Below are 115,343 nucleotides of genomic sequence, written 5' to 3' on the forward strand. Positions count from 1 at the left end.
GGCAACGGCCTGCGGCCCGAACTCTGGGACGAGTTCCGGAACCGCTTCGGCATCAAGCGCATCGTCGAGTTCTACGGCGCGAGTGAGGGAAACGTCGCCTTCATCAACGCCTTCAGCCTCGATCGCACGGCCGGATTCACCCCGCTGCCCTTCGCCATCGTCGAATACGACGACGCCACCGGCAAGGCCAAGCGCGCCCCCGACGGCCGGCTGCGCCGCGTCCCGTCCGGCGGCGTCGGCCTGCTGCTCGCCAAGGTCACCACCCGCTCACCCTTCGACGGCTACACCGACAAGTCGGCCACCGAATCCAAACTCGTGCGCGACGGCTTCAAGAAGGGCGACTGCTGGTTCGACACCGGCGACCTGGTGCGCGATCAGCGCTGGGGCCACATCGCCTTCGTCGACCGCCTCGGCGACACCTTCCGCTGGAAGGGCGAGAACGTGGCCACCACCGAGGTCGAGGGCGCCTTCGACGGCATCGAGGCCATCACCCAGGCCGTCGTCTACGGCGTCGACATCCCCGGCACCGACGGCAAGGCCGGCATGGCCGCGGTCACCCTGGACCAGGACGCTGAATTCGACGGCAAGCTCGCCGCCAAGACCCTCTACGACCGCCTCCCCACCTACGCGGTCCCGCTGTTCATCCGCGTGGTCGGCGAACTCGAACAGACCTCCACCTTCAAGAGTCGCAAGGTCGAACTCCGCAAGCAGGGCTACGCCCCCGACGCCGACAGCCGCCTCTACGTACTGGCCGGCCGCACCGAGGGCTACATCCCGGCATTCGAGAGCTACGCCGAGGACGTCGCCGCGGGCAAAGCCCCCGGTAACTGACTACCTTTCGTCATCCCGGCGTGCGTTTGGCCGGGATCCACACAGTCGGGTGTGGATCCCGGCCAAAAACACGCCGGGATGACGGGGGCTGTGCGCTGAGGACGGGCGGCCGATTCCGGTCGGCTGCCCAGCAGGGGCGGCACACGGGTCGGTACATTGGAGCCCATGTGTGCGCCGTTGCCGACATTGTGCGGGAAGCCGGTGGCGACGGATCGGGCGCTGGTGATGGCGATCGTGAACCGGACGCCGGATTCCTTCTATGACAAGGGCGCGACCTTCACCGACGAGGCGGCCATGGCCGCGGTTGACCGCGCGGTTACCGAGGGCGCGGATCTGGTCGATATCGGCGGGGTGAAGGCCGGGCCGGGGGCCGAGGTCGACGCCGCCGAGGAGGCGCGACGGGTGGTGCCGTTCGTGGCGGCCATTCGTGAGGCGTATCCGGAACTGCTGATCAGCATCGACACCTGGCGGGCCGACGTGGCGCGGGCGGCCGTGCGTGCGGGCGCGGATCTGATCAACGACACCTGGGCCGGGGCCGATCCCGAATTGGTCGGGGTCGCGGCCGAGCTGGGCGTCGGGATCGTGTGCAGTCACACCGGGGGAGCGGTGCCGCGCACCCGCCCGCACCGGGTGCGGTACGCGGATGTGGTGGCCGAGGTCACCGACACCGTGGTCGCCGCCGCCGAGAACGCCATCGCGGCCGGGGTGGCAAAAGATTCGGTCCTGATCGATCCGACGCACGATTTTGGCAAGAACACCTACCACGGGCTCGAATTGTTGCGGGCAATAGACGTTCTTGTGAAAAGCGGCTTCCCGGTCTTGATGGCGCTGAGCAATAAGGATTTCATCGGAGAGACCCTTGGTGTCGGCCTGTCCGAGCGATTGGAGGGGACCCTCGCGGCGACCGCCTGGTCGGCTGCGGCGGGCGCCCGCGTTTTCCGAGTGCACGAAGTCGCCCAGACACGCCGGGTGGTGGACATGATCGCCGCCATCCAGGGTCTGCGCCCGCCCGCCCGCACCCTGCGAGGTCTCGTATGACGCGAAATTGGGGAACCACCCACACTTGGGACCGTCCGGAGTGGACGGTTCAGGAACTCGTCGCCGCCAAGGGCGACCGCACCGTCTCCGTCGTCCTGCCCGCCCTCAACGAAGAGGCGACCGTGGCCACCGTGGTGGCCAGCATCCGGCCCCTGCTCGGCACGCTGGTGGATGAACTCGTCGTCCTGGACTCCGGGTCCACCGACGCCACCGCCGAACGCGCACACGCGGCCGGAGCGCGCGTCGTGACGCGCGAACAGGCCGTGCCCGAACTCGAACCCGTCCCGGGCAAGGGGGAGGTGCTGTGGCGGTCCCTGGCCGTCACCTCCGGCGACCTCATCGCCTTCGTGGACTCCGATCTGATCGACCCGGATCCGCTGTTCGTGCCCAAACTCCTCGGCCCACTGCTGACCGTGGACGGCATGCACCTGGTGAAGGCGTACTACCGCCGGCCCCTGCGCCAAGGCGCGAACATCGACGACCACGGCGGCGGTCGCGTCACCGAACTGGTGGCCCGTCCACTGCTGGCCGCCCTGCGCCCCGACCTCTCGAAGGTGTTGCAGCCCTTGGGCGGTGAATACGCCGGCACCCGCGAACTGCTGACCTCGGTCCCGTTCGCCCCGGGCTACGGCGTCGAAATCGGCCTGCTCCTGGACACTTACGACCTGCTGGGTCTGTCCGCCATCGGCCAGGTGAATCTCGGTGTGCGCCAGCACCGCAACCGCCCGCTGTCCGATCTGGGCGTCATGAGCCGCCAGATCCTCGGCACCGTCCTGGGCCGCAGCGGCATTGCCGACTCCGGCGCGGCCCTGACCCAATTCCCGCTGATCGGCGGCGAATTCACCCCGCACAGTACGGAGGTGTCGCTCGCGGACCGCCCGCCCATGAACACCCTTCGCCCCGAATGGGCTGCTGCCTGACAACTCTCGTAGCTCTCAGGGGTTTCACCCCTGAAACCCCATGGGCAGTGGAGTGAGACTCTCGTGCCTGAGTGGTGCGTGCGACACCTCGCCCCCGAGCAGCCGGGATGGTGGGAGTTCCTCCCGACCAAGGGGTTTCAGGGGCGAAGCCCCTGAGAGTTTCCGAGGGGTGGTCATCGGTCGTGGCGGTAGATCGGCGTCAGCAGGTCGGCTTCGATGGGTTCGCCCGTGGAGCGGTCGTAGCGGACGCCGACCACCGCGGAGAAGGGGTGGGTGGCCGCCCGCTCGTGCAGGGTGGCCAAACGGGTTGCCAGCAGCCGGATCGCGCCCAGCGAGGCCGGGGGGTGCAGGCCGTCTATGACAAGGACGGTTCCCTTGCCGTCCGGACGGGGCAGCCGGGCCAGGTAGGCGATGTCGTAGGGCTCGGTGCCGCCAGGGCGGTAGACACGGCGGGCGGCGCGATCCTCGATGCCCCTGCGGACTCGCCCGGCGCGCGCCACCGTGCGGCGCAGGCGCGGGTCGGCGGCGACCAGATAGCGCAGGCTGGGGGACAATTCGGGCCCGCCGAGGACGATCAGGCCGTCCCGGTCCAGGTCGAGCGGGCGGCCCGGCAGGAAGCGCTGGACAGAGGCGCTGAAACCCAACTCGCGCAACAGTTCCACCAGGCGGTGCGGGGCCGCGGCGTCCGGGGCGCCGATCAGGGCCAGCGCCCGGGTGGTGCTGCGCACATCGGGGGTGAGGATGGTCAGCGGGCCGTGCCCGAAGAAGAGACCTTCCGGTACTGGCCCCTGCGTACTGACCTGATGGATGCGGGCGCGGGAAAGTCCCGCGGCCGCACCGATTCTCGCGAACGTCCACCCTTCGGCATGCAGTTCGCGGATGACAGCGCGGCGGATGCGCGTCAGCTCATTGATCTGCTGCTGCGCCGCGGCCACGCCTTCCGTGGCGGCTTTCAGGCGTTCGACCTTGTCCTCGATCGCGAATACCCGTGCCACCTCGTCGGCCGACATGTGCGCAGTCTAGATAGCTGAACAGCCGCATGTGTCTAGTCCGGTTGACGAAAGAACGTTCTAGGTGGCGTCCGGATCCAGCGGCGGACGCTCGTTGCGCTCCAGCGGTTTCTGCTCCTTGGACATGCTGAAACTGCCGTAATTGCTGTTCGGAGAGCTGACCGGCTTGTCGAAGTTCCCCGTCAGGAACGAATCATCGCCATCGAAAAGGTGCTTGGTCACCATCGATTTCGGATTCATACTGCGCAGTTCGTTCAGCTGCTCGAGGGGCTTGCGGATCTCGTCGAACTCCGGCCCCAGGTCCTGCTTCAGCTGCGCGGTCGCACCCGTGGCGTAGTCACGCACCTGCCGCAGCGTCTGCCCGGTCCACTTGATGGCGCCGGGCAGCCGCTCGGGCCCGAGGATCACGAGGGCGGCGACGAGGAGGATCAGCATCTCGCCCCAGCTGATATTGCTGAACACGAGACCAGGCTACCGGGACGACATTCGCACAGCTCAGTCGGATTCGAGCGTGACCGGCAGCTCCACCTCGCGGCCATCGCGAATCAACTTCACCGTCACCGTCTGGCCGATTTCGTAGGACTGCACGGCCACCGTGAGCTCCTCCGGACCCTCCACCGGACGGTCACCGAAGCGAATGATGATGTCGCCCTCGACAATGCCCGCCTTGGCGGCCGGACCGCCCTCGGACACATCGGCTACGGCGGCACCGCTCATGGCCTCGTTGGCGACCGCGGCGGTCTTGGCGCTCACACCCAGTCGCGGATGATGCACCTGCCCGTCGCGGATCAGGCCCTGCGAGATCTTCTTCACCTTGTCGATCGGGATCGCGAAGCCCAGGCCCACCGAACCGCCGCTCTCGGACTTGATGGCGGTATTGATGCCGATCAGCCGGCCCTGCATATCCACCAGCGCGCCACCGGAGTTGCCGTGGTTGATGGCGGCATCGGTCTGCACGGCGTCGAGGGTGGCATCGGTGTCACTGCCCTCACCGCCCAGCTTCACCGGCCGATTGAGCGCCGACACGATGCCGGAGGTGACCGTCTTGCGCAGGCTCAGCGGCGAACCGATGGCCAGCACCTCGTCCCCGACCTTCACATCGCTGGAATTGCCGAGCTGGATGACCGACAGGTTCTTCACATCGACCTTGAGCACCGCCAGGTCCGACTTCGGGTCGCGGCCGACAATGCTGGCCGGCACCCGCGTGTCGTCAGAGAACAGCACCTGCACCTTGGCCTTGCCGGTCTTGTCGTTGGCGGCCATGGAGATCACGTGATTGTTGGTGACGATGTAGCCGGCTCCGTCGATCACCACGCCGGAACCCGAGGCCCCGGTATCGCCGATGAAGACGTGAATGGTGACCACCGCGGGCATGACCGCATTGACCACCTTGCCGATCTGCGTCGCCGGATTCCCGTCCCCGTCGATCGACTGCAACTCCACCTTGCGGGAGGTCAGCGCCGACGTGGATTCGGCGGTGACCCGCCCGATCACGCCACCGGCCAGCCCGAGCACCAGCGCCACGGCGGCCAGGATGCCCAGCGCCTTGGCCGAGACCCGGCCGCCGAACAGCACTTCGCGCGCGCCCAGCTTGTGTCCCGGGGCCAGCGGCTCCGGCAGCGGTGTCGCCATCGCGGGCGCGCCCAGCCGCGCGGCCGAATTCGGATCCCGCCACGGATCGGCGGGGCCCGCAGGCTTGGCCTGCTCGCCCTGCGCGTCCGGATCCCGCTGCAGCAGTTCGTCGGAACCCTCGGGCCGGCCGAACGCCTCGGCCAGCACGGCATCGGGCGGCCGGTTCACGACCTCGGCGCCCGGTTGCGGGCCCTTCGCAGGGGTGTTGCCCTCCGGACGCGCGGCGAAGGAGCCGGACTGCCCGTTCGGGCGGCGGAAGGCGCGGGCGGTATGGGTGTCGACATGCGGCCGATAGACCGGCCGCGGCCCCAGTACGGGTGCGTCCGACGGCCTCAGGTTCCCCCGATCGGCCGCCGAATCGGAAGTCTCCGCAGTCGAACGCGGGTGATTGTCCGCGGGCCCCTCACCCGACACCGGGCCCGTGTTCTTCGATTCGGTGGTCACGCGATGAACTCTACTTGCGCCACCACGAGGTCCACCGTCTGCTGTCGAACGAATCTTGGCGCATTCCGAACGAACTCATCCCGCGCAGCAGGTCGTTCTCGGGTCGCTGATTCGCCGCGGCGGACGGCGACGGATTGTTCTGTGCGCCGGGCAGTTCCGAGAGCGGAATCCGGCTGAGCGTGTCGTGCAGCCGCAGCGGCGCGGTGATGTGCTCGGACTGGCGCAGCGCGATGCGCGCCTGCTCCTGCGCGTGCACCTCGGCGGCGCATTCGCGGCACTGGGAAAGATGCTGGGCGGCGCGCAGATACGCGTTCATGCGCAGCTCGCCGTCCACATAGGCGGCGATGGCCTCACTGGCCAGATGCTCGGTCGGGGCGAATCGCGGGGGACGATGCGTTCTGTCCTCGCCACTCATACGGTGCACACCCTTCCGGACGACCTCGGCTGCATCGGGACGACGGGTGTGCGGGCGCACGGCCCGCACGCTCACCCGACCTTTTCGGCGGCGGCGACGCGCCGCTCCACACCATTATGCTCGAGGTGCTCGCGCAGTGCCTGACGTCCTCGGTGGATGCGGCTGCGCACGGTGCCCAGTTTGACGCCGAGCGTCGCGCCGATCTCCTCGTACGACAGACCTTCGATGTCACAGAGCACCACGGCGGCGCGGAACTCCGGAGCCAGCGAGTCCAGCGCGGTCTGCAGATCCGGGTCCAGATTCGCGTTGTGGTACGCCTGCTCGGGGCTCGGGCCGTCCGCGGGAACGCGGTCGTAGTCCTCGGGCAGCGCCTCCATGCGAATGCGATTGCGGCGGCGGACCATATCGAGGAAGAGGTTCGTGGTGATGCGGTGCAACCAGCCCTCGAAGGTGCCCGGCTGATAGTTCGACAGCGAGCGGAACACCCGGATGAAGGTTTCCTGGGTCAGATCCTCGGCGTCCTGCTGATCGCCGGTGAGACGGTAGGCCAGCCGGTACACGCGGTCGGCGTGCTCGCGGACCAGCTCGTCCCAGGACGGCATCATGGTGCGGTCACCGGTCGCGTCGAAGGCGGCCGTGCCGCTGAGGGCATCGTCATCGGAGTCGTCGACCAGCGAGGTGTCGCTGTCCAGGGCGAATTCCGGATTCAGGGTGGCGGGTTCACGCGCCGCGTCGACCATGTGGATGGGGTGACCTCCTACTCGGGACCGTGGCCTCGGTGTCGTATACAACCGACCTGGTGGGTCAGGTGTTCCCGATACCGGGACCGCCGGTCGATGGCCTGGCGTAGGCAATACTTTCGTCGGTCCTGATGTGGTCGCCGTATGGGGAGGCTGAGGGACACCTGAGAAAAATCGCCACACCGGCCGGTCACCGCCGGGCCATACCGGCCTGTCGCCATTAGCCTCATAGCCGTGAGCCAGACTCCCGCGGCATCGAACCTGCAGCGCAACCTCGCCTACGTGGAGGAATCCGTCGCCGAGGACGAGATTCTCGTCGCCGCGCGCGAACGGGCCCTCGAACTCGGGGCCGCGCCGATACCACCGTCGGTAGGCGCACTTCTCAGTATGTACGCGCAATTGCTGAGTGCGCGAGCCGTGGTCGAGGTGGGGACCGGGGCCGGGATCAGCGGGCTGTGGCTGCTGGACGGCATGCGCGAGGACGGCACGCTCACCACCATCGACTCAGAACCCGAACATCAGCGGGCGGCGCGGGAGGCGTTCCGGTCCGCGGACATCGCGCCGGCACGCACCCGGCTGATCAACGGCCGGGCGCTGGATGTGTTGCCGCGCTTGGCCGATGGGGCCTACGACCTGGTGTTCATCGACGCCGCGCCGCTGGAGCACCCGCAGTACGTGGCGCAGGCCGTGCGGCTGCTGCGCGAGGGCGGGGCGATCCTGCTGCACAACGCATTACTGGGCGGGCGGGTGCCGGACCCGGCGCAACGCGACCCGCAGACGCAGGCGGTGCGCGCGGCCACGCGGGCCATCGCCGAGGACCCGGATCTGACCAGCGTGCTGATTCCGGTGGGCGACGGGCTGCTCTGCGCCTCGCGCGGCTGATCGCGAAAGGTATTCCTTTGGCGCACCGTAGTTTTCGTGCGCGGTGGTTCGGGGGTCGTGCTGTGGGTATAGCGAGGCGAAATGCCGAGCGATTGAGAAGGACCGACCCATGGGAGTCACCGACCGCATTGTGAACGCCGCCTTCGCCGCCACGGCGCGGGTGCGGCGCAACCGGGTGTTCCATCCGGCCGGACTGCCGCTGACCGGGGTGCTGCACGCGGTGGACGGCGAATACAAACAGCTCATCGGAAGCACGGATCGTCCTGTGCTGGCCCGCATTTCGAAGGGCGCCGGGCTGCCGGGACCGCTGCCCGACGTGCTCGGGCTGGCGATCCGGGTGCTCGACCGGCACGAGCGGCCATGGGATCTGGCCCTGGCCACCACCGGCACCGGACGCTGGGGGCGGCTGGTGATCGCGCCCGGCGGCGGCTGGGGGCGGGCCCGGTACGGCAGCCTCATGCCCTATCGATTCGAGGGCGGGCCGGCGGAGTGGATCGTGGCCGAACCCGATGCCGCGCAACCGGATTCGACCTCCCTCGACGATCTGTCGCGGTATCTGACCAAGCAGCGACGGCTGGGCTTCGTGCTGAAGGCCGTGCCGTGGAACGGTCCCGCCCGTGTGCTGGCCGAGATCAGCGTGGCCGAACCGGAGATCGGCGAGCACGCCGCGCCCGGCTTCTTCGATCCGGTGCGCAATATGCCGCCCGAGGTGGAGTTGCTGCCCAAGCCCGTTGCGGCGCTGCGGGAATGGGCCTATGCGGGGAGCCGGCGCGGACGGCGGGAATCGGAGGCCGTGGCGACCGAGGGGGTGGCGGGCTTCCAGGGGATGGAGCAGCCGGATTCGGGGCAGCCGCACCCCGATGCTGTCCGGCCGGTGAACCCTGATCCCGAGCGGCCGGACCCTGGACCGCGCTGACTTCTGCTAAGGGGAACTCTGCAGGGAGGCGCAATTCCCTGTGCGGACTATCCGCGCAGGGAATTTGTTTTGCCTGGTCGCAGCGCCGGAGTGGGTCTTCACAACTTCGCAGGAGGGTTGGCGCAGAGGCTCTTGCGATCTCGTTGAACGACTGTTTAAGCTATTGAACATGCGTTCAACCTCCGACGATCTGACGACCCGGGCGAGGATTCGCGATGCGGCCATCGCCGTATTCGGGGATCAAGGGTTCGGGGTGGGAGTCCGCGCCATCGCCGCCGCGGCCGGGGTCTCGCCCGGGCTCGTCATCCACCACTTCGGTTCCAAGGACGGCCTGCGCCAAGCCTGCGACGACCATGTGCGCGAAGGCATCCGGACCGCCAAGGTGCAATACGTGCAGAACCCGTCACCCAACGGGCTGCTGCACGCGCTGGCCGAGATCGAGGACTTCGCGCCGCACATGGCCTATCTCATGCGCAGCTTCCAGTCCGGCGGGCCGCTCATGCTCAGCTTCTACGAGCACATGATCGAGGACATCGAACAGTATCTGGCGGTCGGCATCGCGGCCGGCTCGCTGCGCGCACCGCGCGACCTGAAGGCCACGGCGCGTTACCTCGCGACCACCAACGGCGGTGGGATGATGCTGTTCCTGCAGCTGTACGCGGCGCGGCACGAGGGCCCCATGGACTTCCGGAAAGCCCTGCGCGAGTACGCCGACCAGATGATGCTGCCCGCCCTGGAGCTCTACACCCACGGCATGCTCACCGATTCCACAGCTCTCGACACCCTCACCCAACAGTAGAAATCGTTTTCCTCCAAGGAGATTCGATGAATGCCCTGAACCATCCCGCGATCGAAGTCCGGGATCTGCACAAACACTTCGGGCGGGTGCACGCCCTCGACGGTCTCGACCTCGAGGTCGCCGAGGGTGAGGTGCACGGCTTCCTCGGCCCCAATGGCGCGGGGAAGTCCACCACCATTCGCGTTCTGCTCGGCATCCTCGCGCGCACTTCCGGCGACGCCCGGGTGCTGGGCCGCGATCCGTGGACCGACGCGGTCGATCTGCACCGCGAAATCGCCTATGTGCCAGGAGATGTCACGCTCTGGCCATCGCTGTCCGGCGGTGAGGTGATCGACCTGCTCGGGCGCATGCGCGGCGGCCTGAACAACGAACGGCGGGCCGAACTCATCGACCGGTTCGAACTCGATCCGAAGAAGAAGGCGCGCACCTACTCCAAGGGCAATCGGCAGAAGGTGGCGCTGGTGTCGGCGTTCTCGTCGAACGCGCGGCTGCTGCTGCTCGACGAGCCGACCTCCGGACTGGATCCGCTCATGGAACAGGTGTTCAACGAATGCGTGGCCGAGGCGTCGGCGCGCGGGTGCACCGTGCTGCTGTCCAGCCACATCCTGTCGGAGGTGGAGCGACTGTGCCGGCGCGTCACCATCATTCGCTCCGGGCGCACCGTGGAATCCGGCACGCTCGCCCAGATGCGGCACCTGAGCCGCACCTCCATCACCGCCGAAATGACCGGGGACCCAGGCGATCTCAGCCGGATTCCGGGAGTCGCCGATATCACCGTCGAGGACCACACGCTGCACTGCCAGGTGGACGCCGAACACCTCGGCGAGCTCATCCGCGTACTCGGCGACGCCGGGGTGCGCAGCCTGGTCAGCCAGCCGCCCACGCTGGAAGAGCTGTTCCTGCGCCACTATTCGATCAATGGCGACGGTGAGCCGGCAGCCTCCGGCGCGCCGGGCAAGCATCGGGAGAAGGTCGCGAAATGACCGCCATCACCGCACCGCGCGCCCTCGAATCACCCTTCCGTACCGAGGATTTCACCGGCACCGGGCAGATGCTGCGGCTGTACCTGCGGCGCGACCGCATTGTGCTGCCGTTGTGGATCCTGGTGCTGTCCCTGCCGCTGGGCAGCGTGTACATCGACGCCACCGCCGACGTGTACCCGACGGCCGCCGACCGCGCCGGGATGGTGGCCTCCATCCTGGCCAGCCCGGCCCAGCTCGCCTACTACGGGCCGGTCTACAACGACAGCGTCGGCGCGACCGGGATCTGGAAGGCGGGGATGTTCTACACGCTCATCGCCGTCGCCACCATCCTCACCGTCATCCGGCACACCCGCGCCGATGAGGAAAGCGGCCGTGAGGAATTGGTCGCCTCCACCCGGATCGGGCGCTACGCCGGGCTGACGGCCGCGCTGCTGCTCACCTACGGGGCCGCTCTGCTCACCGGGCTCATCGCCTTCGCGGGCATTGCCGGAACCGGTGTGCCGAGCGCGGGCGGGCTCGCCTTCGGGCTGGCGCTGGCCGGATCGGGCATCGTCTTCGGCTCGGTCGCGGCCGTCGCGGCGCAGCTGTCCGCGGGTGCGCGGACGGCACGCGGCATCGCTTTCGCGGTCCTCGGGGCCACCTTCACCCTGCGCGCGATCGGCGACGCGCAGGCCGGGGACGGGCCGACCAACCCGCTCACCTGGATGGCGCCGCAGGGCTGGTCGTTGCAGGTGCGGCCGTTCGCGGGGGATCACTTCGCGGTCTTGCTGCTGCACCTGCTCACCGCGACCATGCTGACCGCACTCGCGTACTGGCTGCTGCGGCACCGGGATATGGGCGCGGGCCTGATCGCCGAGCGGGCCGGTGCGGCTGCCGCCGGACCCGCGCTGAGCGGTCCGTTCGGACTGGCGTGGCGGTTGCAGCGCGGCGCCCTGCTGGCCTGGATCGCGGCGCTCGGCCTGTACGGGCTGCTCATCGGCAGTGTCACCCACGGCATCGGCGATCAGCTCGGCAGTAATGAGACCGTGCGTGAACTGATCACCCGCATGGGCGGGTCGGCGTCGCTGGAGAATTCGATGATCAGCTACGCCTTCACCATGGTCGGCATGGCCGCGGCCGCGTACGCCATCTCGGCGGCGCTGCGGCTGCACGCCGAGGAGGACAGCCAGCGCACCGAGGCCGTGCTCACCGGTGCGGTGGGCCGAATCCGCTGGGCGGCATCACATCTGGTGTTCGCACTGGGCGGTCCGGCACTGGCGCTGACCATCTCCGGGCTGCTGGGCGGACTGGTCTACGGGCGCGCCACCGGCGATATCGGCGGCAAGCTGCCCGACGTGCTGGGCGCGGCGCTGGTGCAGGTGCCGGCCGTATGGGTCTTCGCCGGAATCACCGTCCTGCTGTTCGGTCTGCTGCCGCGCTGGACCCCGGTGGCCTGGGGCGTCCTCGCCACGGCCGTCGCCGTCTCCCTGCTCGGAGCGATATCCGGTATGCCGCAATGGTTCCGCGATCTCAACCCGTTCGAGCACGCGCCCAAGATTCCGGGCGCGGAATTCACCGCCACACCCCTGGTGATCCTGCTCATGGTGGACGTCGCATTGATTGCCGTGGGGCTCATGGCTTTCCGGCGGCGCGACCTGCGCTGATTCGCCACACCAAGATCGAGGGTGCCGCTGCGGCGGCACCCTCGATGCCATTTCAGGGCAGGGGTAAGGCAGGGGTAAGGGCTGGATTCCGGCCGGTTTCGGGTGGTACACGAAGAAGGGGAACGATTTTCGAGGAGGTGGGCGATGTACGAGGGTCTGGTACTCGGCGCGCATCTGCCGACAGGATGGCTCTGGCCGGCCCTGATACTCATCGGGCTCATACTTTCCGCCGGGCTCCTGGTATTGCTGCTGGTCAGCGGCGCACGCTTCGACGAACCGTCGTATACGCCGCCATCCACACCGGGACCGTGCGAACCCTTCTGCACCCTGCGCAACACCGCGCCGGTGAACCCCGCCTACGCCGGCTGAGCAGGATTACCGGGCTGCCGGGACGGGCACTCCAGGGACAGAGTTCGACGATCGAAGGTTTTCCCATGGGGCAGCGCGTTCCGGCCGTGGTGGGCTTGTATTTCCGCGAATCCGGGCAGTGGCGCCGGATCGCCGAATTCCGGCTGACCGCCGCGGGACAGGCGACCTTCCGGGCCGTCGATCCGGTCGAGGGACTGGTGGCGCGGGTCTGGTACCACCAGGGGGTCGACCTCCTGGACGCCGACCGCACCGTCCACCCGGAGGACGGACCGGAGTTCCTGCGAGCCCTGTTGCAGCCCTTCGGATTCCGTGACTATCGGTTCCAGGACGACACCGCCGTGGCCGGACACAACGGAAATCACCCGGCACCCGGTGGGATTGCCCGCGCCACAGACGATTCCGACTGCTCGTGCACGGAGCAACCGCAGGACGGCGACCGGCCCGCGGCGTGGCGCATGCTCGACGCGGGCATCGTCCGCTTCTGAACTACAGGCTGTTGGCCAATAGCGCGTACTGCGCGGTCGCCAGCTTGTGCGCGTCGGCTTCGTTGTCCGCGTTCACGACTCCCACATAGCGTTTGTAGACCACCCAGCAGCGGTACGCCGTGCCCTTGCTGTTGTGCACGCACTTGGAATCCGGCACGCCGGAGGGCGCGGAACCGTTCTCGACACCCTCCAGGATCGCGATGAGCCCGCTCACCAGTTCATTGCCCGCCTTGGCATCCCGGGTCCGGAACAGGTACCCGTCGCCCGCATTGGCCATCTGATCCATGCCGGTGCTGTCCACCAGCCGCTGCCGCACCCCTTGATCATTGGCGGCGTGCACCAGCATGTTCGGCCCGAAATACCCGAACTTGTCCGGATCGGGGGTGCTGTCGTCGCGGCTGTCCACCAGCGTGCGCGCCAGCATCCGATCCGGATCGAACGGCAGCTTGGCGATGGCGTCCGCCGGTGTCGCCCGGAACGCGTCCACCGCCGGCACCTCGGCGTCCAGGCCCTTCTTGACCAGCGACATCAGTTCCGTCTGATCGGGTTTGGTGCGCACGATGAACATGGAGATGACGAATTCCTTGCGCGGCATGGCCACCCCGATGGTCGGCACCGTGGGCCGCCAGTGGATGAGCGCGTCCGGATACTCGGCCAGCGTCAGCTTGCGGTTCTGATCCAGCGCCACATTGAAATCCGCGTCCGCGATCTCACGCGCCGCCAGCTTCGCCGCATCCTCGGACGGGAAGCGCAGCAGCCGGATGGTCATGGTGGTGGCGGTCGGATCCACCTTGTCCTCGCCGACATCCGGCTTGTCCGCTCCGCTGGTGGCGAACCCGACGATGAATCCGCGGTTCTGCAGAATGGGTTTCGCCGTCGAGGACAGATGACTGACGTCGATCACCTCGTCGACACTCTTCAGCACGATCCCGCCGCGCCCGACCTTCAGACTCGGCTCGGCCCGCACGGTCGGCACCACGGCATCGGCCATGCGCATGCCCTCCAGCACGGTGCCGCCGCCATTGGCATTGCGATCGTAGGTGTATCTGTTCACCGGATAGCTGCTGGAATCCAGTGTGCGCACATCGATTTCCCCGGCCACCGGCGTCCCGGACTGGGCGCATCCGGCCACCAGGGCCCCGACCAGGGCCAGGCAACCGACGGTGACGACAACTCTTGCGGTGCGGATCATGACGTTCCCTCCCGCGCGCGGTACGGCGACGCTCTCCCCGATTCTCGGACCGGCGGCGGCGACTGTCCAGGGCTATTGCGCGACACTCACACCCACACGCCCTTTCCGACCGTCACCACCCCGCCATTGCTCACCGCGAAGCGGTCCCGGTCGCGTTCGAGATCGACTCCGATGATCTCGCCCTCGGTGACGATCACGTTCTTGTCGAGGATGGCATGCCGCACCACCGCGCCGCGGCCGATGCGCACGCCCGGCATGAGGACACTGCCCTCGACGGTCGCGCCGTCCTCGACCATCACATTGGAGAACAGGACCGAATTGCGGACGGTCGCGGCGGACAGGATGCTGCCCGCGCCGACAATGGACTCCTGGGCCAGGCCGCCGCGGCCGAACTTGGCGGGCGGCAGGTTCTCGGCGGCGCCGCGAATCGGCCAGTGCCGGTTGTAGAGATCGAAGACCGGGTCCACCGACACCAGATCCATGTGGGCCTCGTAGAAGGCGTCCAGGGTGCCGACATCGCGCCAGTAGCCGCGGCTGCGGTCGGTGGCGCCGGGGACCTCGTTGCGGGAGAAGTCGTAGACCGCGGCCTTACCCTCGCGCACCAGGCCGGGGATGATGTCACCGCCCATATCGTGATCGGAATCGCCGTTGTCGGCGTCGGCGCGGATGGCGTCCACCAGGACCTTGGTGGAGAAGACGTAGTTGCCCATGGACGCGAAGGTGGAATTCGGGTCGTCGGGTGTGCCGGGCGGATGCGCCGGTTTCTCCAGAAAGCCGATGATGCGGCCGGATTCGTCGGAATCGATACAGCCGAAGGCGCTGGCGGTGCTGCGCGGCACCCGAATGCCCGCGACCGTCACCCCCGCACCGGATTCGATGTGCGCGGCCACCATCTGCTCCGGATCCATGCGGTACACGTGGTCCGCGCCGAAGACCACGATGTACTCCGGGTCCTCGTCGTAGATCAGATTGAGCGACTGCATGATCGCGTCCGCGCTGCCGGTGTACCAGCGCGGGCCCAGCCGCTGCTGCGCCGGCACCGGGGTGATGTACTCGCCGCCGAAACCCGACAGTCGCCAGGTCTGCGAGATGTGCCGGTCCAGCGAATGCGACTTGTACTGGGTGAGAACACAGATCCGCAGGTAGCCGGCATTCACCAGATTCGAGAGCACGAAATCCACCAGCCGGTACGCCCCGCCGAACGGAACAGCCGGCTTGGCACGGTCCTTGGTCAAGGGAAACAGTCGCTTGCCCTCGCCACCGGCGAGCACGATCCCGAGTACGTGCGGCTGGCTCCTCACACCCGTCAACCTACCGGGTGCGGGAGAACATCCGATGTCTGCCATCTTCCGTGTTGATAGCGGTGCTGGTTGGTCCCGCCTGGGACGACCGTCTACTTTGGACCAGTGAGTTACGGCGCGGACGGCGGGCGCGAGATCCGAGTCGCCATGATGACCCGCGAATACCCGCCCGAGGTGTACGGCGGGGCGGGAGTGCATGTCACCGAACTGGTGCCCAGGCTCCGCGAACTCTGCGACGTGACCGTGCACTGCATGGGCGTGCCCCGCGCCGACGCCGTAGTGCACCAACCCGATCCGATGCTGTACACCGCCAATTCGGCGGTGCAGATGATGTCGGCGCAGCTGCGCATGGCCGATGCCGCCGTCGGCTCCGACGTGGTGCACTCGCACACCTGGTACACCGGACTGGCCGGGCACCTGGCCGCCGAGCTCTACGGGATTCCGCACGTGCTGACCGCGCATTCGCTGGAACCGCGCCGGCCGTGGAAGGCCGAACAGCTCGGCGGGGGATACCGGCTGTCGTCGTGGTCGGAACACAATGCCATGACCCATGCCGATGCCGTGATCGCGGTGAGCGCGGGCATGCGGGCCGATGTGCTGGCGGCCTATCCGGATATCGATCCGGAACGAGTTCACGTGGTGCACAACGGAATCGACGCCGGAGTGTGGCATCCGGGCGGGCCGCGCGAAGGGGCCCGGGACGTGCTCGCCGAGCTCGGGGTGCGTCAGGATCGGCCCATCGCGGCGTTCGTCGGGCGGATCACGCGGCAGAAGGGCGTGGCGCACCTGCTGGGCGCGGTGCGGCATCTGGATCCGGATATCCAGCTGGTGCTGTGCGCCGGAGCCGCCGATACGCCCGCGATGGAGCAGGAAGTCGCCGCGGCCGTGCGGGAACTGCGGGCCACACGCGAGGGCGTCTACTGGATCCGGGAGATGCTGCCCACCGAGCTGGTGCGGCAGATCCTCGCCGCGGCAACGGTCTTCGTGTGCCCGTCGGTGTACGAGCCGCTCGGGATCGTGAATCTGGAAGCCATGGCGTGCGGGACCGCGGTGGTGGCCTCCGATGTCGGCGGCATTCCCGAGGTGGTGGCCGAAGGCGTCACCGGGCGGCTCGTGCACTACGACGACAGCGATACCGACGCCTTCGAACGCGGGCTGGCGCGGGCGGTGAACACCGTCGTCGCCGATCCGAGCGCGGCCGCCGCCATGGGCGTGGCCGGACGCGCCCGAGCCATCAGCGAATTCGACTGGAACCAGATCGCGGCCCGCACCGCCGGGATCTACGACCTGGTCCGCAAGGGCTAGGCCCGCCCGTCGCCCCTCACGGAGTCGTTCCGCGACGCGGCGTCAGCTCATACTCCATATACACGTCGGCACGGGCGTACGGGCTCGGCGCGGGCGGCGCGACATGGACGAAGCCGACCGATTCGTACAGGTGCACGGCATTGGCCAGCTTGGTATTGCTCTCCAGATACAGCCGCGTGGCACCGTTGGCGCGGGCGTAGGCGATGAGCGCCTCCAGCACGATCCGGCCGATGCCGCGACCCCGATGACTCGGCGGCACAGCCATTTTCGAGACCTCGAAGACGCCGTGGCCCTCGGCCAGCAGCGCGCCGCAGCCGACGATCTCGTCGCCGGCGCGGGCGATCAGGATCTGGCCGCCCTCGGCCACGATCCGCTCCGGATGGTCGAGGACCTTCGAATCGGCGGGTTCGAGGGTGAACAGCGTGCGTACCCACTCCTCGTTGAGTTCCTTGAAGGCGCGGGCGTCGGCGGGCGTGGCCATGGGGGACACGGTGATCGATTCCGTTTGCTGAGGCACCACGTCAGCATGCCTGTAGTGCAGCTATAGCGTCCAATACTTGATACGTGCGATTGATATGATCAGCTTATGGTTGATGGTGTGGAGCTGCGGCACCTGCGCTATTTCCTCGCCGTCGCGAGCGAATTGCACTTCGGGCGCGCCGCCGCCCGGCTGCACATCGCGCAGCCCGCCCTCACCCAGCAGATTCAGCGGCTCGAAACCCTGCTCGGGACAAGGCTTTTCGACCGAACCTCACGCAGCGTGGCGCTGACCCCGGCCGGGGCGGTGCTGCGCGAACGGGCCACCGCCATCCTCGGGCACGCCGATCGCGACCTCGACGAGGTCACGCGGATCGGACAGGGGAGCCAGGGACGGTTGTACCTCGGGTTCGTGCCCTCGGTACTGCCACTGGAACCGCTGCGCGGGGTGCGCGAATTCCGCGAACGCTACCCGCTCGTGCAGGTCGAACTGGTCGAGGGCTTCACCACCCGGCTCATGGAACAGCTCGGGCACGGGGCGCTCGATACGGCCATCGTGCGCGATCCCGACCCGCAGCCCGGCATACACACCGCACCACTGGTCACCGAACCGTTCATGGCGGTGCTGCCCGCCGACCACCCCGACGCCGGGCGCGACAGCATCACCGGAGCCGAACTCGGGGACAACCCGCTCGTCTTCTTCCCCAGGGCCGCAGGCGGACTCGCACACGACAAGAACCTCGCGCCGCTATTGGATGCGGGGTGCCGTCCCCGCGTGGTGCAGGAGGGCACCACCTGGACCACCATCCTCTACCTGGTGGCCCAGGGGCTCGGCGTGACCATCGCGCCGCGCAGCGCCACCTTCACCGCGCCGGACACCGTGCGCATCGTGCCGCTCGCCGGAACCGAGGCCAGCACAACAATTTACGTCGCCACCCGGGCCGACGACGACCGCGCGCTGATCCGGAACTTCCTCACCCTGCTGCCGGGGCGTTCCTAATCGGCGCGGCGCAGGGCGAAGATGCGCAGTTCGCGATCCGTGCGACCGCGATAAGCGGTGTACGCCTTGGTGAGTCCCTCGAAACGGGCGAAGATCGCGGCGGCCTGCGCTTCCTCGGTGACACGACTCGCCGTCACCGGAATCTCTTCTCCCGCAATGGTTACCGTGCCCTTCGGATCGGCGGCCAGATTGGCCGTCCACGCGGGATGGTGCCCCTGCCCGAAATTGCTGCCGATCACGTACAGCACATCGCCGTCGTGCACGTACAGCAGCGGCGAAGTACGCGGCTGACCCGATTTCCGGCCCGTCGTGGTCAGCAGGATCACCGGCGCGCCGATCGGCCCGAGTGCGGTGTACTTGCCTTTGGTGCGCTCCAGCACCCACTCGTCCAGGGGGCGAATGTACTTGCGCACCACCATGGAACCGAACTTCGTTGCGGCGAACGGGCTCACGATGCGTGAGAGAACGCCGCTGCGGGAACCCCATTCACGATCCGGAAACTGAGTACTCACTCGGCGCACTGTACCGACGCCGGCGGTTGCCCGCGACGAGGACTCCGTAGCAGATGGCCGCGGCCAGCAGGGCCAGGAAACCGAGGGGCAGCCCCCGCACCGCCAAATCTTCTGCGGTCCTGAGGAATTCGGGAGCCGAGCTGTCGTACAGTTCCACCCCGAACAGATGGCCGCCCGGCGACTGCCAGTAGTCGGCGTCGCCCCCGTCGGACATGAACAGGCAGAAGAAGGTCATGCAGGCCAGATACGCCCACACCAGTGTGGCGATGATCGTGCGCGGGGCCTTCGGGGCGGCGGCGAAGGTGCTGTCCGACCTCAGCATTCCGAGGGACATCCAGAACAGCAGGCCGTACGCCAGCAGCCAGACGGGCGCACCCAGGAAGAAAACGAAGGCGAAAATCCATCCGCCGGGAACCGTGAAGCGAACCAGTACATCCAATACCGGAATCACCAGCATCGCGATCGCGGTGAACCGCATCCAGACCGTCGTACCGTTCATAACCGCGCCCCTCCGCGCTCGGGATCATCGAAGACGCCCCGAGTCTTCCGGCGATGGGCGGCTCGATCCTGAGTAGTCCTACGGGTGCGTGTGGGGGGCTTCCACGGGATTCGCGGCGCGCCGATATACGGAGATGGTCACCGACGCGGTCACCGGCAGGGGATCGGGCAGCGCGGCAATCCGTTCCGCGCGCTCGGCCGCCGCGTGATGCGCCGACGGACCCATCCCCGCCACATTCGCGATATCGGCCCGCGTCAGCGACATCGAATATTCGACGGGAACCCGCTCGGCCAATTCGAAACGCGCGCCCAGCGAGTCCGCCAGCCGTGCGTCTTTCTCGCCGTCCACGCTGACCATATCCAGTGGCGCTATCAATTCCGTCAGATGCCGCGGGGTCGGCGTCACCACGATGAAATGTCCCGCATCCGCGAGCACGCGCGCGACCTCACTCGCATTACGCGGCGCGAAAACCGCGACCACAATATTCATCGCACCGTTTCGCACCGGCAGCCCGCGCCATGCGTCGGCGAGCACCGCACCCGCCCGCGCATGAGCCCGAGCGCTGCGCCGAGCTGCCGCTTTGGACACGTCCAGCGCGATCCCGCGCGCGTCCGGTAGGGCATCGAGCATTCCCGCCAGGTAATACCCGGTTCCCGCGCCGATCTCCAGCAGGCTGGGGCCGGGTGCGTTCGCATCAGTGCGAAGCAGCGCGGCCACGCGGGTGCGCGCCGCGGCCCGCACGGTCGCGCCGGGCGGGCTGGCCGGGTTGCGGCGGGCGTGTCTCTCAGTGGTCGGGCGCGTCGATGGGCCGGGTGCGGATCCCCGCGCCGCGTCGAATGCGGGAACGATAGTGCGCGTGGAAATGTCCGCCACGACGCCGGCCAGAGCCGAGGCGATGGGAGCGAAATGCCCCGCACTCTGAAAAGCCGCACGCGCATCGAGCATGTCGGGCGTGTCGCCGGTCATTTTCGTGGCGGCGCCCGTGAGCAGACTGACGTAGCCCTGCCGGGCTATGTCGAAAGTGTGGCCGCGTGCGCAGCGCAGGCTGCGATCCTGGGCGGCGAGATCCTGGCCGCACTCCGGGCAGGCCAGTAGATCGGCGCAGGCGAGAAGACGGTGCGCCGGTGCCGGAAACGGCACGGCGTCGGGTCGCTCGATGTGGCCGACGGAATGTGATTCCTCGTTCACCGTGGCGCCGGTGAGCCGGACGAGCGGTGAGGTGCTCGCTGTATTGGGGGTACGGCTCACCGGCACGTGGTCCGGCTGTTAGCTGGTGACCTTGATGAGTTCGTCACCGAGCGCTGCGGCTTCATCCGGAGTCAGCTCGACGACCAGACGCCCGCCACCCTCGAGTGGAACCCGCATGACGATTCCACGCCCTTCCTTGGTTGCCTCGAGGGGACCGTCCCCGGTGCGGGGCTTCATGGCCGCCATCCTCTGCTCCCTCCAGATCTGCGCGGTCTGCTGCGCACTTTCATGGAACTCCAGTTGTCACCAACCAGGCAGCCCGCCGGTATGTGGCGGGCCGCACCAAGCCCATTCTTCCCTATCGCGGATCGGGGCGGGTACCTGAGTTCCAAAAACCGACCGTTGTGGCGTTCAGGAAGTACTCACATTCACCCAGCAATCGGCCACGTGATCGTCTACCATCCCGGTCGCTTGCATGAGTGCGTACGCAGTGGTGGGCCCCACGAATTTGAACCCCCGCCGCTTGAGTTCTTTTGCGAGAGCGGTGGATTCGGCTGTGACAGCGGGCACATCGGACAGTGTCCGGGGTCGCTTGCGGGCGGCCGGTGCGAAGGACCACAGCAGCCCGTCGAGGGGCTCTGCGAGGTCCCGGGCAACCCGCGCATTGTGGATGCTGGCCTCAATCTTGGCGCGATTGCGAACTATGCCCGTATCCGCCAGAAGCCGTTCCACATCCTTCTCCCCGAACCCCGCCACCTTCTCGATGACGAACCCGTGGAACGCCGACCGGAAAGCCTCCCGCTTGCGCAAAATCGTGATCCACGCCAGCCCCGACTGAAACGCCTCCAGACACATACGTTCGAATAACGCATCATCCCCGTGCAGCGCCCGCCCCCACTCGGAATCGTGGTAATCCCGATAAAGCTGAGTGCCCTCCGACCACCCACACCTGATCCGCCCGTCGGATTCGATACCCGAACTCACCGCGCCGTTCCCCGCCCTTCGGATTCTCGCGATACACCGCTATTTCCAGGCGCGGATTCCGGGCCCGCCCCCGGATTCACCTCCGGACCCGGCTCGGCGGGCAGCACCTGCGGCAGCGGCGCGGCATCAGGGGCCTGCGTGCCCGCCAGCCACCGATCCGCGGGGCCGGGCTCGGCGGGTACGCGACGCGGCGCGGGCACACCGGGCACAGCCGCCCCGAACTGAGCGGATGTAGTCGCAGACGCGGCGGAATGCGCCGGGGCGGGATTGAACAGCGGATGAGCCGGCTGCGGCGCGCCTGCGGCGACCGCCGGATGCGCGGCGCCGTTGCCGGATATCGCGGCGGGATCTCCGGCTGACGCGTCGGCACTGCCGGTGGGAGTGCCGGCGCGCTCGGATTCCCCGGAAGACTCGGGTTCCGCGGCCACCGGGCCGGCAGCCTCCGTGCGTGTCTGGGCGAGCTGGGCTTCGAGCTCGTCGATACGTGCGGCCAGCCGGGTCAGCGCCCAGTCGACCTCGCCGGCCTTGTAGCCGCGAACCACCTGCTGAAAACGCAGCGCCCGCACGTCGCTACCGCTGATCTCGCGCGCGGGCAGGACCGTGACCGTGGTGCCCTCCGGCAGCGGGCCCAGCTCCTCACCGCGCCCGAACACCGCACTGGCCACCAGGAACAGCAGCGCGGCGACTAGTCCGACGATCAGCACGTACAGCAGTAGCGTGAGCATGTCCCCGAGCTTAGGTGGCGCATCGACATCGGGCCGCCCGCACCCCGGCGGAATCCGGACATCGAATTCGCCCGCGCGGGAATCGGATTGCCCCGGTGCGCGCGGGCGGGGCCGCTACAGGTGGCGGGTGGTGTCGATGCTCAGGGACATGCCGGCCAGGCCGCGGCGGCGGACGGCCAGCTTGTCGGCGATGTCGCGCAGGGCCTTGCCGGAGGGGGAGTCCGGGGCGCGCAGGACGATGGGGGTGCCCTCGTCGCCTGCTTCGCGCAGCTGCTGCTCGATCGGGATCTGGCCCAGGAGGGGGACGTTCGCGCCGATGGCTCGGGTGAGGTTCTCGGCCACGGTCTGGCCGCCGCCCTCGCCATAGAGGTGCATGCGGCTGCCGTCGGGGAGGTCCAGCCAGGACATGTTCTCGACCACGCCCGCGATGCGCTGGCGGGTTTGCAGGGCAATGGAACCCGCGCGCTCGGCCACCTCGGCGGCGGCCAGCTGGGGGGTGGTGACCACCAGGATCTCCGCGTTCGGGATCAGCTGGGCCAGGGAGATGGCCACGTCGCCGGTGCCGGGCGGGAGGTCCAGCAGCAGGATGTCGAGGTCACCCCAGAAGACGTCGGCCAGGAACTGCTGCAGAGCGCGGTGCAGCATCGGGCCACGCCAGACGACGGGGGTGTTGCCCTGAGTGAACATGGAGATCGAGATGACCTTCACGTCGTGGGCGATGGGCGGCATGATCATGCGCTCGACCTGGGTGGGGCGCTGGTCGGTGCCGAGCATGCGGGGGACCGAGTGGCCGTAGATGTCGGCGTCGAGGACACCGACGGACAGGCCGCGGGCGGCCATGGCGGCCGCGAGATTGACTGTGACGGAGGACTTTCCGACACCGCCCTTACCGGAGGCCACCGCGTACACGCGGGTCAGCGAGCCGGGCTGGGCGAACGGGATGACCGGTTCGGCTGCATCGCCGCGCAGCTTCTTGCGCAGTTCGGTGCGCTGCTCGTCGTTCATGACGTCCAGGCCGACCGTGATCTGCCCGACCCCGGGCACATCCGCGACGGCCTTGCTGACGCGTTCCTGGATGGCGGATTTCATCGGGCAGGCCGACGTCGTCAGGTAGATCACGACGTGGACACTGCTGTCGGCGCCGACCTCGACGCTTTTCACCATGCCCAGTTCGGTGATCGGCTTCCGGATCTCCGGGTCGTCCACCTTCGCGAGCGCGCCCCGCACATCCGATTCCGTTACCACTGGCATAGCGCCAGTCTAGGAGCGGGCCCGGACGGGGCTGTATCTGCCCTCCGCGGCGTCAGATTCGCGGCAGCTGCGAGGCCGCCGGGGTGATGCCGGTGTTGTAGGCGGCCTCCCAGGCCATCACATTGGTCACGTAGGCCATGGAGTGGTTGTAGCGCAGGATGGCGCGGGTCTGCTGGGCCGGATCACGCATGTCGAGATTGCCGGAGCACAGGTACTTTCCGGCGGTGAGCGCCGCGTCGTACAGGTTCTGCGGATCGGCGATGCCGTCGCCGTTGCCGTCGGCGGCGTAGTGCTTCCACGTCTCCGGCAGGAACTGCATGGAGCCGATGGCGCGGTCGTAGCCCTGCAGGCCGTCCAGGACGCCGTCGTCGGAATCGTGAATCACGTTGTTCCCGTAGAGGCTTCCGTCCAGGACCGGCCCGTAGATGGGGTCCAGGGCATTGCCGTCCGCGTCGGCCTTGCCGCCGAAGGCGTGCGTGGACTCCACCCGGCCGATGCCGGCGAGCAGTGACCACGGCATGCCGCAGACCGGATTCTCCGCTGCCAGAATGCGTTCCGCATTGTGATAGGCGGCCTCGGAGATGCCGGGCATGCCCAGGGTGCCCTTGGGCAGGTCGGCGGGAACGCGGCCGTCGGGGAGCGCGACCGTCTTCACCTCGGGCGGCGGCGGGGGCAGGAGCTGCTTGGCTTCCTTGAGCAGGGGTTCGGCGGCCGGTGCCGCCTCGAGTCTGGGTACGTCCGCGTCGGCGTCGGCCGTGAGCGTGCGGTGCTGCAGGGGACCGGCGAGGGTTTCGGCGATGCTGCCGTCGGCGGCGCCGGTGACGGTGGCCAGACCGGCCGGTACGAGACTCGTGAGAGCGATGACCGATCCACGGCGAACTTTCGGGACCGGGGGTTTGCGGTGACGTCCCACTGTGTGGTTGCCCTCCATGTCATTTCGGTGTGACCGGTGACGTTGGAGCACCCACGCTACATCATCCGAGACCGTTCCGTTACCCCTTCGTGACCATTCACAGGTTTGGAAAACGAGGGGGTCTCGACAACGCTACGCGGGGGCACAGCCCCCGCGTAGCGAATTGATCGGACTTGTTTCAGTTTTTTCCGAGCCGGCCGCGGACCCTGCCGCGGGGGCGCGCCGCGCTACTGCGCGGGCGCCGGAGCGGGCAGCGGGATGGTGATGCCGAACGGCAGCGTGATGCCCGGTGCGGGGGTCGTGGGATCGGCCGGAGCCGCTTCCGCGGGAGCCTCCTCGACGGGTGCGGGCGCGGCCGCCTCCGGCGTCTTCTCCGGCTGCTGGACAGCGCCGTTCGGGTTCTGCTGCTGATCGTTGGTGGTGGTGCAGGCGGTCGTCTTGTCGATCGGCTTGCCGTCCGGGCCGAACTGCTGCTCGGTGTTCTGGCCGGTGTTCTCGTCGACGGGCGTGCCGTCCGGATTGAGCCGCTGGGCCGGATCCGTCACCGCCGCATCGCAATTGGGGGTCGCGGGCTGGGCCGGTTGCGCGGGCTGCGGGCAGAAGATGCCGCACGGGATGGGCGGCAGGCCGGGGATGGTGATCATCACCTCGGTCTGCGTGGTCGTGGTCGTGGTGGTGGTCGTGGTGTCGCTGGTGGTGGCCGCCGCGTCGAGGGAGGCGTTGGCGGCCGTCATGTCGGTGCCGCCCGCGGTGAGCGCCCCCGGCGCGATGAGCGTCGAGGAGATGTCCACCGTGGTTGGCGCGCCGCCGGTCTTGTACGCATTGGACCAGCTCAGCACCTGAGCCGCGTACGACATCGAGTTGTTGTAGCGCAGCACGGCTCTCAGCTGCTGATCCGAGTCGCGCAGGTTCAGCCCGCCGGAGCACAGGTACTTGCCCGCGGCCAGGGCGGCGTCGAAGACATTGTTCGGATCCGACACGCCGTCGCCATTGCCGTCGGCGGCGTACAGCGACCAGGTGCTGGGCAGGAACTGCATCGGGCCGACGGCGCGCACGTAGCTGCCGTCATTGGCCTTGATGATCTCGTTGCCGGGAAGTGTCCCGTCGAGTGCCGGACCGTAGATGGGCGTGACGGTGGTGCCGGCCGCGTCGGTGCGCCCGCTGCTGGCGTGTGCGGATTCGATGCGGCCGATGCCGGCGAGCAGGTTCCAGGTGATGCCGCAGCCGGGCGTGGAGGATTCCAGGGCCAGTTCGGCATTGCGGTAGGCGGCCAGCACGATCTCGGGAATGCCGAGGGCGCCGGTGCCGCCGGGCAGGGCGATGTTCTGCAGCGGCACGGTGCCGCCGAAGAGCGGGCTGCCGTCGGCGGGCGGGGTGAGGGCGCTGAGTTTGCGCGGGGCCTCGGGCGCGGCGGGAACCAATCCGACTAGTTGGTCGGATTTAGGTTCGGTCACGGCCACATTCTGATTTCCGGACGATGCCGCGAGCAGCGCGTCGGGCGCCTGCTGCGGCGCGGCCGACTGCACGGTCGTGGTGGTGGCCGAACCTGCGGTAACCAAACCCGCTATGAGCAGCGCCGACGCTGTCACCGGAGCACTTATTCTCTTCGCCACCACACAATCCCCTCAGTCGTGCGGCCGGTCCCTGGTGATGCCACTCATACCAAGCAGTGTCTGGGTCGGTCGCTCGGAACAACGTGATCCAGGTTACCCATCAGTCAGCTCGTACGGAACCGCATGGGCGGTCAGTCGCCATCATTTTGCGCCAGAATTGGGACCTCCGGCCTCTTTCGGTCGCTATTCTTCTTCTTTTTCCGTGTCTCGGGCACGTCGCCGTCGGAGGCCAGTTTTTCCAGTCTGACCAGCGATTCTTTGACATCTTCGAGTTCCCGGCGCAGATAGTCGCGCGTCGCCACCTCGCCCACGGCGAGTCGCAGTGCCGCGAGTTCCCGTGCAAGGAATTCGGTGTCGGCTTTTGTCTGGGCTGCTCTGGATCGGTCCTCTTCCAGAGCGACCCGGTCGCGATTGTCCTGCCGGTTCTGGGCCAGCAGGATGAGCGGCGCGGCATAGGCGGCCTGGGTGGAGAACGCCAGGTTCAACAGGATGAACGGGTACGGATCCCAGCGCAGCTTGACCGCGAAGACATTGATCGCGATCCACAGGATCACGATCACCGTCTGGATCGCGAGATAGCGGCCGGTGCCCAGGAAACGCGCGATCTGCTCGCTGGTGCGCGCCAAAGCCTCGGCGTCCCAATCGAATCCGCGGAAGCGCGACTCCATCGGGGTTTCCATGCGCTGGCGCGCGCTGGCCTTGTCCATGCGATCGCTCATGCTGTGTCCTTTCGGGCATGAGCGGAGCGCTCCGTGGTTACGCTCCGCTGCCGCCTCCGCGCCTGACCGCTCATGCCCGGCCTCCCGTGCCTTCCACCAACGGCAGACCGTGCACGTCGTGGTTGTCCTCGTCCTGTTCGCGCCAGTCCTCGGGCAGCAGATGATCGAGGACGTCGTCGACGGTGACCGCGCCGAGCAGGTGGTTCTCGGTGTCGACCACCGGGCCGCACACCAGGTTGTAGGTGGCGAAATAGCGGGTGACGGCGGTCAGGCTCGCCTCGGGGCGCAGCTGCACCAGATCGGTGTCGACCAGCCCGCCGACGAGATTCGCCGGAGGTTCGCGCAGCAGTTGCTGGAAATGCACACAGCCGAGATAGCGGCCGGTCGGCGTGGCCGTCGGCGGGCGCACCACGAACACCATCGTCGCCAGCGCGGGCGTCAGCTCCGGATCGCGAATGCGCGCCAGCGCCTCGGCCACCGTCGTCGACGCGGTGAGCACCACGGCGGCCGGCGTCATCAGACCGCCCGCGGTGTAGGGCGCGTGCTCGAGCAGCCGCCGCACCGGTTCGGAATCCTCCGGATCCATCAGCGCCAGCAGCGATTCCGCCTCGTTCGTGGGCAGTTCGCCCAGCAGGTCGGCGGCATCGTCGGGGTCCATGGCCTCGAGCAGGTCGGCGGCGCGCTCCACGCCGAGCTGTTCCAGCAGCTCCACCTGATCGTTCTCCGGCAGCTCCTGCACCACGTCGGCGAGTCGCTCGTCGTCCATCGCCCCGGCGACCTCGATGCGGCGCTTGCGCGGCAGATCGCGCAGCATGTGCGCCACGTCGGCCGGGCGCATGCCCTCGAACTGCTCCAGCAGCTGGGTCACGTCCTGGCCGGGCAGGTTCAGTTCCGTCTGGGTGAGTCCGCGCACCTGCGCCCAATCCACCACGTGCACCGCGCCGCGCCGCCCGAATCCCACACCGAGACGGCGGCGTTCGCGCACCGCGACCCGGGTGACCAGCCAGTCGCGGGTGCGGCTCTGCTCGATGCCGAGGTCGACCACCACCACGTCGGCGTCGGTCAGCTGCGGCAGGCTCGGATCGTCGACGCGCACGGTGGAGTCGAGAATCTGTGCGATGGCGAGCAATTCACCCGCCCGCTGCTGGAAGCGCCGCACGCTGATGGTGCCCGTGGTGAGCGTGACCGATCCCGGTTCGATCGAGGTCACCCGCAGGATCGGCACGAAAATCCGCTTCCGCGTGGGCAGTTCGACCAGCAGGCCCAGGACGCGCGGCTGCTGGCGGTCGTAGCGGATGGAGATCACGAGGTCGCGAATGCGGCCGATAGACTCCCCGTCCGGTCCGAGTACCACCAGGCCCGCCATGCGCGCGGCGAAAACCTTTGTCGCTGCCATGAGTGCCAGGCTAGTGCGTCGAGACCGCCCGAAATGTCGCGCCACGAGCGCGGACGCCAGCATGAGCGGTCAGGGCACGGAGGCGGCAGCCTGCGTAACCACGTAGTGCCCCCGCGAATGCTGCGTCGACACAGGAGGAGTGACCCATGACATCGCGCCGATCGGTGCTGGCGGTGCCGGGCAGTAACCCGCGCATGATCGAGAAAGCCAAGGGGCTGGACGCCGATGAGATCTTCCTGGATCTCGAGGACGCGGTCGCTCCGGCGGCCAAGGCGGCGGCGCGCGCGAATATCGTGGCGGCGCTGAACTCCGGGGGCTGGAAGGACCAGATCCGCGTGGTGCGGGTCAACGACTGGAGCACCCAGTTCACCTACGCCGACGTGATCACCGTGGTCGAGGGCGCGGGCGCGGAACTCGACGCCATCCTGCTGCCCAAGGTCACCGACGGCGGTCAGGTGCAGGCCCTGGATCTGCTGCTCACCCAGCTGGAGAAGGCCAACGGGCTGCCCGTCGGCAAGATCGGCATCGAACCGCAGATCGAGAATGCCCTCGGGCTGCGCAATATCGATGCCATCGCCACCGCCTCGCCGCGCGTGCAGACGCTGGTTTTCGGCCCGGCCGATTTCATGGCGTCGATCAATATGCGCACGCTCGTGGTGGGCGAACAGCCCGAAGGCTACGAGCCGGGTGACGCGTATCACCACATCTATATGACGATCCTGCTCGCCGCGCGCGCCCACGGGTTGCAGGCGATCGACGGGCCGTACCTGGCCGTCCGCGATATCGACGGATTCCGCCGCAACGCCTCCCGCACGGCCGCACTCGGTTTCGACGGGAAATGGGTGCTGCACCCGGATCAGATCGTCGCGTGCAATGAAATCTTCAGCCCACGTCAGGCGGATTACGACCGGGCCGAGGAAATTCTGGACGCCTACGCCTTCCACACCTCCATAGCAGGCGGCGCGCGCGGCGCGGTCATGCTGGGGGACGAAATGATCGATGAGGCCAGTGCGAAAATGGCGCAGGTCATAGCCGATAAGGGGCGGGCGGCCGGAATGGCGCGAACCACGCGTTTCGAACCCCCGTCCGACGACGCGAAATAGCATGATGGAGTCATGACGAATCCCTTGGGGAACGCGAACCGGAACCGTCCGGGCCTCCCGACGCCGCCGTCGGGCTGGCCGATCGGTTCCTACCCGACCTACGCCGAGGCGCAGCGGGCGGTGGACTACCTCGCCGACAACCAGTTCCCGGTGGAGAACGTGACCATCGTCGGCGTCGACCTCATGCAGGTCGAGCGGGTGCTGTACCGCCTCACCTGGGGCAAGGTCATCGGTGGCGGCATGGTGTCGGGCGCGTGGCTGGGCCTGTTCCTGGGTCTGCTGCTGAGCCTGTTCGGCACCGGCGGCCACGTGATCGGCCCGCTGACGGTCGGCCTGATCGGCGGCATCATCTTCGGTCTGATCTCCGCGGCCATCCCGTACGCGGCCACCCGCGGCCAGCGCGACTTCGCCTCCACCATGCAGTTGGTGGCCGGCCGCTACGACGTGCTGTGCGATCCCAAGGTCGCCGAGCCCGCGCGTGATCTGCTCGCCAAGCTGGCCATCTGATCCGATGGATGTGCTCGACAAAGTCCGGGCCGGCGTGCTCGGCCATTTCGGTGTGGAATCCGCGGATGCGGCGTCGGTGACCTTCCTGGGCCTCGAACCCATCGAGATCCTCCGCATCCCCGACGGGGACCTGGTCCACTACGTGACCCTCGGCGGCTCGCGCCACCCCATGACGGATGCCGCTGCGGCCGTTGCGGATCCGCTGCGCGGCCCGCGCGCCGAGCTGGTGCTCACCCTGCGCGGCGGCGCCGGTGCGGGCTCCGGCCTCACCCGCGCGCTGGCCGTCCTGGTAGCGGCTCCGGCCGTGGAAGGCATTGTGCTGCAACCGGATGCGCTGCTCGACCTCGGAGAACCACTGTGGGGCAACGCTCCCTTCACCGCAGTGCTGCTCGATACGGCGGATCTGGCCGCCATCGATCTACCGGAACCCGCTGAACCCGTACAGTTCCTGAGCATCGTCCCGATTACGGCGACCGAAGCCGCCTGGGTGCGCCTGCGCGGTGCGGACGCCCTGCGGACGGCCTGGCAGGAAGCCGGGATCGACGTCCGCGACCCCGGGCGCGGCGCGGCGAACCTGTAGTCCCGCAGCAGGTTTCGAGCCGTGTTCAGAGCCAGTTGTTGCGGTGGAAGTTGTAGTACAGCAGACCACACAGCAGTGCCATGAGTGCGATCACGCCGCCGTAGCCGTAGGTCCAGCGCAGCTCCGGCATGTGATCGAAGTTCATGCCGTACACGCCCGCGATCATGGTGGGGACCGCGGCCATGGCGGCGTAGGCGGAGATCTTGCGCATGTCGGTGTTCTGCTGCACGCTCACCTTGGCCAGGGCGGCATTGATGAGGGCGCTGAGGGATTCGTCGAAGTCGGTGATCTGCTCGGTGACGGCCGTGTGGTGGTCGGTGACATCGCGCATGTAGCGGCGAATCTCCTTGGGCAGCGGCAACCTTTGATCGTGGGTGAGCAATTGCAGCGGCAGCGCAAGGGGTTTCACGGCGCGGCGCAGTTCCACCACCTCGCGCTTGAGCTGGTAGATGGCCTCGATGACGATCTTGTTGGCCGGGGTGAAGACGGCCTCCTCCATCTCGGCCACATCGTCCTCGATCTCCTGTGTCACCTCGACATACGCGTCCACCACGTGATCGGCCACCGCGTGCAGCACCGCCGCCGGGCCCAGCTCGAGCTGAGCCGGATTGGCCTCCAGGTCCTTTCGCACGCCAGCCAGCCCGGTCTGGTCGCCGTGCCGCACCGTGATCACGAAATCCTTGCCGAGAAACACCATGATGTCGCCGGTGTCCACGATCTCGGCGACGGAGTTCATGTCGTGCTCGTGATAGCGCACCGTGCGCAGCACGAGAAACATGATGTCGTCGTACCGTTCGAGTTTCGGCCGCTGATGCGAGTGCACCGCGTCCTCCACCGCCAGCTCGTGCAGTCCGAACGCCGCCGCCACCTCCGACATCAGCGCACTGCTGGGTTCCATGAGCCCCAGCCACACGAACCCCGTTCCCTGCTTGCGCACTTCGTCGAGCGCCTGCTGATAGGTGCACTCGTCGATCAGCCGCCTGCCCCCCACATATACCGCGCAGTCGACCACGACATTCGCGGGTGCCTTGGCCTCCGGCTTCGCGTGATCGCTGTAACGACGCGAGGTCCAGCGGAATGACGGCAGCGGCGGAATCGAGGACATCCGCAGATGCTAATCCGCCCAGACGGTCCGGCCGGAGATCCCCGCCCGTCCGAATGTGGGGATCATGGCCGACCTGACCAGGAATACGATGGCCCGACCGCGGTCCCGGAGGTCCTGATCCGCATCGTGCGGAAGCCAGAAGCCGTGCATGGCAACGAAATCCGGACCGTATCGGGACGCAAGACCCGCGATGCGGAAGGCTTCCGCGAGGAAGTCGTCGATCACGAGCGATGACCAGGAGTCCGGCCGAGCGGCGAACTCGTCCAGCAGCCGGGCGAGCGTGCGGAGCAGATCCGGGTCCGGACTCGGGATGCCCAGCAGGTACGCCAGTCGGTCGGCGGCCCGGCTGGCCGGCCGGCGCAGCGCGGTTGCCCCGGAGACTCCGAGAATCGCTGCCATGGCGGTGGCGGGTGGTGTGGTCGGCAGGCGCGGAGCGGGTGCGGTCGCCGCCGCCCGACCCGGCAGGTCGCCACGAGCGATGAGCGTTGCACGAACCAGCAGCCCCGCCACCCGGCGCAGCACGGTGAGCGGCGTGTCTCCCTCCTCGCCGCTGTCGATATCGGACGCGAGAGTATCCAGGTACAGCGGCTCGGCGTCGCTGTCCCCGGCATCCGGGAGCATCGATCGCGCGAGGGCGGTGACGACCGCGTCGACCGCTTCGGCGTCCGAGGCGGGTGGCAGCGGTGGATGGCAGAGAAAGGTGATGATCAGTCGCCACAGCAGCGCCTCGGTATGGCTGTGGAACCAGAAGGGGGCTCCGCCGAGCAGAGCCGCCAGACGGCAACCCGCTGATCCGGTATCGGCGATCGCCTCCTCGATGGAGGAGTATCCGAGCAGGGTGGCGACGGCGCTGTCGCGTACCGGATCGGTGTCCGCCGTCCACCATGCACTCGCTCGGACGAAGTTCGCTGCGTCCGTGGAGAATTCGTGATTGTTCCGGTCGATTGCCGGAAGGAGTTCGAGCTGACGGGTGTACTGGTACAGCGGTTGCGTCTCGGTGCGCGCCGCCAGGCCGGCGGGGGTATGGAATTGGATTTCGATCCGGATGCCGGTGTCCGGCGCCGTCCATACCGCGCGAAAGTCCTTGTAGGACGGTTCTTCCCGGGAATCGGCCGCCGATCCGGGGAGCATGGCGTAGTGCCGGAGCGCCAGCAGCTCGATCGTGCGGTGGATGTTCTCGACATAGGCGTGGTCGTCGAAAACCACGGTGAATCGGACGATGTCGTTGATCAGGCGGAGCCCGGCCGGCACCGGGACGCCTTCCGAACGCAGGACGGTCACCTGCCGCCGCACCGCTTCGAGGCTTTTCGCGCCGGTACCCCGCGGGGCTGGGGCGAGATGCGAACCATCCAGTGTCGCAAGGATATCGGTGAGCGTCCGGCGTGCCCGAGCGGCGGTCTGCACGGCGCGGTCCTGGTATTTCCGCACCGCGCCGGCCTCCTCGGCCGACAGCTGCGGCAACCGGATCGACGACTCGGCCGACCGGGTGGCCGCGGTGACGCCGAACCGTTCCGCGAGCACCCGATCCGCCTCGGCCGCGCTGATCTCGGTCAGCACCGGCACGGTCGACGGTCTGGGATCGGTGCTGTCGCACAGGATTTGCGTCGGGGACCAGCCGCCGTGCGCCCGGAACGATTCGTCGTGCCGGCCTTCGGGGCTCATGCGGCGGCGTACCACGGTGGCGGGTGGCGCACCGGATTCCGGGCCGTGCTCGTCGAAGTGAACAGCCCAGTAGCGCGCCCATCCGGCGTGATCGGCCTCCAGCGCCGCCGCCTCGGCGCGGGAGACGGGGCGCAGCTCCCGGCGGGCGCCGGGCGCGCGATGCCAGCGCCGGTCCAGCAGCGACAGATACTCCCACGTTTTCCGGCGTCGCAGGCCCGTGCGCCGGAATCGCCACAGACTGGTGGCCCCGCTGTCCGGGCCGGGTGGGACGAGAACCGCGTAGCGATACCCCATGAGCGAATCCCCCGAATTCTCCGCCTGCTGCGCGGATGTCGGCCAGGGTACGTTTCATCTTCCTGACATTCCATGTGTTTCGTGTCCGAGGCGAAGCGGGCCGGGGTCCGGGCAAGATAGGGGTCGTGCGTATCGATCTCCACACTCATTCCACCGCGTCCGACGGCACCGACAGCCCGGCCGAACTCATTGCCGCCGCGGCGGCCGCCGGGCTCGATGTGGTGGCGCTGACCGACCATGACACGACCTCCGGGTGGGCGGAGGCGGTCGACGCCCTGCCGAAGGGGATGACGCTGGTGCGCGGCATGGAGATGTCGTGTGTGGGGATGGGGGAGGACGGTTATCCGGTGCCGGTGCACATGCTGGCCTACCTGTTCGATCCGGCCGACGAGTCCTTCGCGCAGGAGCGGGAGCGGTTGCGGGCGGAGCGGATCGTGCGGTTGCGGGCCATTGCCGAGAACATGGCGGCGGACGGGCTGCCGGTGGATCCGGACGAGGTGCTGGCCTCGGCGGGGCCGTCGGCGGGCCGGCCGCATCTGGCGCGGGCGCTGGTGCAGGCGGGGGTGGTGCCGACGGTCGATGCCGCCTTCCAGGATCTGCTCGCCCCGCACGGCCGGTACTACGTGGAGAAGGCCGACACGCCGTTGCGACGGGCCGTGGAGATGGTGGCGTCGGCGGGTGGTGTTTCTGTGGTGGCGCATGCGCGGGCCCGTAAGCGCGGGCGGCTGCTGGCGCTGGACGATATTCGGCAGCTGGCCGAGATCGGGTTGGGCGGGCTGGAGATCGAGCATCCCGATCACAGTGCGGAGGACAAGGCGATACTGCGCGGGCTGGCGGGGGAACTCGGTCTGGTCACCACCGGATCATCGGACTATCACGGCAGCAACAAGACGATTCGGATCGGTGAATTCACCACCGACCCAGCACAATTCGAGGAGATCGTGGGAAAGGCGAGCGGAGTGCCGGTGATAACGGCGTGAGCGGCGGGCGTTCGATATGGGCGAGCGGGCGGAATTTCCGCCGGAGGCGGCAATGCGGGTGATCCGCGGGCTCGGCGGGGTGATTGCCGCGGGCACCGTGGTTCTCGCGCTGGTCGTGGTGGGTGCGGCGATTCTCGGTGTGCGGCGCGGTTTCCCGGGTCCGGGGGTCGCGGATGTGGCGTGGCATGTGGCTGCGGCGGCGCTGGTGTTGTCGGCCCAGATTTTCGCGGATCGGCGTCGCGGTATGGCGTCGTTTTGTGGAGCTGTGGTCGTTTTCGCGGTAGCCGGAGGCCTGCTGTGGACACAGTGGTGGAATTGAAATGCGCATAACGGTTGCGACCAGTTGAACTGTGGTCGAACATTTGCGATATGACCGAATTCGACTCCGATGTGCTGGTAGTAGGAGGAGGTCCGGCGGGCGCGTGGGCGGCCCTGGCCGCCGCGGCCGCCGGTGCGCGGGTGATCGTGGTCGACAAAGCCCGCTGCGGCAGCAGCGGCCCCACCGCGCAGGGGGTTGTGACGCTGTGGAACATTCCGATCGCCGCCCGGGACGAGGCGGTGCGGCAGAATTTCGTGCACGGCGGCGGGCTCGGTGATCCGGACTGGATGTATCTGGTCATGGAGGAGACCCACCGGCGGGTCGGGCAACTGGTGCGGGGCGGGTTCCGATTCCAGGGCGAACAGCCCGGGAGGCCCGCGCGGGTCTACCTCGACGGGGCCAAATATCTGGGGCGGCTGCGGCGCAGCATGATCATCGCCGGGGTGCGGATCCTCGACCACCATCCGGCCCTGCAGTTGATCACCGATGGTGACGGCACGGTGTCCGGCGCGTCCGGGGTGGCGTTGCACGGCGACGGGCACACCTGGACCGCCCGCGCCCGCGCGGTGGTCGTGGCGACCGGTGGCTGTGCGTTCCTGTCCGGCGGCGCCGGCACCGAGGTGGCCACCGGCGACGGACTGCTCATGGGCGCGGAGGCCGGGGCCGAACTGTCCGGCATGGAATTCTCCAACGCGTATTCGCTCGCCCCCGCCGCGAATTCGGGTCCGCACGGGTCGGCGGCGGTATTCGCCACCGATCACGTCATGCATTTCGCGACGCTCACCGACGAATCCCGCTCGGTGCTGAGCGGACGCGGATGCGGTTCGCGGGCAGAGGCTTTCGCGGCCATCGCCGACGGCCGCCGGGTCTACGCCGATCTCGAGGAGATGCCGGAGAACGTGCGCGCGGACCTGTGCCGCAGCGGTGGACCGGACTGGCTCGGGCGGGTGCCGCTGCGGGCCGTCCTGGAGGGCACCGTGCGCGGCACCGGCGGGCTGCGGCTGGCCGGACTCGATTGCGCCACCACGATTCCCGGCCTCTACGGTGCGGGTGATGTGACCACGCGCGAACCCGTCACCGGCGCGGTCAGCGGATTCGGCGGGCAGAACGGGGCGTGGGCCATCTCCTCCGGCGTGTGGGCGGGCGCGGGCGCGGCCCGCTATGCCCGGACCCGCCGCAAACTCGGCAAGGTGCGCGCGGTGCCCGGGGCGGGGCTGGGGCCGAAGGCCCGCATCGATCCCCGCGCCGTGATCGGTCTCGTCCAGGAGCACACCGTTCCCTTGCGCCGCAGCTACTGGCGCAGCGACGGCAGCCTGCGTGACAGCATCGCCGAACTGGACGGCATGTGGCCCGGCGTCGAATTCGACCTCGGCGGCGCGGGCGCGGACCGCCTGCACGCCCGGCAGGCCGCCGCCCTGCTGGCCGTGGCGCGCTGGAGCAAATACAGCGCCCTCGCCCGCACCGAGACCCGCGGCATGCACCGGCGCACGGATCATCCGGGTGCGGGCACCAATTGGCGCGTGCGCCTGCTGGCGGGCGGTCTCGACCGGGTGTGGGTACGGTCGGAGCAGGTGGCCGCGACCGTGCCGGAGGAATCCGGCGCTTCGACCCCGATTCAGGTCCGCGGCCGCAGGCGCGCTCCGCAGCACGCGGGGTCGCGGGTGGGTTCGGATGGCGGCGCGCCGACGGTCACCGCCTCGGATGCTGGAGACCCGACGGCTCCGGACCTCACCGCCACCGACGTCACGGCGGTATAAACCCTCACCGGCGTACCCGTCGATCCGGCGAGACATCTCACCGCCGTGCCCGCGACCGGCTCGTGACTGTTCTCCACAGTCCGGGCCCGACGTGCGAGTTCTCCTTAACCGGCAGGTGATTCGAGTCGCCTACGCTTCGTGGATGGTGAAGGAACGTGACGGACCAGCGGGCGATTTGGCAGGTCGTCACGAGGACTGGCAGAATGTTGCGATCCCCGGCCGCAGCCACCGCCCGGCCCGGGAGATCCGGTGGTCACTCACCCTGCCACACCTCCGGACACACCCGTCCGGTTCTCGCTCGACGATCTTTGTAGCGATATGCCCTGAGTCGTTGCCGTAATGCCTTGCGTGCGTCACCCGAATTGATGAAGGTGGCACAGTAGTGCGCAGCCGACAGCGTGGTCAGGTGCTTACCTCAGAGGCCCTCGAAAACCCAAATCCGCATTACCGAACGGTAACCGTCAATCGGTTGAGTCCGCACCGAGCAGGAGTGAAATCGTGTCACCCGTGACTGAAGCAGTGAATGCCACCACGGCAACCCCCGCGTCCCCCACCGGGAATCTTTCCGACATCACCACGGAAGAGATTTTCGCGGGTCACCTCGGCGGCAAGCTCTCGGTCGAACTCACCGCCCCGCTGGACACCCAGCGCGACCTGTCCATCGCGTACACCCCCGGTGTCGCGCAGGTCTGCCGCGGGATCCACAAGGACGAGTCCCTCGCCAAGACCTACACCTGGGCCGAGCGCCTGGTCGTGGTCGTCTCGGACGGCACCGCGGTGCTGGGTCTGGGCGATATCGGCCCGCGCGCCTCGCTGCCGGTGATGGAGGGCAAGGCGGCGCTGTTCAAGAAGTTCGCCGGTCTGGATTCCATCCCGCTGGTGCTCGACACCAAGGATGTCGACGAGATCGTGGACACCCTGATCCGCCTGCGCCCGAGCTTCGGCGCGGTCAACCTGGAGGACATCTCCGCGCCGCGCTGCTTCGAGATCGAGAAGCGCGTCGTCGAGGCCCTGGACTGCCCGGTCATGCACGACGACCAGCACGGCACCGCCATCGTGGTGCTGGCGGGCTTGAAGGGTGCGGCCGCCGTGCAGGGCCGTGACATGTCCGGTCTCAAGGTCGTGGTGTCCGGTGCGGGCGCGGCCGGTGTGGCGTGCACCAATATCCTTCTGGCCGCTGGCATTTCGGACATCATCGTGCTCGATTCCAAGGGCATCGTGAGCCGGGACCGCGCCGACCTCAACGGGGTGAAGGCCGAGCTCGCCACCCGCACCAACCCGCGCAACATCACCGGCGGCCCCGCCGAGGCGCTCGCGGGCGCGGACGTGTTCCTGGGCCTGTCGGCCGGCACCATCGCCGAGGAGCTCATCGCCTCCATGGCCCCCGAGTCGATCGTGTTCGCCATGTCCAACCCGGACCCGGAGATCCACCCCGAGGTCGCGTCCAAGTACGCCGCCATCGTGGCTACCGGCCGCTCGGACTTCCCGAACCAGCTCAACAATGTGCTGGCCTTCCCGGGCGTCTTCAAGGGCGCGCTGGATGTCGGCGCGCGCCGCATCACCGAGGGCATGAAGGTCGCCGCCGCCGACGCCATCTTCGGCGTGGTCGCGAACGAACTCTCCGCCGACAAGATCATCCCCAGCCCCCTCGACCCCCGCGTGGCCCCGGCCGTCGCCGAGGCCGTGGGCGCGGCCGCCCGCGCCGAGGGCGTCGCGTAATCCCGCACTGACATTCGGCCCCCGCGTACTCCGTTGCGCGGGGGCCGAATTGTGTGGAGGGCAGGGAAGCCCCGGGGACGTTGGTACCGTTCCGCCATGGCGATGATCAGTGTGCAGCTGCCCGATGAGCTTCATGTGCGGCTCGTCGAGGCGGTGGCGGGGGATCAGATGTCGTTGAACGCCGCGCTCGTGGAGGCCGCTGAAGCCTGGCTGGAGCATGCGGAGCGGCGGGCGGTGAGCCGGAAGTTGTTGCAGGAGGCGCTGTCCGACGATCCGGAGTTGCGGGCGCTGCTGGGTGACGACTGAGGTCTAGGCGGCCGGGAAGTTCAGCACGGCGAGCAGGGCGCGGTGGTCGGTGCGGGGGATGGTGTGTGCCGACACTCCGGCTATGCCGAGGCGGGAGTCGGCCAGGACGTGGTCGATGGTGATCGGGGGGATGGGTTTGCGGTCGCCGTGGCGGCCCTCGTAGGGGCCCCAGGTGGCGGTGAAGCCGGAGCCGACGGTGTCGGCGGCGTCGCGGTAGCCGCGGGTGAGGAGGTCGCGGAAGGGGCCGTGGTCGAGGGTGGAATTGAAGTCGCCGGCCAGGATTCGGGGGACTTCGGTGCCGCTGGTGCGGGGCTGGCTGTTCAGGTCGCGCCGCCAGTAGGCGAGATTGTCGAGGTGGGCAGGGGGTGTGGTGTGGACCGATTCGACGATTACCCGGCGGCCGGCCGCGGTGACCACGGTCGCGTAGGACTGGGCGAACTGTCCCGGATTGGTGCGAACGCCGCCGTCTACGAGGGTGTGGCGCGAATAGACCGCCGAGCCGGAGGCTTTCGCCAGCGGATTGGTCTGGTGGAAGGGGAGCTCCTGGTCGAGACCGGCTGTGCGCAGGGCTGATTCGGCCTCGGCCGTGTACTCCTGCAGGGCGAGGACGTCGATCGCGTGTGCGCGGACGAACTCGACCAGCGCGGCCGGATCCGCTGCGCCGAACTGCATGTTCACCGTCAGCACCCGCAGGGACGAGCCATCGGCCCGCTCGGCGGAACCGAATGCGCGGGGCACCACCGTGAACGCGAAGATCGCCACCGCCAGGAATGCGAGCGCGGCGAGCTTGCGGCGGCGCAGTATCAGCATGAGCAGCAAGGGAATCAGCGACCAGGCCGCGATGTACGGGGTGAAGGCGAGCAGTTGCACGAACGGCCCGCGTTCGAATCCGGTGAGTCTGACCAGCGCCACCACCGCGGCGGGTACGACCAGCAGGGCGCACAGCGCGGTGCGGGTGGTGGCGTTGACGGTCACAGATCCTCCCCGGAGAGCAAGGGAGGCTACGAGATCGCCGCCCCTTAGCCAAGCTACCGAACTTGGCCGGGGGCGTCGAAAGACCTGCGTCGGGCCGTCCGCTCAGTGCGGAACGGAGACCGAGGTCACGAAGTGCATGAGCTGTTCGTCGGTGATATTGCGGGCCAGGTCCGATTCGCAGATCATGCCGATGAGTTTCTTGCCGTCCTTCATGTCGATGACCGGCAGGCGTTTGATCTGGTTCTGCTCCATCATGTTCAGCACTTCGCTGACGTCGGTGTCGGCGTCCACCCAGCGGGGTGTGCCCATCGCCAGGTCTCCGGCGCGGACGCGGCTGGGGTCGTGGCCTTCGGCGATGCAGCGCACGACGATGTCACGATCCGTGAGCATGCCGATCAATTTGTCGTTGTTGCAGATCGGGAGCGCGCCGACGTCCATATTGCGCATCATTTGCGCTGCGCGGTCCAGGGTTTCGTCGGCGGGGATACAGGTGGCATCTCGGTGCATGATGTCGCGCGCCTTCATGGCCTTCACAGCAACCTCCTGAGAGTGGGTGTGTGTTTCCGGCACATCTTCGAGCCACTCTCCATCGTGGTCCACGTCACATTGTTGGTCAATGGCTCGATTTGCGGAGTGGTTGCCGTACGCCGGGCGCGGAGCGGCGGACAACCAGTGCGAGCAGGGCGTCCAGGGCCAGGGCCAGCGCTGCGACGAGGATCGCGCCGACCAGGACGCGGTCGTACTTGTAGAGGCCGATGCCGTCGAAGATGTAGCGGCCCAGTCCACCGAGGTTGACGTAGGCGGCGATGGTGGCGGTCGCGACCACCTGCAGGGTGGCCGCGCGCAGGCCGGTCAGCAGGACCGGCAGGGCATTGGGCAGTTCCACGCCCAGCAGGATCTGGCGTTCCTTCATGCCCATGGCCCGCGAGGCGTCGACGACGGTGGCGTCCACGTTCGCGACGCCCGCGTACGCGCCCGCCAGCAGCGGCGGAATGCCGACGGTGAGCAAAGCCAGCAGTGGCGGGATCAGGCCCAGGCCCATGAGCAGCACGAAGAAGGTGAGCAGGCCGAGGGTGGGCAGGGCGCGCATGGCATTGGCGAAGCCGACGATGGCGGCCGAGCCGCGCCGGGTGTGCCCGATGAGCATGCCGAGCGGGACGGCCACGATGGCGGATCCGGCCACCGCCAGGAAGCTGTACCAGAGGTGCTCGGCAATGCGGCTGCCGATGCCGGTCGGGCCGGACCAGTTGGCGGCGGTGGTCAGATACTCCCAGGCTTGCGCGAAAAGGTTCATGCCTGCGCGCCTTTCGCCGGGGTCGTGCCCTTGGTGAGGGTGACGTCGGTCAGCGGCGACTGCTCGGGACGGCGTTTCCTGGTCTTGCGGGTGCGCAGCCACGGGGTCGCGAGGCGGCCGAGCAGGTAGATGAGCCGGTCCAGGACCAGGGCGAGCACCAGCACCACGATGATCCCGGCGATGATCTCGTCCGGATAGTCGCGCTGATAGCCCTGGGTGAACAGTTTGCCCAGCCCGCCCACGCCGATCAGCGCGCCCACGGTGACCATGGAGATATTGGTGACCGCCACCACCCGTAGATTCGCGATGAAAACCGGTAGGGCGAGCGGGAATTCGACCGTCAGCAACCGCCGCGCCCGGCCGTAGCCGATGGCGTCGGCGGCGTCGAGCACCTCCGTGGGCACGGTGTCCAGGGCCGCCGGAACCGCCACCACGAGCAGCGCCACCGAGTAGATGGTCAGCGCCACAATGACATTGAGCGGATCGATGGTGGAGATGCCGAGCAGCGGCGGCAGGATCACGAACAGCGCCAGCGACGGAATCGTGTAGGCGATGCCCGCGACGGTCACGGTGACCCGGCGCAGCCAGCCGTATCGGTGCGCCACCGCGCCCGCCGGAATCGAGATGGCCAGGCCGAGCAGCAGCGGCAGCAGAGCCAGCATGAGATGTTCGCGGGTGTAGCCGCGAATCTCGGTGAAATTGTCGAGGAGGTACCTCACCGGGATTCCTGTTCGAAGAAGTGCCGGTTGCGGTCGGCGTCCTCTCCGGCGCGCTGGCGGGCGAGTTGTTCGAGCACATCGCCGGCGAGCACACCGCCGCTGACCGCACCGGAATCATCCACGGCCACACCGATTCCCGATGGTGAGGAGACGGCGGCGTCCAGGGCCAGCCGCAGATCGCCGCCGCTGGGGAACAGGGAGCCGCCCGCGGACATGCTGTCGTGCAGGGCGTTTCCAGCGCGGATGCCTTCCACGCCGGTGACGTCGACCCAGCCGAGCGGATGCCGTCGCTCGTCCACGACCAGCACCCATTGCCCGAGTTCCAGTCGCTGCGAGGGGATTTCGGAGACCGTCGCGGTGACGATCTGGTGCAGCGGCACCCCGGCGGCGCTGCGGAACGACAGCCCGCGGTACCCGCGATCACGGCCGACGAATCCGGCGACGAAATCGCTGGCGGGTTGGGCCAGCACCTCCTGCGGCGTGTCGTACTGCTGGAGCCGGCCGCCCGGTCCGAAGACCGCGATCTTCTCGCCGAGTGTCACCGCCTCGTCGATATCGTGCGTCACGAACACGATGGTCTTGCGCAATTCGGCTTGCAGCCGCAGCATTTCGGTCTGCAACTCGGCGCGCACCACCGGGTCGACGGCGCTGAACGGCTCGTCCATGAGCAGGATGGGCGGGTCGGCGGCCAGCGCGCGGGCCACCCCGACGCGCTGCTGCTGCCCGCCGGAGAGTTGCGCCGGATACCGTTGCGCCAGAGCGCGATCCAGGCCGACGCGGTCGAGCACCTCCAGCGCCTCCTTGCGCGCCTGCGATCGCCGCATGCCCTGTAGCACCGGCACCGTCGCCACATTGTCGACGACGGTGCGATGCGGCAGCAGTCCCGCGTTCTGGATGACGTAGCCGATGCCGAGTCGTAGTTTCACCGGATCCTGTGCCGAGATGTCCTGTCCCGCAATGAGTATCCGCCCGGAGGTGGGCGTGATCATGCGGTTGATCATGCGCATGGAGGTGGTCTTCCCGCAGCCGGACGGGCCGACGAAGACGGTGAAGGATCCGGATTCGATGCGCAGATCCAGGTATTCGACGGCGGTGGTGCCGTCCGGATAGGTCTTGGTGATGCCGCTGAACTCGATATCGGACACGCGGTCGCCTCCTATGCGATCGGCTTGTCGAGCCCCTGCGCCACGATCCATGCCTTGGCGGCCGCCGCGGGTTCGGTCTTGCTCGCGCCCGAGACCGCGGTATTGAGCGAGATCAGTTCGGCGGTGGTGAGTTTCGCCGAGAGGGTGTCGAGCACCTTGATCAGTTTGTCGCTCTTCTTGGTGGCGTTGAACAGCGGCACCACGTTCTGCGCCGGGAAGTTGTTCTTGGGATCGGTGAGCACCACCAGGTTGTTCTCGGCGATGGCGGGTGAGGTGGTGAAGATGTCGGCGGCCGTCACCTGGCCGTCGACGAGCGCGCGCACGGTGGCCGGGCCGCCGCCGTCGCCGATGGGCACGAAGTTGGCGGCCGCGATGTCGAGGTTGTAGTTCTTCTTCAATCCGGGCAGGCCGACGGGCCGCTCCTGGAATTCGGCCGGGGCCGCGAATTTCACCTCGGCGGAGTGCGTGGCGAGGTCACCGATGCTGGTGAGGTTCCAGCGGTCCGCGGTGGCGCGGGTGACGACCACGGCGTCGGAGTCCTGTGCGGGCGCGGGGGTGGCGATGGCCAGTTGGTCGCCGAGGGCGGCGGTCAGCGCCTTGTCCACATCGGCGGGCGAGGTGGCGGTGGCCGATTTGTCCAAGTACAGCAGCAGGTTTCCGGTGTAGTCCGGAATCAGCGAGATGGAGCAGTTGCGCAGCGCGGGCACGTACGCCTCGCGGCTGCCGATATTCAGCTTGGTGTCCACACTGAACCCGTTGACGCGCAGCACCTCGGCGTACAGGTCGGCGACGGTCTCGGATTCGGGGAAGTTGGCCGAGCCCACGGTGATCTGGTTGGTGTCGGTGTCACAGCTGCCCTTGCCGGCCAGCGGGTCGGAGTCGCCGCAGGCGGTGAGCGCCAGTGCGGCGGCCAGGGCGACGGCGGCGGCGAGCACGCGTGCGAGCGAGAGTGCGGGTCGTAGTCCGCGGCGACCGCGTGAGGTGAGAGGGGAGTGCACTGCTGTCCTTCCGACGTCCCGGGCAGTTCGGGGCCGGCGCGCCGGTCGGGCCGCGCCAGAATGTTCATACTGCCTGGTTCGTCCCGCCGCCGCTGGGTTCCCCGGGCGCGTTTCGCGGATTCCGCCCATGTCGAAGCTCACTTCGCCGGGGTGTCGCACCGCGCGGCGCGGATGGTTTCGACCTGCCGCGCGTGCCACTGTCGGGCGACGCCGGTGTGGCAGGCAAACTGGTGCGCATGATCGGCGGAACAGTTCGCAGCGGACGGGGTCATGGCGTCGCACAACGGATGTCGCGCTGGCTGGGCCCGATACTCGTGCTCGCTCTCGCCGCGGGCGCGGTGTCCTGCGGCCGGGATGCGGACGCCCCGGTGATCACCGTCGGCGCGGGCAGCTCCTATCAGTCCTTGGTCATGGCCGAGATCTACGCCAACGCCCTGGCCCGCGCCGGCGCGCGCACCACCGTGAAGGACAAGCTCGGCGGCCGCGCCGACTACCTGGCCGCCCTCGACGCCGACGCCGCCACCCTGGTCAGCGACGACACCGGCGACCTGCTGCACGCCCTCGACTCCGCTTCCACCGCATACAAACCCGACGGCCTGGACCCCCTGGGCGTCCTGCCCGCCCTCTACGCCGCCCTCCCCGAGGGCCTGGTCATCTCCGACCCCGCCGACGGCACCGACCTGCGCCCAACCGTGGTGACCACCGCCGCAACGGGTCTGCCCGCCACCTTGAAAGACCTCGCCCCCCGCTGCGGTGAGCTGACCGTGGGCATCAACACCGGCCCCGCCCTGGACCCGCTGCGCCCGCCCCTGAACCCCCGCGTCGATGTCGAGGACCGCCTCCGAGAGGTCTACGGCTGCACCATCACTCACTACACCGAGTTCCACAGCGACGCCGAAGTCCACGCCGCCGTCGAGAGCGGATCCCTCCAGATCGGCATCCTCTCCATGCCCCCCGCCTTCCTGAAGGGCGGCGCGGGCGCCACCACCCCCATCGCCGACCCGAGCTTCGCCTTCCGCGCCCAGCAGGTGCTCCCGCTCCTCCGCAAAGGCGCCCTCACCGAAACCCAACTCCGCAAACTGAATTACGTCGCCGGTGAACTCGACACCGCCGCCCTCGCCGACCTGGTCCGCCGCGCCCGCGACGACCTGTCCAACCCCGCCGCCCTGGCCCGCGAATGGCTGGACGCCCACGCCCTGTGATCCGCCGGGCGATAGCGTCCCGATCAGGTCAGCAGTAGGGCGGCCAGGGCGGGGCTCAGGGCCAGGCCCATGGCGGGCAGGGATTGAACGAGCATGTCCACCAAGGCTTCCCGGCTCACCGGTTTGTCGCGGAGCCAGGTGAGGACGACCTCTTCGACGAAGGCGATCCAGCCGCGCACCGCCAGTGCCAGGCCCGGCCGGTCCGGATTGTCGAGGGGGATGTTCAGTTGCGCGAGAATGCGATCCGCGGTGGCCTGCCGTGCGCCCGCGACGAGTTCGGCGGTCTCGGGGCGGGTGCTGAGGGGGCCGCGCAGCATGGCGTGGTAGGCCGCGCCGTTCTGGCTCACGTAGTCGATGTAGCGCTCGATGGAGTCGCGCAGCATGTCGAACAGGCCGAGGGTCTCGTCGGGTGCGGTGAGTTCCAGGAATTCGGCATTGGCTCGTTGCAGGACGGCGAGCTGGAAGTCCTGGACGGACGGGAAGTAGTGGAAGAGCAGGCCGCGGGAGATGCCGGCGAGGGCGGCGATCTCATTGACGGAGATGTCTTCGAGGTCGCGTTCGCGCAGCATCTGCACGCCGAGGTCGATCAGTTGCCGGCGGCGTTCCTCGGGGCTGAGGCGGACGCGTTTGACGCGGGCATCCGGTCTGCTCATGCTGCCTCTCCTGGTCACGCGTACAACACTGCCACACAAGGAACACTACTGAACTTGAGTCAATAGTATATTGACTCGCACTCAATAAGACCTTACGCTCGCTTACATGAGTCGCAAGGTTACAGACAAAGCTGTCGGCAACCGGCCCGCCCGGCACTCCCACATCGTCATCGTGGGCAGCGGGTTCTCGGGCCTGGGCATGGCAATCCGGCTGACCCAGCAGGGCCAGCGAGATTTCGTCGTGCTGGAACGCGGGAACGATGTCGGCGGCACCTGGCGCGACAACACCTATCCGGGTGCTGCCTGCGACGTGCCCTCGCACCTGTACTCCTACTCCTTCGCGCTCAACCCGAACTGGTCGCGGTCCTTCTCCAAGCAGCCGGAGATCCAGTCCTACATCCAGGGCGTCGCCGACAAGTACGGCGTGCGCGACAAGCACATCTTCGGCTGCGACATGACCGGCGCCCGCTGGAACGCCGAGCGCTCCGTCTGGGAGATCGACACCAACCAGGGCCCGTTCACCGCCGACTACCTGATCTCCGCCGTGGGCGCGCTGTGCGAGCCGAACCTGCCGGATATCAAGGGCATCAACACCTTCGAGGGCGAGATCTTCCACTCCGCCCGCTGGGACCACGACTCCGATCTGTCCGGCAAGCGCGTCGCCGTCATCGGCACCGGCGCCTCCGCCATCCAGATCGTCCCGGCCATCGCCAAGCAGGTCGCGCACCTGGACGTCTACCAGCGCACCGCGCCCTGGCTGCTGCCGCGCGCCGACCGCCCGTACCTGGGTGTGGAGAAGTTCGCGTTCAAGAACATTCCGGGCTTCCAGGCGCTGTCCCGCGCCGCCATCTACGCCGCACGCGAGACCCAGGTGGTGGGCCTGGCCAAGTTCCCGCCCGCCATGCTCGCGCTCGAGGCCGTGGCCCGCGCCAAGCTGTTCGCCGAGATCCGCGATCCCGAGCTGCGCCGCAAGGTCACCCCGAACTTCCGCATCGGCTGCAAGCGCATGCTGATCTCCAACGAGTACTACCCGGCGCTGGACCGCGAGAACGTCGACGTGGTCACCGACGGCATCAAGGAGATCACCGCCAACTCCGTGATCACCAAGGACGGCGTGGAGCGCCCGGTCGACGCCATCGTCGTGGCCACCGGCTTCCACGTCACCGACTCGCCGGCCTTCGAGACCATCGCCGGCCGCGACGGCCGCACGCTCGCAGAGGTTTTCGACGAGAGCGGCCAGCAGGGTTACAAGGGTTCGGCCATCCACAACTACCCGAACATGTTCTTCCTGCTCGGCCCGAACGTGGGCCTGGGCCACACCTCGATGGTGTACATGATCGAATCGCAGATCAACTACATCGCCGACGCCATCGACCAGATCGAGGCGAAGGGCCTGAAGACCGTCGAGGTCCGCAAGGACGTCCAGGACGAGTTCAACACCGAACTGCAGAAGAAGTTGCAGGGCACCGTGTGGTCCACCGGCGGCTGCGCCTCCTGGTACCTCGACAAGCACGGCAACAACACCACGCTGTGGCCGGACTTCACCTTCCGGTTCCGTAGTCTGCTCGAGAAATTCGATGTAGCGGCCTACGACACCACGACCGCAGTCGCGGCCAAGGCTTCCTGATCCGTCTTCTTCGAGCGAAAGAGTGACCGTGAGCAACGACGCTTACTTCAAGGACAAGGTCTGTGTCATCACCGGCGCGGGTTCGGGCATCGGCCGTGCGCTGGCGCAGAACCTGGCGCGCCGCGGCGCGCACCTGGCGCTGTCCGACATCGACTCCGAGGGTCTCGCCGAAACCGTGCGGCTCTGCGAAAAGTACGGTGTGAAGGTCAAATCCGATCGGCTCAATGTCGCCGAGCGTGAGGCCGTGCTGGTGTACGCCGACGAGGTGAAGAAGTACTTCGGCAAGGTCAATCAGATCTACAACAATGCCGGTATCGCTCACCACGGTGATGTCATCGACACGTCCTTCAAGGACATCGACCGCATCATGGATGTGGACTTCTACGGAGTCGTCAACGGCACCAAGGCTTTTCTGCCCATGCTGATCGAATCCGGTTCGGGTCACGTGGTGAACATCTCCAGCCTGTTCGGCCTCATCGCCGTTCCCGGCCAGAGTGCCTACAACGCGGCGAAATTCGCGGTGCGCGGGTTCACCGAGGCGCTGCGCCAGGAGATGATCATGAGCGGTTCGCCGGTCAAGGTCACCTGCGTGCACCCGGGCGGCATCAAGACCGCCGTGGCCCGCAATGCCACCGTCGCCGAGGGCCTGAACCAGAAGAACCTGGCCGCGCTCTTCGACTCCAAGCTGGCCATGCACACCCCCGAGATGGCCGCGCAGACCATCACCGAGGGCGTGCGCCGCGGTCACGGTCGCGTGCTGATCGGTTGGGAGGCAAAGGCTCTCGATCTTTTCGTGCGCTCCACCGCTTCCTACTACCAGCGCATTGCGGCTACGGTGCAGAAGATCGTTCTGCCCTAGGGGGATTCGAATGCCCGATGTGACCCTTCCGCTGCCCATCGCCCGCAAAGTGCTGCACCCCATCTTCCGGTTGATGCTCAATCACCGGCTGCCGTGGACCGTGCAGCGCGCCATGATGGACGGGGGCGCACCGCTGCAGCGCGCGCCCCGGGGCACCCACACCGAACGGATCGAGCTCGGCGGGCGTCCCGCCGAGCGGGTCACGGCCGGTCCGGTCTCCATGTCGGCCACCGTGCTGTACCTGCACGGCGGCGGCTACACCGTCGGTTCGCCGGTCACCCATCGCGGGCTGGCCGGCTACCTGTCGCGCGAAACCGGTTGTGCCGTACAGCTTCCGCACTATCGGCTGGCTCCGGAGCATCCGTATCCGGCGGCGCTCGATGATGCCGAGGCGGCGTTCCTGGAGCTGGTGGCCTTCGGCTACAAGCCGGAACGCATTGCGGTGGCCGGTGATTCGGCCGGCGGCGGCCTGTCGCTGGCCTTGGCGCAGCGGCTGCGGGATCGGCACGGTTTCGTTCCGGCCGCGCTCGGCCTGATCGCGCCGTGGACCGACCCCAACGAGATCCCGTCCGTGGACGGTGATCTGGTGCTCACCAAGCGCTGGTCGCGCGCCTGTGCCGCGGCCTACCTCGGCGACGGCGACGGCTCCGACACCGGCTACGCGCCGCTGCTCGGCTCCATGCACGGGCTGCCGCCCGTCTATGTGCAGGCCGACGTGGACGAGATGCTGCACGCCCAGTGCACGCGGCTGGTGGCGGAGCTGCGCGCGGCGGGGGTGGACACTCGATTCAGCGAGACCCGCGGGCTCTGGCACGTGGCCCAGCTGCAGGCTTTCCTGGTGGCTCCGGCCGCACAGGCCGCCCGGGAGCTCGGTGAGTTCCTGCGGCAAGCCCTGCGACCTGCGCAAGTTCGGTCCATCGGATAGATTGCGGCCGATTTTCGCGACTGTCCTGCGGAGTCCCGGAACCGATTCGGGGACTCCGCAGGACGTTGCGGGCAAGCGTGGCGTAAATTACTGGCGAGTAAAAACCACTCTGTGGAAGGGCAGCGATGCGAGAGTTCGAAGTCCCGGCTACCTACACCATTCCGGAAAACGCGAATATGTCGGACGGCGCGTTCCGGCACGCGGAGAAGACCCCGAACCTGGTCGTCTTCAACACCCCGAATGGCAAGGGCGGCTGGAACGATGTCACGGCGGCGGAATTCGCCAAGACCGTGACACAGGTGGCCAAGGGCCTCGTCGCGTCCGGCATCGAACTCGGTGATCGCGTCGCCATCATGGCGTCCACCAGCTACGAGTGGGTCGTCCTCGACTTCGCCATCTGGGCCGCCGGCGGCTGCACCGTCGCCATCTTCGACAGCTCCTCGGCCGAGCAGTGCCGCTGGATCCTGTCCGACTCGGCCACCAAGATCACTCTGGTCGAGAACGACAAGCACCGCGCCACCATCGCCGAAATCGAAGGCACCCTGGGCGATCTGAAAGAGGTGCTGACCCTCGACAAGGACGCCGTCGCCGAGCTCATCGCGCGCGGCTCCGACCTCGACGACGCGATCGTGCACGAGCGCCGCGCCCAGGTGAAGGCCGCCTCCCCGGCCACCCTCATCTACACCTCCGGCACCACCGGCCGGCCCAAGGGCGTCATGCTCTCGCATGCCAACCTGTACGCCGAATCGGCCGCCGACCGCTCGGCCATGAGCGAATTCCTGCAGCCCGGCCGCAAGTCGCTGCTGTTCCTGCCGCTCGCGCACGTCTTCGCCCGCGCCGTGGCGCTGGCCGCCTTCGACGCCGGTGTCACCGTCGCGCACACCGCCGACTGGTCCACGCTGGTCGAGCAGTTCGGCCAGTACAAGCCGGACTTCATCCTCTCGGTGCCGCGCGTGTTCGAGAAGGTGTTCAACGGCGCCAAGCAGAAGGCACACGACGGCGGCAAGGGCAAGATCTTCGACTACGCCACCGATATCGCCATCCAGTACAGCCAGGCGTTGCAGACCGGCAAGCCCGGTCTGGTGCTGAAGCTGCAGCACACCGTGTTCGACAAGCTGGTGTTCAGCAAGCTGCGCGAGGCCATGGGCGGCCAGTGCGCCTCCGCCGTCTCCGGTGGCGGCCCGCTGGGCGCGCGCCTGGGCCACTACTTCCGCGGCGCCGGCGTCACCATCTACGAGGGCTACGGCCTGACCGAGTCCACCGCGGCCGTCAGCGTCAACACCCCCAAGCACATCAAGGTCGGTTCGGTCGGCCGCCCGCTGCCGGGCCACGCCGCCAAGGTGGCCGAGGACGGCGAGCTGCTCATCAAGGGCCCGGTCGTGTTCTCCGGCTACTGGAACAACCCGGAAGCCTCCGCCGACGCCTTCGAGGACGGCTGGTTCAAGACCGGCGACCTGGGCGCCATCGACGAGCAGGGCTTCATCTCCATCGTCGGCCGCAAGAAGGAAATCCTGGTCACCGCGGGCGGCAAGAACGTCTCCCCGGCCATGCTCGAGGACTCCCTGCGCCAGCACCCGCTGATCAGCCAGGTCATGGTGGTCGGTGACGGGCAGCCGTTCATCGGCGCGCTCATCACCCTCGACCAGGAGGCGCTGCCGGGCTGGAAGGAACGCAACGGCATCTCCGCCGAGACCACCATCGAGCACCTGATCGAGAACCCGGCGCTGGTCGCCGAGATCAACGAGGCGGTCGCGACCACCAACAAGCTGGTGTCGCACGCCGAGGCGATCAAGAAGATCCGCATCCTGCCGGTGGACTGGACCCAGGAGGGCGGCCAGCTCACCCCGAAGATGTCGCTCAAGCGCAATGTGGTGATGAAGGAATTCGCCGCCGACGTGGACGCCATCTACAGCTGACGGTTCGCGAAACGGCCCGCACTCCGGCTGGAGTGCGGGCCGTTTCGCTTGCTAGCCGAGGAAATCGGCGATGAGAGAAGCGATTTCGCGCAGATGGGTCTCCAGGGCGAAATGGCCGGTGTCGAAGAGGTGCAACCGCGCCTCGGGCAGATCGTCCAGGTAGGCGTGGGCTCCGGGGGCGGGGAAGAAGGGATCGTTCGCACCCCAGACGATGAGCGCGGGCGGCGTGTATTTCCGCAGCCAGGACTGCCATTCGGGGTAACGGGCGACATTGGAGTGGTAGTCATAGGCCAGTGCCAGCTGGGCCTCGGTGCGGCCGGGGAGCTCCAGGTAGTACTGATCCAGGTTCCAGGCGTCGGGGGACAGGACGCTCGGGTCGGGAACGCCGGTCTCGTACTGGCTGCGGGTGCCCTCCGGGCTCAGCAGGCCGCGAATGATCCCCTCGGAGTCCGCCTGCTCCGGGCGCAGGGCGATGAAATCCTTTGCGCCGTCCGACAATCCGGCCTCGTAGGCGTTGCCGTTCTGCACCACCAGGCCGGTGATCCACTCCGGATGCCGGGTGGCGAGCCGGAATCCGACGGGAGCGCCGAAATCGAAGACGTACATCGCGAATTCGGTGAGTCCGATGCGCTGTACGAAACCCTCGACCACATCGGCGAGCCGATCGAAGCTGTACTCGAAATCGGCTGGGGCGGTGGTGTTCCCGAAACCGGGGTAGTCGGGCGCGATCAGCCGGTAGCGGTCGCCGAGCAGGTCGATGAGCCGGCGGAACTGATGCGAGCCGGACGGAAACCCGTGCAGCAGAAGCAGCGCCGGAGCATCCGGGCGGCTGGGGACGGACTCCCGGTAGAAGACCTCGACGCCGTCGACGTCGATACGGTGGTGCCGGACCTCGGGTAGCTCGCTCATGCTCTCACTGCTTTCTCGCGGAATCGATGCCTCAGTTCTATCGGCCCGGACCGGCCGCCGGAATCGGCTCGCGGGCCAGGCTGCGATGAATTCGGGCCGTTCCGGCCGTCTAGTGTGGGGAGTGGCTGTGCCGCTCAACCACCGGGAAACCCGATCGAGGAGGCCATCATGCCCGCTGTGAACCCCTGTCTCATCTTCGAAGGCAATGCCGAAGAGGCCGTCACCTTCTACCAGTCGGTGCTGGGCGGTGACGTGCGGCTCGTCCGCTACGGCGATATGGGCCCGGCCGCCGCCGACATGCCCGACGCCATCAAGAACCGGGTCGCCTACTCCGGGGTCACCGTGCCCGGCGGCGACATCATCATGTGCATGGACTGTCCGCCGGACCAGAAGGTGAGCTTCGCCGATGCCGGTTACAGCGTGAGCATCGAAGCCGACTCCGCCGCGGAAGCCGAACGCTACTTCACCGAGCTGTCCGCGGGCGGGCAGGTCTTCATGCCGTTCGGCAAGACCGAATGGGCCGACGCCTTCGGCATGCTGGTCGACAAGTTCTCGATCAGCTGGATGATCGGATACACCGGCAGCGGCGGCACCATGAGCCTGTAGGCCGCGACGGCGGGACGCGGCGGTCGCTCCGAGCGGGCCGCCGCAGCACGTCACCGGAATGTCACTATTCGAACCGGTTCGCCGAGTGTGGTGCGCAGTAGGGTCGGATTCGTGGCCGGACGTGGATTGCGGGCGGCGAGTGGACTCGCCGCCGCGGTGGTGACGCTGGGCGTCGCCGAGCTGGCGGCGGTGGTGATCGACCCCGCCGCGACGCCGTTGCAGGCGCTCGGCGCATGGGTGGTCGATCAAACGCCGGATGGCCTGCGGGAGTGGGCCATCCAGACGTTCGGCACCAATGACAAGACGGTGCTGTTCCTTTCGATGGGCGTGGTGGCCCTGGCGGTGGCCGCGCTGGCGGGGCTCGCTGAACGCGTGCAAAGACCTGCCGGGTCGATACTGTTCGGCGCCTTCGGGTTGTTCGCGGCGGTCTTGGCGCTGAACCGCCCGGGTGCCTCCTGGACCTGGCTGATTCCGTCCGTGCTCGGGGTCTGGGCGGGAATCGCCGTGCTGCGCAGCCTGATCGGCCGTGTCACCACCTTTGAGCGGACCATGACCGGTGCCGCACCGCCTGTCGTGCCCGCTACCGGTGCAGCGCCGTCCGCCCCGCCTGCGGCCGGTGGCGCCGAGCGCGAGGCCGCCGGACCCGACAGCCAATCGCGGCCGGATGCGGTTCCGGGCCGGGACACCGCGCGCCCACCGGATCGGGAGACATCAACCGCCGCAGTGGATACCACGCTGGAGCGTCGAACAGTGGTGCGCGGCATAGCGATCGCCGTGGCGGCGGGCGCCGGTGCGGGAGTGGTGGGGCGGTTGCTCGGGGCGCGGTCACGGAATGTGGCGGGGGAGCGGGCCGAGGTGCAGTTGCCTGCGCCGACCGGTCCGGTGGTGGAGGTGGAACCCGGTGCGGACCTTCGGATTCCGGGGCTCGCCTCGTATATCACGCCCAACGACGACTTCTACCGGATCGACACGGCGCTGGTGGTGCCGCAGGTGAGCAAGGAGGACTGGTCGCTGCGCATCCACGGCATGGTGGAGCGCGAAATCAGGCTCAGCTACGCCGATCTCGCGGCGCGCACCCCGGTCGAGCGGCTGGTGACCCTCGCCTGTGTATCGAACCCGATCGGCGGCGATCTGATCGGCAATGCCCGCTGGCTCGGCTACCGGCTCGACGAGCTGCTCGCCGAAGCCGGACCACACCCTGACGCCGATATGGTGTTGTCCCGCAGCAAGGATGGCTGGACCGCGGGCACTCCGCTGTCGGTGCTCACCGACGGTCGTGACGCCCTGCTCGCGGTCGGCATGAACGGTGAGGCCCTGCCTGTGGCGCACGGCTATCCGGTTCGCATGGTGGTGCCGGGACTGTACGGCTACGTGTCCGCGACCAAATGGGTCACCGAACTGGAAGTCACCAGATTCGATCGGGCCAAGGCGTATTGGACCACGCGCGGCTGGTCCGCCGAGGGCCCGATCAAAACCGGCACCCGCATCGACACCCCGAGCGCCCGCAAGCGTCTCGACGCGGGCCGCCTCACCATCGCGGGTGTGGCCTGGGCCCAGCATCGCGGTATCCGGGCCGTCGAGGTCCGCATCGACGACGGCGACTGGCAGCCGGCCCGCCTGGCCGTCGAACCGACCGTCGACACCTGGCGCCAGTGGGCCTTCGACTGGGATGCGACGTCGGGCACCCACACGATCTGGGCACGTTCCACCGACGGCGCCGGTGAGGTGCAAACGTCGGATCGCCGCGATGTGGTGCCCGACGGCGCTACCGGATACCCGTCCATCACCGTCCGAATCGGCTGAATTCGCAGTGCGAATCGGCTGAATTGCCAGGAATCGCCGGAATAGCCGGAGTGGCGAAAGTGCCGAACGGCCGTTTTGAATTGGGTTGCGGTTTACGATCGGCGGCGGTCGTCCCCCAGTCGTAGGGAGCGCACATGCCAGGAGTACTCGAATGGGCGCGGGCGGAAAACCTGCAGCCCGAACCGATCACGCTCGACATCTGGAAGAGGTTGCCCCGCGACTTCTGCCGCATGGTCGAGGTCGTGAACGGCGATGTCGTCCGCGCCGAACCACCCGCACCGGCGCATCGCAATGCCGCCCGCCGCATTGCCACCATGCTGGAGGCCGGTGCGGAAACACATATGAGCAGATACAACGACGGCCGTCTCTACGCGGGCACCGATATCGACCTCGTGCTGTGGGAGTTCCCCCGCGTCACCGTCCGCCGCCCGGACGTGGCTCTGTTCACCTGTGAGCCAACCGATGTCGGCCCGCTGCCCGCTTCCCGCGTGAAGATCGCCGTCGAGGTGGTGTCCCCGGTGACCGAGCGCATCGACACCGCCGACAAGCAGGCCGAATACGCGTTGGCCGGCATCCCCTGGTACTGGCTGGTGTGGATGGACCGCGACCGCGTCACCGCAATAGACACCCATGTCCTGGTGCTCGGCCAGTACCGCACGCACCGCCGGATCACCCCGGTGATTCCCGGAGAAACGCTGGTGGACATGCCGATCGAGATCCGCATCGACTGGACCCGGCTGTTCGGGCTCGTGTACTGACGGTCCCCGCACGGAAGAAGGCCCCTTCAGCCGAAGGGGCCTCCCTCGATTCGATCACCTTGCGGCGCAACCTGATTCAGGCCGCAGTCTCCGCCTTGGCCAGATCCGGCGCATCCGGCTTGCCGGCGTGCGGGCGGCCCACGAACAGCGCCGACGCCACGACACCGATCAGCAGAATGGCCGCGGGCAGATACATGGACTCGCTGAGCGCAGTGCTCATCTTCTCCAGGATCGGAATCCGGATCTCGTCCGGCAGATGGCTCAGCCCGCCGCCGCTCGCCCCCTCACCGATCGGCCCGGTGGTGGGCAGGTGCTGCGCCGCGATCCGCGCCGACAGCAGCGCGGCCACGGCGGCCGAACCCAGCACCGACCCGACCTGCCGCGTGGTGTTGTAGACGCCCGCACCCGCACCCGCCTGCTGAATCGGCAGGTTGTGGGTCGCGATGGTGGCCAGCGGCGCCCAGATGCAGGCGTTGGCGATACCGGCGATGCCGCCGATCACCAGGAACGCCGGAATCGAGGCGTCGGGTGTCATGAGCACCGCGAACCCGAAGATGGTCGCCGCGAAGGCCGCGAACCCGATGGTCGGCAGGATGCGCGGCGGCAGCCGGTCCGACAGCTTGCCGATGATGGGCGCGAACACGCCGGTCAGAATCGCCATGGGCGCGAGCACCAGCGCCGAGCGCGTCGGCGACATGTCCCGCACCTGCTGCAGGTAGAAGTAGAACGGTACGAAGGTGGCCGTCACCGCCGCGCCCATGGCCGCGATGGCCAGGCTGGACAGCGCGAAATTGCGGTCCTTGAACAGGCTCAGCGGCACCAGCGGCTCTTCGGTATTGCGGGCTTGATTGACCACGAACAGGCCCATCACCACGACACCGGCGATGATCATGGCCCAGATGAGCCCGTCCCAATCGCGGGTATTGCCTTCCTGAATTCCGAAGACCAGCAGGAACATTCCGAGCGCCGACAGCGCCACGCCGACGAGATCGAACTTGTGCTCGTGGGTTTCGAGCGCGGGCACCAGCCACACCGCGAGCGCGAAGGCGATGATGCCGACCGGGACATTGATGTAGAAGATCCACTCCCAGCCGTGCGAATCCACCAGGAAGCCACCGAGAATCGGGCCGACGAGGGTGGCCAGACCCGCGACGCCGCCCCACAGGCCCATGGCCGCGCCGCGCTTGTCCGGCGGGAAGGTGCGGGTGATGACGGCCATGGTCTGCGGCGTCATGAGCGCCGCGCCCAGGCCCTGCACGGCGCGGGCCGCGATGAGCATTTCGATGCTGCCCGCCATGGCGCACCACAGTGAGGCGGCGGTGAACACGGCGAGGCCGAGCAGGTAGATGTTCTTGGGCCCGAAGCGATCTCCGAGCCGGCCGGTGACCAGCAGCGGCACCGCGTAGGTGAGCAGGTAGGCGCTGGTGACCCAGATGACCTTGTTGATATCGGCGTTCAGGGCCGCCATGATCGCCGGATTGGCCACCGCGACAATGGTCATATCCAGCAGGATCATGAAGAACCCGACGACCAGCGCGTATAGCGCGAGCCACGGATTGCGTTGGGTGGACATGGAATACGAGTCCTAACTGGTTGGGGGGAAGGTGCGAAAGCGCGTCCGGCGCCGGAGGTCTATCCCGCACCGCCTCTCCGGACCGCGGCGATGTCCTCCTCGGTCAGTCCCGCGCCCCAGTCGTGCCCCAGGGTGGGCTGGCTGGGAGCGGATGTGCGTTCGCTGGTCACGGGATCGAAGTCCTCCCAGGACAATTCGCCGCTCTCCAGTTCGGCGACGAAGCCGCGCAACCATTCCGCCTCGGTGCGGGACAGCGCGGTGACGTATTCGATGACCACCCAGAAGCGACGCGGCACCTCCCGGCTCGCGGCCCAGTCCCGTAGCGCCTCGTATTCGGTGATGCGGGCATCGACCCAGGTGACGCGTTCACGCAGGAGCGTGATCACCTCGTCCACAGGCAGATTGTGCGCCTCGGCCAAGGCGACATTGAAGATCGGGTACTCCCGGACGGGTTCCCGCAGGATCTCGGTGACCCGGGAGCGCAGCGCCTCGCGGCCCGCCGTCCGGATGCGGTAGATGGTGCGTTCCGGCCGGTTACCGGCCCGATCGGTGCCCTCCGCCAGCACCAGTTCCTGCTCGGCCAGTCGCGCCACCGTGTGATAGAGCGATCCGGGCCTGACCTTGATCAGCTCGTCCTCGTGCCGGTTCATGAGCAGCTGATACATCTCGTACGGATGCATCGGGTTCTCTTCGAGCAGCGCGAGCACGGCGATCGCCAAGGGCGTCAGCTGCGGTCCCGACTGCTTCCTGGGCACTGTACCTCCACTAATCCGTGCCAAATATTCCATGTGGAATATACGACGTGGAGGAGACGGCGGCAAGGGAACGGCGGCCCGCCCGGTGCTCGGACCGGGCGGGCCGCCGTTCCCTGGGGGATAACTCAGCGTGCGCCGCGCACCAGCGCGCCGGGACGTGCGCCGGTCTCCTCTCCGTCGCGGAGGATGATTTGCCCCGACACGATGGTGGCGCGGTAGCCGTCGGCTCGCTGGAGCAACCGGCGCGCCCCGCCCGGCAGGTCGTAGGCCATGGCCGGTTGCTTCAGGCGCAGGTTCTCGAAGTCGATCACATTGAGGTCCGCCTTCTTGCCGACCGCGATCACGCCGCGATCGGTGAGGCCGTACATGTCGGCGGTGTCCTTGGTCATCTTGCGCACCGCCGTGGCGAGTGGAATCCGTTGCCCGCGAACACGATCGCGGGCCCAGTGGGTGAGCATGAAGGTGGTGTTGGAGGCATCGCAGATGGCGCCGACATGTGCGCCGCCGTCACCGAGTCCGACGGCGCTGGCCGGGTGCGCCAGCATTTCGCGGATCGGGTCGTGGGTGAATTCGGAGTAGTTCAGCAGCGGGCGGAAGAACAGCGCCCGGCCCTCGTCCGACAGTAGGAGGTCATACAGATATTCGAATGGTTCGCGGCCGGCGCGCTGTGCGGCATACGCCAGGCTGGTGTCCGGCGCGGGCTCGTATTCCGGGGGATCGCCGAGCATGAAGGTGCGGTCCAGGCCGAGGCCGATGAATGCCGCCATCGCCGCGAGCGGACTGTCGGCAGTGTCGGTCTCGGTGAGCACGGCCGCGCGCACCTCGGGCTTGCGGAGTTCCCGCACCAGCTGGTTCCGGTCTCCGTTCGAACGTTCGACTGCCGCAAGGTAACTCGGCCGGAAGGAGAACGGATTGAAAGTCTGCAATCCGGTGAGCAGACCCAGTGGGCGGGCCGAAACCTGAGGCCGTAGCGGAACCCCGGCCTCGAAGGCGCGACCGGCCGTGTCCAGTAGGCGTTTCCAATCATCCGGTGCGCCATCATGTTGCAGCAGGCCGAAACTCACGGTGCGCCCGGTGCGTTCGGCCAGTCGCAGCATCCAGTCCAGCTCGCGGTCCGGAGCCGCCAGATCCTCGCCCATGATTCCTGCCGGCGCCAGCTCGAAGACCCCGGTTCCGGCCGCCGCCAACGCTTTTCCGATCCCGAACAGCTCGTCCTCCGCCGCGAAGGTGCCCGGTACCGGCTCCCCGTCGACGGCCCGGTGCACGATGGTGCGGGAGGTCGAGAACCCCAGTGCGCCGGCCTCGATGCCCTCGCGCACCAGCTTGGCCATCATGGCGATGTCCTCGGCGGCGGCGGGTTCGTTCTTCGCCCCGCCCTCGCCCATCACGTACGCGCGCACCGCCCCGTGCGGCACCTGGGTGCCCACGTCGATGGCCAGTGGCAGCGCGTCGAGGGCGTCGAGATACTGCGGGAACGACTGCCACGCCCACTGTATGCCGGTCGAAAGCGCCGCTCCCGGTATGTCTTCCACGCCCTCCATCAATCCGATGAGCCATTCCCGCTTGTCCGCGGTGACGGGTGCGAAGCCGACCCCGCAGTTGCCCATCACCACCGTGGTGACGCCGTGCCAGCAGCTGGGCGTGAGCATGGGGTCCCAGGTGACCTGCCCGTCGTAGTGGGTGTGGATGTCCACGAATCCGGGTGTCACCACCAAACCTGTTGCGTCGATGACGGTTTCGGCTTCCACCCCGGCGAGTTCGCCGGGTTTCGCGATGGCGGCGATGCGCCCGTCCGTGACGGCGATGTCGGCGGCGTACGGCTCCCCGCCGGTGCCGTCCACGACCGTGCCTTGGGTGATGACGAGGGTGTAGCTCATATCGGGTCCTAGGTCCGCGCGTCGGCGGCGCACTGTCCGGCACCGCTGCTGACGCGCCGTATGTTAATTGGACATGGCGTCAGTGAGGGTTGGAATCGGCGTTGAACGGCCCGAAATGTCCATTGCTGGATCGTGAACTGGACCCTGTGCCTGCTTGCTGCGAAGATGCCGTGAATAGCGGTGACATCTACGCTGGGTGGATAGCGGAGAATTGTCCCAGACGATCCGTGTGCAGTGGTGATCCAACCGAAGGGGTGGTTCGTTGTCGGCGGTACTCGCAGCCGGGCACACCAGACGCGGCGTGCTGCGTAGCTGGTGGCGGGATCCCGTCGACTACCGCTGGCTCGTCCACACTCTCGCCGCGCGCGGAGCGCTCACCCCGTTCAAGATCGTCCTCGGCGTCGGCGGCGCGGTCATGTTCGTGATCGCCGTGCTCACCTGGATGTCCCCGGCGGGCCCGCACGGTTCCGTCGGCCACGCCACGCCCATCGGTGACACGGCATTCCTCGGCCATGTCGTCTTCGTGGTGGTCATCGCCGGCAGCGTCATCTGGACCCTGCGCTGGCTGCTGCTGCCCTGGCCGAGCCGCCGCGAATCCCTGTTCCTGCTGGCCACCGCCGACATCCTCATCACCGCGGCCTGCCTGGTCGACCAGAACCGCGTCTACGGCGCGCTGGGTTCGGTCCTGCTCGTGGTCACCGGCGGCTACCTCAGCATCTTCCACGGCCCGCGAATCCTGGCCGCCCACATCGCCTGGTCCCTCGCCTCGGTGCTGGTGCTCACCGGCCTCATGCTGACCCGGCACACCGGCGACCCCGCCCTCGCGACCGCCATCGTCCTCATCCTGGCCGTCGCCACGGCGGTGGTCCTGCCCACCCTTCAGTTCTGCTACTGGGTCCTGCGCACCGACGCTCTCTCCGACCCTCTCACCATGGTCCTCAACCGCCGCGGCCTCGACTACCACCTCACCGATTGGTTCCGCGCCGCCGACAGCACCCCCATCTGCGTCATGCTCATCGACCTCGACGACTTCAAGGCCGTCAACGACACCTACGGCCACCCCGCCGGCGACGACATCCTCGTCCGCACCGCCGCCCGCCTGCGCGCCACCGCCGACCCCGACGCGATCGTGGCCCGCACGGGCGGTGAGGAATTCGTAGTCGTAGCTCACCTGTCTCCCGCCGCCGCCCGCACCGCCGCCGAACACCTGTGCACCGCCGTCGCCACCCTCCCCGCCCCCCACATCCCGATAACCGCCAGCATCGGCGTAGCGGCCCACCCCGGCGGCACCCCCACCGCCCGCAACCCCATCCACCTCCTCGACTGCGCCGACGCCGCGATGTACCGCGCAAAACAATTGGGCGGCAACGCCGTAGTCCTCGCCGACCCCCGCACCCCCGCCATCACGCCGATAGTGACCGCCGAATCACGCGAATCTCCGGTGCGATTGGAATCCCCGTCCGACCGGTGAGGCCGCATCGACTGCTCGAAGCATTATCGGGATTCGGCTCACCGGTTGAAGTCTGGATCGCCGACCAAGGCGGCGTGGAAGCGGCGTGGGGGTTGGCCGCGGCGGATGAGGAGGGCGCGGCCTGGGGGTTGGGTGCTCATGGCTGCGCCGGGCCAGATTTGGCCTTCCTGGCGGTCGCCGGAGAGGAGGATGCCGGTGGCGCCGTTTTCCTTGAGAGTTTGGATGACGGGTTCGAAGAGGGCTCGGGCTGCGCCGCCGGAGCGGCGGAGGACTATCAGGTGCAGGCCGAGGTCTCGGGCCTGGGGGATGTAGGGCAGCAGCGGGGCCAGCGGGCCGGGGCCGGCGGGGGAGAGGAGGTCGAAATCGTCGGCTATGACGAAGATTTCGGGGCCTGTCCACCAGGAGCGGTCGCGGAGTTGGGTGGGGGAGAGGTCGTCCGGGGGGAGGCGCTTTTCGATTTCGGCGGCTATGCCGCCGGCCATTCCTGTTGCGGCGGAGGGGGTTCCGGCGTAGGCGCCTAGGTAGTCGTCGGGGACGGCCTCCAGGAGGGTGCGGCGGGTGTCGAAGACGGCGAAGACCAGTTGGTCGTCGGTGTAGCTGGTGAGGAGCTCGTTGATGATGATGCGGGCCAGGTTGGTTTTGCCGGATTCGGAGTCGCCGAAGACCAGTAGGTGCTGGTCGGTGGTGGCGAAATCGAGGGTTACCGGGCCCAGTTCGGCTTCGTCGACGCCCAGCAGGACCGGGGCGATGCGTGGGTGGGCGGCTCGGAAAGCGGTGTAGTCGAGAGTGGTTGGGAGCATGCGCACTTCGGGGGCGCGGGGGCCGGACCATGCTTCTGCTATCGCATTGACCGTGTCTTCGAGCTGGCGGGTCGACGCGCAGTCCAGGTTGTTTTGCAGCACCGGCAGACTCAGTTGGATGAGCAGCTTGTCACTGCCGATGCAGCGGCCCGGTGTGGTGGGTTTGATGTTCTCGACGACCTTGCGGGCGATGGTGGAGTCGAGTGGATCGTTCAGGCGCAGTTCGAGTTTGGTGCCCATGACGGCCTGCATGGGCAGGCGCAGGTCGGCCCAGCGGCCACTGGTGAGGACCAGGTGGACGCCGAAACCCAGGCCGCGGTTGCCGATTTCCTGGATCATCGGCAGGAGTTCTTCGTAGTCGTCCTTCATGGATGCCCAGCCGTCGATGACCAGGAAAATGTCGGCGACGTCCAATTCCGGGATGTGCTCGAAGTTGCGGCGCAGGTCGTCGGCGGAGTCCAGGCGGCGGCGGGCGAAAACCTGTTCGCGCAGCGTCAGATGCGCCATCACCTCGGCGACGGTGCGGCGGACGCGGTCGGGTTCGAAACGGGTGGCGACTCCGCCGACATGGGGGAGGCCGGCGAGTACGGAGAGTCCGGCGCCACCGAGATCGATTGCGTAGAAGTCGACTTCACGCGGAGTGTGGGTGAGCGCGGCGCCGATCATCAGGCTGCGCAGCGCACCGGTCTTGCCGGACTGCGGGGCTCCCAGGATGCAGACATTGCCGCCGGAGGTGCGCAGGTCGAGTTCGAAGGGGCCCTGCCACTGTTCGAGAGGTTTGTCGATCAGCCCGACGGGCACGCGCAGATTTCCCCACCGGGAAGCATCGGAGGTGGTGAGTCCACGTTCCGGTGTGGTGGTGAATTCGCCGAGCACAGTGGTGAAGTCGAGTTCGGCGGGCAGCGGCGGCAGCCAGATCTGGGTGACCTTCTCGGCCGCGTCACGCATGCGGGAGACGGCCACGTCGAGAGTGGTGGCGGCGAAGCGATCCACCTCGCGGGGTTCGGGTCCCGAAGCGAGTGCGCCGCTGGCGATCCGATCCGCCAGCCACTCCTCGGTGTCGTTGAACAAGCCGAATGGCATGGGCACAGGCGGCATTTCGGTAGCCACCTTGTCCTCGGTCGGTTCGTACACACCCGAGACGTACGCCGCCTTGAAGCGGGAGAAGATATCCGGGTCGACCTTCAGGATTCCGGACCCCGGGACCGGCGGCAGCGAATGCGCGTCCGGCACACCGAGTGCCGTGCGGGATTCCTGAGCGGTGAAGGTACGCAAGCCGATTCGATACGACAGATGCGATTCCAGCCCACGCAGACGGCCTTCTTCGAGGCGTTGCGTGGCGAGCAGCAGATGCACGCCGATGGATCTCCCGATCCGGCCGATCTGCACGAACAGATCGATGAAATCCGGTTTGGCGGACAGGATTTCACCGAACTCGTCGATGACGACGAAGAGGTTGGGCAGCGGCGGCAGATCCTGCCCGGCATCCCGGCGTTCATTGTAGGCGGTGACGTTGGGCAGCGCTCCCGCATCCTGCAGCACGCGCTGCCGCCGCTGCATCTCGCCGAGCAGGGCGTCGTGCAGCCGATCCACGAGTCCGGCGTCATCGGCGAGGTTCGACACCATGGCCGTGGTGTGCGGCAGATCGTCCAAACCCGCGAACGCCGCACCACCCTTGTAGTCGACGAGCACGAACGCCAGCCGATGCGGCGGGTGCGCGACAGCCAGGCTGAGCACCAGCGTCCGCAGCACTTCCGACTTTCCGGAACCCGTTGCGCCAATGCACAATCCGTGCGGGCCCATGCCCTGCTGACCGGACTCCTTGATATCGAGCCGCACCGGCTTCCCCGCCGCGTCGAGCCCGATCGGCACGTTCAGGAAGTCCGCCAGCGGACGTGGCTGCCACATCTCACTGATGTCGTAGGTGCCGAAATCGTGCACCCCGAGCAGCGCGTCGAGGCCGACCACGGTTTCCAGCGGTGCATCGGGTGTAGGGTCGGCCGCCAATCGCATGGGCGCGAGGAACCGAGCCAGCCCGGCGGCGACCGAGATCGGCGCGTCGTCGATCACTCCGGTTCGCGCACCCAGGACGGTCCGCGCGAATTCGGCCTGTGCCTCACTGTCCATCTCGCCGGGACGGGTGGGCGCAGCAGTCACAATTTCGACCGCGCAGGTGCGATCTTCCTCGACCGTGACGCGCACATCCACATGCGTGGGTTCGAGTCGCCGCCGTTCATTGCTGGTGATGACGCAGATTCCCAGATCCCCCGGCGTGTGCGGGGCGGGAATCAGCGCCAAGGGATCGATGGCCGCACCACCCCGAGGCACGATGATGATCAGCCGATCCCCCGGATACACCGCCGCACCGGGCCGCGCCCGCAACTGCTCGGTCCGCACCGAAACCCGCCGCCGAATGTGCTGCTCCAACTCGGCCGAAAGCTCTTCCGCCGAACGGGAAATCATCCGCCGCCCGATAGGCCCATCGAAGCTGCGCACATCCAGCAGATGCGGCAACCACGCCATCCACTCGAACTCGCCCGGATCCGCTTGCCCCACACAGACATGAATCCGCACATCCTCGGGCGCGTGCAACGCCGCCACCTGCATCACCATGGCCCGCAACAACTCCGAGGTGACTTCCGGCGGCCCCACCAGCGAAACCACACCCCGCAACGGCACCGCGACCGGCAGATTCGTCACCGTCCGACTCCGAATCAACAGCCGATCCAACTGCGCTTGCGCTACCGGGTCATTGGGCTGCAGCGGATTCTCCTTCCCCCGCACCGCCACCGGCCGCGAGATGTCCCCACTCCCGAATCCCCCACGCACAACCAGGAAGTCGGCATCCGCCCGCCGTCTCTCCCACACCCGCAACGGATCCCGCACGATCTCGCTCAACCGCACCGCCGCCGGATGCCGGAACGCCGCGGCCTCCCGCTGCACCCCCGCATCCCCCTGCAACGCGACCCGCGTCTCCCGCACGAACCGTACATACCGAGCCCGATCCTCGGCTGCCTTCTTCCGTGCCCCCGACCGGTAGAACACCAGCGCCGCAACCCCACCCAGCACCGCAGCCGCCACCATCGCCCCACCCGCGATCATCCGCAACGGATTGCTGTTCGACAGCAGCATGCTCGCAGCCCCCGCCGCCCCCAGCATCGGCATCAACACCCGCATAGCCGTGCCCGAGGCCGCGGAGCCCGCTCCCGTGACAGGCGGTGGAGGCAACTCCACCGGAGCCAACGGCATAGCCGGCACAGCGCCACGTGCGGGCCGATGAATCATCTTGTGCGCCATCAGGATCTGCGCCTCCCGGGCAAGGTTTCCAAACAAAGGATGAAGCTCTTCGAATACACCTTCGCGCTGGCCTCGGGGTGGCTGTAGCACGCATTGGGCCGGTCGGGGCCGGGCATGTGGGCCAGCACGCGGTACGTGGCGCGGCGATCGGAACAGTCGAGAATCTCGATGTCGGCGTCCTCGTCGATCCAGGCGTTGGATTCGTTCCGGTTCCGAACACAGTCTCCCGCCACGGCATTGGCAGGATTCTCCCGGTCGCGGATCATCATGATTCCGGCGATGAGCACCACCGGCAGGATGAACCCGAGCCCTTCGAGCCGGGAAACCCGTTTCGGCAGAAGCGGTTTCGACGGTTCTGTGTACGCCTCCGGCATCCCCAGGGCGGCGACCTTGGAGCGAGCCGACGCATTCACAACCAGGGCGTACACGGTGAACAGCGGAGAAATCATCCCCCACCACCCGGCCCACGCCGTGGGCACGGTCATGCGCCGGAAGGCATCCAGTCCACAGGTCCGGCAGAACGGCCCCGCCATGGTGAGGAACTGCATGACCAGCAGCCATCCGCGGTGCCCGCGAAACGTCACTTCAATAGCCGGTGTCGCACCGCAACTCCGGCAGGCAATGGCGGGTCCGCTATCGATATGCGGGGGTATTTCGTCTGTCATTCGAGGTCTCTCACGGCGCGACGGGCATCGAGTCGAAGCCGTCGAACAGGTATGCGTAGACCTGGGCCAGGTAGAGGGCCAGCTGATCCGGGGTCGAGAACGGGATGTAGGTGAGCTCGTACCAGGTTCGCGGGTCGATCGGACGGTGCTGGACCAGGTGAGTCAGACCGGTGCGGATCGTGTCGCGGTAATCCGGCCAGGCGAGTTCGAAGGTCGGGCGGAGTTCGTGGAGGTCGTCGGCGGCCTCCACACCCAGTCCGGCGGCGCAGAAGTGCACGAACCGCCGGTCGACTCCGTCGATATCGAGGCCGAGGGACGAGAGCGGCACAGTGGTCGGATCCAGATTGCCGCCGGGGTACGGCCACATGGTGGTGTTGGCCAGTTCGGCGGGGACTTCCGGACCGATACCCGAAACGGCTTGCGGGGCAGGGCGGTAGACCGCATACACCAGTCCCGCGCTGAAGTCGCCGTGCACGTAGTTGTAGCTGCCGTCGGGCGCCACCGGCGTGTGTGGGTCGAATCCGAACGCGGTGGCCTTGTCGTTGTTCGGGCCGGACCCGTAGATCTCGTCGAAGCGCAGTACCGGTGTCAGATCGTGGTCACGGAGTGCTGTTGCGCGGGCGGCACTTTCGGCGGCGGCGAATGCTTCCTCGGAGTCGAATCGGGTCGCCCACGGTCCGACGCGGCGGCTCTCGTTGGTCATCGTGTACCTTCCGAATCATCGTCGACGGCGGGCATCGAGTCTGCAGATCTGACCCGTTCGTTGTCGGGTGGGTAGATCGGTTCCGGGCGATCTCCGAACAGATAGTCCCTGAATGCTTGCAGGTACTCGTCGAGTTCCTGCTGATCGAAGAACCAGGTGTTGGTCGCGTCGAACCATTCGTGCGGTGAGGTGCCGCGCGTGATCACATAGTCGAGGGCCTGGCGCACCATGTCCCGATATGCCGGATCCGCTGCGACGTCGGCGCGCAGGATCGGAGCGAAATGCCACATCTCGTCACCGAACTCAGCGGAGTGCATGGTCAGGATCGGCCACTGCAGCCGGTCGATGTGCGGAATGTCTTCCCGCCACGTTGTCATGGATTCAGTCTCTTCTGTGGCTCGGGATACATCGTTGTCAGGTTCCAGTCGCCGGTGGGAGTGCGGTCGTAGACGGCCAGAATCTTGGTATCGGTGAAGTCGACCGGCTTGTAGTTCACCCGGGTGCCGGTCATCGGGTTCGCGGGATCGATGTAGAAGCCACGCAGTTTTGCGATGCCCTCGTCGCCGATCGCGGCACGGACCTGTTCCGGGGTCAGTTGCACGACCTCTCGGGGAGCGGTACTGCCGACAGGGATCTGGTTGCGGGCAGCCGCTTCCGCGGCGACCAGGCTCCGCTGGTCGCCGAACGCAGTGGAGAACGGTCCGCACTTGTGCTTGATCGGATCCCCGGCGTTGTTGGTCGCGTACTTGTCCATGTACCGGTCGCGGGTGAGCAACTCGACGGGCCCCTTCGCCGGGTCTATCTTGCCGCTGGAGACGACGTACCCGTCCTGGAAGTTCGGGTGGGGTGGATTACCGGTCAGCTGCGGTGTCCCCAATCGCGACTGCAACTGGCCATCGGTGGGGTGCAGGTGCCGCTGAGGCGAATGCCCCTGTGTCTCGAGCTCAGAGATGCGCAGGGCATCGGCGGCCGCATCGGTGCTCCCGGCCTTGGCTACTGCGGCACCGGCGCCAGGGTAGTTCGTTCCGTGTCCAATCTCGGATGGAGAGAAACGCAGCTCATCGAAATTCGGCATGGTGTTGGGATCGAAGGGCTTGTTGAGCGGCGGGTGTGCGCCGACGCCGGACAGTGGTGGGCCCTGTAGGTCGATCGGCTTGCTCGAGCCGGGTACCCCTTCCGGTAGGCCGGACCAGCCGCGGGCGATGTCGTCGGTGGCCTCTAGGGCGCCACGGGTCGCGGCACTTCCGAGTCCTCGCAGTTCGGCGAGGCCCGCGCGGATGCCGGCGATACCTGGGATCGGCAGGAAGGTAGCCAGGTCCAGGGCTATGCGGGGGACGCTGGGCGCGGCTTCCATTTCTTCGAGGGCGGCGTCGCTGAGTTGCTGACCCGTGGGAGTCAGTGGGCCGCCGGCCGCGGCGCCGGTGAGGCCGGTCATTCCCGCCTGGGCGTAGTGGGTGAGGAAGCTGCCGATGTCGGTGATCGGATCCACCACGGCGTGCAGCGCGAAGTTGCCGGCATCTGCGACCGCGCCGGTCAGACGCTGTGAGTTCTCGGTGGCGGCAGCGGCTGCGGCCTGGTCCAAGGGGTTGGCGGCGGCCCGAAGGCCGTCGCCGTACCGGAATCCTGCGGCCACGTCGGAACCCCAGTCGGCGAGACTGTTTCCGGCATTGCTGAAGAAGTCGCCGACCTTCTCCATATTGGATCGCAGGTCCGGCGCGGCCTGGTGGTTACTGAGCTCGCCTCTCGTGTTGACGTCGACCTTTTCGCCATTGGAGAAGGTCAGGCGGGTGCCACCGTTCGCCAGCGGTTCCGCTGTGCCGCTGATGCCGTGAACCGGGTCCTGGAACGAGCCCTCGATCTTGCCCTTGTCGTTCAGCGAGAAGATCGAGCCATCCGGGAAGGTCACCGACGACGGTTTGCCGGTGATGTCGTAGCTGATCGACGCCACCTTGCCGTCGGTGATATCGATGTGGGTGGGCTTGCCGTTGGGCCCGACCTCGGCCGTCCAGCCGCTGCCGCCGAGTTCCGGGTGTGGCGTGTCGTATTTGACTGTCCCACTTTTGACTTCGAGGGATTCCCCGTTCTTCAGATCCCACTTCTCGGTGTGGATGGTGGTGCCGGGGTCGCGTCCGGGTTCACCGGTCTGTGTGACAGTGCCTGCGCCACTGGGCAGTTCGTAGGATTCGCCGTCCTTCATGTCGCCCTTGGCGGCGCGATCGACGAAGTCGGTGACGGTCGGCTGCTGTTGGCCGGACGGGCCGGTGGCCGCCATGGTCTGATCGACAGCGGGGACCATGTCGAGCGGGGACGTCGGAGCCGGAGCTTGAACGCCGGGAAGCTGGTTGAGGGTTTCGCGGGCGGTTCGGTCGGCGTCGACCTGCTCGGGTGATTTGACGGTGCCGTCCGAGTTCAGCGCACCGCCCAGGCCGGGCAGCATCTTCGCTACCTCTGGGTCCATCTGTTGTGGATCGGAAACCGGTTGTGCCGCTGGTGGAGCGGGGTCAGGGTCCGGGGCCGCGGGTGCCTCGCCTTCCGGGTCGGCGAGGATCGGGAAGACGGAATCTTTTGTGGCGTGGATGGTTTGGGTGAGGGTGTCACCGTCGACGGTGTAGTCGGTGGCGACTTCGCGGCCCAGGGCGTCGTAGGCCCAAGGGCGCTTGATGTGGCCGGCCGTGTCGCCGTCACGGGCGAGGATGGAAACGGAGCCGTCCGGGTTGGGTTGCAGACGGCCGCCTTCGGGGACCGGCTGAGTGAATTGGTAGCGGATGGGGGCGCCGGCGTTGTTGATCAGGACGAGGGTGCGTTCACCGCCCGAACCGGTCGGCACGGTGAGTTGTTCGTAGCCGGAGCCGGGATCGAGGACCAGGCGGAGGCGGTCGCCGATCGCTCCGGTGTGGTTGTGTCGGCCGTTGTCGTCGCCCTGGCTGTCGCGGGGCTGAGGCCGGTTGTTCAGGCGGGCGGGGATGCGTAGGACGAAGGGTGCGCCGACCGGGGCTGGGCCGGTGAGCGAAGTGAGTTCACCCGTCCCGAATCGGCTTGCGGTGAAGCGCTTTTCGGTCGTCTCGGCGGCATCGGGGTCGGGGACGACAGCCGGGTTGAGGCAGGCTTCGAAGAGTTCTCGGGCGTGGGTGCCGCCGCCGGGGGTGTTCTCGGGGACCACCAGGTCTACGAGGTCGTCGGTCGGGGCCAGGCCGGTGATGCCGGCGACTCGGTAGGCGAGGCGGGCGGGTTTGGCCAGGGGGATGACGTCGAGGCCGGCGCGGAGCAGGATGCGACGCCAATCACCCACGCCTGCTGAGGTTTTCGCGGCGGCTGCCGAGACGGTGCCCGCGGCTACCGCCGCTGCGGTCAGAGGTGCGGCGGCTGCGGTGAGGGGTGGGAGGATGGCTGCGGTGGAGGCGAAGCCGGCGACTTCGCTGAGGGCGTCCGAGCCGCTGGCGAGGGTGCGTATGGGCTCGGTGTTGGCTGCGACCGGGTTCAGGGGGCGGTCGAGCAGGCCGTTGACGCCGCGGCCGATAATCGCGAAAGCCTGTTCGCCGATGGGGTTTTCGCTGAAGCGCAGGACGGTGGCGGAGCGGATGTCGATGATCGTTGCCTCGACCATTCGGTTGAGGTCGCGTTGCAGGTCGGTGGCGGTGGTGACCAGGGAATCCCAGCGGGCGCGGACGCGGCCGAGCTCGTCCAGGGCGGCACCGACGGTCAGCACGTTGGAGGTTCGCACTGCGGCGACGGCGGCCTGGAGTTGCTCGTAGGTGTGGGGTGCTTCGGCGGCGACCGGCTCCATGTTGGTCTGGAGGCGGGTCAGTTCGATTGCGTACTGCTGCAGGGCATCTCCGGCGCGGGTGTACGCCTCGCCGGTGATCTGCAGGCGCTGGGCCAGGTGGTCGTCCTTGACGCCGGTGAACAGACCGGCTTCCAGGCCGAGGAATCGGGAGGTGTCCAGCCCGGCGATGCGGTATCCGGCGTCACGGGCGGCGCGGCCGAAGTCGGACCAGGCGCGGCCGGTGACCTCGATGCGGTCGGTGTCGCCGTCCATGAGGAACAGCTCTGCCGGATAACGGCCCTCGGTGACCGTGGTCAGAGCCTGATCGAGCAGGCCCGTGTCGGAGTGTGGCGCGTCCGGATACACGCCGGTGGAAGTGGCAGCCATCAGAGTCCCCCGATCTCTACTGAAATGTCTTGTGCGGTGCCGTCACTCGTGATGGTGACGAAGCCGTCCCCTGTTTCGGCCACTCGTCCACCGGTGACACGGACATCCACGCCATTGGGGTAGGTGAGCGGCGGTACCGCGATGGTGGTGGTCGAGCCGGAGGGGAAGTCGCCCGAGTTGTCGGCGCGGCGCACGCTGTAGGTGAAGGTGAAGCGGCTCGTGGTGCGGTCGAAGTTCCACGAGCGCGGTGTGCCGGACACGAGTTGCGGATAGGGCCGGACCAGCGCGGTCAGGTTCCCGCGATTGATATTTCCGCCGACGGGATCGCGGCGCGCGTCGACCAGGATGCCTTCGATTTCCTGGGAGGCCGCGGTGGTGCTGGGGTCGTGCCCGCCGTAGTTCCAGTGGAACCAGGACGTCATGTCGGCATCGGTGAGATCCGTTTGATAGCGCAGGATTTCAGGATTGTCGGTAGCGCCGAACTCGGTCAGCACGACCGGTAGGTTCTCGGATTCGGTGACTTCACGCGCCTTCTGAGCATTGCTGACGTAAAAGGGAATGCACACCGTGACCGGTACGGGCTGTCCGAGCGCGCACGGAAGCGCATAGGAGTTGTAGCCGTGGACGATCCCGGAATGCGTCGGCGGCACCAGCTCACCCACGACACCGGCCGCCGCCAGAATGTAGTCGGATTCGAAGATCGGGGTACCGGGGTCGACGGCACGGATGGCCGTCTCGATTCGGTCCTGGAACTGGCGCAGGCGCAGCTGGGGTGCCGGCGCCGGGCAATCGGGTTCGGTTGGTGCGCACAGGTCTTGGAAGATCCCCTGGAACGGCTCGTTGATGATGCCGTAGCCCATGACCCCGTCGGTATGGCGGAGTCGATGGGCGACCTGGGTCCAGGCCGCGGCGAAATGATCGAGCAGCCCGCGCCCGTCCGGCGCGGGGGAGTTGGCGAAGAAGTTCGAAAAGGCCTGGTATACGGCTGGACTCACGAGCGAGGCGTAGATCGAGCCGTCGACGATCGGCATGCCCTCGGTCTGCGTCGCCCAGGCCGGCGCGCCCGCACCGCCGGTGACGCTGCCCCACTTGTCCTGATGGAACTCCACAACGGTGCGAATCCCATGCGCGGCCAGCAGGTCGACGGTCGCCGCGACGCTGTCGAGATATCCGGCGTCGAAGACCCCGGGTTCGGGTTCCACGCCCTCCCAGATGATCCCCAGCCGGACCCCGTTGAAGCCGTTGTCCCGCAAGAACTCCGCGTCGGAGGTATCGAATCCGTAGGACTGCGGGGTGTACGGCGCGGTCTTGCTCACCACATTCTCGCCGTGCACGATGATGACCCGGCCCGACTCGTCGACGATCCAGCGCCCGGCCGTGGTGGCGCGGCCGAGAGTCTCGCCGGGCGCGGCCGGAGCAGGCGCTGCCGTGCCGAGCAGCAGACAGGCGAGTGCGAGCACCGGCAGGGTCCGGCTGATCATATGTCCGTGAATACGCATGGGGCAGTTCAACTTCCGGAATCTGTGAGCGCGCCCGCGAGGACTGGCCAGGATCGGCGCAGCTCATCGGCCCAGTAGGGCCAGGAATGGGTGCCGGTCGGATGGATCTCCACGGTGGACGGAATGCCCTGGGCGGCAAGGTATTCACCGAACAGCCGGGTGCACAGGGCCGATCCCGCCTCGAGCGGGCCGCCGAGGAATGCGGATTCGAGCGTCTCCGGGTTGTCGAGAGTTTCGTACTCACCCGCGAGCCCACTGCCCGCCGACAGGTAGACGGCAGTGCCACGCAATCCGTCGGCGCGCCGAAAGACATCGTGGGCGGCCCACTCCGGATCGCCGGGCGGACCGAACATATTCGAGGCGTCGCCGCCCTCGCTGGCGATGACGGCGCGCATCTGTGTCTCGCCGTAAAGCGTTGCGGAAGAATAGCATCCGCTGTAACCGGCGGCGGCCGCATACAGTCCCGGCGTGCGGGCTGCGAGCATCAGCGCACCCTGCGCGCCCATCGAAATCCCGGCGACGGCATTGCGGCCCGACCCGTCGAAGGTGGCGTCGAGCAGCGGCGGCAGTTCCCGGGTGAGGAAGGTTTCCCACCGGTACGTCCCCAGCGTCGGATCCGCGGACTTCCAGTCGGTGTAGTAGCTGACCGGCCCGCCCACACTGAGAACCACATTGACGTCCTTGTCGGCGAAAAAGTCCAGCGCGTCACCGCGGGTGATCCAGGTATTGCCGACCGGGTCGGCGGCCCTGCCGTCGAGCAGGTACACCGTCGGCCGGGGATGATCCTGTTGCTCGGGCAGCAGCACCTGCACTTCGAGAACCCGCCCCATGGCGGGGGAGTTCACCCACACCCGCAGCCAGCGGTCGGTGATCGCCTCGATGTGATCGATCGCCGCCGCCTCCGCGCGTGCCGGGGCGGCCAGCAGCGCCGCCGTCAACCAGAGAATCCCGGTGAGAATCGAGACCGCGAGCGGTGTGCGGGTGTTCGTGGAGCCTCCGACACTCCACGAATACCGTTCCACCGCAGCGGATCTCGACCTCACCGACCCACCGGCGCGCCGGACATGGCCGCGATGCGGTCCCGCCCGGCGATCCGGAAGTGCGTTTCCAGCAGATCCGCACCTCGCTGCGGTCCGCCCGCGGCGGCGAATCCCGCGCCGACGCGCTGCGCCCCGGCCCGGCAGTCGCGTGCCCGCAGGATCGCCTTCCGCAGCCGGTCCGCGGCGAGCCGCCGCGACGACACCGAGGTTCCCGCGCCATTGGACACCACGCGCCGCGCGACTTCGGCCTGATCACGTCCGAACGGCACGACACAGACCGGCACCCCGGCGTCGAGCGCCTTCTGCGTGATCCCCATCCCGCCGTGCGACACCACGACGGCGGCGCGATCGAGTAGCAGGTGATGCGGAATAAACTGCACCACACGGGCATTCGCCGGGACCCGGAACGATGCCGGATCCAGCGCGCCGGCGGTGACCACGGTGTACAGATCACTGTCGGCCAGCGCGTCCATCGCCGTCTGTGCGAGCACGCCGTCGTCCTGGAACTCCGTGGAGCAGGTGACAACCGCCAGCGGCCGGTCGATCTCGGTCAGCCACTGCGGTATCTCGGCCGCAGGCGCCCACAGGCCGGGGCCGATCTGCTGGACGTCGGTGGGCCAGTCCGAGCGGACGTCGTCGAAGGGCCGCGCCGTGAAGTTCAGAATCAGCGGCGGCTGCGCGAGATAGTCCACCGCGTGCCGCAGCTCCGGCAGACCCTCCGCCTGTCGTGCCGCATTCAGGTCGGGCAGCAGCTGATCCCAGACGAGGTTCAATCCCCACTGCACCAGCGCATTTCGCAGACGCCCGAGCGGTCCACGCAGCGGCCGCAGTCCAAGCCCGAACGGTGGGACATCACGTGACGGTATGGGCAACAGCATGGGAGCCCATGAGGCCCAAAGCAATCCACTCGAAGCGGCGAAGGTCTGCGCGCCCGGCGTGGTGATGTCCACCAGCAGCACATCCGGCTGCTCCTGCGCCGTGATCCGGCGCATGGCCTCCATCTCGTGCGGAATGCGTTGCGCCAGTGAATGAAGCACCGCCCGCAGCGCGCCGATCCGCGACGACGCATCCCAATCGTGGAGGGTGTCGTCGGCGAGCACCGGAGGCAGCGCACGGACCGAAATGCCCAGCGGCTCCAGGACTTTCCGGCTGTCCGGCAGGGTCACCACGGTGATGTCGTGGCCCCGGGTGACGAGTTCGGCCAGAACGGGCACCACCGGATACAGGTGCCCCTTGGCGGGTGAGGTGAAAACCAGGATCTTGGCCATCTGTGCCATCCCCCTCGGCTGGATTGGAAGTGTCGGTGTGCTGCGCGCATGCGAGAATTCGCGGCGTGGCCGGTGAGTCGGCACCGGCCACGCCGTCCTTCGCCCCGCGTGATCAGCGCAGGGAGCTACCGAGCCGGTCGAAGATCGCTCGACCGGTCTCGTCGGTATCAGTGGCGAGTGCGGCGATGCGGCCGGAGGTCACTCCCCAGTTGGCGATGTTCTCGATGAGCTGGTGCACACTGGTGCGCCACTCGTCGTGGAACTCCTCCAGCGCGTCCTGCACCGCCACCTGCTGCTGGGTGCCCAGACCCGAGTTCTCGGTCAGGGCTTCCTTGGGAGCGCTGAGCACGCTCTCGACGCGCAGCAGATCCGCGCCGATGGCTTGCAGGTCAGTCATCGGAAATTGTGCGAATGCCATGGTCTTTCGTCCTTCCGGGACTACTCGTCGGGGCCGGTGGGCATACCGGCCGGGAAGTCGGGCGCCACGAACGGCAGATTGTTCGGCAATCCCGGACCGGGTGCGTCCGGCAGGGTGATGGCGGGGATGCCGCCGACGCCGTGCAGGTAGATGGCCGGAATGCTGGGTTCGGGCGCGGGCGCGGCCTTGGCGACGACCGTGGTGTGCATGAGGAAGACGTTGTAGGTCGACCACTGCGACACCGTGAAGAACAGATCATTGCCCGAGGACCACGGGTGCATGTGCGCGCCGTAGATGTAGGGGTAGTCCTTGCCCGAGGCGATCACCTCCGGATCCGTCCACGGCCCTTGCGGATTCACCGCTTGCCGCATGACGATGCCGTTGTTGAGGATGTCGGTGTAGGTCAGCAGCCAGCGGCCGATGCCGGGATGGAACTGCACCGATGCTTCGCCGACCGCGCCGGAGACGATCACCGCCGACGGGGTGGTCGGGTCATTGGTCCACTCGGTGCCGGTCCAGTGCTCGTAGGCGTTCTTGTCGAGGATCCGGTCCTCGGTGACGCGGGCGACGAAGACGCCGCCGATGCGACCCTGCGGGGTGCCGTAGAGGTACACGAAACCGTCGGGACCCTTTGCGAGAGCGGGCATCTGGTATCCCCAGCCCGCGCCGGAGTTCACCCAGACCGCGCCTTTGTCCTTGACCCAGGTCTGCCCGCCGTCATCGGAGTAGGCGATGCCGGAGTAGTTGGTGACCCAGCTACCGGACGTCGATCCCCACTCGCGAATCGACGAATAGCCCATGTACTGACGGGAACCCACGGACAGACCGGAGGTCGGCAGGGTGGTGACCTCGACGCCGTCGACCTTGCGGCTGCTCAGCACCTGCCCGGCGTGGGCGGAGCGATCTTCGACGAACGATTCGATCTGCATGCCCTTCTCCAGGTCCCGGTTGGTGGAGACCGCGAGAGTGTTACTGCGCCAGTCGAATCCACGCGGGCCCTGGGTTCCGGTGTCACCGGCATTGCCCTGGGCGGTGGTGTCGCCCTCGTTGAGGTTCAGGAAGGGCAGGCCAGGGAACTTCAGCAGCTCCGGGATCACCGGCAGGGTGAGGCCCTTGCTGCTGATCAGTGGAGGCTGGTCGGACTGCTGGGTGCCGGGGCGGGTGCCGCCGAAGGTGTCGCCGAATGCGGTGAGCACCCGGCCGTTTCCGTCGTCCCACATGGCCGCGTACCCCGCGCCGCTCACGCCCCACTTGACGTCGGTGGTGCTGGTCGAGCCCGCACCGGTCACCTTGGAGACGAAGGCGTTGGTCACGGTGGCGCCCTGCGGCACCTGCGGCTGACCTCCGCCGGCCGCAACACCGGTGCCCAGCCCCGTGCCGCCATTGTTCGGCGTCAGTGACAGGCCCGGAAAGTTCGGCGGCGCAGCGCCGTTCGGCAGTGTGACGCCACCCGGGTTACCGCCCGCCGCCAGCTGCGGCAAGCCCGGTGCGGGTGGTACGAGCATCTGATCGCCCGCGCCCGTGGGCATCTCCAGCGACTGCTGGTTGGTCAGTGCGGCCGGCGCGGGCTGAGCCGTGGTGTCCTGCGGTGCGGTCGACGAACAACCGACCGCGCTCGCGGTGAACAGCACCGTGGCGGCAGTCGTCAGCCGCCGACGACGGGTCCAGATCCCCATCGACAATTCCTCCCTGATTGTGGAAACTCGCCAGCGGCGAAAATGCTTGTGGCAGAGACGATCAGCGCGAGAACTCGGCCGCGCGATCGTGCACTGCGGAGGCGAAGGAGGCCGCCGGGTTCACCGCGGCCACCGCCTTCGCCCACCCCTCGGCGGTCGCCAGATCCCCACCGGCCGCGCACAGCAGCCGGGCCACCGACAAGGCGGCATCGTCGAGATTGTCCGGGCTGGCGGTGGTTTCATTGCGGGCGCTGACGGACCACTGCTCCCACACGCTCGGCATGAGTTGCATCGGTCCCATGGGGACGTCCTGGTGATTGTCACCGTCGATCCGGCCGCCATCGGTGTCGGCGACCGTCCGAGATTCCATGTTCTCGCGCGAAAGTGCCCGCAGCGCAGGGGAAACCGTGGCGTCTCGACCCAGCGTCGCACCACCCGCGCGGCCGTGATCACTGGCTACCGCGCCGATCGCGGCGAGGGTCGGCCAGCCGATGTGGCAGCCGGTGGCGCTGCGGTCCATGACCGACGCCGCGTACGCGTACGAGGCCAGCGCGATTTCCGGAATTCCATACGGCACGGCATGAATTCGAGCCCACGGTTCCAGTTGCGCCGCGGGGCGCGTGGGAGCGGGACGCTCGGTTGTGGGCGGTGCGGCATTGTCGTGCTCCAGTCGCGGACTGCATGCAGTCAACGCGACGACAGCACCGACGGATAAGCCGATGAAAATATGTCTCGACCACGCGGAATTTCGGCGTGGCCACCCCCGACAGATGAACACGGGCAAGACAATAACGGGAGTTTTGCCGAGTGCCGGATCTCGCCATAGCGAAAAGCTATCTGTGAGTAGCGTTTTGGCCGTATTGACAGTTGCGTGGGTCACACGGAAGGGCTGAAAACAAGCCGTCTGAGACGATTATTCGACAAAGTGGCGGAAAATGATTGTGACGAAGACTACAGCCCCTGTAACGAAGCCGGGCATGGATAGGATGCAACTCAATTGCGCACAAATAGATCCGGAGATTCCCGTGACCGATCCTGAACCTCGCGTGGTCATCGAGGCGCATCTACTGCGCACGCAGGCCACCCTCGACGCGCTCGTGCACGGCACCGCACCGGTGCGAACGCGGCGCGCGGTGCCGCGCCTGCTCATGTACTCACTCGTGACGGCACTCGTCATCGCGGCGGGCGTGGTCGCCGCCGAGTACATCATCGGCCTGATCCAGGCCGGCAGGCACTGAGTCAGTCCCAGAGGTAGGTGTAGATCCCCTGTGCCGCAAAGGTCGCGGGGAACAGCAGCACCAGCAGCGTGGGGTCGAGCGCATTCCAGAGCCGCGCCAGTCGAGCAGCGGCCACCTCACCCACTCGCACATATCCGGCAATCGCCACTGTGAGGCCGATCAGTGCCCCTGCGCCCGTGAGCTCCATGGCCTGAATCGCGGTGTCTCCCTGGGCTGTATCCCGCACCAGCGCCGCGCTCCCGGCCAAGGCCGCGACCAGCGGCACCAGCAGCAGGGGTGCGACATGGCGGGTATCGGTGTAGCCGCGGGTGCGCAGCAGCACCCCGACCGCGACCATGCCCGCGAGCGCGGCCTGCATCCAGATCCCGGTCCAGATCATGGTCGCGACAGCCAGACTCAGCGCCAGCGCCGCCGCGCCGACCGCCACGTCGAGGAAGTCGCGACCGCGGCCCAGCGCGGCCTCGGCCAGCGGCCGGGGCACCGGCTCACCGTTCTCGCCGCGCCGCACCAGTCCGAGCAGTCCCGATGACGCCGTGGCCGCGCGCGGAGCGACCGCGACCAGCGCCACCAGCACCGGAGCGGCCCACGCGGAGAGGGCGGTGACATTGGCGCCCGCCCACACCGCCGCCGCCAGGGCTGCGAACAGCAGCGCCGACGCGCCCGCGCCCAGCAGGACTCCGGCTCGGCGCGAACCGATTCCGGTCGCGATCGCGGCTCCGGCGAATCCGGCCGCGATCCCCGCGAGCGCGGCTACCAGAGGGCGCTCCCACATGCCGCTGATCGCTGCGGCGGCAAGAACCGGCACCAGTCCCCAGCCGATCGTGTCGCGCCCCCGGGGTCCACACGCGAAAGCGAGGACTGCGATGACCGCTGCCAGAACGACCAGCGTGAGCGTTCCGAACCAGCCCGCGCGCAGGGCGGTGACAAGCGTTGCGGTGCCGGTGAATCCGGCGACCAGCAGTCCGCCGAGCACCCGCTCGCGGCCGTCGGCAAACCTTTGGTAACTGCGGTCGACGGACGTCTCGACGGTGTCGACCACATCCTCCACGTAGGGGGTTCGCGCCGCCAGTTCCCGCGAAGTCAGGTGCAGGACAGTGCCGTCGAGCACGCCCGCCTCGGCGAGGGTGGCGTCGTACTCGAGCAGTCCGTGCGATGGGGCGGACAGCACCCAGACGGTGTCCGCGTCGGCCGGCTCGAGCTCCAGCAATTCGGTGATGTCGGTGAGATATTCCGCGATCGGACGTCGCGCGGGCAGGCTGACATCGAGCCGATTTTCCCCCGAAACGACCGAGAGGCGTATGAAATGCGCACTCATGGCGGTCATCATGCACGAGGTGTGCGCCGGCGTCGCCGCAGCCCCAACTGTCCGGTACGCGATGCGCGAATTATGCAATAGTGCACGAGTATTGATGTGATGCGAGCCATTCACGCAGTGTTACAACTATCGGGTGTGGCGCTGGCCATAAAACATCCGGCCGCGTTGGCCCACAGCACACATGTGGGTTAGCGTCTCGTTTGCGCACCAAGTCGGGGGTGCGGCAAAGCCTCATGTTTCTTCTGCACTGAGGAGTGCCGTGGGTACGAAATTCTCGGTCGCCAACAATGCGGTTACCGCGCACGCGACCAATCTTGATTCCACCGTTGCCGCTCTGAACGGCCAGGCTTCACGATTCCTGGCGTCCGTCGAGAGCCTGCCTTCCGTGTGGAAGGGCGCGTCCTTCGATTCCTGGGATCGCCTGTCCACCACCTGGCATCAGGCCATGAACGACCTGAACACCGCGCTGGAGCAGATCCGCGCCGGTATCGGCCAGGCGGGATCGCTCTACACCTCCGGTGAGGTCGACCAGGCCGGTGCGCTCGATTCCGCGTACCAGTCCTTCGCTTGGGACGCCGCCAAGTTCCGCGGCTGAGCCACAACACTTTTCATTCATCGGCGTGCTTCCCCGCGCCGATCGCGCCTTCGGCGACGCCTGCTGCTCCACCCCTGTCGCCGAAGGCCCGCTCACACGGTCGGTTTCCCGCACATTGATCCATCGTGCGCGGGAAACCGACTGTGCCTCAAATACTTTCGACCATAGGGGTCACAGCCATGTCTGATCTTTTCGCATACGACGAGGGTGTTGCCGAAGGCGCCTCCTCCGACCTGCTCGGCGTCGCCGGCGGCATCGAATCCTCCCTCGACGAACTCTCCGGCTTCGTGGGCCGCGTCCAATCCCAGTGGGAGGGCGACGAAATGCACACCTATCAGGCCATCCAATCCCAGTGGAACACCGCCGCCGACACCATCCGCGAAATCCTCCGCCAGATGACCGGCTCCCTGGAGAACAACACCGGCCTGGTCCGCGACATGCGCACCAGCGTCCGCGGTGCCATCACCCGCTGACCGTTCCCCGCCGCCGCAGCGCGGTCCGACATTCGCGAGTTCATGCGCGGCCTCGCGAGTGTCGGTCCGCGCTGCGCACCCGGCGCGCCTACCGCAAAAGGACAGCCCCCCAATGCGTTTCAAGAAGTACACGGCTACAGCCGTCCTCGCGGTAGCCAGCACCGCCGTCTTCACGGCCACCGCCAACGCCGAGACCGCGGCCCTGCCCACTGCCTTCCAGTTGCCCGCGGTCTCCGTTCCGCCCGCTGGCGAGATCGCCGCAGCGGATGAGGTCGCCGCAGATGGCGAGATTGTCGCGGCAGGCGGGGCCGTCGCCGTGGGCGATATCCTCGCGGCCAGTGAGATCGGCACAGTCGCAACGCTTCCCGCGGCCCCTGCTGCCGATGCTGCCAGTGGTGTGGACCCCCTGAAGGTTCAGAACGCCATCCTGGCGGGCGCGGGTATCGGCGCGGCAGTGACCGGCATCCCCGCCGCGGCCGTGGGCGGCATTACCGGCGCTGTCATCGGTGGCGCGATCGGGGGCGCCACCGCCTTCGCCGGTAGTGCCCTCACCGGCGTCGGCATCACCATCGCCGGAGCCGCCCTCGGCTGCGTCCTGACCCTCTGCCTCGCAGACGGATTGATCGTCCCCGCCCTCAGCGGCGCGATCATCCCCGCTGCCCTCGCCGCCGGAGCCGGCGGCGCGATCTCCGGAGCCCTCACCGGTGCCCTGCTCGGCGGCGCGGCCCTCGGCCTGCCCGCCGCCGCGGTCGGCGGCGTGGTGGGCGCCGGCATCGGCGGAGCCGCCGGCCTCGCCGGCATCACTCCTTAACCGCTGCACCCAGCCCGCACAAGCTCGCTATATCGGATCGGGGACCGATTACATGGCTGCCACATCGTCCGGGGTGCACGCTGACGCACCCGAAACCGACACAGGTCTGCTGGACCAAGCACTGACCTCCCTCACCGAAGGCCGCTTTCCGGCAGAGCTTTTCGTCATGGACGGCGACCCGGACCGGATCGCCGGCACCGGCCGCGCCTGGTCCGACTTCGGCCGCGCAACCACCGACGCCAGCCACCGCATCGCCGCCCTGGACACCTCCCGCTTCCTCGGCCTGGAAGCCACCCTCTTCACCGGCGTCAAGGACGACTATCTCGCCCACCGCCTGCAGATCACGGGCGAGGCCTACACCCGCGCCGGAAACTCGTTGCAGCAGTACGCCACAGAGCTGGCTCGCCTCCAGATCCAGATGGACCCCATCGCCGCCGACGCACCCCACACCTATGGGGAGCTTCAGGAAGCCGTTGCCGCAGTGCGGACTTCGAATGTGGTCACACTCGGCGGCGCGCTCGACCACCTCGGCAGGGTTCGGGCGCGCTGGGATTCTCTTGTCACCACGGCCACCGATCTGCAACGCGAGCTCAATCGTGCGGTCGAGACGACAGTCGCCGACATCAACTCGGCAACTGCCCTGCGGTTCGCCGAAAACCCCATTGGGGAACAAGCTTTCGCCATTGTCGGCCGTGGCATCGACTCGGTCTTCGACCGTCCCTTGAACCCCGTAGCAGCCCAGTCGGGTCCCATGCGGACACTCGTCAACGGGTCCGACACACTCAGCGAAATCGCGGGCGTCTCATCCACCGCGGCCATTCTCCCCTCGATCACCGCCGTCGCCGCGCCACTGACCGCCGCAGCCATCACCGGCAGCACCCTCTCGGCCGCGGCCGTGAAAACCGCCACCGGCATAGGAGATTGGCGCCGCATCCTGCTGCGCGCCGCCCTCGACGCCATCCCCCTGGCCAAACCCGCCCGTCTCGCCTACCGCGTCGCCGGTATCAGCGGCCTGGCCCCCACCGACGACCTTGTGGATCTCGTGGTCCCCGATCCCGACACCCCTACAGCAGCAGGGCGATTCGGCACGGGGAAACTCACCACCATCCCCGACCCCGCTCTCAGCGGAGCCCCGTTCGTGCTGCGCATCCCCACCCGCCTGAACCAGCGCGACCAGCAGCGCGGGGCCGAGTACGACGATGGCCGGCACAGCACCGGCACGGCGTCGGGCGAACGTATCCAACTGGTGCTGGATCCGGCCGCCGGCTACGAACAGCTCACCGTTCCCGCCTCCGGCGGCGGCGAACAGAACTTCATTCTGATCAACCACCGCGACGCACCCGTCCGCTACCGGTTCGCCGCACCGCTACCCGCGGACGGCCGCATCGAAGCCAACCCTGACGGATCGATGTCGATCGTCGACGCGGACGGTGGGGCCGTCGCTCATATCGCACGACCCTGGGCATACGACGCCCTCGGCCGACCGGTGGCCACCGACTACACCGCGGATGGCGAAGGACTCGTCCAAACCGTCTATCCCACACCGGATTCGGTCTTCCCGATCCTCGCCGATCCACCTATCCCCACCGCCCCCATCCCCACCGGGCCGCTGAGCGACGTCACCGCGACCGAAGGCCGCAATACCGCAACCTGGACCGTCGACGAACTCGGCCGGCCGGTCAAGGCCACCGCCATCCTCAAAGAGGCCTTCGCCGACGAAACACGCGGCAGCGCCGAGAACGACTACACCAGCCGGGTCGGCAAGGCAGGAGGTCGCGATGCCTCCAATGGCGGGCCGGACGACGGCGGCCATGTCATCGGCCACCGCTTCATGCGAGACCAGGGCCTGAAGAACATGTTCCCGCAGAACTGGAACTTCAACCGCAGCGCCTACAAGAAGCTCGAAAACGAGTGGGCCGCTTGGACGGACGCGGGCGGTGTCGTCTATGTGGACGTCGAGCTCGAGGAGTTCGACGGTGTTCGACCGGATGTCGTTCGGGTCCGATACCGCGTCGAAACACCCGATGGCACGGTCGTATACACGCCCGAGCAAGAGACTTTCGACAACGAATCGAATCAGGAGTTCAAACGGCTCACTGGAAAGCAGGTCCGGCGGCTGATGAAGGATGCCCTGGACGAGGAAGCCAATGGCGGCCAGGGTTCCGGCGGCGGTTCTCCTCGAGACGGAGAGGATGATTCGACCGTCGACCACGCGGACCCGGAGACATCGGAACCTGCTCCGGAGCCGACCGGTCCTCAGGACTCACTCATTGCGGTACCGCAGCCCGGCGACCATCAGTTGCCCGGACAGCCTTCCGGTCCCCGCGGCCCCGGCGTGCCAGGTGAGTTCGAGCAGCCGGAAGGCCCCGCCGTCCCGCTCGATCCAGAGAACCCCGATGTTCAGCCCCCGATCGAGCCCACCGAACCACAATTCCCCCTCGAACCGTCTCCTGTTGAACCGACTGTGCCAGAGCCGATTCAGCCGCCGGTGGTACCCGATCCGGTGAACCCGCCGGTGCAGCCACAGGACCCGGTCCCAGTACAGCCCGGCCTACCGCAGCCGCCGCCGGTGACATTGCCGTCGCCACCGCCGAACTATCACTTCGTGCCCGACGATTCCGCCAATCCCAATGGAGGATGGTGGCTCGCTCCGAATCCGAAGTACAGCGAGGTCTACCCGCCGGACGGACAAACGTTGCCGGTGCCACCGCAGGGCTACTCCTGGGAATATCGCAATGGGATCTGGAATCTGGAACAGACTCCACCCGGCTATACGGCGCCGCCGGGAACTCCGCACTGGCTACCGACGGCACCGCCGGGGTATCACTGGGGTCCGTACAACGGTGGCGGTGTCACCCTGCTCCCCGACAACCCGCAGCAGCCCAGTCAACCGCAGACCCTTCCACCGGCGCCCTACGGATACGGATGGTTGAGTCAACCCGGAGGCGCACAGCTGTATCCGATGCCGTACAAGCGTGTTCCGGGTGATCCACAGGGTCTCGACCCGAACCCGCAACCGACGCGACCGAACAAGCCGGACAACGGTGGCAGCAAAGACCCGTCGCTGTGGGATCGAATCAACCCGTTCGGTAAGGGCACGCCGGGGTTCCCCGGAATTCCGATCCCCCTCCCCAGGGGACGAATTCCCGTGCCGCGGTTCGCCGATCTGGACTCCGGGCCCGACCGCGCCCCTGAGCCGAACTACATCCCCGAGCCATCGGAGCCGACGCCGGACCACGAGGACTTCGCGCCACCGGAACCAGCACCCACGCCTGAACCCGAGACCTTCACACCACCGGATCCGCCGGAGGCCGACTACAGCCCGCCACCCGCGCCGGCTCCCGCTCCGACACCTGCTCCCGCAGCTCCGGAGCCCAGCCCCGGCCAGCCGACGCCGGCTCCGGCGCCTGGACCAGGATGGAATGGTGGAACCGGACCCAATCTGAGTCCCGAAGACCGAGTATGACCACGCGCAGCGACCTGACCTTGCTACCACCGACAGAAGAGATTGGAGCCCGAAAAGATGGCTGACCCCACCTTCGATTCGCCGGAAGCCGACGCCCTCCTCCTGGAAGTGGGCTCGAATATCCTCAGGGACCGAGAGTTTGCCGACGATTACGGGAAGTTTCGTTGGGAAGCGCTGAGTGTGGTCGTTCGGATCAATGATCATGCGATCTGGATGAACGGCTATGGCTACTCTGACACCGGCCGGTGGGAGGCGCGGACGCCGCGGAGCGATGATCTGAAGGACAAGATTCGACGTCTGCGAGCAGTCATGCAGAAACCCGGAGAGACTGCGTGGCAGTCCTGCCTCATTCAGCTCAAACGATCCGATATGGCATTGCAGATCGATTTCGAATACGACGACGTCGATCGCTGGTTCGACATGATGCCCAGAGAGCTCATGCCACAGTGAGTTTCAAATCGTTTGCGCGCGTCCTCGGGGCGAGATTCGGCCGCGGTGTCGGCGCTGCCGATGCACCGGAAACGCATGCCATGTCCTGGGATGAGGCGCGGCCGCTGCTGCGGCCGGTGTTGAAGGCTGTCGGGCGGACCATCTCCATGAGCACCGGCGGACGGCCGCTCGCACGACCGGTATTTCCGTTCGTGGACGCGATGGTGGTGATCGATCTGCCGGATCGGCGAGTCCTCGTGGATGAACCTCGAATCGAGGAGTGGGGTATCGGCGCGGGCGAGGTGTTCGAGATCGCGCTGCAGAACTTCATGCAGGCGATAATCGTTCCGACGGAGAAGGATTCGCCGATCCGATTCGTCGATCACGGTGACGGGTACTTCACGTCGCTCCTCTTGATTCCGGGCTGGCTGTCGTTGTTCAGCGACGGGGAACATCGGCCGGTGGCGTTCATTCCCGATGAACGGAATCTGATCCTGTTGCAGGACAAAGGGGATGGCGTCGAGAAGATGTTCGCCCTGGTGGCCGAGGAATATCTGGGATCGGACTGTCGGGTGTCGCCACAGGCGTACACGGTCGACGAAAACCACGCGGTTATTCCTTACGATCGAGCGGAGCCACTCTCGGTTGCCGCGCGGAGCGCCACCGCGCAACTCGCGCTCACCGGCTACAGCACCCAGACGACGTTTCTCGAGCACATTCTCGACGAGAACCCGGACGCCCTGAGTCGGCGCTACGGCATCGAGTACGCCTACCCTTCGGACATCTTCGACGCCGAACCCGCGGGCCTGCCCGCCACGATCATACCCTGGTGCCATGGCACGGCTTCCCTGCTGCCCGATGCCGATTACCTCGACTTCTGCGAAGTGGACAGCAACGGGCAGATCACCGGATCCATCACCGCGCCGCTGAGACTCGCCGTCGAAACGCTGGGACTGGCTCCGGTGCCAGGACTGTGGCCACGCCGTTTCGAGGCGCGCGAGTGGCCTGACGACGCGACGCTGGCGCAGCTCGCGGCGAGCGTGAACCAGCGCTGGCGGCAATAGAGTTCAAGACCTGCTCAGAGTCGATCCGGATGCCATGGCGGTGTGACGTCATGGTCGATGGTACGGCGGCTCGGCTGCAGGAATAGATGGATGCCGGCGAGGGCGGCGCCGGTCAGGAATCCGCCCAGGTGGGCTTGCCAGGATGTGGAGTAGGCCGAAAAGGCAAGTCAGACAAGGAAGATGGCTGCCAGGGAGGCGGCGCCGGCTCGCTCGGTTCGGTTGCGGAGGTTCAGCCCGAACAGCGCGGCGACCAATCCGTAGACGGCGCCTGACGCGCCCACCACCAGGTCGTCGGGGGCGAGCCGATAGACCGCGAGACTGCCGCCGATGGCCGAGCCGAGGTACAGCAACAGCATTCGGAGGTGGCCGGTCAGCGGCTCGATCGCGCGGCCGAACAGCCACAGCCACACCATATTGCCGGCGATGTGTGCGACGCCGATGTCCTGACCGGGCTCGAGATGCAGGAAGGCGCCGGTGAGTAGTCGGTACCACTCACCGAATTCGATTCCGGCCAGCGAATCACCCGGTTCCGGATGCCCGTCGTACAGATAGACGGTGCCGTCGTTGAGATAGCCGCGACCGAGCGTGGCGAATCTGTCCTGCAGCCGTGGGTCGATCAGTTGCGCCGCGTAGGTGAGTAGATTGACCGCGATCAGTAGGTAGGTGACCGGGTGCTTACGCAGGTCGGCGGCGAGTTTCGGAGGCATGGCACTCCTCGAATGGGGGTGCGGTGCGTCAGAATTGGTTGCCGCTGACGTCGGAGATCTTCCAGCCCTGGTTGCGGTCTACGGTCAGCTTGTAGGTGATCGTGGTGCGAACGGGGGAGGGGCTCTGGGTGGTGGTGGCGGTGCTGTCGATGAACACGTCGACCTGGTAGACGCCGTTCGATGACGAGATCACCTTGGCGGCAAGCAGACTCGCGGTCGACACCCAGCGGAGCGGGACGATGATCTCACGCAGCTGCGCGGCGGAACCGTCGAACTCGGCGGCCAGCTGCGGGGTCGTATTGGCCTTGAGCCGCTGCTGCCAGGAATCGAAGTCGCGGTAGTCGACTGTGGCCGCGCCGACCGCGTAATCGGAGGCGATGGATTCGGCGCGCTGTTCGTCGTTCTGCCCGAAACCTGCACTGCCGGTGCCGATATCGGCGTGCGCCACGCCGGTGGCGCCGAGTGGAACGAAGAGCGCGACCAGCAGCGAGGCAGCGAGTCGAGCCGCGCGGGTACGTGCCGTGTTGTCGATCATGTGTGAATCCCCCGGATGAATGTATTAGCTGGACGGACGCTAACCGACGGCCGATCCCTGAGCCAAGTCCACGCGGCGGAATATGGTCAGCGCCACAAACGGCGCGGGGCCGGTTCGCTCGGGTGAGCGAACCGGCCCCGCAACGGGATTCAGCGAACCTTACGCCGTCGGCGCGAAGGCTTCCTCGATGATCTCCTGCTGTTCCACCGCGTGCACCTTGGACGAACCCGAGGACGGGGCCGACATGGCGCGGCGGGAGATGCGGCGCAGCTTGTTGAAGCGGGCCGGGAGGATCTCCGGGAGGTTGAGGCCGAAGAACGGCCACGCGCCCTGGTTGGCGGGTTCTTCCTGGACCCACACCAGATCGGTGGCGTTGGCGTAGCCTTCGAGGGCCTCGTTCAGGCGGAACTTCGGGATCGGGTAGAGCTGCTCGACGCGGACGATGGCCACGTCGTCGCGGTTCTGCTTGTTCTTCTCGGCCGCCAGCTCGTAGTAGATCTTGCCGGAGGTGAGGAGAACGCGCTTGACCTTCGAACGGTCGCCGTCGCCCGACTCGTAGGTGGGCTCCTCCAGGACGGTGCGGAACTTGTTGTCCGTGAAGTCCTCGATGTCGGAGACCACGGCCTTGTTGCGCAGCATGGACTTCGGGGTGAAGACCACCAGCGGGCGGCGGATGCCGTCCAGGGCGTGGCGGCGCAGCAGGTGGAAGTAGTTCGACGGGGTGGACGGCACCGAGACCGTCATCGAACCCTCGGCGCACAGCTGCAGGAACCGCTCGATACGACCCGAGGTGTGGTCGGGGCCCTGGCCCTCGTGACCGTGCGGCAGCAGCAGCACGACCTCGGAGAGCTGACCCCACTTGGCCTCACCGGAGGAGATGAACTCGTCGATGATGGTCTGCGCGCCGTTGACGAAGTCACCGAACTGCGCTTCCCACAGCACGAGTGCGTCCGGGTTGCCCAGCGAGTAGCCGTATTCGAAACCGACGGCCGCGTACTCGGACAGCGCCGAGTCGTGCACCGCGAACCAACCCGGGTTCTTGGAGCCGATGTTGTGCAGCGGCGTGTACTCGGCACCGGTCTTGCGGTCGATGATGACCGAGTGGCGCTGCGAGAACGTGCCACGACGCGAGTCCTGACCGGTGAGACGCACCGCGTGCCCCTCGTCGATCAGCGTGCCGAAGGCCATCAGCTCGGCCATGGCCCAGTCGACCTTGCCCTCGTAGGCCATCTCGCGGCGCTTCTCCATGACCGGCTTGACGCGCGGGTGCACCGAGAAGCCCTCCGGCGCGTTGACGAACGCGTCGCCGATCCGCTGCAGAACCGTCTTGTCCACGGAGGTAACGAGATTCGCGGGCAGCTGCTGCTCGTCCTCGACCGATTCCGACGGCTCCGGCGAGTACTTCTCCAGCTCGCGCACCTCGTTGAAGATCCGCTCCAGCTGACCCTGGTAGTCGCGCAGGGCGTCTTCGGCTTCCTTCATGGAGATGTCGCCACGACCGATCAGCGACTCGGTGTACGCCTTGCGCACCGAACGCTTGGTGTCGATCACGTCGTACATGTGCGGCTGCGTCATCGACGGGTCGTCGCCCTCGTTGTGGCCACGACGGCGGTAGCAGATCATGTCGATCACGACATCGCGGTTGAAGCGCTGGCGGTAGTCGACGGCCAGCTTGGCCACCCACACACAGGCTTCCGGGTCGTCGCCGTTGACATGGAACACCGGCGCACCGATGAATTTCGCGATGTCCGTGGAGTATTCGGTGGAACGCGAGTACTCCGGTGCGGTGGTGAAGCCGATCTGGTTGTTCACCACGATGTGCACGGTGCCACCGGTGCGGTAGCCGCGCAGCACCGACAGGTTCAGCGTCTCGGCGACGACACCCTGACCGGCGAAGGCCGCGTCACCGTGCAGCATCAGGGGCACGACCGAGAAGGTCCGCGCCTCTTCGCCCTTGGTGACGATGTCTTCCTTGGTGAGCAGATCCTGCTTGGCACGAACCAGACCCTCCAGCACCGGGTCGACGGCCTCGAGGTGCGACGGGTTGGCCGTCAGCGAGACCTCGATGTCGTTGTCGCCGAACATCTGGATGTAGGTGCCGCGCGCACCCAGGTGGTACTTCACGTCGCCCGAGCCGTGCGTGGCGGCCGGGTTCATATTGCCCTCGAACTCGGTGAAGATCTTCGAGTAGGGCTTGCCGACGATGTTCGCCAGCACGTTCAGGCGGCCGCGGTGCGGCATGCCGATGACGACCTCGTCGAGGGCGTGCTCGGCGCACTGGTCGATCACGCCGTCCATCATCGGAATGACGGACTCCGCGCCTTCGAGTGAGAAGCGCTTCTGGCCAACGTATTTGGTCTGCAGGAAGGTCTCGAACGCCTCGGCCGCATTGAGCCGGGACATGATGTACTTCTGCTCGGCCACAGTCGGTTTCGCGTGCTTCTGCTCCACGCGATCCTGAATCCACTGCAGCTGTTCGGGATCCAGGATGTGGGTGTACTCCACACCCACGTGGCGGCAGTACGCGTCGCGCAGGATGGACAGCACGTCGCGCAGCTTCATGCGCTCCTGGCCGTGGAAGCCCGCCACGTTGAATTCGCGGTCCAGGTCCCACAGGGTCAGGCCGTGCGAGGTGACATCCAGGTCCGGGTGCGAGCGGAACTTGTCCTTCACCAGCCGCAGCGGGTCGGTGTCGGCCATGAGGTGACCGCGGTTGCGGTACGCCGCGATGAGCTCCTGCACGCGGACGCTCTTGTCGACGCCGCGCTCCTTGATGTCCTTGCGCCAGCGCACCGGCTCGTAAGGAACACCCATGCCGTGGAAGATCTCGTCGTAGAACTCGTCGGAGATCAGCAGCTGGTGGATGGTGCGCAGGAAGTCACCGGACTCCGCACCCTGAATGATGCGGTGGTCGTAGGTGGAGGTGAGCGTCATGAGCTTGCCGATGCCGATCTCGGCGAGCTGATCGTCGCTCATGCCCTGGAACTCGGCCGGGTACTCCATGGCGCCCGCGCCGATGATCGCGCCCTGGCCCGGCATCAGACGCGGCACCGAATGGTTGGTGCCGATGGTGCCCGGGTTGGTGAGCGAGATGGTGACGCCGGAGAAGTCCTCGGTGGTCAGCTTGCCGTCACGCGCGCGGCGCACGACGTCCTCGTACGCGCTGTGGAACTGCGCGAAGGTCATGCCCTCGGTGTTCTTGATGGCGGCGACGGCCAGGGTGCGGCTGCCGTCCTTGGCGCGCAGGTCGATGGCCAGGCCCAGATTGGTGTGCGCGGGGGTGACCGCGTTGGGCTTGCCGTCGACCTCGGCGAAGTGCCGGTTCATGTTCGGGAACGACTTGATCGCCTGCACGATGGCGTAACCCAGCAGGTGGGTGAAGGAGATCTTGCCGCCGCGGGTGCGTGCGAGGTGATTGTTGATGACCAGACGGTTGTCGATCATCAGCTTCGCCGGAATGGCGCGCACGGAGGTGGCGGTGGGGATGGTCAGCGACGCCGACATGTTCTTCACGATGGCCGCTGCCGGCCCGCGTAGCACCTTGGCCTCGTCTTCGGCGGCGACCTTCGGGCCCGCGGTGGGGGCCGCGTTGGAGGTCGGCGCCGGGGTGGTCTGCGGAGCACGCTGCTGCGCGGCCGGTGCCGGGGCGGGCGCGGCGGCGGGCTGCGGCGCAGGGGCCGGGGCGGGGGCTGCGGTCGGCGCAGCGGCGGGAGCTGAGGCGGCTACCGGCTTGCTGTTGCCGGTGTCGCCGGTGTTCTCCGGCGTGTAGTCGGCAAGGAACTCGTGCCAGCTCTCATCGACGGACGAGGGGTCTTGCTTGTACTTCTGGTACATCTCGTCGACAAGCCACTGGTTCTGTCCGAACTGGTCTGTTGAGCTGCTCACAGCAGGTGTTCGCCTCATTTCGTTCTTCGCGCTGCGACGTTTGTGACGTGCCCGGCACGGGTAATCGGCGGATGCGCGCCGATGCGCCCCCACTGAGGATATGCCCACCCCGATTCGCCCGTGGGCACACCTACCACTGCGCGGGCACATCCACTCGTGACGACTCGTCCTCTCGCGAGAATATTCCTTCTTCGGCCAGTGCCGCAGCCCATAGTTCCGCGTACACCCCGCGTTTCGATAGCAATTCGGCATGGGTGCCGATTTCGGCTATGCGACCGTGCGCGACCACGGCGATTCGATCGGCCTGCGCGGCCGTCGCCAAACGGTGCGCCACGATGACGGCGGTCCGGCCCTGCGTCACCGATTCGTTCGCCACCAGGACCGAGGCTTCGGCGGCCGGATCCAGCACGGCGGTGGCCTCATCCAGCAGCAACAGGTCGGGGTGCACGATTTCGGCGCGGGCCAGCGCGACCAGCTGCCGCTGCCCGGCGGACAGCCCGCGACCGCGTTCGCCGACGGGGTGCCGCAGGCCGCCGGGCAGGGTGTCGAGGGTGTCGAGAGCACCGACCGCATAGGCCGCGTCCGCGATTTGTGAGGTTGTGGCGAAAGGTTTGCCAAATGCAATGTTGCTCGCCACGTCCCCGGCGAAGAGGTGAGCTTCCTGCGGGACCACGCCGAGCCGGGCACGGTAGTCGGCGAGGCGGTAGTCGCGGATATCGACGCCGTCCACGCGGATCGCGCCGGTGGGGTGGGACGTGTTCTCGTCGCGGGGCATGTCGTAGAGGCGTGCCAGGAGTTTGACAATGGTCGATTTCCCCGCGCCGGTCGCGCCGACCAGAGCCAGCGATGTGCCCGCGGGGATGCGCAGGGTGACACCGTCCAGCGCGGGCGTGCGGGTACCGGGGTAGTGGAAGCGCACATTGTCGAAGACGACCTCGCCGCGCAGTGCGCCGTCGATCGGCTTGGCGTCCACCGGGTCCGGGACGATCGACGACGGGGTGCGCAGCAGTTCCGCGATCCGGCGCAGGCCGACCGCCGCCTGCTGATATCCGTCGAACAGCTGCGACAGCTGGTAGATCGGGCCGAACAGCAATTCCAGATACAACACGAAGGCGATGAGCGTGCCCGCCGTGGTGGTGCCGCCCGCGACCTCCTTCGCACCCCAGAACACCACGCCGGCCAGTGCGATATCCGCCCACATGCCCACGAAGGCGAAGAACACCGCGATGGCGCGCTGGGCCCGCATCCGGCTCACGCGGTAGCGGTCGGAGTATGCGGCGAACCGTTCCGCCGAGACCTGCTCGTGCCGATTGGCCTGCAGCGCACGCAGTCCCGCGACATTCTCGGCGAAATCGGCGTTGACCGTTCCCGAATGCTCGCGCGATTCGCTGTAGGCGGCATTGGACACCTTGCGGAAGATCCAGATGGCGATGATCAGCAGCGGCAGCAGAAGCAGCACGACCATGGCCAGCCGCGCGTCGATCACGACCAGCGCCACCATGATTCCGGCCACCATGAGCAGGCTGACCAGGGCTTCCGGCAGTCCGGTCTGCAAGAAGGTGGACAGGGCATCGATGTCGGTGGTCATCCGGGTCATGATGCGGCCGGACAGTTCTCGCTCGTAGTAGTCGAGTCCCAGGCGTTGCAGGTGGGCGTAACTGCGTACCCGCAGCCCGTACAGGACACGTTCGCCGGCGCGGGCGCCCCACAGCAGGGCGGTCGACGCGACGATCCAGCCGAGCCCGGCCAGCAGTCCGCCGATGATCGCCGCCCGGGTCAGCGCGGCGCTGTCGGACCGGCTCACACCCGAGTCGATGGCATAGCGCACGATCGTCGGAAAACCCACTCCGACAAGGGCATCCACGGCCAGCAGGGCCACCGCCAGTACGACCAGCCAGCGCACGGTCCGCAGTAGTTTCGGCAGCCGGAAGCCCGGATCGGGGGCCCGCAGCGGTTCGTCGTCCACCTCGGGTTGTTCGGTGGCGGCGGGCAAGGTGGTCAGCGCCTTGCGCACTTCGGCGGGAGTGTCGCGATCCAGGAGTTCCGCGGCCCTCGGATCGGCTGCCGGGGTGTGTGCCTCGTTCGCCGAATGCGCGGATCCGCCGCTGGCGGGGGCGTTCCGGCGCGGTTCACCCGGAGCGCGTACCAAGGAGGTATGGGCTTGGGTGACCATCCGCAGCGGACGCCGTTCTACGGCGTGCTCATGCTGCTGGCTGTCATGGGGCTCGGATTGCTGGTACGTGACGTGCCCATTGTGTGGCTGCGCCTGGTGCTGTTCGCCGGTCTGTTCGTGGTGGCCGCGGCCGGGTTCGTCATGACCTTCCGGGACTACTCCCGCTGATTCCGGGCCGGGCAGCCGGATGACCCGGTCCGCATGGGCCAGGGTCGATTCGCGGTGCGCGAGGATGAGGGTGGTGCGGCCGGCATCGGTGGGCAGCGCGTCGAAGATGGCGGCCTCGGTGAGCGCGTCCACCGCGGAGGTGGCGTCGTCCAGCACGAGGACGCGCGGATCGGCGAGCAGGGCGCGGGCCAGGGCGATGCGCTGACGCTGACCGCCGGAGAGGGTGAGACCGCGTTCGCCGACCACCGTGTCGTAGCCGTCGGGCAGGGCCTCGATGAACTCGTCGGCGGCGGCCTGCCGTGCGGCGGTGCGGATTTCGAGCTCGGTGGCGTTTCGGCGGCCGAGCGCGATATTGGCGGTGATGGTGTCGGACAGCAGGAAGGCGTCATCGAACACCACGCCCACGGCGGCGCGCAGATCAGCGGCCCGCAGGTCGGCGATGTCGGCTCGGGAATCGTTGTTGTACAGGGTGATTCGGCCCGCGTCCGGGCTGAAGAAGCGGGGGAGCAGCAGCGAGAGCGTGGACTTCCCGGAACCGGCGGGGCCGATGACGGCGACCGTCTCGCCGGGAACGACCTTCAGGTCGAAGTCGCGCAGAACGGGGCGATCGTCGTCGAATCCGAAAGTGAGCGAGCTGATTTCGATGCCGAGCGGGCCCGCGGGCAGATCCACCGGGTGTTCCGGATCGATGCGCTCGGGCGCACTGTCGATGACCTGGTGCACGCGTTCGGCGGCAGCGCGAGTCAGCTGCGCCATCACCACCACCATGGAGACGGTGCGGGTGGCATTGGACATGGTCGACACGTAGGCGGCGAATGCCAGGAACGTGCCCACCCCGATGGACCCGTGCAGCGCCAGCACGCCGCCCATGGTGATGACGGCGATCAGCGCCGCCTGCGGGATCGTGGACAGCGTCGGCCCGAACCGCGCGTCGATGCGGGCGGCCCGCATGCGCTCGGAGAACAGCCGTCGCGCATGCCCTTCCAGCACATCCACCATGCGGGCTTCCTGCCCGAAGCCCTTCACCACGCGCACGCCGGTGACGGTCTCCTCGACATGCTGGGCCAGATCCGCGCCGCGCTGCTGCGCCGACCAGGTGGCCGCGTACAGCCGGGGGCGCACCCGGTACACGACCAGCGCCATCACCGGAACCATGAGCAAGGCGGTGAGAGCCAGCGGCGGAGACAGCCACACCATGACGACCGCCGACAACACGAACTGCAAGGCCGCCAGCAGCGACCACGGCCCCATGGCCAGCAGCCCCTGCACCAGATTCAGATCCGAGATGGACCGCGACACCACCTGTCCGGTCCGCAGTTCGTCCTGCCCCGGCCCGTCCATGCGATGCAGTGCCCGCAGCAGATCCACCCGCAGTTCGTGCTGCACATCCAGCGCCAGCCGCCCGGCCAGCATGCGCCGCCCGAAACTGGAGATCGCCCGGCCGACGGCGACCGCCACCAGCAACCACGCCATGGTCGTGATGATCGCCGTATCCCCCGCGACGGCCCCGTCCAGCGCCCGTTTGGCCAGCAGTGGTGAAACCACCGTGACCACCGCGCCCAGCATCACCACCAGCGCCAGCCCCGCCAGCAATCCGGGATGTTCCCGGCACCGCTCCCACAATCGCCGCAGCCAGCCCCGCGTGGTCACATCCGCCGCCGGGCCGCTCATCCTCTGCACAGTCTCGATCACAGTCATCCCCAATCGAAGGTAACTACCGCCACCGACAGTGATTTGTTCCCGCAGGTCAGTTGCGATGGGTGACCCCACACCCCAACTCGCCGCCGCACAGCCCTGATCCAGGTTGCGGGGCGGCGAGCCGGGGTGTGGGGTTGTGTTGGGCGGGGTGGCGTGATCGGCTGGGGGGATGCCGATTCAGCGTTTGAACCATGCCGTTCTGTTCGTCTCCGATGTGGAGCGATCGGCGGCCTTCTATGGTGAGGTGCTCGGGTTCCGGCGGTTGCCGGGTGGGTTTCCGGGGGCGGTGTTCCTGCAGGCGGAGGGGTCGGCCAATGATCACGATCTAGGGCTGTTCCAATCGCCGGATCCCGCGACGCCGGCGCGGACGGGGCGGGTGGGGTTGTATCACCTGGCCTGGGAGGTGGATACCCTCGCCGAGTTGCAGCGGATCAGTGAAACCCTGCGTGCGGCAGGGGCTCTCACCGGAGCCTCGGATCACGGGTCGACGAAGGCGCTGTACGCGGCGGATCCGGATGGGATCGAATTCGAGGTGTGCTGGCTGGTGCCGGATGCTGCCGTGGAGGCGGAGCTGGCGGGTATGGCGTCACCGAGCAGTCCGCTCGATCTGCCCGGTTTGATCGCGAAATACGGTGCGGAGACGCCGGGTGGGCCGCGCACCGATCATGAGGTGTGGCGGCGGCTGTTCGCCGATCGCGGCTGAGAGCTACCTGGTCGGCAGTTTCGGGGCGGAGGTGTCGGCCAGGTCGCGGCGGGTGAAGTCCCACCACGCTGCGGTGACCGCGCCCGCCGTCCACAGCAGCAGCAGGACCATGGCGGCCGGGGTGGGTGCGATGAAGGCGACGGATTCCGGAATGGTGTCGCCGGTCATCGTGCCCACCGTGGTCGATACCGGCAGCACCGTACAGAGGGCGGGCAGGCCGATCGCGTTGGCGATCAACCAGATCAGCGGTTCGAGCACCATGAGGCCCACCACCGCGACGACGGCCCGCGTCGGTGTGCGCAGCAGGAATCCCAGCGCCGCCCCGATGACCGACCAGCACACGGCGGCCAGCGCCACCCCGCCCAGAATCGCGACGTGCGTCCAGCCGAGGCTCACCTCGCCGCGTGCGAACAGCAGGAACGCCCCGCCGCCCAGCAGCTCCATTCCGACCACGGTCGCCAGCGAAAACAGCGCTGTGACACCGAGTTTCGACCCGAGCAGCACATTCCGGTCCGGTGTGAACAGCGCACTGATGCCCAGCGTCCCGTAGCGGTACTCGGCCCCCGCCGACTCCGCCCCGAACACGCCGGCCAGCACCACCGCGAGCGCCAGCACCGCCGCTACGAGGATCGCCCCGAACCCGAACGGCTCGGGCAGCGGCTGGTTCTTCCAGTCCTCGGGCCGCAGCGTCAACCCCAGCGCGGCGAACGCGACCACGCTCGCCGCCACCAGCACGGCCGCCAGCTGCGCATAGGCCCGCACCGAAACCACTTTGCGCGCTTCGGAGTTCGCGGCCCGCTTCACCGATTCCGGCACCGCTGTGAGGATCATCGGGCAACCTTTCGTGGAAGATCACGGGCATCGCCCGCCGCGCAGCGCCGATTCTCTGACACCGGCACCCCTGCACGCGACGATGTGCGCGCGTGGCCGCGCAGCGCAGTCGTGCCGTGGAGGAGAGCGGTGCCGCGCCGTCGAGCCGTGCCATGGAGCGGTGCTGTGCCGTGGAGTGTCGCCGCGTCGCGAAGCGCAGCCCGACCGCATTGCCGCGTCGCATTGCCTTGTGCGGCGTCGCATTGCATTACAGCGCCGCGGTGGAGCGTGTCGCCGGCCCGCAGGGTGTCGTCGTGTCCCAGCGGGCCGCTGCCGCACCTCGGACCGGGCGAGGGGCGTCGGTTCACCGCGGCATCCCGAAGGGGGCCGGGAAGGTGGCGGGGCGGTGGGTGAGGGTGGCGAGCACCTGGTCGGGGTGGACGTGTTCGGGGGTGATCTCGGTGAGCTGGACGCGGGCGGTCTGGGCGGCCGATTCCAGTTGGGCCAGGGTGGCTTCGGCGACGGCGAGGCGGCCGTCCGGGCGCATGACGGCGTCGGTGTAGCCCTGGGCTGCCAGGGTGGTGGCGAGGGCGATCGGGCTGGAGGCGCGGACCAGGAGGCGGTCGGGGTGGCTGCGGCGCAGGCGGGCGGGGCTGCCCTGGTAGACGATGGCGCCGTGGTCGAGCACGATCAGTTCGTCGGCGAGGGAGATGGCCGCGCTCAGCGTGCGGGAGGTGAGCAGGACCGTGCCGCCGCGGCGGGCGTGGGCGCGCAGATATTCGGCGAGCCAGGCGATTTCGGGTTGCTCGAGACCGGCCATCGGGTCGTCCAGCACCAGCAGCGGCGGGTCGCCGAGCAGGGCGATGGCCAAGGCCAGGCGGGTCTGCTGTCCGGGGGAGTAGGTGCTGATTCGGTGGTCCGCCACGTCGGTGAGCTGGAGCAGGGCCAGCAGTTCGTCCACCCGGGCATCGGAAACTCCTGCGGCGGCGGCGAATACGCGTGCCTGACCGCGCCCGGTGCGCGCCGGGTGCAGGCCGCGCGGGGCGAGCATGGCCCCGATGGGCTGGCGGCCGCGCCGGATACCGGAGCCGGGTCCGCCCACGCTCGCGGTGCCCGACGTCGGTTTCAGCTGGCCGAGCAGCAGTCGCAGCAGCGTCGTCTTGCCCGCGCCGATCGGCCCGACCAGAACCGCGATGCTGCCCGCGGGGACGACGAAACTCGCGTCGCGGACGGCGGCGACCTCGCCGAAGTTCTTGCTCAGCCCGGCGGCGGCGAAGGCGAGGGGACGCGGCCGGCTCACGGCTGCTTGGTCCGGGGTGCGGCTTCCACGGCGGGCAGCGGATCGGCGTCGATCACCATGGGTTGCGGCCAGGTGACCGGCGGTGCGCCGAAGGCCCTGCGGGAGTTGTCGATCAGCTTGTGGCCCAGGGCCCGGTTGCCGAATCCGCCGATGGCCGCGCCGATTCCGGCCGGGATCACCTTGCCGACCATGAGCGCCGCACGCTTGGTGACGAACTGCACCAGGAAACGCTTGAGCAGCGAATCGTTCATGGAGCTGATGCCGGGGATCTTGTTGGCCATCAGATTGCCCCAGTTCTTGGCGGAGGAGCCGACGCTCTTCTGCACGATCTCCATGCCGCTCTCGCCGAGCACCACCGCCAGCACCAGGGCGCGGCGGCGTTCCTTGTCCTCGGGGGCGACGCCGTGCACGGCGGCCACGGCCAGGGTGTAGAGCGCGGAGGCTTCCAGGAAGAACGCGGTCTCGGCGCTCATGGCCGCGACGGAGGCGATGGTGCCGACTCCGGGGACCGCGGCGGCCGCGCCGACGGCGGTGCCGCTGCCGGTGACGGTATTGAGGTACAGCTTCTCGATGCGCGTGATGATCTGCGCGGGCGACTCGCCGGGATGCGATTTCCGCATCTTCTCGACGTACTTGGCGACAGCGGGCGCCTGTAGTTGCGATCCGTTGTCGAGCAGCTGCACGACCGCCTTCTCGAGCCCGGTCTTGAACATCGACAACACCCCTAACTTCGCGCGGTCCTCCGACCGAAACTCTATGGCACCGGGACAACGATTCGCGCGGTACACCGGTTCCTGCACCCCCTGGATACCCGCCGCACCGGGGCTCTCACGTGTGGTCATGGCGACACGCCGCGCGAGTCGGCCTACGGTGGGTACGTGGCGGGTGTGTCCGAAGGCGCGACCGGGTTGCCCGATCGCCGGCTGCGCGAGTACGTCCTCGGGTACGAGGGCTATCTGCTGCGCGGCTTCGACCCGGGTACGCACGTGGGGATGCCGAGTTCGGTGCTGACCATGATCGTCACCATCGACGAACCTGTCAGTCTGTCGGTATCCGCGCACCCGGATCAGCCGCCCGGCAGCTGGGACATGCTGGCCAGCGGACTCACCGTGCGCCCGGCCACCATCGCGCACAACGGTTTCCAGCACGGCGTGCAGCTGGCATTGACAGCGCGCGGCTGCCGCGCCCTGTTCGGCATCCCGACCGCCGCCCTGGGCGCCTGGGTGGTGGATCTGCGCGAGCTGCTCGGCCCGAGCGCGGTCGAGCTGCGCGAGCGCCTGTCGGCCACGGCGAGCTGGCCGCGCCGCTTCGCCATCCTCGACGAGATTCTGCTGCGCCGCATCGAACCGGTGCCGTGGAATCCGGAACTCGCGCACGCCTGGAAGCTGCTGTCCGGCCCGGACCCGGAGGTGCGGGTGGGTGCGGTCGCCGACGAGATCGGCTGGAGCCGAAGACATCTCGGCAATCGGTTCGCGGCCGAATTCGGGGTGACGCCCAAGGACGCCGTGCGCATCGCCCGCTTCGAACGCTCACATCAGCTGCTGCGGCAGCCGCAGGCGCCGCTGCTGTCGGAGGTGGCGGCGCTGTCCGGCTATTACGACCAGGCGCATATGGCCCGCGAGTGGCGTGAACTGGCTGGTATGCCGCCCTCGGTGTGGCGGGAACGCGAGGAGTTCCCATTCGTCCAAGACCAACAGCGGGGCTAGCGGCGAGGCTGGATTCATGAGCGAATCGACAGTCAAGACAGCAACCCCCATCTGGCCGACCCTGTCCTATCGGGACGCCCGCGCGGCCATCGATTTCCTGGAGCGCGCCTTCGGTTTCGAAGCCGCGTTCGTGGCCGCCAGGGATGTGGTCGAGCATGCCGAGCTCACCTGGCCGGGCGGCGGCGGCATCATGCTCGGCCAGGTCCGCGAGGATATGGCCATCAAGGAACAGCCGCCCGGTGTCGGCTCGGTGTACATCGTCGTCGGCGATCCGGATGCGGTGTACGCCCGCGCCGAGGCGGCGGGCGCGACCATCATCCGTGCGCTGCGGGACGAAACCGAGTACGAGTCACGGGGTTTCGTCTGCCGTGACCCGGAGGGCGTGTACTGGAGTTTCGGCACCTACGCGGGCGCCGCGAAATCCTGATCAGGCCGGTTGGTGACCCGCGGGCACCCGCTCGGCCGGGAGCGGCGGCGGTGGCGGCGTGCCGTCGCCGAAGGGCTTGCCGCCCAGCGCTTCCCGGCCGTGCGGGGTCAGCCAGTTGCCGAGCTCGGGGCCCTTCGGCACGACGCGGGTGGGATTTATGTCGGTGTGCACGATGTAGTAGTGCTGCTTGATCTGCACGAAGTCGATGGTGTCGCCGAATCCGGGAGTCTGGTACAGATCGCGCGCGTACGCCCACAGTGCGGGGAACTCGATCAGCTTCTGCCGATTGGTCTTGAAGTGCCCGTGATACACCGGATCGAAGCGCGCGAGTGTGGTGAACAGCCGCACGTCGGCCTCGGTGATGGTGTCGCCCACCAGGTATCGCTGCCCGGCCAGCCGTTCCTCGAGCCAGTCCAGGGCGGTGAAGAGCCGGTCGTAGGCGGCGTCGTAGGCGGCCTGGTCGCCGGCGAATCCGCAGCGGTAGACACCATTGTTGACCTCGGTGTAGACCCGCTTGTTGACGGTGTCGATCTCCTCGCGCAGATCCTTCGGATACAGCTGCGGGGCGCCGTCGCGGTGGAATTCGGTCCACTCCGTGGAGAAGTCGAGGGTCATCTGCGCGTAGTCGTTGGTTGCGACCTGACCGGTCGGCACGTCCACGATGGCCGGGACGGTGATGCCGCGCGGGTAGTCCGGGTACCGCTTCAGGTACGCGTCGCGCAGAAAGTGGATCCCGAGAACCGGATCCACCTCGCCGGGGTCGAGATCGAAGGTCCAGCTGCGCTTGTCGTGCGTGGGCCCGCACAGGCCCAGCGACAGCACCGATTCCAGCCCGAGCAGGCGTCGCACGATGAGCGTGCGGTTGGCCCACGGGCAGGCGCGCGCGGCGACCAGGCGGTAGCGCCCGGGTTCGACGGGATAGCCGTCGCGCCCGTCCGCGGTGATCCGCGTGGTGATGTAGTTCGTGTCCCGCTTGAATTCGCCCGGCTCGACGTAGCTGCCCGGCTCGGTCTTGGACTCGGTCACCCGCTCAGTCTTCCAGAAGGCCGGTGCGGTGGCGGGTGGAAGCCCGGGTCGCGGTGATCGGGGCAGGTCCGCGCGCGATCCACCCTTCCTCGAATTTGTGACACCGCCTAGATTGTGTCTCATGACTGACTCGAAGCCGACGCGGCTGGAACGCATCATCACCGCCGGGGGAGCGCAGGCCGCCGTCCTGACCGTCGACCATCCGCCGCTCAATCTCTTCGACAAGGCGCTGCTCGAGGCCATCGCGACCGATCTCGAGGAGCTGTCGGCGAATCCGCCGCGCGCGCTGCTGTTCCGCGCCGACGGCAAGCTGGTCTCCGGTGGCGTCGACGTGCACGTCTTCGACGGCCTGTCGGTGGAGGAGGGCGCGCAGCTGTGGCAGACCCTGTTCGCGCGCATCATCCATCCGCTCGAGGCGCTGCCCTGCCCGGTCGTGTTCGCCGCGCACGGCCTCACCCTGACCGCCGCCTTCGAGATCGCGCTGGCCTGCGACATCATTCTGGCCGCGCCCAAGGCCAAGTTCGGTCTCGTCGAAACCGTGGTCGGCCTGACCCCGTCCATGGGCGGCCCGCAGCGCCTGGCCGAGCGCGCCGGATCGGGTCGCGCGCGCGAATTCGTCATGACCGGTGACCTTTACGATGCCGCCACCATGGCCGACTGGGGTGTCGTGAACGCCGTCCACGACGATGTCGACGCCGCGGCTCGCGCCCTGCTGGCCCGTCTGGCCGAAGGCCCCACCAAAGCCCATGCGGCTACCAAGGAAATTGTGGGTGCCTGGCGTTCCGGCGGTGTGGCACACGCGGATTCGGTGACCCCGCAGGTTTCCGGCAACCTCTTCGCCACTTCCGACCTGCGAAACGCCGTCAAGAGTTTCCTCGAGGTCGGCCCGGGGAAGGCTACCTACACCGGGCAGTGAGTATCTCGATGGCATGACAGTGCCCATCTGTTTGCCGACAATCCGCCCACAGGTGTGATGTGCATCATATAGTCACGGTGCGCAGGTGCTACGGAGGCGAAGCCTGCGGGCTCGAGGCACTCGGAGGGTCGGATGTCGCAGTTACTGGTGGAGTACCCGCACACGCGAAATGCCTGGTGCGACAACCCCCTTGCGCGTGGTGCCGACGGCATCCTGCGCTACGGCAACCTGACTCCGGCCCTCACCGAACTACTCGATATCCAGGTGCACACCTTCGCCGCGCGGGAGGCGGTGGTCGAGATCGGCGGCCCCCGCCTCACCTACCGCGAACTCTGGTATTCGGCCTCGCGGATCGCGGGCGGATTGCAGGAGCACGGCATCGGATACGGCGACCGGGTGGCGGTGCGCATGCCGGTCGGAGTGCGCTGGGTGCAGGCGTTCCTGGGGGCGCTGCTGTCGGGCGCGGTGCCGGTGCTGGTGCCGGATCGGCTGCCGGACGCGCTGGCGCACAAGGTGATTCGCGACAGCTGCGCGGACTTCGTACTCGACGGCGGCGGCAGCGCGGCCGAATATCGCGACGAGCTGCCCGATGCCGCGGCCTTCATCGACGACGGCGCGTCGCTGGGGGAGCTGGCGCTGCTCTGCTACACCAGCCCGGGCCTGGAGGCGGGGCCGCGCGGGGTGGAGCTGACCAATGAGAATCTGCTGTCGGCCATCCGGTCCGTGGTCGGCGCGCTGGATCTGCCCACCGAGGGGCTGCGGAATCTGGTGCTGATGCCGCTCGCGCACGCCAGCGGGTGCGTGGATCAACTGCTGCCCACCTTCGCGGTCGGCGGCACCGTGGTGCTCACGCCGGATCCGGCCGCCATTCCGGAAACCCTTGTGTCCGAACGCATCGACATGGTGTCGGCGACGCCGCGCATCTTCGCGGGGCTGCTGCCGAATCTGGCCGGGCTGCGGGTGGAGCGGGTGAGCCGGGTGTGCAGTGCCGGGCATCGCGCGGAACTGGCTGCCGCCGACTCGAAGACCTCGGAGACCGTTGCCGATACCTTGCGGGAGGTTTTCCCGGAGGCGCGGCAGTGGTCGGTCTGGGGCGCGACCGAGACCAGCGGCATCGGCCTGGCCCGCGACGACGACGCGGCCGCGCGCGATGTGCTCGGATTCGCTTTCGGCGGCACCGAATTGGCGCTGTGGGGTCCGCGGGCCGATGCCGGGCACGGCGAATTGCTCTGTCGCGGGCCGAATGTCACGCCGCGCTACTGGAACGATCCGCAGACCACGCGGTCCCGGTTCACCGGGCAGTGGTTCCACACCGGCAATCAGGTGAGCATCGACTCCGACGGACTGGTCCGCCGGGCCTGAGCCGTCCGGCTCGGAGGCCCGCACCCGAGCCGGGGCGGTGTCATTCCAGCAGGCGTGTGCGCAGCGCCGCGTGCGTCTGCGCGTCGATGCCGATCTCGGCGAGGTAGCCGGGCACATCGCCGTACATGGACAGCATGGAATTGGTTGCGGCTTCCAGGTATTCGGGTTTCACGCCGAGCAGATCGTCGGACAGTTCCTCATTGATCGCATCGGTCATGAACGAGCGCAGCGTGGGCACCGCGTCATTGCTGAGCAGGTAGTCGGCGTACACGTCCTCTTCGGTGACGTCGACCGCGCGCAGCAGGGTGGCCACGGCCCAGCCGGTGCGGTCCTTGCCGGCCGCGCAGTGCACCAGGGCGGTGCCCTTCAGCACCGACTCCGCGAGCGCCCGGATGGCGGTGTGCGCCTCGGGCAGCGCCGGGAACTGGCCGTACACCTCGAGCATGTGGTTGTAGGCGGTGACGTTGCGGCGGGCCTCGTGCGGCGGGGTCTCGCCCATGCGCGAGTCGAAGGGGGTGATGTGCAGTCGCACGCCCTCGGGCAGCGAGTCGTGGCCGATGTAGTCGATCTCGGCCAGGCCGCGCAGGTCGTGCACGTCGGTGACGCCCAGTTGCAGCAGGGTGGCGTGCCCGGCCGCGTCGAGCCGGCTCAGCTGCGCGGACCGCAGCAGCACGCCGTCGCGCACCTTGGCTCCGCCGGTGGTGCGGAGGCCGCCCGCGTCGCGGTAGTTGAAGGTGCCGGAGATCAGGAATTGGTCAGGGCGCGCTGCAGTCACCCCCTGAGGCTAACGGGGCAGGGGTGTCGCGGTGGTGTCGGTGCCGGATCGAACGGGCGAATTCCTGCGCTCGAGCGGCGCGTCGATAATGCGTGTCGCTGTGCGTTCGGGCACAGTCGCTGGGCTTCGCCGGAAGTCGGTCCGTAAAATACCGTTCGGTCCCAATGGTCGGTTTACCGCCGTTTACCGGGCGATTGAAGAATTTCGACGATTCCCATTCGATCGCGAGGCTGTTCCGATTAGGTAACGAAACAATCTTGTAGTCCGGAAACGGCTATCAAACCTGGTTTCGGACCCTGATAACGACGTAGCATTGATACTCGTTGAACGGGGTGCGCCGGGTCCTGCTCGGGGGAGTGGCGCCGATCCGCATACCCGTTGAGCGAGCCGCGCAAGCAGAGGTGCGCGTGTTCTTTCGCCCAAAGGGAGTCGTCGTTGAGCGCTAGTGGAGAAACAATCCAGGTCGGCCTACGCCAGGCCATGGCCGAGTCCATAGAGAAGGCTGCCGCGTCGCTCGATTTCAGCGGTAGTCGTGCGCTGCGAGTTCTCTTACACGCCGGAGTGAGTACGCTGTGGCCGATTCTGAAGTCGTCCCCCGACAAGCAGATTCGCGCCTATGAGGCCACCCTCGCCGGTCTGCGCCGGCGTTGGGAGAACCAGGCCGTCTGCGTCCCCGATCCCGAGGCCACCGCCCGCATCCGCGAACTCGACGCCGACGTCACCGCCTTCCTCGACCTGTGCGCGGAGCGCTCCGGAACCCAGTGGCTGGAACCCTGCGATGCCATCGCCGCCTACCTGCTGGCCGTCATCCAGGGCATGCTCCTGCGCTGGCTCGCCGACTGTGACGACGAAACCTCCCTGGTCGTGCTCGACGACCTGGTGTCCTACCTGTCCACCAAGGCGGTCGAACTGGCCTGACCGGGTGGATCGGCCCGCATCCCGTGTTTGGGGGGTTCGGGGGCGAAGCCCCTGAGAGCCTACGAGAGTTGTGCAATTCCTGGACGTATGACCAGTTTCGTGGTCGAATGAGATGGTGACCGACACGTCGCCGATCGCGGGGCTGCACGCGGCCACCGCCGAGCTCGATCCGCCGCTGGCCGCCGTCGACCTGGGCGCACTGCGCGCCAATGCCGCCGATCTGGTGCGCCGCGCACGTGGCGTGCCGATCCGGGTGGCCAGTAAATCCGTGCGCTGCCGGGCCGTGCTCGAAGAAGTGCTGGGCAGCGAGCTCACCGCGTCCGGCGGATTCGCCGGGATCATGGGGTACTCGCTGGCCGAGGCCATCTGGCTGGCGCGGCAGGGCGCACGCGACATTCTGCTCGGATATCCGAGCGTCGACCGCGCCGCGCTGGCGGAGCTGGCCGCCGATCCGGTGCTGCGGGACGCCATCACGCTCATGATCGACGATGTCGATCAGCTGGACTTCATTCGCGCCGCCATCGGCAGCGAAACCGTCTCTCTCCGTGTGTGTCTCGATGTGGACGCGTCACTGCGCATCGGACCGCTGCACCTGGGCGTGCGGCGCTCACCGATTCACACGCCGGAGGACGCCGCACGACTGGCCGCCGCCACCAAGCGACGTGGATTCGCCGTGGTCGGCGTGATGACCTACGAGGCGCAGATCGCCGGGCTGCCGGATACGAATCCCGCTGTGCGCCTGGTGAAGAAGGTGTCCGGCCTGGAGATCACCCGGCGTCGGCGCAAGGTGCTCGACGCGGTCCGGGCCGAGGTCGGGGAACTGGAGATCGTCAACAGCGGCGGCACCGGATCCATCGAGCTGAGCATCTCGGATCCGGATGTCACCGAGGTGACGGCGGGCTCCGGGCTCTATCTCCCAACGCTTTTCGACGGCTACCGCAATCTGGCCACGCCGCGCCCGGCCATGTACTTCGCGCTGCCGGTGCTGCGCCGCCCCGCCGACGGGATCGTCACCGCCTTCTCCGGCGGATACATCGCCTCCGGTCCGGCGGGGGCCACCCGCGTCCCGAAACCGGTGTGGCCCTTGGGCTTGAACCTCATCGGCACCGAGGGTGCGGGCGAGGTGCAGACGCCGCTGACGGGCTCCGGCAAGCTGGGCATCGGTGACCGCGTCTGGTTCCGGCACGCCAAGGCAGGCGAGCTGTGCGAGCGCTTCGATCAGGTGCACCTGGTCGACGCCGACGGCAACCGCACCACCGTGCCGACCTATCGCGGCGAAGGGCAGTGCTTCGGCTGAGCGGGGTCGATCAGACTCGGTCGAGTTGCAGCACGGCCGCCAGGTCCGACAGTTCCGCCGTGGTGGCGGGCAGGTATTCGGTGAGCAGCGGCGAACGCACGATCACCGCCGCCCACATGGCGCGGGAGATGGCGCTGGTGAGCCAATGCCGCGACAGCAGTGCGCCGATGCCGTGCGGGGCGTCCTTGGGGGCCGAGGTGGTCATGGAGACCAGGACCACCGCTGCCTCGCGCCCGTGGAAATGGTCGGGTGTGCCGACCAGAACATCTTCGATCCTGGCGCGGGACAACAGGGTTCGGATCCGCGCCACCTGCGCGTGATACGGCGCGACCACCAGAATGTCGTGCGGGTGCAGGCGGCGGGTCACCGCGCCGGTGTGCCAGGGCAGCCCGAGCAGATTGCGCACCTGCCGCACGATTTCCCGGGCCTCCTCGGCGGATTCGGTGCCATTGCCGTGATGTTCGACGGTCACGGTGCGCACGCCCGGCTCGATGCCGTCGAGTTCCCTTGCCAGGGTGACGGTTTCATTGCTGCGCAGCCGATTCTCGTAGCGCAACCGCGACACCGGCCCGCACATGCGCGGATGCATGCGCCAGGTGCGATCGAGGAAATAGCCGTAGGCGGCGGGCAGGGTGCGATGCGCGCCGAACAACCGGCCCAGCACCGATTCGTGCACCGGTTCCGGGTGGATGCCGTGCCCGGCGGCGGGCGCGGGATCACCCACCAGCAGCAGATTCCGGGCGCACAGCGCCACCGCCACGGCGTCGGCGAGCGGGAACTTCCCGGCATCGGCGATCACCAGCAGATCGAGGCTGTCGCGCGGAATGCGTTCGGGGTCGGCGAAATCGGCGGGCAGGCCGCCGACCACGCACCCGTTCACCGCATTGTCGAGGAAGCGCGGATACCGCGAGGCTTCGATGCCCAGCCACTCCGAGGCGACCGACCGGGAGTCGGCCTTGGCGACCAGTTCCGGCAGCACACCCACCTGCACCACGGCATCGAGTGTGTGCTCGACGGCCGCGTGCGAGCGCGCGACCACGCCGACCCGCCACCTGTGCCGTGTGACGAGCTTTTCCACCGCGCGGGCGGTGGTGTCGGTCTTGCCGGTGCCGGGCGGGCCCTGCACCGCGACATACGAGTTGTCCAGTTCCAGCAGCGCGGCCGTGATCGCGGCCGCGTGATCGCCGCGCACCTCCGGCAGCGCGCCGCTCGACCGCAGCCGGGGCGTGCGCCGGCACAGCACGTCGAACACGGCGGTAGCGGGCACCTGCGGCAGGGTCACCAGCAGGTGATGCGCGATGTTCTCGAGCGCTTCCTCCACATCCACATTGCGGCCCGGCGGGCACGGGGCGATGGCGGAGGGCAGTTCGTCGTACGGCTCGCAGCCGTCCGGTAGCAGCTCCACCACCCGCACCACATCGTCGAAGTTGGGGTCGAGTGCGCAGCCGAGCACGGTCGCGTGCGCGAGCGCCCGGCGTCCCGGCGCGGCCGCCATGCCCGGTGCGGGCCGGTCGTACAGCGTGAGCACCGCGGTCCCCGGCGGCGGCGCGTTCCCCGTCCCCAATCGTCCTGTGAGCGTGAGATATCGGCGCCAGTGCCCCGCATCCGTGCTGTGCCACTTGGTGTCCACCGCGGCCCAATCGGCCACCAGCACACCCGGTGTATCCGCCCACTCCTCGACCGGATGATCCAGCCGATCGGCGTGCGCCCACCACAGCGGCTGCCGCTCCCGCCGGTGATAGCCCAGCACGGCCGCCGTGAACGCCGCCGCCGTCTGCGCCTCGCTGCGCTCCTCGGGCGCCAGGCCGCCGCCCTCCCCGAATTCCCGCAGCGCCGCCTCCACCTCGTCCGGGCTCATATCGAACGCACCGTCGAACCACGGCCGCCGTCCGGGCCGCACCCCGTGCTCGCTCGCCAGGTTCAGCAGCCAATCCCGCAGCCGCAGTACCGATTCCGCGCTCGAATCGCTCTCGCCCTGGTTGGGCGGCAACTCCAGCAGCCCGTAGGACCGCTCGCCGACCACCAGCGCGGCCCGCACGATCGGGTACAAATCCACAGTGGCAGGCAGTATCTCGGCCACCATGTCCTCGCCCACCGGATACCGTTCCCCGAGCGCGCTCAACAACCCGCGCGCATTCCCCCGATAGTGGTGCACCCGCATCTCCGGATACTCCCGATGCCGTTGCATCAGGAACTCCAACAGCGCCTCGGAATCATCCTTGACTCCGGAATCCCATTGCAGCACACCGGCATCTGCCTTGGGATCGGGAAGATCGACCCGAATCACGAAGGACCGCACCGTATTCGCGGCCCGGTTCTGCTGCACGGCAGGCTCGGGAACGAAACCCAGCGCGTGCGTCTCCAGCTCCGGCCCGGGCGCGATATCCGAATCGGCGATCAGTCCGACCGCACACTCCATGTTCTGTGCGTCCCGGTCCGTTCCGCCTCCGATGGAATCCGCTGCCGTCGAACAGAATTCGTGTCCGCGCCGGTTCTGCTGGGCCGGAGCGGGCGCGCCGTGACCGTCCGCCTTCGCGGCCGGCTGTTCCGGCAGGCTCGCGGCGGGCTGCGCGTCCGAGGGCCGGCCTTCCTCTCCGACGAACGCGGTGAAATCCACCGTGCGCATGGACATCTCGAATCCGGCCGCAGCCTCGCGGTCCACCAGGGGGCCGCTCGTCGTGCGCGGCGCGGTGGCCGAGGGGTCGGACAACGCCTCGGACGGCACCTCGGTCGGGAGGTGGTCGGCGGCGCACAGGGTGACGATGAGATCGCCTCGGGCGCTGGTGATTCGGCCGGGGGCAGGGTCGGCGAGGGCGACACTGAGGAAGAGGTCGCCGGGGGCCGGGGCGGGGAGGGTGGCCAGGGCGGCAGGGGTGAGGAGGGTGTGGGCGGGGTGGCCGGTGCGCTCGCGGTGGAGTTGAAGTTCGGCTTGGCGGCGCAGGGCGGTGAGGGCGGGGGTGGGGATGCCGGGGGTGGCGTCGGTGGCGGCGAGGCGGTCGACGGTGGTGATGCCGGCGTCGCGGAGCTGGGCGCGGGTGGCGGGGCGCATGCCGGCGACCAGGAGTAGGTCGCGGCGGGATTCGAGTTCGGCGGTGCAGGCGGGGCAGCTGCCGCAGGCGAGGAAGCGGCGGTCACCCCACTGCACGGGGAGGAGCTCGCCGAGTTTGGCGTCGACGATCGACTCCAGGCGGGTGCGGCGGGCCTGATAGATGACCGAGATATCGGCGAGGGAGTGCAGGGCGGGGACGCCGTCCACCCACATGCGGGCGTGCGGGGCGGGGCGGAAACCGGTGCGGCGCAGGGCATCCGCCGTCGCGGCCAGGGTGAGCAGCGTGCCGACCACGGTGTGCCGGGTGGCCACACCCGCGGGCAGGTGGTCGTGGGTCTCGGGATCGCTGTCGCGCAACAGGAAATCGCACTGTGCCGCCAGCATTCCGTCGAAGACCACCGGTGCCGCGACCACCTCGAGGTTCTCGCGCAGCGCCGCCACCGTCAGCTCGTGCGCGGCCCGCACGGCTGCGATGGCCGGTTCGGCTGCCGCGTGTGGCCCGGCGAGAGTCTCTTCCAGCGTCGAATGCCACGCTCCGCGCGACTGCCCGGCCGTGGCGGTGCGAGGCTGCGTGAAGGCGGCATCCCCCGTGGCGCGCGAGTGCGCCGGTGTGGGGATGCGGATGTGGGTGAAGCCGGGGCTGTGGCGGTCGCGGAGCGCGGCGAGGATGGGGTCGACGGCCGGGGTGGGGGCGTGGGTCAGCGCGCCGGGGGACGAAATGTCCACCGGCGTGACCAGTCCCAGTTCGGCATCGAGTGCGCGCAGCAGCGCGAACTCACAGCGCGCCGCCGTCACCAGGTCACCGGTGCTGCACACGACACGATCACCGAACAGAATCAATCGCGGCCCTCCTGTGTCTTCGACGCCGACACCCGCACCCGGTCCGCGTCGGTGCGGGCCGAGCCGTGCGACAGCGTAGTGACTGGACGGTGGGTGGTGTGTCGTCAGGTGGGGTGGATGGGCGTGTTCGCGGGGCGGCGCGGCGGCGCAGGTCCGGGCGGGTTTGCGGGCTGTGTTGCGGGACAACGCGACTCGCGCGCGAGCCCGGCGTGACGCGGCGGCGGGTGCGCGTGCGGGCGCGGGAAATCAACCGAAAATTTCGGCGTGTCGCCATCCGGAACACTCCCTGCGACCACCCGCAGGGAGTTTGCGACAATCACCCGATGCCGTATTTCGATGGCGCCCGCGGCCGGCTCCACTACCGCCGGTGGCCGGTCGAGAATCCGGTCTCGATCCTGGCCCTGCTGCCGGGAACCGGCCAGCACAGCGGCCACTACCACCGCTTCGCCCGCGCCCTCCAGCCCGCTGGAATCGAACTGTGGACCCTGGACGCCTCCGGTCACGGACTCAGCGAAGGCGACCCGGACCGCCCCGGCACCCTGCCTGAATTGTCCGATGACGCACGCGTATTCCTCGACCTCGCCCGCATTGCCTCGGCCACCCCGCCGGTGCTCATGGGCCACTCCCTGGGAGCCGCCACCGCCCTCGCCGTCCTGACCGGCGACCCCGATCCCCGCTACGCCGGAGTGATTCTCTGCGGCACCCCCGCAGCGGTGCTCGAAGGCCGAGCCCCGAAGTCCGCTCGCGGCACCGGGATTGCGCCGCGCGGCGCCTCCGCACGCAGTGCCGCGCCGGTGACAGCAGGCGGCCGGGCAGCATCCGCCGATGCGCGCAAGCTGTACCCGGGCACGGAACCAGCACTGCCGAAGGGCATTCCAGCGCTGATCGTGCACGGCGTCGACGACCGCCGCGCGCCGATCGCCCCCGTGCGCGAATGGGCGCGCACCCAGCACGCGGATTTCCGCGAATACGCCGACGCCGGCCACGACCTGCTGCACGAACCGGTGCACGCCGAGGTCTCGGCGCAGATTGCGGCGTGGGTCAACGACCTTCGCGGCTGAGTCCGCAGGCGACGACTGCTGCGCGCGACGCACCCTGGCCGGAAGTGTCGAGCCGGGCGCGGCGGCGAGCGCTTACGGTGGACGCCGTGCCACTCTACGAATTCGAAGGCAAGCGGCCCACGGTCGATCCGACCGCGTTCGTCGCGCCCACCGCCACGCTCATCGGGGATGTGCGGGTCGAGGCGGGCGCGTCCATCTGGTACGGGGCGGTGCTGCGGGCCGATCTCGCGCCGATCATCGTGCGCGAGCGGGCGAACGTGCAGGACAATGCGGTTATCCATGTGCCGCCGGACGTTCCGGTGGAGATCGGCGCCGGCGCCACCATCGCGCACGGGGTGATCTTCCACGGCGCCACGCTGGGTGCGGAGTCGATTGTCGGAAACGGTTGCACCGTACTGGATATGGCGCGCATCGGCGCGGGTTCGATGATCGCCGCGCACTCACTGGTCTCACCGGGTACGCAGATTCCGGACGGCGTGCTGGCCGCCGGTTCCCCGGCCGAGGTGAAGCGTCCCATCGCGGGCACGCAGGCCGAGGGCTGGGTGAAACTCAACCCGTCCTACTACGCGGAACTGGCGCAGCGGCATCGCAAAGGGCTCACCGAGGTCACGGACTGAGCCCGCGGCGCGCAGTGCCGCCTGCGGCGTCCACGCTGAGCGCCGTGTGATCGCCGCGCAGAACGGGCTTGGGGGCAGCGCTATTCACTGTCGCCGCGCGCCTCGCGCAGCAGCTCCACCACTTCGTCGTCGGTGAGCTGATGGAAGTCCTCGTAGGCCCCGCCCACCCCGCCGAGGAAGCGCGGCACCAGCGGGCAGCGCACCTCGTCCGCCAGCGCCCGAATGCGGTGCAGCGCTTCGGCCGACGACACCGGCACCGCCACCACCACCCGCCGCGGTTCGTGCAGGCGCGCGATCTCGCAGGCGGCGGCGACGGTGGCCCCGGTGGCCATGCCGTCGTCGACGATCACCGCGATGCGATCCTTCAACGGGATAGGCGCTGCGGCGGAACGCAATACGTGCCGCCGCCGTTCCAGCTCGACCCGCTCCAGCCCTTCGACGGCCGTGATCTGTTCGGCGGTCACCCCGGTGTGCCGCACGACATCGTCATTGAGCACCCGCACCCCATCCTCGCCGATGGCGCCCATGGCCAGCTCCGGCTGCCACGGCACCCCGAGTTTGCGGACCAGCATGATGTCGACGTCCCCGCCGATGACGTCGCGCACCGCCACCGCGACCGGCACTCCGCCGCGCGGCAGCCCCAGCACCAGTGGATCCGCCGCGCGGAACCGTTCGAGCACCCCGCCCAGCGCCCGTCCGGCAGCCCCCCGATCCGGGTAGATCATTGCCTTCCAGTTTAGTTGCGCTGCCGGGTACCGGCCCAGCACCCTATGGTTGACCGAGTATCGGGGTCACGGAGGGTGAGATGGCGACCCAGGACAGGTCCTTCGCGGTCGGTTCGCGATTCGGGCCCTATCGGCTGGACCGTTTGCTCGGCCGGGGCGGCATGGGCGAGGTGTACCAGGCGTACGACGTCGTCAAGGATCGCACGGTCGCGGTGAAGGTGCTGTCGGCGCGGCTCAGTGACGATCCGGTGTATCGCGAACGGTTCCAGCGGGAATCACATGCGGCGGCGCGGTTGAAGGAACCGCACGTGATCCCCATCCATGATTACGGCGAGATCGACGGGCATCTCTTCATCGACATGCGATTGGTGGAGGGCGCGAATCTGCGCGCGGTCCTGCGCGCCCGCGGCCCCCTGCCGCCCCGCCTCGCGGTCTATGTGGTGCGCCAGATCGCGGCCGCCGTCGACGCCGCCCACGCCGACAATCTCGTGCATCGAGACATCAAGCCCGACAACATCCTGGTGACCGAGGACGATTTCGCCTACCTGGTCGATTTCGGCATCGCGCAATCGGCCACCGACCACTCCCTCACCGCCACTGGCTCGGCAGTCGGCTCGTTCGCCTACATGTCGCCGGAACGCTTCACCTCCCGCAGCGTCGGCCCCTCCGCCGACATCTACGCCCTGGCCTGCGTCCTCTACGAATGCTTGGTCGGCACAAGACCATTCGCGGCGGACTCCGACGGCGAGGTGATGCGCGCCCACATGTTCGAACAGCCACCCCGCCCCAGCATGGTCCGCCCCGGCCTCCCCGCCGCCCTCGACGACGTGGTCGCCCGCGGCATGGCCAAAACCCCACGCGACCGCTACCGCACCGCCACCGAACTCGCGATCGCCGCCCGCAGCGCCCTGGGCCGCGGGGCCACCCTCCCAGATCCCGACGAGGACACCCTCGACTCGCTGCCGGTGGTGCGCGCCGCCGGTCCGACCGGTGAATCCGACAGCGGGACAGAAACTTCCGAACCCACCATCGCGTCGGCCGCCTCGGCACCCACGGAAGGCTCCGTGGTCGTATCCGCGATCACGGATCGATCGGGGGTCATCTCGACGCCCACCGATGTCCCGGGGGCTGTCGCGCTACCTTTCAGGGCACCGCTTGTCGACGATTCAGGCGGCGGGGGGTCGGCGCAGCGGGCGGGCGATGGCGGCTCGACGGAGAGCGGGGGCAGTGGGGTTCCGGCTACCGGGTCCGCATCGGCCACGTCACCTCGCCGGAATTGGCGACGGCTGCTGGTTGTGTTGGGGACGGTGGCAGTCCTGTTCGCGTCGGTCGGTTTCGCCGGGTGGTCGTGGACACAGCGCGCGACCGAAGGTCGGCCGATCGCGGACGCCACCGCGTGGACCGGACCGGATGTCGAGTTGATGAGCCTGATCGGCGGCGGCAGTTACCACCGCTGGAACTGCACGCATCAGGAGCCGGATTCGACTATGACCGCCATGGTCTTCTGCGATCCGAACCCGGAAGCCGATGCCCCGCATGCGAAGTTCTTCCGCTTCCGCACCGCCGAGCGGATGAACGAGTACTACCGTGCGCAGTTGCTGACCGCCCTGCGCGCGACCGCCTGTCCGGATGATCCGGCGGGCGCCGACGGGCCGCTGCTCGCGGTCGGCGTGCCGATCGGCCGCAAGGCCTGCTGGTCGGGTGTCAACCGGACCACCGGGGTGGCGACGCCGTCACTGGTCGTCACCCACGACAAGTTGCTCATCCTCATCGTGCAGATCTGGCCGGATCCGGAACGCGAAGTGAGCCGGGACTATGTTGCGCGCAAGGGGGGCCACTGGATGCTCGATCCCACCGAGGCCAATGATCCCGACGTCTTCACCGCCGCCGATGCCGAGGTGCTGGACCAGCTCGGCCGGGTGGGAAGCCGCCGCACCTGCCGGCATCAGGAGCCGCCGCGGCCGTCCGAGGTGGTGTCGCGGCTGTGGTGTACGGGTGGGAAGGACTCACCGGCGGTGCAGTTCTTCGGGTTTCCCGATACCGCGTCGGCGAGTCAGACCTACGAGGGCGACGTGGCGCTCTTGAACAGTCGCGCCTGCGACAACCCGCAGGGTGGCCGGGATGCGGCGTGGTGGCGGGACAACGAGCCGATCGGCCGGTACCTCTGCTACACCGTCGCCGGCGGGGTGGGCGATCTCACCTGTCTGCTGGCCATGCACACCAGCGCCCATGTACTGGCGCTGGTGTGCACCGCCGAGAACGACGAGCCGAGCAACAGCCCGAAAACCGAAGCGGCACTGTTGACCTGGTTCAAGGAGAAATTCGGCTGAGTTACTCCGGCCGAATCTCGTAGCGGCGCAGGGAAAGGCTCGGGTTGGTGGTGCGGATCTCGGCGAGGTGGGCGAGATCGATTCGGGCCGTGGCGATTCCGGGTTGGTCGCCGAGTTCGGCCAGTACCGCGCCGTTGGGGCCGATGATCATCGAGGCGCCCGAGCCGCGGGGGGCCGCTTGGTCGGAGGCGGCGACGTACATGGTGTTCTCGATGGCGCGGGCGCGCAGCAGGGTGGTCCACTGGTCGACCTTGCCGGGGCCGGGGATCCACTGGGCGGGCAGGAGCAGGACCTGGGCGCCGGTGGCGGCTACGCGCCGGATGCCTTCGGGGAAGCGGAGATCGAAGCAGGTTTGCATGCCGAAGGTCACACCGTCGACGGTGAAGGTTTGCGGGGGGTCGAGGGGGCCGGGGAGGACCACCTCGGATTCGCGGAAACCGAAGGCGTCGTAGAGGTGTGTTTTACGGTAGATGGCGGCGAACTCGGCGTCCGGGGTGGCGGCCACCAGGGTGTTGAAGATGCGGTCGGCCGGGTGGTCGCCGCCGGGGGCTTCCGCTACGCCCGCCACCAGGTGTACGCCGAATTCGGCTGCGATGCCGCGCAATCCGCTCACGAAGGGGCCGGTCAGCGGTTCGGCGATCTTCACCACGCGCTCGTCCAGGCGCATCACGGAGAACATCGAATATTCGGGGGCGACAACGATTTTCGCGCCGAGATCGCTGGCGGCGCGCACCTCCTGGCGCAGTCCGGCCAGATTGGCTTCCACGTCGGTGCCCGGCGCGAACTGCACGACCGCGATGTCCACCGCCCTGGCGGGCGCGGGATTGTC

General features: G+C 68.0%; 101 protein-coding genes and 1 pseudogene (1 of these 102 running past the window's edge). 46 read left to right on the forward strand and 56 right to left on the reverse strand.

Annotation, left to right across the window (positions count from 1 at the left end):
- From H0264_RS11535 to H0264_RS11545, 3 genes are all read left to right on the forward strand, one after another.
- Positions 1–831, forward strand: partial view of a long-chain-acyl-CoA synthetase gene (locus tag H0264_RS11535; RefSeq protein ID WP_181585459.1) — the final stretch only. Its footprint begins 969 nt before the window's first position; 831 of the gene's 1,800 nt are visible here — the last part of the coding sequence; its start codon lies off the left edge, out of view; it ends in the stop codon at positions 829–831.
- Positions 832–996: 165 nt separating this feature from the next.
- Positions 997–1,869: a dihydropteroate synthase gene (folP, locus tag H0264_RS11540; protein ID WP_181583959.1), complete on the forward strand. Its 873-nt coding sequence runs from the start codon at positions 997–999 to the stop codon at positions 1,867–1,869.
- On the forward strand, positions 1,866–2,789 hold the full coding sequence (locus H0264_RS11545) for a glucosyl-3-phosphoglycerate synthase (RefSeq protein WP_181583960.1): 924 nt from the start codon (positions 1,866–1,868) through the stop codon (positions 2,787–2,789). The genes folP and H0264_RS11545 overlap by 4 nt, the downstream gene beginning before the upstream one ends.
- 173 nt (positions 2,790–2,962) lie before the next feature.
- Here H0264_RS11545 and H0264_RS11550 read toward each other — a convergent pair whose 3' ends face one another.
- The 5 genes from H0264_RS11550 to sigE all read right to left on the reverse strand — a co-directional run bounded on the left by H0264_RS11550 (position 2,963) and on the right by sigE (position 7,030).
- Positions 2,963–3,799, reverse strand: a complete 837-nt coding sequence (locus tag H0264_RS11550; RefSeq protein WP_181583961.1) for a hypothetical protein — start codon at positions 3,797–3,799, stop codon at positions 2,963–2,965.
- Positions 3,800–3,859: 60 nt separating this feature from the next.
- Positions 3,860–4,261, reverse strand: coding sequence for a Sec-independent protein translocase protein TatB (gene tatB, locus H0264_RS11555; RefSeq protein ID WP_181583962.1), 402 nt, complete (start codon positions 4,259–4,261; stop codon positions 3,860–3,862).
- A gap of 33 nt (positions 4,262–4,294) precedes the next feature.
- Positions 4,295–5,875, reverse strand: a complete 1,581-nt coding sequence (locus H0264_RS11560; protein WP_420832054.1) for a S1C family serine protease — start codon at positions 5,873–5,875, stop codon at positions 4,295–4,297.
- A 10-nt stretch (positions 5,876–5,885) separates the two neighbouring features.
- The gene (locus tag H0264_RS11565; protein ID WP_181583963.1) at positions 5,886–6,290 is read right to left on the reverse strand and encodes a hypothetical protein; all 405 of its coding nucleotides are present in this window, start codon (positions 6,288–6,290) and stop codon (positions 5,886–5,888) included.
- 71 nt (positions 6,291–6,361) lie between these two features.
- Entirely contained in the window at positions 6,362–7,030 is a 669-nt protein-coding gene (gene sigE / locus H0264_RS11570; RefSeq protein ID WP_231083120.1) for an RNA polymerase sigma factor SigE, read from the reverse strand.
- Positions 7,031–7,264: 234 nt separating this feature from the next.
- On the opposite strand from sigE, the gene H0264_RS11575 reads away from it, so the two are divergent.
- From H0264_RS11575 to H0264_RS11605, 7 genes are all read left to right on the forward strand, one after another.
- Positions 7,265–7,912 (forward strand): O-methyltransferase, encoded by a 648-nt coding sequence (locus H0264_RS11575; RefSeq protein ID WP_181583964.1) that lies wholly within the window; start codon positions 7,265–7,267, stop codon positions 7,910–7,912.
- Between the two features lie 109 nt (positions 7,913–8,021).
- Positions 8,022–8,828, forward strand: a complete 807-nt coding sequence (locus H0264_RS11580) for a phosphodiesterase (RefSeq protein WP_181583965.1) — start codon at positions 8,022–8,024, stop codon at positions 8,826–8,828.
- Between the two features lie 169 nt (positions 8,829–8,997).
- A complete protein-coding gene (locus tag H0264_RS11585) occupies positions 8,998–9,627 on the forward strand; it encodes a TetR/AcrR family transcriptional regulator (protein ID WP_181583966.1) in 630 nt (209 codons plus the stop codon).
- A 26-nt stretch (positions 9,628–9,653) separates the two neighbouring features.
- Positions 9,654–10,610 (forward strand): ABC transporter ATP-binding protein, encoded by a 957-nt coding sequence (locus H0264_RS11590; RefSeq protein ID WP_181583967.1) that lies wholly within the window; start codon positions 9,654–9,656, stop codon positions 10,608–10,610.
- The gene (locus tag H0264_RS11595) at positions 10,607–12,253 is read left to right on the forward strand and encodes an ABC transporter permease (RefSeq protein ID WP_181583968.1); all 1,647 of its coding nucleotides are present in this window, start codon (positions 10,607–10,609) and stop codon (positions 12,251–12,253) included. Before H0264_RS11590 ends, H0264_RS11595 begins: the two co-directional genes overlap by 4 nt.
- 144 nt (positions 12,254–12,397) lie before the next feature.
- Positions 12,398–12,622: a hypothetical protein gene (locus tag H0264_RS11600; RefSeq protein WP_181583969.1), complete on the forward strand. Its 225-nt coding sequence runs from the start codon at positions 12,398–12,400 to the stop codon at positions 12,620–12,622.
- Between the two features lie 65 nt (positions 12,623–12,687).
- Positions 12,688–13,107: a hypothetical protein gene (locus H0264_RS11605; protein ID WP_181583970.1), complete on the forward strand. Its 420-nt coding sequence runs from the start codon at positions 12,688–12,690 to the stop codon at positions 13,105–13,107.
- A 1-nt stretch (position 13,108) separates the two neighbouring features.
- Here H0264_RS11605 and H0264_RS11610 read toward each other — a convergent pair whose 3' ends face one another.
- A complete protein-coding gene (locus H0264_RS11610; RefSeq protein ID WP_231083117.1) occupies positions 13,109–14,299 on the reverse strand; it encodes a DUF7373 family lipoprotein in 1,191 nt (396 codons plus the stop codon).
- A gap of 86 nt (positions 14,300–14,385) precedes the next feature.
- A complete protein-coding gene (gene glgC / locus H0264_RS11615) occupies positions 14,386–15,600 on the reverse strand; it encodes a glucose-1-phosphate adenylyltransferase (RefSeq protein ID WP_181583971.1) in 1,215 nt (404 codons plus the stop codon).
- A 135-nt stretch (positions 15,601–15,735) separates the two neighbouring features.
- On the opposite strand from glgC, the gene glgA reads away from it, so the two are divergent.
- On the forward strand, positions 15,736–16,905 hold the full coding sequence (glgA, locus tag H0264_RS11620) for a glycogen synthase (protein WP_181585463.1): 1,170 nt from the start codon (positions 15,736–15,738) through the stop codon (positions 16,903–16,905).
- Positions 16,906–16,921: 16 nt separating this feature from the next.
- Here glgA and H0264_RS11625 read toward each other — a convergent pair whose 3' ends face one another.
- Entirely contained in the window at positions 16,922–17,422 is a 501-nt protein-coding gene (locus H0264_RS11625; RefSeq protein ID WP_220139967.1) for a GNAT family N-acetyltransferase, read from the reverse strand.
- A gap of 69 nt (positions 17,423–17,491) precedes the next feature.
- On the opposite strand from H0264_RS11625, the gene H0264_RS11630 reads away from it, so the two are divergent.
- Entirely contained in the window at positions 17,492–18,382 is an 891-nt protein-coding gene (locus tag H0264_RS11630) for a LysR family transcriptional regulator (RefSeq protein WP_181583972.1), read from the forward strand.
- Here H0264_RS11630 and H0264_RS11635 read toward each other — a convergent pair.
- The 11 genes and pseudogenes from H0264_RS11635 to H0264_RS11685 form a co-directional block, all read right to left on the reverse strand.
- Complete coding sequence (locus tag H0264_RS11635) at positions 18,379–18,894, reverse strand: nitroreductase family deazaflavin-dependent oxidoreductase (protein ID WP_231083115.1); 516 nt, start codon at positions 18,892–18,894, stop codon at positions 18,379–18,381. The genes H0264_RS11630 and H0264_RS11635 overlap by 4 nt on opposite strands.
- A complete protein-coding gene (locus tag H0264_RS11640; RefSeq protein WP_181583973.1) occupies positions 18,869–19,393 on the reverse strand; it encodes a hypothetical protein in 525 nt (174 codons plus the stop codon). The genes H0264_RS11635 and H0264_RS11640 overlap by 26 nt, the downstream gene beginning before the upstream one ends.
- Positions 19,394–19,471: 78 nt before the next feature.
- On the reverse strand, positions 19,472–20,641 hold the full coding sequence (locus H0264_RS38550) for a putative RNA methyltransferase (protein ID WP_420832055.1): 1,170 nt from the start codon (positions 20,639–20,641) through the stop codon (positions 19,472–19,474).
- 18 nt (positions 20,642–20,659) lie between these two features.
- Entirely contained in the window at positions 20,660–20,827 is a 168-nt protein-coding gene (locus tag H0264_RS11650) for a DUF3117 domain-containing protein (protein WP_084528678.1), read from the reverse strand.
- Positions 20,828–20,992: 165 nt separating this feature from the next.
- On the reverse strand, positions 20,993–21,565 hold the full coding sequence (locus tag H0264_RS11655) for a DNA-3-methyladenine glycosylase I (RefSeq protein WP_231083112.1): 573 nt from the start codon (positions 21,563–21,565) through the stop codon (positions 20,993–20,995).
- 431 nt (positions 21,566–21,996) lie between these two features.
- A pseudogene (locus H0264_RS11660) lies at positions 21,997–22,290 on the reverse strand (DivIVA domain-containing protein); the annotation flags it as partial.
- A gap of 114 nt (positions 22,291–22,404) precedes the next feature.
- Positions 22,405–23,541: an Mrp/NBP35 family ATP-binding protein gene (locus H0264_RS11665; RefSeq protein ID WP_181583974.1), complete on the reverse strand. Its 1,137-nt coding sequence runs from the start codon at positions 23,539–23,541 to the stop codon at positions 22,405–22,407.
- Positions 23,542–23,593: 52 nt separating this feature from the next.
- Positions 23,594–24,454, reverse strand: a complete 861-nt coding sequence (locus H0264_RS11670) for a lytic transglycosylase domain-containing protein (protein WP_420832087.1) — start codon at positions 24,452–24,454, stop codon at positions 23,594–23,596.
- A 227-nt stretch (positions 24,455–24,681) separates the two neighbouring features.
- Positions 24,682–26,067 (reverse strand): lytic transglycosylase domain-containing protein, encoded by a 1,386-nt coding sequence (locus H0264_RS11675; protein WP_231083110.1) that lies wholly within the window; start codon positions 26,065–26,067, stop codon positions 24,682–24,684.
- Between the two features lie 131 nt (positions 26,068–26,198).
- The gene (locus H0264_RS11680) at positions 26,199–26,786 is read right to left on the reverse strand and encodes a DUF1003 domain-containing protein (RefSeq protein WP_181583976.1); all 588 of its coding nucleotides are present in this window, start codon (positions 26,784–26,786) and stop codon (positions 26,199–26,201) included.
- 70 nt (positions 26,787–26,856) lie between these two features.
- Positions 26,857–28,182 (reverse strand): magnesium transporter MgtE N-terminal domain-containing protein, encoded by a 1,326-nt coding sequence (locus H0264_RS11685; protein WP_181583977.1) that lies wholly within the window; start codon positions 28,180–28,182, stop codon positions 26,857–26,859.
- Positions 28,183–28,328: 146 nt separating this feature from the next.
- On the opposite strand from H0264_RS11685, the gene H0264_RS11690 reads away from it, so the two are divergent.
- From H0264_RS11690 to H0264_RS11700, 3 genes are read left to right on the forward strand one after another with little or no spacing between them, the layout of a single operon-like run.
- Positions 28,329–29,285, forward strand: coding sequence for an HpcH/HpaI aldolase/citrate lyase family protein (locus H0264_RS11690; protein ID WP_181583978.1), 957 nt, complete (start codon positions 28,329–28,331; stop codon positions 29,283–29,285).
- 12 nt (positions 29,286–29,297) lie between these two features.
- The gene (locus H0264_RS11695; protein ID WP_181583979.1) at positions 29,298–29,792 is read left to right on the forward strand and encodes a YflT domain-containing protein; all 495 of its coding nucleotides are present in this window, start codon (positions 29,298–29,300) and stop codon (positions 29,790–29,792) included.
- 4 nt (positions 29,793–29,796) lie between these two features.
- Positions 29,797–30,372: a suppressor of fused domain protein gene (locus tag H0264_RS11700; protein WP_181583980.1), complete on the forward strand. Its 576-nt coding sequence runs from the start codon at positions 29,797–29,799 to the stop codon at positions 30,370–30,372.
- 25 nt (positions 30,373–30,397) lie between these two features.
- Here H0264_RS11700 and corA read toward each other — a convergent pair whose 3' ends face one another.
- Positions 30,398–31,477: a magnesium/cobalt transporter CorA gene (gene corA / locus H0264_RS11705; RefSeq protein ID WP_181583981.1), complete on the reverse strand. Its 1,080-nt coding sequence runs from the start codon at positions 31,475–31,477 to the stop codon at positions 30,398–30,400.
- A gap of 9 nt (positions 31,478–31,486) precedes the next feature.
- Positions 31,487–33,433, reverse strand: a complete 1,947-nt coding sequence (locus tag H0264_RS11710) for a hypothetical protein (RefSeq protein WP_181583982.1) — start codon at positions 33,431–33,433, stop codon at positions 31,487–31,489.
- A gap of 125 nt (positions 33,434–33,558) precedes the next feature.
- Between H0264_RS11710 and H0264_RS11715 the strand changes: the two genes are divergently transcribed.
- The 5 genes from H0264_RS11715 (at position 33,559) to H0264_RS11735 (ending at position 38,514) form a co-directional block, all read left to right on the forward strand.
- Positions 33,559–34,413 carry a PHP domain-containing protein gene (locus tag H0264_RS11715; RefSeq protein WP_181583983.1) on the forward strand — a complete coding sequence of 285 codons (855 nt, stop codon included), beginning with the start codon at positions 33,559–33,561 and terminating at the stop codon, positions 34,411–34,413.
- Between the two features lie 52 nt (positions 34,414–34,465).
- Complete coding sequence (locus H0264_RS11720; protein WP_181583984.1) at positions 34,466–34,732, forward strand: hypothetical protein; 267 nt, start codon at positions 34,466–34,468, stop codon at positions 34,730–34,732.
- A gap of 50 nt (positions 34,733–34,782) precedes the next feature.
- Positions 34,783–36,489: an FAD-binding protein gene (locus H0264_RS11725; protein WP_181583985.1), complete on the forward strand. Its 1,707-nt coding sequence runs from the start codon at positions 34,783–34,785 to the stop codon at positions 36,487–36,489.
- Positions 36,490–36,987: 498 nt separating this feature from the next.
- Positions 36,988–38,208, forward strand: coding sequence for an NAD(P)-dependent malic enzyme (locus H0264_RS11730; RefSeq protein ID WP_420832056.1), 1,221 nt, complete (start codon positions 36,988–36,990; stop codon positions 38,206–38,208).
- 96 nt (positions 38,209–38,304) lie between these two features.
- Positions 38,305–38,514 carry a hypothetical protein gene (locus tag H0264_RS11735; RefSeq protein WP_181583987.1) on the forward strand — a complete coding sequence of 70 codons (210 nt, stop codon included), beginning with the start codon at positions 38,305–38,307 and terminating at the stop codon, positions 38,512–38,514.
- 3 nt (positions 38,515–38,517) lie between these two features.
- Here the strand turns inward: H0264_RS11735 and H0264_RS11740 are convergent, their stop codons facing one another.
- The 6 genes from H0264_RS11740 to H0264_RS11765 form a co-directional block, all read right to left on the reverse strand.
- Positions 38,518–39,489: an endonuclease/exonuclease/phosphatase family protein gene (locus tag H0264_RS11740; RefSeq protein WP_220139968.1), complete on the reverse strand. Its 972-nt coding sequence runs from the start codon at positions 39,487–39,489 to the stop codon at positions 38,518–38,520.
- Positions 39,490–39,591: 102 nt separating this feature from the next.
- Positions 39,592–40,014 (reverse strand): CBS domain-containing protein, encoded by a 423-nt coding sequence (locus tag H0264_RS11745; protein ID WP_181585469.1) that lies wholly within the window; start codon positions 40,012–40,014, stop codon positions 39,592–39,594.
- Between the two features lie 88 nt (positions 40,015–40,102).
- Entirely contained in the window at positions 40,103–40,783 is a 681-nt protein-coding gene (locus tag H0264_RS11750; RefSeq protein ID WP_181583988.1) for an ABC transporter permease, read from the reverse strand.
- Complete coding sequence (locus H0264_RS11755) at positions 40,780–41,502, reverse strand: ABC transporter permease (RefSeq protein WP_276313945.1); 723 nt, start codon at positions 41,500–41,502, stop codon at positions 40,780–40,782. The genes H0264_RS11750 and H0264_RS11755 overlap by 4 nt, the downstream gene beginning before the upstream one ends.
- Complete coding sequence (locus H0264_RS11760) at positions 41,499–42,647, reverse strand: ABC transporter ATP-binding protein (protein WP_244976160.1); 1,149 nt, start codon at positions 42,645–42,647, stop codon at positions 41,499–41,501. Before H0264_RS11760 ends, H0264_RS11755 begins: the two co-directional genes overlap by 4 nt.
- Before the next feature lie 11 nt (positions 42,648–42,658).
- Entirely contained in the window at positions 42,659–43,582 is a 924-nt protein-coding gene (locus tag H0264_RS11765; protein WP_244976249.1) for an ABC transporter substrate-binding protein, read from the reverse strand.
- Positions 43,583–43,836: 254 nt separating this feature from the next.
- On the opposite strand from H0264_RS11765, the gene H0264_RS11770 reads away from it, so the two are divergent.
- Positions 43,837–44,847 (forward strand): glycine betaine ABC transporter substrate-binding protein, encoded by a 1,011-nt coding sequence (locus H0264_RS11770; RefSeq protein WP_181583990.1) that lies wholly within the window; start codon positions 43,837–43,839, stop codon positions 44,845–44,847.
- A gap of 23 nt (positions 44,848–44,870) precedes the next feature.
- Here H0264_RS11770 and H0264_RS11775 read toward each other — a convergent pair whose 3' ends face one another.
- The gene (locus H0264_RS11775) at positions 44,871–45,500 is read right to left on the reverse strand and encodes a TetR/AcrR family transcriptional regulator (RefSeq protein ID WP_181583991.1); all 630 of its coding nucleotides are present in this window, start codon (positions 45,498–45,500) and stop codon (positions 44,871–44,873) included.
- A gap of 106 nt (positions 45,501–45,606) precedes the next feature.
- Here H0264_RS11775 and H0264_RS11780 point away from each other — a divergent pair, with 106 nt between their 5' ends.
- The 4 genes from H0264_RS11780 to H0264_RS11795 all read left to right on the forward strand — a co-directional run bounded on the left by H0264_RS11780 (position 45,607) and on the right by H0264_RS11795 (position 50,827).
- Positions 45,607–47,127: a flavin-containing monooxygenase gene (locus tag H0264_RS11780; RefSeq protein ID WP_181583992.1), complete on the forward strand. Its 1,521-nt coding sequence runs from the start codon at positions 45,607–45,609 to the stop codon at positions 47,125–47,127.
- Between the two features lie 28 nt (positions 47,128–47,155).
- Positions 47,156–47,986 (forward strand): SDR family NAD(P)-dependent oxidoreductase, encoded by an 831-nt coding sequence (locus H0264_RS11785; protein WP_181583993.1) that lies wholly within the window; start codon positions 47,156–47,158, stop codon positions 47,984–47,986.
- A 10-nt stretch (positions 47,987–47,996) separates the two neighbouring features.
- On the forward strand, positions 47,997–48,911 hold the full coding sequence (locus H0264_RS11790) for an alpha/beta hydrolase (protein WP_181583994.1): 915 nt from the start codon (positions 47,997–47,999) through the stop codon (positions 48,909–48,911).
- A gap of 125 nt (positions 48,912–49,036) precedes the next feature.
- The gene (locus H0264_RS11795; RefSeq protein ID WP_181583995.1) at positions 49,037–50,827 is read left to right on the forward strand and encodes an AMP-dependent synthetase/ligase; all 1,791 of its coding nucleotides are present in this window, start codon (positions 49,037–49,039) and stop codon (positions 50,825–50,827) included.
- Between the two features lie 51 nt (positions 50,828–50,878).
- On the opposite strand, the gene H0264_RS11800 is transcribed toward H0264_RS11795, so the two are convergent.
- Positions 50,879–51,736 (reverse strand): alpha/beta fold hydrolase, encoded by an 858-nt coding sequence (locus H0264_RS11800; protein ID WP_181583996.1) that lies wholly within the window; start codon positions 51,734–51,736, stop codon positions 50,879–50,881.
- A 168-nt stretch (positions 51,737–51,904) separates the two neighbouring features.
- Here H0264_RS11800 and H0264_RS11805 point away from each other — a divergent pair, with 168 nt between their 5' ends.
- The 3 genes from H0264_RS11805 (at position 51,905) to H0264_RS11815 (ending at position 54,903) form a co-directional block, all read left to right on the forward strand.
- Entirely contained in the window at positions 51,905–52,342 is a 438-nt protein-coding gene (locus H0264_RS11805) for a VOC family protein (RefSeq protein WP_181583997.1), read from the forward strand.
- Between the two features lie 111 nt (positions 52,343–52,453).
- Positions 52,454–54,145 carry a molybdopterin-dependent oxidoreductase gene (locus tag H0264_RS11810; protein WP_244976161.1) on the forward strand — a complete coding sequence of 564 codons (1,692 nt, stop codon included), beginning with the start codon at positions 52,454–52,456 and terminating at the stop codon, positions 54,143–54,145.
- 134 nt (positions 54,146–54,279) lie between these two features.
- Positions 54,280–54,903 (forward strand): Uma2 family endonuclease, encoded by a 624-nt coding sequence (locus tag H0264_RS11815; protein ID WP_181583998.1) that lies wholly within the window; start codon positions 54,280–54,282, stop codon positions 54,901–54,903.
- Positions 54,904–54,979: 76 nt separating this feature from the next.
- On the opposite strand, the gene H0264_RS11820 is transcribed toward H0264_RS11815, so the two are convergent.
- The 3 genes from H0264_RS11820 to H0264_RS11830 form a co-directional block, all read right to left on the reverse strand.
- Entirely contained in the window at positions 54,980–56,476 is a 1,497-nt protein-coding gene (locus tag H0264_RS11820; RefSeq protein WP_181583999.1) for a DHA2 family efflux MFS transporter permease subunit, read from the reverse strand.
- A gap of 59 nt (positions 56,477–56,535) precedes the next feature.
- The gene (locus H0264_RS11825) at positions 56,536–57,231 is read right to left on the reverse strand and encodes a PadR family transcriptional regulator (RefSeq protein WP_231083102.1); all 696 of its coding nucleotides are present in this window, start codon (positions 57,229–57,231) and stop codon (positions 56,536–56,538) included.
- Positions 57,232–57,356: 125 nt separating this feature from the next.
- On the reverse strand, positions 57,357–59,108 hold the full coding sequence (locus tag H0264_RS11830) for an N-acyl-D-amino-acid deacylase family protein (RefSeq protein WP_181584001.1): 1,752 nt from the start codon (positions 59,106–59,108) through the stop codon (positions 57,357–57,359).
- A gap of 262 nt (positions 59,109–59,370) precedes the next feature.
- Here H0264_RS11830 and H0264_RS11835 point away from each other — a divergent pair, with 262 nt between their 5' ends.
- Positions 59,371–60,579: a GGDEF domain-containing protein gene (locus H0264_RS11835; RefSeq protein ID WP_181584002.1), complete on the forward strand. Its 1,209-nt coding sequence runs from the start codon at positions 59,371–59,373 to the stop codon at positions 60,577–60,579.
- A gap of 38 nt (positions 60,580–60,617) precedes the next feature.
- Here H0264_RS11835 and eccCb read toward each other — a convergent pair whose 3' ends face one another.
- The 11 genes from eccCb to H0264_RS11890 all read right to left on the reverse strand — a co-directional run bounded on the left by eccCb (position 60,618) and on the right by H0264_RS11890 (position 76,672).
- Positions 60,618–64,676, reverse strand: a complete 4,059-nt coding sequence (eccCb, locus tag H0264_RS11840; RefSeq protein WP_276514538.1) for a type VII secretion protein EccCb — start codon at positions 64,674–64,676, stop codon at positions 60,618–60,620.
- Entirely contained in the window at positions 64,676–65,260 is a 585-nt protein-coding gene (locus H0264_RS11845; protein ID WP_181584003.1) for an LppU/SCO3897 family protein, read from the reverse strand. Before H0264_RS11845 ends, eccCb begins: the two co-directional genes overlap by 1 nt.
- Positions 65,261–65,351: 91 nt before the next feature.
- The gene (locus tag H0264_RS11850; protein WP_181584004.1) at positions 65,352–66,044 is read right to left on the reverse strand and encodes a hypothetical protein; all 693 of its coding nucleotides are present in this window, start codon (positions 66,042–66,044) and stop codon (positions 65,352–65,354) included.
- Entirely contained in the window at positions 66,041–66,421 is a 381-nt protein-coding gene (locus H0264_RS11855; RefSeq protein WP_181584005.1) for a hypothetical protein, read from the reverse strand. The genes H0264_RS11850 and H0264_RS11855 overlap by 4 nt, the downstream gene beginning before the upstream one ends.
- Entirely contained in the window at positions 66,418–70,194 is a 3,777-nt protein-coding gene (locus H0264_RS11860; protein ID WP_181584006.1) for a hypothetical protein, read from the reverse strand. The genes H0264_RS11855 and H0264_RS11860 overlap by 4 nt, the downstream gene beginning before the upstream one ends.
- Positions 70,194–71,675 (reverse strand): cellulase family glycosylhydrolase, encoded by a 1,482-nt coding sequence (locus tag H0264_RS11865; protein WP_181584007.1) that lies wholly within the window; start codon positions 71,673–71,675, stop codon positions 70,194–70,196. Before H0264_RS11865 ends, H0264_RS11860 begins: the two co-directional genes overlap by 1 nt.
- A gap of 26 nt (positions 71,676–71,701) precedes the next feature.
- Positions 71,702–72,736 (reverse strand): alpha/beta hydrolase, encoded by a 1,035-nt coding sequence (locus H0264_RS11870; RefSeq protein WP_231083092.1) that lies wholly within the window; start codon positions 72,734–72,736, stop codon positions 71,702–71,704.
- Positions 72,733–74,001: a glycosyltransferase gene (locus tag H0264_RS11875; RefSeq protein WP_181584008.1), complete on the reverse strand. Its 1,269-nt coding sequence runs from the start codon at positions 73,999–74,001 to the stop codon at positions 72,733–72,735. Before H0264_RS11875 ends, H0264_RS11870 begins: the two co-directional genes overlap by 4 nt.
- A 112-nt stretch (positions 74,002–74,113) precedes the next feature.
- Positions 74,114–74,398: a hypothetical protein gene (locus H0264_RS11880; RefSeq protein WP_181584009.1), complete on the reverse strand. Its 285-nt coding sequence runs from the start codon at positions 74,396–74,398 to the stop codon at positions 74,114–74,116.
- A 41-nt stretch (positions 74,399–74,439) separates the two neighbouring features.
- Complete coding sequence (locus tag H0264_RS11885) at positions 74,440–76,095, reverse strand: DUF4185 domain-containing protein (RefSeq protein ID WP_181584010.1); 1,656 nt, start codon at positions 76,093–76,095, stop codon at positions 74,440–74,442.
- Between the two features lie 61 nt (positions 76,096–76,156).
- A complete protein-coding gene (locus H0264_RS11890) occupies positions 76,157–76,672 on the reverse strand; it encodes a lysozyme family protein (protein ID WP_231083090.1) in 516 nt (171 codons plus the stop codon).
- Positions 76,673–77,120: 448 nt separating this feature from the next.
- Here H0264_RS11890 and H0264_RS11895 point away from each other — a divergent pair, with 448 nt between their 5' ends.
- Positions 77,121–77,333 (forward strand): hypothetical protein, encoded by a 213-nt coding sequence (locus tag H0264_RS11895; protein WP_181584011.1) that lies wholly within the window; start codon positions 77,121–77,123, stop codon positions 77,331–77,333.
- A gap of 1 nt (position 77,334) precedes the next feature.
- Here H0264_RS11895 and H0264_RS11900 read toward each other — a convergent pair whose 3' ends face one another.
- Positions 77,335–78,648, reverse strand: a complete 1,314-nt coding sequence (locus tag H0264_RS11900) for an EsaB/YukD family protein (protein ID WP_181584012.1) — start codon at positions 78,646–78,648, stop codon at positions 77,335–77,337.
- Positions 78,649–78,907: 259 nt separating this feature from the next.
- Between H0264_RS11900 and H0264_RS11905 the strand changes: the two genes are divergently transcribed.
- From H0264_RS11905 to H0264_RS11930, 6 genes are all read left to right on the forward strand, one after another.
- Positions 78,908–79,243, forward strand: a complete 336-nt coding sequence (locus tag H0264_RS11905; protein WP_181584013.1) for a WXG100 family type VII secretion target — start codon at positions 78,908–78,910, stop codon at positions 79,241–79,243.
- A gap of 179 nt (positions 79,244–79,422) precedes the next feature.
- Positions 79,423–79,716: a WXG100 family type VII secretion target gene (locus tag H0264_RS11910; protein WP_181584014.1), complete on the forward strand. Its 294-nt coding sequence runs from the start codon at positions 79,423–79,425 to the stop codon at positions 79,714–79,716.
- 112 nt (positions 79,717–79,828) lie between these two features.
- Positions 79,829–80,527 carry a hypothetical protein gene (locus H0264_RS11915; protein WP_181584015.1) on the forward strand — a complete coding sequence of 233 codons (699 nt, stop codon included), beginning with the start codon at positions 79,829–79,831 and terminating at the stop codon, positions 80,525–80,527.
- Positions 80,528–80,579: 52 nt separating this feature from the next.
- Positions 80,580–83,993, forward strand: a complete 3,414-nt coding sequence (locus H0264_RS38990; RefSeq protein WP_181584016.1) for a DNA/RNA non-specific endonuclease — start codon at positions 80,580–80,582, stop codon at positions 83,991–83,993.
- 57 nt (positions 83,994–84,050) lie between these two features.
- The gene (locus H0264_RS11925) at positions 84,051–84,443 is read left to right on the forward strand and encodes an antitoxin YezG family protein (protein ID WP_181584017.1); all 393 of its coding nucleotides are present in this window, start codon (positions 84,051–84,053) and stop codon (positions 84,441–84,443) included.
- A gap of 146 nt (positions 84,444–84,589) precedes the next feature.
- Positions 84,590–85,486 carry a DUF1444 domain-containing protein gene (locus H0264_RS11930; RefSeq protein ID WP_181584018.1) on the forward strand — a complete coding sequence of 299 codons (897 nt, stop codon included), beginning with the start codon at positions 84,590–84,592 and terminating at the stop codon, positions 85,484–85,486.
- Positions 85,487–85,653: 167 nt separating this feature from the next.
- Here the strand turns inward: H0264_RS11930 and H0264_RS11935 are convergent, their stop codons facing one another.
- The 4 genes from H0264_RS11935 to H0264_RS11950 all read right to left on the reverse strand — a co-directional run bounded on the left by H0264_RS11935 (position 85,654) and on the right by H0264_RS11950 (position 94,625).
- Positions 85,654–86,193, reverse strand: a complete 540-nt coding sequence (locus H0264_RS11935) for a rhomboid family intramembrane serine protease (protein WP_181584019.1) — start codon at positions 86,191–86,193, stop codon at positions 85,654–85,656.
- 28 nt (positions 86,194–86,221) lie between these two features.
- Positions 86,222–86,728: a hypothetical protein gene (locus H0264_RS11940; protein WP_231083086.1), complete on the reverse strand. Its 507-nt coding sequence runs from the start codon at positions 86,726–86,728 to the stop codon at positions 86,222–86,224.
- 159 nt (positions 86,729–86,887) lie between these two features.
- A complete protein-coding gene (locus H0264_RS11945) occupies positions 86,888–90,631 on the reverse strand; it encodes a multifunctional oxoglutarate decarboxylase/oxoglutarate dehydrogenase thiamine pyrophosphate-binding subunit/dihydrolipoyllysine-residue succinyltransferase subunit (protein WP_181584020.1) in 3,744 nt (1,247 codons plus the stop codon).
- Between the two features lie 112 nt (positions 90,632–90,743).
- The gene (locus tag H0264_RS11950) at positions 90,744–94,625 is read right to left on the reverse strand and encodes an ABC transporter ATP-binding protein (protein ID WP_181584021.1); all 3,882 of its coding nucleotides are present in this window, start codon (positions 94,623–94,625) and stop codon (positions 90,744–90,746) included.
- 196 nt (positions 94,626–94,821) lie between these two features.
- On the opposite strand from H0264_RS11950, the gene H0264_RS11955 reads away from it, so the two are divergent.
- Positions 94,822–95,355, forward strand: a complete 534-nt coding sequence (locus H0264_RS11955; protein ID WP_181584022.1) for a VOC family protein — start codon at positions 94,822–94,824, stop codon at positions 95,353–95,355.
- A 3-nt stretch (positions 95,356–95,358) separates the two neighbouring features.
- Here H0264_RS11955 and H0264_RS11960 read toward each other — a convergent pair whose 3' ends face one another.
- From H0264_RS11960 to H0264_RS11970, 3 genes are all read right to left on the reverse strand, one after another.
- The gene (locus tag H0264_RS11960; protein ID WP_181584023.1) at positions 95,359–96,186 is read right to left on the reverse strand and encodes an ABC transporter permease; all 828 of its coding nucleotides are present in this window, start codon (positions 96,184–96,186) and stop codon (positions 95,359–95,361) included.
- Between the two features lie 343 nt (positions 96,187–96,529).
- Entirely contained in the window at positions 96,530–97,465 is a 936-nt protein-coding gene (locus tag H0264_RS38995; RefSeq protein ID WP_181584024.1) for an ABC transporter ATP-binding protein, read from the reverse strand.
- Entirely contained in the window at positions 97,462–98,178 is a 717-nt protein-coding gene (locus tag H0264_RS11970) for a hypothetical protein (protein ID WP_181584025.1), read from the reverse strand. Before H0264_RS11970 ends, H0264_RS38995 begins: the two co-directional genes overlap by 4 nt.
- Positions 98,179–98,343: 165 nt before the next feature.
- Here H0264_RS11970 and H0264_RS11975 point away from each other — a divergent pair, with 165 nt between their 5' ends.
- Both H0264_RS11975 and H0264_RS11980 read left to right on the forward strand, forming a co-directional pair.
- The gene (locus H0264_RS11975) at positions 98,344–99,171 is read left to right on the forward strand and encodes a helix-turn-helix domain-containing protein (protein WP_181584026.1); all 828 of its coding nucleotides are present in this window, start codon (positions 98,344–98,346) and stop codon (positions 99,169–99,171) included.
- Between the two features lie 16 nt (positions 99,172–99,187).
- Complete coding sequence (locus H0264_RS11980) at positions 99,188–99,598, forward strand: VOC family protein (protein ID WP_181584027.1); 411 nt, start codon at positions 99,188–99,190, stop codon at positions 99,596–99,598.
- On the opposite strand, the gene H0264_RS11985 is transcribed toward H0264_RS11980, so the two are convergent.
- Entirely contained in the window at positions 99,599–100,624 is a 1,026-nt protein-coding gene (locus H0264_RS11985; RefSeq protein WP_244976163.1) for a glutathione S-transferase family protein, read from the reverse strand.
- A 121-nt stretch (positions 100,625–100,745) separates the two neighbouring features.
- Here H0264_RS11985 and H0264_RS11990 point away from each other — a divergent pair, with 121 nt between their 5' ends.
- Together H0264_RS11990 and H0264_RS11995 are read left to right on the forward strand one after the other, a co-directional pair.
- The gene (locus H0264_RS11990) at positions 100,746–101,540 is read left to right on the forward strand and encodes an enoyl-CoA hydratase/isomerase family protein (RefSeq protein ID WP_181584029.1); all 795 of its coding nucleotides are present in this window, start codon (positions 100,746–100,748) and stop codon (positions 101,538–101,540) included.
- A gap of 132 nt (positions 101,541–101,672) precedes the next feature.
- Positions 101,673–102,902 carry a class I adenylate-forming enzyme family protein gene (locus tag H0264_RS11995; RefSeq protein ID WP_181584030.1) on the forward strand — a complete coding sequence of 410 codons (1,230 nt, stop codon included), beginning with the start codon at positions 101,673–101,675 and terminating at the stop codon, positions 102,900–102,902.
- A 40-nt stretch (positions 102,903–102,942) separates the two neighbouring features.
- On the opposite strand, the gene H0264_RS12000 is transcribed toward H0264_RS11995, so the two are convergent.
- On the reverse strand, positions 102,943–103,677 hold the full coding sequence (locus tag H0264_RS12000) for a tyrosine-protein phosphatase (RefSeq protein ID WP_181584031.1): 735 nt from the start codon (positions 103,675–103,677) through the stop codon (positions 102,943–102,945).
- A 435-nt stretch (positions 103,678–104,112) separates the two neighbouring features.
- Here H0264_RS12000 and H0264_RS12005 point away from each other — a divergent pair, with 435 nt between their 5' ends.
- On the forward strand, positions 104,113–104,595 hold the full coding sequence (locus H0264_RS12005) for a TetR family transcriptional regulator (RefSeq protein ID WP_231083083.1): 483 nt from the start codon (positions 104,113–104,115) through the stop codon (positions 104,593–104,595).
- Positions 104,596–104,707: 112 nt separating this feature from the next.
- The gene (locus H0264_RS12010) at positions 104,708–105,892 is read left to right on the forward strand and encodes an amino acid deaminase/aldolase (RefSeq protein WP_181584032.1); all 1,185 of its coding nucleotides are present in this window, start codon (positions 104,708–104,710) and stop codon (positions 105,890–105,892) included.
- A 10-nt stretch (positions 105,893–105,902) separates the two neighbouring features.
- On the opposite strand, the gene H0264_RS12015 is transcribed toward H0264_RS12010, so the two are convergent.
- On the reverse strand, positions 105,903–109,781 hold the full coding sequence (locus H0264_RS12015; RefSeq protein WP_244976164.1) for a bifunctional RecB family nuclease/DEAD/DEAH box helicase: 3,879 nt from the start codon (positions 109,779–109,781) through the stop codon (positions 105,903–105,905).
- A gap of 323 nt (positions 109,782–110,104) precedes the next feature.
- On the opposite strand from H0264_RS12015, the gene H0264_RS12020 reads away from it, so the two are divergent.
- Complete coding sequence (locus H0264_RS12020) at positions 110,105–110,842, forward strand: alpha/beta hydrolase (RefSeq protein WP_181584033.1); 738 nt, start codon at positions 110,105–110,107, stop codon at positions 110,840–110,842.
- 86 nt (positions 110,843–110,928) lie between these two features.
- Positions 110,929–111,459: a gamma carbonic anhydrase family protein gene (locus H0264_RS12025; RefSeq protein ID WP_181584034.1), complete on the forward strand. Its 531-nt coding sequence runs from the start codon at positions 110,929–110,931 to the stop codon at positions 111,457–111,459.
- A gap of 80 nt (positions 111,460–111,539) precedes the next feature.
- On the opposite strand, the gene H0264_RS12030 is transcribed toward H0264_RS12025, so the two are convergent.
- Positions 111,540–112,184 carry a phosphoribosyltransferase gene (locus tag H0264_RS12030; RefSeq protein ID WP_181584035.1) on the reverse strand — a complete coding sequence of 215 codons (645 nt, stop codon included), beginning with the start codon at positions 112,182–112,184 and terminating at the stop codon, positions 111,540–111,542.
- 80 nt (positions 112,185–112,264) lie between these two features.
- Between H0264_RS12030 and H0264_RS39195 the strand changes: the two genes are divergently transcribed.
- Complete coding sequence (locus H0264_RS39195; RefSeq protein ID WP_181584036.1) at positions 112,265–114,514, forward strand: serine/threonine-protein kinase; 2,250 nt, start codon at positions 112,265–112,267, stop codon at positions 114,512–114,514.
- A 1-nt stretch (position 114,515) separates the two neighbouring features.
- Here the strand turns inward: H0264_RS39195 and H0264_RS12040 are convergent, their stop codons facing one another.
- A complete protein-coding gene (locus H0264_RS12040; RefSeq protein WP_181585479.1) occupies positions 114,516–115,319 on the reverse strand; it encodes a carbon-nitrogen hydrolase family protein in 804 nt (267 codons plus the stop codon).
- Positions 115,320–115,343: the final 24 nt, after the last annotated feature.

It is taken from the genome of Nocardia huaxiensis, from assembly GCF_013744875.1.
GTDB lineage: Bacteria > Actinomycetota > Actinomycetes > Mycobacteriales > Mycobacteriaceae > Nocardia > Nocardia huaxiensis.

Bases quoted from the DNA above. Each gene is read 5' to 3' on its own strand.
- folP (WP_181583959.1), top strand. From the start codon at position 997: ATGTGTGCGCCGTTGCCGACATTGTGCGGGAAGCCGGTGGCGACGGAT.
- H0264_RS11545 (WP_181583960.1), top strand. From the start codon at position 1,866: ATGACGCGAAATTGGGGAACCACCCACACTTGGGACCGTCCGGAGTGG.
- H0264_RS11550 (WP_181583961.1), bottom strand. From the start codon at position 3,799: ATGTCGGCCGACGAGGTGGCACGGGTATTCGCGATCGAGGACAAGGTC.
- H0264_RS11565 (WP_181583963.1), bottom strand. From the start codon at position 6,290: ATGAGTGGCGAGGACAGAACGCATCGTCCCCCGCGATTCGCCCCGACC.
- sigE (WP_231083120.1), bottom strand. From the start codon at position 7,030: ATGGTCGACGCGGCGCGTGAACCCGCCACCCTGAATCCGGAATTCGCC.
- H0264_RS11580 (WP_181583965.1), top strand. From the start codon at position 8,022: ATGGGAGTCACCGACCGCATTGTGAACGCCGCCTTCGCCGCCACGGCG.
- H0264_RS11585 (WP_181583966.1), top strand. From the start codon at position 8,998: ATGCGTTCAACCTCCGACGATCTGACGACCCGGGCGAGGATTCGCGAT.
- H0264_RS11590 (WP_181583967.1), top strand. From the start codon at position 9,654: ATGAATGCCCTGAACCATCCCGCGATCGAAGTCCGGGATCTGCACAAA.
- H0264_RS11595 (WP_181583968.1), top strand. From the start codon at position 10,607: ATGACCGCCATCACCGCACCGCGCGCCCTCGAATCACCCTTCCGTACC.
- H0264_RS11600 (WP_181583969.1), top strand. From the start codon at position 12,398: ATGTACGAGGGTCTGGTACTCGGCGCGCATCTGCCGACAGGATGGCTC.
- H0264_RS11605 (WP_181583970.1), top strand. From the start codon at position 12,688: ATGGGGCAGCGCGTTCCGGCCGTGGTGGGCTTGTATTTCCGCGAATCC.
- H0264_RS11610 (WP_231083117.1), bottom strand. From the start codon at position 14,299: ATGATCCGCACCGCAAGAGTTGTCGTCACCGTCGGTTGCCTGGCCCTG.
- H0264_RS11630 (WP_181583972.1), top strand. From the start codon at position 17,492: ATGGTTGATGGTGTGGAGCTGCGGCACCTGCGCTATTTCCTCGCCGTC.
- H0264_RS11640 (WP_181583973.1), bottom strand. From the start codon at position 19,393: ATGAACGGTACGACGGTCTGGATGCGGTTCACCGCGATCGCGATGCTG.
- H0264_RS11650 (WP_084528678.1), bottom strand. From the start codon at position 20,827: ATGGCGGCCATGAAGCCCCGCACCGGGGACGGTCCCCTCGAGGCAACC.
- H0264_RS11665 (WP_181583974.1), bottom strand. From the start codon at position 23,541: ATGCCAGTGGTAACGGAATCGGATGTGCGGGGCGCGCTCGCGAAGGTG.
- H0264_RS11680 (WP_181583976.1), bottom strand. From the start codon at position 26,786: ATGAGCGATCGCATGGACAAGGCCAGCGCGCGCCAGCGCATGGAAACC.
- H0264_RS11685 (WP_181583977.1), bottom strand. From the start codon at position 28,182: ATGGCAGCGACAAAGGTTTTCGCCGCGCGCATGGCGGGCCTGGTGGTA.
- H0264_RS11690 (WP_181583978.1), top strand. From the start codon at position 28,329: ATGACATCGCGCCGATCGGTGCTGGCGGTGCCGGGCAGTAACCCGCGC.
- H0264_RS11695 (WP_181583979.1), top strand. From the start codon at position 29,298: ATGACGAATCCCTTGGGGAACGCGAACCGGAACCGTCCGGGCCTCCCG.
- H0264_RS11700 (WP_181583980.1), top strand. From the start codon at position 29,797: ATGGATGTGCTCGACAAAGTCCGGGCCGGCGTGCTCGGCCATTTCGGT.
- corA (WP_181583981.1), bottom strand. From the start codon at position 31,477: ATGTCCTCGATTCCGCCGCTGCCGTCATTCCGCTGGACCTCGCGTCGT.
- H0264_RS11710 (WP_181583982.1), bottom strand. From the start codon at position 33,433: ATGGGGTATCGCTACGCGGTTCTCGTCCCACCCGGCCCGGACAGCGGG.
- H0264_RS11720 (WP_181583984.1), top strand. From the start codon at position 34,466: ATGCGGGTGATCCGCGGGCTCGGCGGGGTGATTGCCGCGGGCACCGTG.
- H0264_RS11725 (WP_181583985.1), top strand. From the start codon at position 34,783: ATGACCGAATTCGACTCCGATGTGCTGGTAGTAGGAGGAGGTCCGGCG.
- H0264_RS11735 (WP_181583987.1), top strand. From the start codon at position 38,305: ATGGCGATGATCAGTGTGCAGCTGCCCGATGAGCTTCATGTGCGGCTC.
- H0264_RS11745 (WP_181585469.1), bottom strand. From the start codon at position 40,014: ATGAAGGCGCGCGACATCATGCACCGAGATGCCACCTGTATCCCCGCC.
- H0264_RS11750 (WP_181583988.1), bottom strand. From the start codon at position 40,783: ATGAACCTTTTCGCGCAAGCCTGGGAGTATCTGACCACCGCCGCCAAC.
- H0264_RS11775 (WP_181583991.1), bottom strand. From the start codon at position 45,500: ATGAGCAGACCGGATGCCCGCGTCAAACGCGTCCGCCTCAGCCCCGAG.
- H0264_RS11780 (WP_181583992.1), top strand. From the start codon at position 45,607: ATGAGTCGCAAGGTTACAGACAAAGCTGTCGGCAACCGGCCCGCCCGG.
- H0264_RS11790 (WP_181583994.1), top strand. From the start codon at position 47,997: ATGCCCGATGTGACCCTTCCGCTGCCCATCGCCCGCAAAGTGCTGCAC.
- H0264_RS11795 (WP_181583995.1), top strand. From the start codon at position 49,037: ATGCGAGAGTTCGAAGTCCCGGCTACCTACACCATTCCGGAAAACGCG.
- H0264_RS11800 (WP_181583996.1), bottom strand. From the start codon at position 51,736: ATGAGCGAGCTACCCGAGGTCCGGCACCACCGTATCGACGTCGACGGC.
- H0264_RS11805 (WP_181583997.1), top strand. From the start codon at position 51,905: ATGCCCGCTGTGAACCCCTGTCTCATCTTCGAAGGCAATGCCGAAGAG.
- H0264_RS11815 (WP_181583998.1), top strand. From the start codon at position 54,280: ATGCCAGGAGTACTCGAATGGGCGCGGGCGGAAAACCTGCAGCCCGAA.
- H0264_RS11820 (WP_181583999.1), bottom strand. From the start codon at position 56,476: ATGTCCACCCAACGCAATCCGTGGCTCGCGCTATACGCGCTGGTCGTC.
- H0264_RS11830 (WP_181584001.1), bottom strand. From the start codon at position 59,108: ATGAGCTACACCCTCGTCATCACCCAAGGCACGGTCGTGGACGGCACC.
- eccCb (WP_276514538.1), bottom strand. From the start codon at position 64,676: ATGGCGCACAAGATGATTCATCGGCCCGCACGTGGCGCTGTGCCGGCT.
- H0264_RS11850 (WP_181584004.1), bottom strand. From the start codon at position 66,044: ATGACCAACGAGAGCCGCCGCGTCGGACCGTGGGCGACCCGATTCGAC.
- H0264_RS11855 (WP_181584005.1), bottom strand. From the start codon at position 66,421: ATGACAACGTGGCGGGAAGACATTCCGCACATCGACCGGCTGCAGTGG.
- H0264_RS11860 (WP_181584006.1), bottom strand. From the start codon at position 70,194: ATGGCTGCCACTTCCACCGGCGTGTATCCGGACGCGCCACACTCCGAC.
- H0264_RS11865 (WP_181584007.1), bottom strand. From the start codon at position 71,675: ATGATCAGCCGGACCCTGCCGGTGCTCGCACTCGCCTGTCTGCTGCTC.
- H0264_RS11875 (WP_181584008.1), bottom strand. From the start codon at position 74,001: ATGGCCAAGATCCTGGTTTTCACCTCACCCGCCAAGGGGCACCTGTAT.
- H0264_RS11880 (WP_181584009.1), bottom strand. From the start codon at position 74,398: ATGACTGACCTGCAAGCCATCGGCGCGGATCTGCTGCGCGTCGAGAGC.
- H0264_RS11885 (WP_181584010.1), bottom strand. From the start codon at position 76,095: ATGGGGATCTGGACCCGTCGTCGGCGGCTGACGACTGCCGCCACGGTG.
- H0264_RS11900 (WP_181584012.1), bottom strand. From the start codon at position 78,648: ATGAGTGCGCATTTCATACGCCTCTCGGTCGTTTCGGGGGAAAATCGG.
- H0264_RS11910 (WP_181584014.1), top strand. From the start codon at position 79,423: ATGTCTGATCTTTTCGCATACGACGAGGGTGTTGCCGAAGGCGCCTCC.
- H0264_RS11915 (WP_181584015.1), top strand. From the start codon at position 79,829: ATGCGTTTCAAGAAGTACACGGCTACAGCCGTCCTCGCGGTAGCCAGC.
- H0264_RS38990 (WP_181584016.1), top strand. From the start codon at position 80,580: ATGGCTGCCACATCGTCCGGGGTGCACGCTGACGCACCCGAAACCGAC.
- H0264_RS11925 (WP_181584017.1), top strand. From the start codon at position 84,051: ATGGCTGACCCCACCTTCGATTCGCCGGAAGCCGACGCCCTCCTCCTG.
- H0264_RS11930 (WP_181584018.1), top strand. From the start codon at position 84,590: ATGAGCACCGGCGGACGGCCGCTCGCACGACCGGTATTTCCGTTCGTG.
- H0264_RS11935 (WP_181584019.1), bottom strand. From the start codon at position 86,193: ATGCCTCCGAAACTCGCCGCCGACCTGCGTAAGCACCCGGTCACCTAC.
- H0264_RS11940 (WP_231083086.1), bottom strand. From the start codon at position 86,728: ATGATCGACAACACGGCACGTACCCGCGCGGCTCGACTCGCTGCCTCG.
- H0264_RS11945 (WP_181584020.1), bottom strand. From the start codon at position 90,631: ATGAGGCGAACACCTGCTGTGAGCAGCTCAACAGACCAGTTCGGACAG.
- H0264_RS11950 (WP_181584021.1), bottom strand. From the start codon at position 94,625: ATGAGCGGCCCGGCGGCGGATGTGACCACGCGGGGCTGGCTGCGGCGA.
- H0264_RS11955 (WP_181584022.1), top strand. From the start codon at position 94,822: ATGCCGATTCAGCGTTTGAACCATGCCGTTCTGTTCGTCTCCGATGTG.
- H0264_RS11960 (WP_181584023.1), bottom strand. From the start codon at position 96,186: ATGATCCTCACAGCGGTGCCGGAATCGGTGAAGCGGGCCGCGAACTCC.
- H0264_RS11970 (WP_181584025.1), bottom strand. From the start codon at position 98,178: ATGTTCAAGACCGGGCTCGAGAAGGCGGTCGTGCAGCTGCTCGACAAC.
- H0264_RS11980 (WP_181584027.1), top strand. From the start codon at position 99,188: ATGAGCGAATCGACAGTCAAGACAGCAACCCCCATCTGGCCGACCCTG.
- H0264_RS11990 (WP_181584029.1), top strand. From the start codon at position 100,746: ATGACTGACTCGAAGCCGACGCGGCTGGAACGCATCATCACCGCCGGG.
- H0264_RS11995 (WP_181584030.1), top strand. From the start codon at position 101,673: ATGTCGCAGTTACTGGTGGAGTACCCGCACACGCGAAATGCCTGGTGC.
- H0264_RS12010 (WP_181584032.1), top strand. From the start codon at position 104,708: ATGGTGACCGACACGTCGCCGATCGCGGGGCTGCACGCGGCCACCGCC.
- H0264_RS12020 (WP_181584033.1), top strand. From the start codon at position 110,105: ATGCCGTATTTCGATGGCGCCCGCGGCCGGCTCCACTACCGCCGGTGG.
- H0264_RS12030 (WP_181584035.1), bottom strand. From the start codon at position 112,184: ATGATCTACCCGGATCGGGGGGCTGCCGGACGGGCGCTGGGCGGGGTG.
- H0264_RS39195 (WP_181584036.1), top strand. From the start codon at position 112,265: ATGGCGACCCAGGACAGGTCCTTCGCGGTCGGTTCGCGATTCGGGCCC.